93 protein-coding genes and 1 tRNA gene (2 of these 94 cut by a window edge) are annotated in these 115,343 nt (G+C 43.5%); 59 read left to right on the top strand and 35 right to left on the bottom strand.

Annotation, left to right across the window (positions count from 1 at the left end; all coding sequences use genetic code 11):
* From SIO70_RS32545 to SIO70_RS32500, 10 genes are all read left to right on the top strand, one after another.
* A protein-coding gene (locus SIO70_RS32545; RefSeq protein WP_320578004.1) for a two-component regulator propeller domain-containing protein crosses the window boundary here: on the top strand, positions 1-2,610 show its 3' portion. The gene continues 1,368 nt to the left of window position 1, outside the view; the window shows 2,610 of its 3,978 coding nt (coding positions 1,369-3,978); its start codon lies off the left edge, out of view; its stop codon occupies positions 2,608-2,610.
* Positions 2,611-2,743: 133 nt separating this feature from the next.
* On the top strand, positions 2,744-5,842 hold the full coding sequence (locus SIO70_RS32540) for a TonB-dependent receptor (protein WP_320578002.1): 3,099 nt from the start codon (positions 2,744-2,746) through the stop codon (positions 5,840-5,842).
* A gap of 18 nt (positions 5,843-5,860) precedes the next feature.
* On the top strand, positions 5,861-7,522 hold the full coding sequence (locus SIO70_RS32535; protein ID WP_320578000.1) for a RagB/SusD family nutrient uptake outer membrane protein: 1,662 nt from the start codon (positions 5,861-5,863) through the stop codon (positions 7,520-7,522).
* A gap of 168 nt (positions 7,523-7,690) precedes the next feature.
* Complete coding sequence (locus tag SIO70_RS32530; RefSeq protein WP_320577998.1) at positions 7,691-9,505, top strand: beta-galactosidase family protein; 1,815 nt, start codon at positions 7,691-7,693, stop codon at positions 9,503-9,505.
* Between the two features lie 206 nt (positions 9,506-9,711).
* Entirely contained in the window at positions 9,712-10,989 is a 1,278-nt protein-coding gene (locus SIO70_RS32525) for a hypothetical protein (protein WP_320577997.1), read from the top strand.
* 5 nt (positions 10,990-10,994) lie between these two features.
* Entirely contained in the window at positions 10,995-11,720 is a 726-nt protein-coding gene (locus SIO70_RS32520) for a hypothetical protein (protein ID WP_320577995.1), read from the top strand.
* A gap of 523 nt (positions 11,721-12,243) precedes the next feature.
* Positions 12,244-15,522 (top strand): SusC/RagA family TonB-linked outer membrane protein, encoded by a 3,279-nt coding sequence (locus tag SIO70_RS32515; RefSeq protein WP_320577993.1) that lies wholly within the window; start codon positions 12,244-12,246, stop codon positions 15,520-15,522.
* A 27-nt stretch (positions 15,523-15,549) separates the two neighbouring features.
* Positions 15,550-17,229, top strand: a complete 1,680-nt coding sequence (locus SIO70_RS32510; RefSeq protein WP_320577991.1) for a RagB/SusD family nutrient uptake outer membrane protein — start codon at positions 15,550-15,552, stop codon at positions 17,227-17,229.
* Between the two features lie 324 nt (positions 17,230-17,553).
* A complete protein-coding gene (locus SIO70_RS32505; protein WP_320577989.1) occupies positions 17,554-18,714 on the top strand; it encodes a carboxypeptidase-like regulatory domain-containing protein in 1,161 nt (386 codons plus the stop codon).
* Positions 18,715-18,859: 145 nt separating this feature from the next.
* Positions 18,860-19,225 (top strand): hypothetical protein, encoded by a 366-nt coding sequence (locus tag SIO70_RS32500; RefSeq protein WP_320577987.1) that lies wholly within the window; start codon positions 18,860-18,862, stop codon positions 19,223-19,225.
* Positions 19,226-19,471: 246 nt separating this feature from the next.
* On the opposite strand, the gene SIO70_RS32495 is transcribed toward SIO70_RS32500, so the two are convergent.
* Together SIO70_RS32495 and SIO70_RS32490 are read right to left on the bottom strand one after the other, a co-directional pair.
* Complete coding sequence (locus SIO70_RS32495; RefSeq protein ID WP_320577985.1) at positions 19,472-21,055, bottom strand: glycoside hydrolase family 71/99-like protein; 1,584 nt, start codon at positions 21,053-21,055, stop codon at positions 19,472-19,474.
* A 241-nt stretch (positions 21,056-21,296) separates the two neighbouring features.
* Entirely contained in the window at positions 21,297-22,472 is a 1,176-nt protein-coding gene (locus SIO70_RS32490) for an acetyl-CoA C-acyltransferase (RefSeq protein WP_320577984.1), read from the bottom strand.
* A 138-nt stretch (positions 22,473-22,610) separates the two neighbouring features.
* Here SIO70_RS32490 and SIO70_RS32485 point away from each other — a divergent pair.
* A tRNA-Lys gene (locus SIO70_RS32485) sits at positions 22,611-22,683 on the top strand.
* 286 nt (positions 22,684-22,969) lie between these two features.
* Here SIO70_RS32485 and SIO70_RS32480 read toward each other — a convergent pair.
* The 4 genes from SIO70_RS32480 to SIO70_RS32465 form a co-directional block, all read right to left on the bottom strand.
* Positions 22,970-23,890 (bottom strand): helix-turn-helix transcriptional regulator, encoded by a 921-nt coding sequence (locus tag SIO70_RS32480; RefSeq protein WP_320577982.1) that lies wholly within the window; start codon positions 23,888-23,890, stop codon positions 22,970-22,972.
* Positions 23,891-23,907: 17 nt separating this feature from the next.
* Positions 23,908-24,744 carry an SDR family NAD(P)-dependent oxidoreductase gene (locus SIO70_RS32475; protein ID WP_320577980.1) on the bottom strand — a complete coding sequence of 279 codons (837 nt, stop codon included), beginning with the start codon at positions 24,742-24,744 and terminating at the stop codon, positions 23,908-23,910.
* Positions 24,745-24,788: 44 nt separating this feature from the next.
* Positions 24,789-25,469: an NAD-dependent dehydratase gene (locus tag SIO70_RS32470; RefSeq protein ID WP_320577978.1), complete on the bottom strand. Its 681-nt coding sequence runs from the start codon at positions 25,467-25,469 to the stop codon at positions 24,789-24,791.
* Positions 25,470-26,654: 1,185 nt separating this feature from the next.
* Positions 26,655-28,208: a sulfatase-like hydrolase/transferase gene (locus tag SIO70_RS32465; RefSeq protein WP_320577977.1), complete on the bottom strand. Its 1,554-nt coding sequence runs from the start codon at positions 28,206-28,208 to the stop codon at positions 26,655-26,657.
* Positions 28,209-28,497: 289 nt separating this feature from the next.
* On the opposite strand from SIO70_RS32465, the gene SIO70_RS32460 reads away from it, so the two are divergent.
* The 8 genes from SIO70_RS32460 (at position 28,498) to SIO70_RS32425 (ending at position 33,705) form a co-directional block, all read left to right on the top strand.
* Complete coding sequence (locus SIO70_RS32460) at positions 28,498-28,689, top strand: hypothetical protein (protein WP_320577975.1); 192 nt, start codon at positions 28,498-28,500, stop codon at positions 28,687-28,689.
* A gap of 35 nt (positions 28,690-28,724) precedes the next feature.
* Entirely contained in the window at positions 28,725-29,519 is a 795-nt protein-coding gene (locus tag SIO70_RS32455) for a sulfite exporter TauE/SafE family protein (RefSeq protein WP_320577973.1), read from the top strand.
* A 153-nt stretch (positions 29,520-29,672) separates the two neighbouring features.
* Positions 29,673-31,091: an MBL fold metallo-hydrolase gene (locus tag SIO70_RS32450; protein ID WP_320577971.1), complete on the top strand. Its 1,419-nt coding sequence runs from the start codon at positions 29,673-29,675 to the stop codon at positions 31,089-31,091.
* Between the two features lie 165 nt (positions 31,092-31,256).
* Positions 31,257-31,466 (top strand): DUF2892 domain-containing protein, encoded by a 210-nt coding sequence (locus tag SIO70_RS32445; protein WP_320577969.1) that lies wholly within the window; start codon positions 31,257-31,259, stop codon positions 31,464-31,466.
* Positions 31,463-31,702, top strand: a complete 240-nt coding sequence (locus SIO70_RS32440; RefSeq protein WP_320577967.1) for a hypothetical protein — start codon at positions 31,463-31,465, stop codon at positions 31,700-31,702. Before SIO70_RS32445 ends, SIO70_RS32440 begins: the two co-directional genes overlap by 4 nt.
* A gap of 153 nt (positions 31,703-31,855) precedes the next feature.
* Complete coding sequence (locus SIO70_RS32435) at positions 31,856-32,248, top strand: hypothetical protein (RefSeq protein WP_320577965.1); 393 nt, start codon at positions 31,856-31,858, stop codon at positions 32,246-32,248.
* Between the two features lie 228 nt (positions 32,249-32,476).
* Complete coding sequence (locus SIO70_RS32430) at positions 32,477-33,070, top strand: TlpA disulfide reductase family protein (RefSeq protein WP_320577964.1); 594 nt, start codon at positions 32,477-32,479, stop codon at positions 33,068-33,070.
* A gap of 8 nt (positions 33,071-33,078) precedes the next feature.
* Positions 33,079-33,705: a TlpA disulfide reductase family protein gene (locus SIO70_RS32425; RefSeq protein WP_320577962.1), complete on the top strand. Its 627-nt coding sequence runs from the start codon at positions 33,079-33,081 to the stop codon at positions 33,703-33,705.
* A 220-nt stretch (positions 33,706-33,925) separates the two neighbouring features.
* Here the strand turns inward: SIO70_RS32425 and SIO70_RS32420 are convergent, their stop codons facing one another.
* The gene (locus SIO70_RS32420) at positions 33,926-34,360 is read right to left on the bottom strand and encodes an SRPBCC family protein (protein WP_320577960.1); all 435 of its coding nucleotides are present in this window, start codon (positions 34,358-34,360) and stop codon (positions 33,926-33,928) included.
* A gap of 817 nt (positions 34,361-35,177) precedes the next feature.
* On the opposite strand from SIO70_RS32420, the gene SIO70_RS32415 reads away from it, so the two are divergent.
* From SIO70_RS32415 to SIO70_RS32405, 3 genes are all read left to right on the top strand, one after another.
* A complete protein-coding gene (locus SIO70_RS32415) occupies positions 35,178-35,849 on the top strand; it encodes a hypothetical protein (RefSeq protein ID WP_320577958.1) in 672 nt (223 codons plus the stop codon).
* A 447-nt stretch (positions 35,850-36,296) separates the two neighbouring features.
* Complete coding sequence (locus SIO70_RS32410) at positions 36,297-36,863, top strand: DUF6934 family protein (protein WP_320577956.1); 567 nt, start codon at positions 36,297-36,299, stop codon at positions 36,861-36,863.
* A complete protein-coding gene (locus SIO70_RS32405; RefSeq protein ID WP_320577954.1) occupies positions 36,860-37,219 on the top strand; it encodes a hypothetical protein in 360 nt (119 codons plus the stop codon). Before SIO70_RS32410 ends, SIO70_RS32405 begins: the two co-directional genes overlap by 4 nt.
* Positions 37,220-37,338: 119 nt before the next feature.
* Here the strand turns inward: SIO70_RS32405 and SIO70_RS32400 are convergent, their stop codons facing one another.
* On the bottom strand, positions 37,339-37,845 hold the full coding sequence (locus tag SIO70_RS32400) for a hypothetical protein (protein ID WP_320577953.1): 507 nt from the start codon (positions 37,843-37,845) through the stop codon (positions 37,339-37,341).
* A gap of 302 nt (positions 37,846-38,147) precedes the next feature.
* On the opposite strand from SIO70_RS32400, the gene SIO70_RS32395 reads away from it, so the two are divergent.
* Together SIO70_RS32395 and SIO70_RS32390 are read left to right on the top strand one after the other, a co-directional pair.
* On the top strand, positions 38,148-39,791 hold the full coding sequence (locus tag SIO70_RS32395; protein WP_320577951.1) for a DUF1800 domain-containing protein: 1,644 nt from the start codon (positions 38,148-38,150) through the stop codon (positions 39,789-39,791).
* Between the two features lie 28 nt (positions 39,792-39,819).
* Positions 39,820-41,403 carry a DUF1501 domain-containing protein gene (locus SIO70_RS32390; RefSeq protein WP_320577950.1) on the top strand — a complete coding sequence of 528 codons (1,584 nt, stop codon included), beginning with the start codon at positions 39,820-39,822 and terminating at the stop codon, positions 41,401-41,403.
* Here SIO70_RS32390 and SIO70_RS32385 read toward each other — a convergent pair.
* A complete protein-coding gene (locus tag SIO70_RS32385) occupies positions 41,340-41,648 on the bottom strand; it encodes a hypothetical protein (protein WP_320577948.1) in 309 nt (102 codons plus the stop codon). The two genes, SIO70_RS32390 and SIO70_RS32385, sit on opposite strands and share 64 nt — an antisense overlap.
* Before the next feature lie 85 nt (positions 41,649-41,733).
* Between SIO70_RS32385 and SIO70_RS32380 the strand changes: the two genes are divergently transcribed.
* Entirely contained in the window at positions 41,734-42,072 is a 339-nt protein-coding gene (locus SIO70_RS32380; protein ID WP_320577946.1) for a hypothetical protein, read from the top strand.
* 85 nt (positions 42,073-42,157) lie between these two features.
* A complete protein-coding gene (locus tag SIO70_RS32375; RefSeq protein WP_320577944.1) occupies positions 42,158-44,602 on the top strand; it encodes a TonB-dependent receptor in 2,445 nt (814 codons plus the stop codon).
* Positions 44,603-44,797: 195 nt separating this feature from the next.
* On the opposite strand, the gene SIO70_RS32370 is transcribed toward SIO70_RS32375, so the two are convergent.
* On the bottom strand, positions 44,798-45,265 hold the full coding sequence (locus SIO70_RS32370; RefSeq protein WP_320577942.1) for a hypothetical protein: 468 nt from the start codon (positions 45,263-45,265) through the stop codon (positions 44,798-44,800).
* Positions 45,266-45,501: 236 nt separating this feature from the next.
* Between SIO70_RS32370 and SIO70_RS32365 the strand changes: the two genes are divergently transcribed.
* Both SIO70_RS32365 and SIO70_RS32360 read left to right on the top strand, forming a co-directional pair.
* On the top strand, positions 45,502-45,786 hold the full coding sequence (locus SIO70_RS32365; protein ID WP_320577941.1) for a hypothetical protein: 285 nt from the start codon (positions 45,502-45,504) through the stop codon (positions 45,784-45,786).
* A 64-nt stretch (positions 45,787-45,850) separates the two neighbouring features.
* Positions 45,851-46,195 carry a hypothetical protein gene (locus SIO70_RS32360; RefSeq protein ID WP_320577939.1) on the top strand — a complete coding sequence of 115 codons (345 nt, stop codon included), beginning with the start codon at positions 45,851-45,853 and terminating at the stop codon, positions 46,193-46,195.
* A gap of 78 nt (positions 46,196-46,273) precedes the next feature.
* On the opposite strand, the gene SIO70_RS32355 is transcribed toward SIO70_RS32360, so the two are convergent.
* Entirely contained in the window at positions 46,274-46,579 is a 306-nt protein-coding gene (locus SIO70_RS32355; protein ID WP_320577937.1) for a hypothetical protein, read from the bottom strand.
* 16 nt (positions 46,580-46,595) lie between these two features.
* Entirely contained in the window at positions 46,596-48,353 is a 1,758-nt protein-coding gene (locus tag SIO70_RS32350; RefSeq protein WP_320577936.1) for an ABC transporter ATP-binding protein, read from the bottom strand.
* A gap of 231 nt (positions 48,354-48,584) precedes the next feature.
* On the opposite strand from SIO70_RS32350, the gene SIO70_RS32345 reads away from it, so the two are divergent.
* Positions 48,585-50,711, top strand: a complete 2,127-nt coding sequence (locus SIO70_RS32345) for an elongation factor G (protein ID WP_320577934.1) — start codon at positions 48,585-48,587, stop codon at positions 50,709-50,711.
* Between the two features lie 196 nt (positions 50,712-50,907).
* Here the strand turns inward: SIO70_RS32345 and SIO70_RS32340 are convergent, their stop codons facing one another.
* On the bottom strand, positions 50,908-52,545 hold the full coding sequence (locus SIO70_RS32340; protein WP_320577932.1) for a RagB/SusD family nutrient uptake outer membrane protein: 1,638 nt from the start codon (positions 52,543-52,545) through the stop codon (positions 50,908-50,910).
* A gap of 27 nt (positions 52,546-52,572) precedes the next feature.
* Entirely contained in the window at positions 52,573-55,605 is a 3,033-nt protein-coding gene (locus tag SIO70_RS32335) for a TonB-dependent receptor (RefSeq protein WP_320577930.1), read from the bottom strand.
* 838 nt (positions 55,606-56,443) lie between these two features.
* Here SIO70_RS32335 and SIO70_RS32330 point away from each other — a divergent pair.
* Positions 56,444-56,743: a helix-turn-helix transcriptional regulator gene (locus SIO70_RS32330; RefSeq protein WP_320577928.1), complete on the top strand. Its 300-nt coding sequence runs from the start codon at positions 56,444-56,446 to the stop codon at positions 56,741-56,743.
* A 208-nt stretch (positions 56,744-56,951) separates the two neighbouring features.
* A complete protein-coding gene (locus SIO70_RS32325; protein WP_320577926.1) occupies positions 56,952-57,521 on the top strand; it encodes a hypothetical protein in 570 nt (189 codons plus the stop codon).
* A 4-nt stretch (positions 57,522-57,525) separates the two neighbouring features.
* Here the strand turns inward: SIO70_RS32325 and SIO70_RS32320 are convergent, their stop codons facing one another.
* The gene (locus SIO70_RS32320) at positions 57,526-58,242 is read right to left on the bottom strand and encodes a hypothetical protein (RefSeq protein ID WP_320577924.1); all 717 of its coding nucleotides are present in this window, start codon (positions 58,240-58,242) and stop codon (positions 57,526-57,528) included.
* Positions 58,243-58,643: 401 nt separating this feature from the next.
* Between SIO70_RS32320 and SIO70_RS32315 the strand changes: the two genes are divergently transcribed.
* Both SIO70_RS32315 and SIO70_RS32310 read left to right on the top strand, forming a co-directional pair.
* Positions 58,644-59,063, top strand: a complete 420-nt coding sequence (locus SIO70_RS32315; protein WP_320577922.1) for a hypothetical protein — start codon at positions 58,644-58,646, stop codon at positions 59,061-59,063.
* Positions 59,064-59,075: 12 nt separating this feature from the next.
* The gene (locus tag SIO70_RS32310; RefSeq protein ID WP_320577920.1) at positions 59,076-59,498 is read left to right on the top strand and encodes a hypothetical protein; all 423 of its coding nucleotides are present in this window, start codon (positions 59,076-59,078) and stop codon (positions 59,496-59,498) included.
* A gap of 46 nt (positions 59,499-59,544) precedes the next feature.
* Here SIO70_RS32310 and SIO70_RS32305 read toward each other — a convergent pair whose 3' ends face one another.
* From SIO70_RS32305 to ubiE, 5 genes are all read right to left on the bottom strand, one after another.
* Positions 59,545-61,077 carry a YifB family Mg chelatase-like AAA ATPase gene (locus tag SIO70_RS32305; protein WP_320577918.1) on the bottom strand — a complete coding sequence of 511 codons (1,533 nt, stop codon included), beginning with the start codon at positions 61,075-61,077 and terminating at the stop codon, positions 59,545-59,547.
* 142 nt (positions 61,078-61,219) lie between these two features.
* Positions 61,220-62,548, bottom strand: a complete 1,329-nt coding sequence (locus tag SIO70_RS32300; RefSeq protein ID WP_320577916.1) for a MutS-related protein — start codon at positions 62,546-62,548, stop codon at positions 61,220-61,222.
* Between the two features lie 306 nt (positions 62,549-62,854).
* Positions 62,855-64,201, bottom strand: coding sequence for a dihydroorotase (locus SIO70_RS32295; protein WP_320577914.1), 1,347 nt, complete (start codon positions 64,199-64,201; stop codon positions 62,855-62,857).
* A gap of 131 nt (positions 64,202-64,332) precedes the next feature.
* Complete coding sequence (locus SIO70_RS32290) at positions 64,333-64,950, bottom strand: outer membrane beta-barrel protein (RefSeq protein WP_320577912.1); 618 nt, start codon at positions 64,948-64,950, stop codon at positions 64,333-64,335.
* A 59-nt stretch (positions 64,951-65,009) separates the two neighbouring features.
* Positions 65,010-65,744 carry a bifunctional demethylmenaquinone methyltransferase/2-methoxy-6-polyprenyl-1,4-benzoquinol methylase UbiE gene (gene ubiE, locus SIO70_RS32285; RefSeq protein ID WP_320577911.1) on the bottom strand — a complete coding sequence of 245 codons (735 nt, stop codon included), beginning with the start codon at positions 65,742-65,744 and terminating at the stop codon, positions 65,010-65,012.
* Between the two features lie 90 nt (positions 65,745-65,834).
* On the opposite strand from ubiE, the gene yihA reads away from it, so the two are divergent.
* Positions 65,835-66,443: a ribosome biogenesis GTP-binding protein YihA/YsxC gene (gene yihA, locus SIO70_RS32280; protein ID WP_179090955.1), complete on the top strand. Its 609-nt coding sequence runs from the start codon at positions 65,835-65,837 to the stop codon at positions 66,441-66,443.
* Between the two features lie 556 nt (positions 66,444-66,999).
* On the opposite strand, the gene SIO70_RS32275 is transcribed toward yihA, so the two are convergent.
* The 9 genes from SIO70_RS32275 to SIO70_RS32235 all read right to left on the bottom strand — a co-directional run bounded on the left by SIO70_RS32275 (position 67,000) and on the right by SIO70_RS32235 (position 76,846).
* Positions 67,000-67,416 carry a hypothetical protein gene (locus tag SIO70_RS32275; RefSeq protein ID WP_320577908.1) on the bottom strand — a complete coding sequence of 139 codons (417 nt, stop codon included), beginning with the start codon at positions 67,414-67,416 and terminating at the stop codon, positions 67,000-67,002.
* A gap of 238 nt (positions 67,417-67,654) precedes the next feature.
* Positions 67,655-68,128: a ribonuclease H-like YkuK family protein gene (locus SIO70_RS32270; RefSeq protein ID WP_083720258.1), complete on the bottom strand. Its 474-nt coding sequence runs from the start codon at positions 68,126-68,128 to the stop codon at positions 67,655-67,657.
* A 184-nt stretch (positions 68,129-68,312) separates the two neighbouring features.
* A complete protein-coding gene (locus SIO70_RS32265) occupies positions 68,313-68,681 on the bottom strand; it encodes a CoA-binding protein (RefSeq protein WP_320577904.1) in 369 nt (122 codons plus the stop codon).
* Between the two features lie 35 nt (positions 68,682-68,716).
* Positions 68,717-69,664 carry a TIGR01777 family oxidoreductase gene (locus SIO70_RS32260; protein ID WP_320577901.1) on the bottom strand — a complete coding sequence of 316 codons (948 nt, stop codon included), beginning with the start codon at positions 69,662-69,664 and terminating at the stop codon, positions 68,717-68,719.
* Between the two features lie 150 nt (positions 69,665-69,814).
* The gene (locus SIO70_RS32255) at positions 69,815-70,321 is read right to left on the bottom strand and encodes a GbsR/MarR family transcriptional regulator (RefSeq protein ID WP_320577899.1); all 507 of its coding nucleotides are present in this window, start codon (positions 70,319-70,321) and stop codon (positions 69,815-69,817) included.
* A 73-nt stretch (positions 70,322-70,394) separates the two neighbouring features.
* A complete protein-coding gene (locus SIO70_RS32250; RefSeq protein WP_320577897.1) occupies positions 70,395-70,781 on the bottom strand; it encodes a VOC family protein in 387 nt (128 codons plus the stop codon).
* An 81-nt stretch (positions 70,782-70,862) separates the two neighbouring features.
* Positions 70,863-72,521 carry a pyruvate dehydrogenase complex dihydrolipoamide acetyltransferase gene (locus tag SIO70_RS32245; RefSeq protein ID WP_320577895.1) on the bottom strand — a complete coding sequence of 553 codons (1,659 nt, stop codon included), beginning with the start codon at positions 72,519-72,521 and terminating at the stop codon, positions 70,863-70,865.
* A gap of 88 nt (positions 72,522-72,609) precedes the next feature.
* The gene (locus SIO70_RS32240) at positions 72,610-74,655 is read right to left on the bottom strand and encodes a DNA polymerase III subunit gamma/tau (RefSeq protein WP_320577893.1); all 2,046 of its coding nucleotides are present in this window, start codon (positions 74,653-74,655) and stop codon (positions 72,610-72,612) included.
* 76 nt (positions 74,656-74,731) lie between these two features.
* Positions 74,732-76,846, bottom strand: a complete 2,115-nt coding sequence (locus SIO70_RS32235) for a M48 family metallopeptidase (RefSeq protein ID WP_320577890.1) — start codon at positions 76,844-76,846, stop codon at positions 74,732-74,734.
* 257 nt (positions 76,847-77,103) lie between these two features.
* Between SIO70_RS32235 and SIO70_RS32230 the strand changes: the two genes are divergently transcribed.
* A complete protein-coding gene (locus SIO70_RS32230; protein ID WP_320577888.1) occupies positions 77,104-78,438 on the top strand; it encodes an ATP-binding protein in 1,335 nt (444 codons plus the stop codon).
* Positions 78,439-78,480: 42 nt separating this feature from the next.
* Here the strand turns inward: SIO70_RS32230 and SIO70_RS32225 are convergent, their stop codons facing one another.
* A complete protein-coding gene (locus SIO70_RS32225) occupies positions 78,481-79,641 on the bottom strand; it encodes a hypothetical protein (protein WP_320577886.1) in 1,161 nt (386 codons plus the stop codon).
* Positions 79,642-79,844: 203 nt separating this feature from the next.
* Here SIO70_RS32225 and SIO70_RS32220 point away from each other — a divergent pair, with 203 nt between their 5' ends.
* Together SIO70_RS32220 and SIO70_RS32215 are read left to right on the top strand one after the other, a co-directional pair.
* A complete protein-coding gene (locus SIO70_RS32220; protein WP_320577884.1) occupies positions 79,845-80,456 on the top strand; it encodes a hypothetical protein in 612 nt (203 codons plus the stop codon).
* Positions 80,457-80,469: 13 nt separating this feature from the next.
* A complete protein-coding gene (locus SIO70_RS32215) occupies positions 80,470-80,982 on the top strand; it encodes a GNAT family N-acetyltransferase (RefSeq protein ID WP_320577882.1) in 513 nt (170 codons plus the stop codon).
* Between the two features lie 19 nt (positions 80,983-81,001).
* On the opposite strand, the gene SIO70_RS32210 is transcribed toward SIO70_RS32215, so the two are convergent.
* On the bottom strand, positions 81,002-82,459 hold the full coding sequence (locus tag SIO70_RS32210; protein ID WP_320577880.1) for a DUF6600 domain-containing protein: 1,458 nt from the start codon (positions 82,457-82,459) through the stop codon (positions 81,002-81,004).
* A gap of 526 nt (positions 82,460-82,985) precedes the next feature.
* Here SIO70_RS32210 and atpD point away from each other — a divergent pair.
* Together atpD and atpC are read left to right on the top strand one after the other, a co-directional pair.
* Positions 82,986-84,488: a F0F1 ATP synthase subunit beta gene (gene atpD, locus SIO70_RS32205; protein WP_320577878.1), complete on the top strand. Its 1,503-nt coding sequence runs from the start codon at positions 82,986-82,988 to the stop codon at positions 84,486-84,488.
* Between the two features lie 26 nt (positions 84,489-84,514).
* Positions 84,515-84,766 carry an ATP synthase F1 subunit epsilon gene (atpC, locus tag SIO70_RS32200; protein ID WP_072359281.1) on the top strand — a complete coding sequence of 84 codons (252 nt, stop codon included), beginning with the start codon at positions 84,515-84,517 and terminating at the stop codon, positions 84,764-84,766.
* 642 nt (positions 84,767-85,408) lie between these two features.
* On the opposite strand, the gene SIO70_RS32195 is transcribed toward atpC, so the two are convergent.
* A complete protein-coding gene (locus tag SIO70_RS32195) occupies positions 85,409-85,963 on the bottom strand; it encodes a YqgE/AlgH family protein (protein ID WP_320577875.1) in 555 nt (184 codons plus the stop codon).
* A gap of 464 nt (positions 85,964-86,427) precedes the next feature.
* Here SIO70_RS32195 and SIO70_RS32190 point away from each other — a divergent pair, with 464 nt between their 5' ends.
* Genes SIO70_RS32190 through SIO70_RS32180 form a run of 3 tightly spaced genes read left to right on the top strand, consistent with a single transcriptional unit; the run spans position 86,428 to position 89,423 of the window.
* Entirely contained in the window at positions 86,428-87,783 is a 1,356-nt protein-coding gene (locus tag SIO70_RS32190) for a HAMP domain-containing sensor histidine kinase (protein WP_320577873.1), read from the top strand.
* A 27-nt stretch (positions 87,784-87,810) separates the two neighbouring features.
* Positions 87,811-88,623 carry a HesA/MoeB/ThiF family protein gene (locus SIO70_RS32185; RefSeq protein ID WP_320577871.1) on the top strand — a complete coding sequence of 271 codons (813 nt, stop codon included), beginning with the start codon at positions 87,811-87,813 and terminating at the stop codon, positions 88,621-88,623.
* 11 nt (positions 88,624-88,634) lie between these two features.
* Positions 88,635-89,423: an alpha/beta hydrolase gene (locus SIO70_RS32180; protein ID WP_320577869.1), complete on the top strand. Its 789-nt coding sequence runs from the start codon at positions 88,635-88,637 to the stop codon at positions 89,421-89,423.
* Positions 89,424-89,555: 132 nt separating this feature from the next.
* Here SIO70_RS32180 and SIO70_RS32175 read toward each other — a convergent pair whose 3' ends face one another.
* Positions 89,556-90,464: an LD-carboxypeptidase gene (locus SIO70_RS32175; RefSeq protein ID WP_320577867.1), complete on the bottom strand. Its 909-nt coding sequence runs from the start codon at positions 90,462-90,464 to the stop codon at positions 89,556-89,558.
* A gap of 155 nt (positions 90,465-90,619) precedes the next feature.
* On the opposite strand from SIO70_RS32175, the gene metG reads away from it, so the two are divergent.
* The 7 genes from metG to lpxB all read left to right on the top strand — a co-directional run bounded on the left by metG (position 90,620) and on the right by lpxB (position 99,306).
* On the top strand, positions 90,620-92,680 hold the full coding sequence (metG, locus tag SIO70_RS32170) for a methionine--tRNA ligase (RefSeq protein ID WP_320577865.1): 2,061 nt from the start codon (positions 90,620-90,622) through the stop codon (positions 92,678-92,680).
* A gap of 112 nt (positions 92,681-92,792) precedes the next feature.
* Positions 92,793-95,192: a 3-hydroxyacyl-CoA dehydrogenase/enoyl-CoA hydratase family protein gene (locus tag SIO70_RS32165; protein ID WP_320577863.1), complete on the top strand. Its 2,400-nt coding sequence runs from the start codon at positions 92,793-92,795 to the stop codon at positions 95,190-95,192.
* Positions 95,193-95,207: 15 nt separating this feature from the next.
* Complete coding sequence (locus tag SIO70_RS32160) at positions 95,208-96,095, top strand: ABC transporter ATP-binding protein (protein WP_320577862.1); 888 nt, start codon at positions 95,208-95,210, stop codon at positions 96,093-96,095.
* Positions 96,096-96,099: 4 nt separating this feature from the next.
* The gene (locus SIO70_RS32155; RefSeq protein ID WP_320577861.1) at positions 96,100-96,879 is read left to right on the top strand and encodes an ABC transporter permease; all 780 of its coding nucleotides are present in this window, start codon (positions 96,100-96,102) and stop codon (positions 96,877-96,879) included.
* A 93-nt stretch (positions 96,880-96,972) separates the two neighbouring features.
* Positions 96,973-97,743, top strand: a complete 771-nt coding sequence (surE, locus tag SIO70_RS32150; protein WP_320577860.1) for a 5'/3'-nucleotidase SurE — start codon at positions 96,973-96,975, stop codon at positions 97,741-97,743.
* Between the two features lie 51 nt (positions 97,744-97,794).
* On the top strand, positions 97,795-98,100 hold the full coding sequence (locus SIO70_RS32145; protein ID WP_320577858.1) for a hypothetical protein: 306 nt from the start codon (positions 97,795-97,797) through the stop codon (positions 98,098-98,100).
* Between the two features lie 96 nt (positions 98,101-98,196).
* A complete protein-coding gene (gene lpxB / locus SIO70_RS32140; RefSeq protein ID WP_320577856.1) occupies positions 98,197-99,306 on the top strand; it encodes a lipid-A-disaccharide synthase in 1,110 nt (369 codons plus the stop codon).
* Positions 99,307-99,403: 97 nt separating this feature from the next.
* On the opposite strand, the gene SIO70_RS32135 is transcribed toward lpxB, so the two are convergent.
* A complete protein-coding gene (locus tag SIO70_RS32135; protein ID WP_320577854.1) occupies positions 99,404-99,583 on the bottom strand; it encodes a DUF6728 family protein in 180 nt (59 codons plus the stop codon).
* A gap of 40 nt (positions 99,584-99,623) precedes the next feature.
* On the opposite strand from SIO70_RS32135, the gene SIO70_RS32130 reads away from it, so the two are divergent.
* The 8 genes from SIO70_RS32130 to SIO70_RS32095 all read left to right on the top strand — a co-directional run bounded on the left by SIO70_RS32130 (position 99,624) and on the right by SIO70_RS32095 (position 111,155).
* Positions 99,624-102,158: a beta-mannosidase gene (locus SIO70_RS32130; protein WP_320577852.1), complete on the top strand. Its 2,535-nt coding sequence runs from the start codon at positions 99,624-99,626 to the stop codon at positions 102,156-102,158.
* 2 nt (positions 102,159-102,160) lie between these two features.
* A complete protein-coding gene (locus tag SIO70_RS32125) occupies positions 102,161-103,618 on the top strand; it encodes an alpha-L-fucosidase (RefSeq protein WP_320577850.1) in 1,458 nt (485 codons plus the stop codon).
* 287 nt (positions 103,619-103,905) lie between these two features.
* On the top strand, positions 103,906-104,607 hold the full coding sequence (locus SIO70_RS32120; RefSeq protein ID WP_320577848.1) for a response regulator transcription factor: 702 nt from the start codon (positions 103,906-103,908) through the stop codon (positions 104,605-104,607).
* 146 nt (positions 104,608-104,753) lie between these two features.
* Positions 104,754-105,470, top strand: coding sequence for a 2'-5' RNA ligase family protein (locus SIO70_RS32115; RefSeq protein ID WP_320577846.1), 717 nt, complete (start codon positions 104,754-104,756; stop codon positions 105,468-105,470).
* A 136-nt stretch (positions 105,471-105,606) separates the two neighbouring features.
* A complete protein-coding gene (locus SIO70_RS32110; protein ID WP_083720291.1) occupies positions 105,607-107,859 on the top strand; it encodes a RelA/SpoT family protein in 2,253 nt (750 codons plus the stop codon).
* A gap of 122 nt (positions 107,860-107,981) precedes the next feature.
* Positions 107,982-109,271, top strand: coding sequence for an adenylosuccinate synthase (locus SIO70_RS32105; RefSeq protein WP_320577842.1), 1,290 nt, complete (start codon positions 107,982-107,984; stop codon positions 109,269-109,271).
* Positions 109,272-109,379: 108 nt separating this feature from the next.
* Positions 109,380-109,841, top strand: coding sequence for a hypothetical protein (locus SIO70_RS32100; RefSeq protein ID WP_320577840.1), 462 nt, complete (start codon positions 109,380-109,382; stop codon positions 109,839-109,841).
* Positions 109,842-109,913: 72 nt separating this feature from the next.
* The gene (locus SIO70_RS32095) at positions 109,914-111,155 is read left to right on the top strand and encodes an anthranilate synthase component I family protein (protein ID WP_320577838.1); all 1,242 of its coding nucleotides are present in this window, start codon (positions 109,914-109,916) and stop codon (positions 111,153-111,155) included.
* Here SIO70_RS32095 and SIO70_RS32090 read toward each other — a convergent pair.
* Positions 111,145-112,065 (bottom strand): TIGR01777 family oxidoreductase, encoded by a 921-nt coding sequence (locus SIO70_RS32090; RefSeq protein WP_320577836.1) that lies wholly within the window; start codon positions 112,063-112,065, stop codon positions 111,145-111,147. The genes SIO70_RS32095 and SIO70_RS32090 overlap by 11 nt on opposite strands.
* Before the next feature lie 184 nt (positions 112,066-112,249).
* On the opposite strand from SIO70_RS32090, the gene SIO70_RS32085 reads away from it, so the two are divergent.
* On the top strand, positions 112,250-113,764 hold the full coding sequence (locus SIO70_RS32085; protein ID WP_320577834.1) for a hypothetical protein: 1,515 nt from the start codon (positions 112,250-112,252) through the stop codon (positions 113,762-113,764).
* A gap of 246 nt (positions 113,765-114,010) precedes the next feature.
* A protein-coding gene (locus SIO70_RS32080) for a vitamin K epoxide reductase family protein (protein ID WP_320577832.1) crosses the window boundary here: on the top strand, positions 114,011-115,343 show its 5' portion. The gene runs 140 nt beyond the window's last position; 1,333 of the gene's 1,473 nt are visible here — the first part of the coding sequence; its start codon is at positions 114,011-114,013; its stop codon lies beyond the right edge, outside the window.

The raw sequence follows: 115,343 nt of genomic DNA, 5'->3' as shown, positions 1-115,343 counted from the left end.
AATAATGGTACCCTCTATACTTTCAACAGAACTACCAACCAGTTCGAACTTTTTGACAATACCCTTATCAATATCCAATGCCTGGCCGAAGATGCCCAGGGACATCTGTGGGGTGGTAACTACCAGGACCTGATCTCTATAGACAGGGCACGCAAACAACACAAGGTTTTCCACATTGGTTACACCGTACGCAGTATTCACGAGGATAAGCATGGCAACTTCTGGGTAGGCACAGATGGCGGTGGCTTATTACAATTCAATAAACAAACGGGCCGTTTTATTCGCTATACAGAAACAGACGGTTTACCCAGCAACGCTATTCTGCGAATTATCGAAGATAACAGCGGCGATCTTTGGCTCAGCACTTTCAATGGTCTGGCCAGGTTCAACCCGCAGACAAAAATCTGTCGTAGTTTCTCACAATCTGATGGCCTGCAAAGTAACCAGTTCAGCTACAATGCGGCACTGAAACTCAGCACCGGTGAATGTATGTTCGGGGGTATCAAAGGCTTCAATGTCTTTTTCCCGGATAGCATTTATGATCAGACTACTTTGCCGCCGGTATTCCTCACTGGTATCAGAATTAGCAATACCCCTGTTGAACAGGAAGGCAAATATATTTCCAAAAGCGCGCTTGAAAATGTAGAGGAATTAAAGATCCCTTACGACAAAGCTGCTATTTCCCTGGACTTCGTCGCCCTGGAATATACCTCTCCGGACAAGATCAATTATGCCTACCGCCTGGAAGGCTGGGATAAACAATGGAACTATGTCGGTGAAGCACGCACCGCAAATTATACCCGTCTGCAGGAAGGCACATATATTTTTAAAATCAAAGCCACCAGTGCCGAAGGGCGTTGGGGCCCAGAGATCAGCACGGTCCGCATTATTGTATTGCCACCCTGGTACAGAAGCTGGTGGGCATACTTATTATATACCGTGGCAATAGGAGGTCTGTTATATGTTTTTATGCGTTATCGCTCCAGGCAGGAACGCCTTAATTACGAAATCCGGCTTGCGCACCTGGAAAATGAGAAAGAAAAAGAACTGAATGAGAAGAAGTTATCTTTCTTTACTCATATTTCACATGAGTTTAGAACACCTTTGAGCTTGATTATCAATCCTCTTAAAGCATACACCCAGGACCCGGAACTCAGTATTGTCTATAGAAATGCACGCAGACTACTCAGTTTAGTGGATCAGTTACTCCTGTTCAGGAAAGCTGATTCAGGTGGAGATACATTGAAAATCAATAGACTGGATATTGTGGAGCTATGTAAAGAAGCTTTTTTGTGTTTCTCTCAGCAGGCAAGACTCAAAAATATCGACTACCAGTTCGAAGGTGGCCAATGCCCGATCGAAATGTATGTAGATGATGAGAAGATGGAGGTGGCTTTATTCAATTTGTTGTCCAATGCTTTCAAATTTACCCCTGATGGTGGAAAGGTGGTCTTTAAAATCCGTGAGTTATTCACAGAAGTGGAAATCTCCATACAGGATTCCGGTTGTGGTATTCCTATTACTACCGGTAACCGCATCTTTGATAAATTCAGCAGGGTGGGTGGGCGTCAGACAGGTTTCGGCATTGGCCTTTATCTCGTGAAGCATTTTATTGAAAGTCATCATGGTAGTATCACTTACCATAGCCGTCAGCAGGAAGGCACCACTTTCGTCATTCGTTTGCGCAAAGGGCTTGGTCATCTCACCGGGTATGACTTTGCCACCAATGAGCGTTCTGCCATTTTGCAGGAACTGATGGAAGAAACGACTGTACCTGTAAAAAAAGAAGAAAAACTCCTGCCTGAAGAAATGGTCACGGAGAAAAAATCCCTGCTTTGCATCGATGACAATGCTGACATCCGGGCGTACCTCCGGCAGTTATTTTCTGACCATTATATAATATATGAAGCAGAAAACGGGGATGACGGATTTGCCATGGTACAGAAGCAACTCCCGGATCTTGTAATCAGTGATGTGCAAATGCCGGGTATGGACGGATTGGAACTCTGTACCAAAATCAAAAATACAGAAGCCCTGAGCCACATTCCCGTGATCCTCCTGACCTCTGCCCATGACCTGAAAATCAAAGGGATAGAAGAAGGTGCGGACGATTACATCACCAAACCATTTGATAAAGACCTGTTACTGGCCAAGGTACAGACCCTTCTGAAAAACAGGAACCTGCTTCGCCAATACTTCCTGGACAGCATCACCTTACAAAAGAGTACAGTCAAAGTTCCCGCTGCCTACCGGGACTTCCTCAATAATTGTATCAGTATTATAGAATCCAACCTGGGGAATGAGGATTTCTCAATTAAAACCTTCACGCAGGCTATTGGCATGAGTCATTCCAGCTTATACAAAAAGGTAAAATCCATTTCCGGTCAGACGATCAATGCCTTTATCCGTTCTATTCGACTTCGAAAAGCGGCGATGCTGATGATAAGGGAAGATTATACCATCAACCAGGCAGCTTTTGAGGTAGGCATAGGCGATGTGAAGTACTTCAGAGAGCAATTTGTAAAGCTTTTTGGTATGAACCCATCCGAATATGTAAAGAGGTATCGCCACTCTTTTAACCAGGACCTTACGATCGTAAAAGAGGGCTAATTGAACGAATTTCCCCCCTTTTTTAAATGATTTACCCCCCTTCCCAAGGGGGGTAAAGTCCCTAATTTGCCCTTATCGTTGATCAATGAAAAACTGATAATCAACCGTTTACTCATCCAAACAGAATTCCGTTATGAAAAAAGTCTTGCACAGGCACGTGCGGCAGTTGCCCTTGTTTCTGCGACTGTCATTGCTTTTAGTATTCATGTTCCCTGTATTTATTGCGCAGGCCCAGGAGGGCAAAATTTCCGGTAAAGTGGTGTCCGGGGGACAACCAGTTCCGGGTGTAACAGTGAAAGTTAAAGGGACTAACCAGGGGGCTGTGACCGACATCAATGGTCACTATACCGTCACTGCTAAACAGGGAGATACCCTTATTTTCAATCACATGTCTTACGCTGCACAGTCTATCGCCGTTGCAGGCCCTTCTGTGAATGCAACCCTGAGTGAAAACGCGCAGACAGTGGGCGAAGTGGTGGTAGTAGGTTATGGTACCCAGAAAAAGGAGACCCTGACCGGATCAATCTCCGTCGTAAAAGGAGCGGACATTGTAAGAAGTCCGCAACCCAATGTATCCAACTCACTCGCAGGCCGTTTCTCTGGTGTGATCGCAAACAACCGCGCTGGTGAACCGGGTTATGACAATTCCAACATTTACATCAGAGGTCTGGGTACTACCGGTAACAACGATGTACTTGTAGTGGTAGATGGTGTACCAGGTCAGATCGGTGGTTTATCAAGGCTGGACCCTAACGATATTGAAAGCATCAGCGTACTGAAAGACGCTTCTGCTGCAGTATATGGTAGTCGTGCAGCGAATGGTGTGATCCTCGTTACCACCAAGAGAGGTAAAACCGGTAAGCCGGTGATCAATTACACCTTTAACCAGGGTTTTTCTTCACCTACCCGTTTGCCAAAAATGGCGGATGCACCCACTTTTGCTGCCATCCAGAATGAGATCGCTTATTACACCGATCCGGCAGGTGGCATGAACCAGTATTATACAGACGAAGAGATTCAGAAATTCAGAGATGGTTCTGATCCGCTGAACTACCCTAATACTGACTGGCAGAAAGTGGTGCTGAAAAAATCAGCGACACAGCAGCAGCATAACCTGGCAGTAAGTGGTGGTACGACTGATGTAAGATATTATGCTTCTCTGGGTACGATCAGCCAGGATGGTTTATATAAACATGGTGCGACAAAGTACAATCAGTATAACTTCCGTTCCAACATCGATGCGGATGTGACTAAAAGACTGAAAGTAAGTCTGTACCTCAGCGGCAGAGAGGAAGATCGTAACTACCCTGTAACCGGTGCCGGCGACATATTCCGCGCTATTTACAGAGCTTATCCTACCATTGCACCTTACTACCCTAATGGATTACCTACTTATGGTATAGAAGGTAGTAACCCTGCACTGATAGGCACCAGCATAGGTGGAACCAGCCGCAACCCTACACAGGTATTTAATGGTATACTGAAAGGTGCATACCAGATTCCTGGGGTAGAAGGGTTATCACTGGATGGATTTTATTCTATCGACAAATCCTGGAGTTTCATCAAGACATTCAGCAAACCTTATTCCGTATACAACTACAATTCAACAACCGGAGCTTACGATAAGACAATCGTAGGCGGTTCAAACGGGTTGGCTACTTTGTCAGAAGGACAATTAAACAGAACCATGATGGTGTCCAACATCAAGCTGAACTATGCACATCAGTTTGGTAAGCACAACATCGCTGCGTTTGTCGCTTATGAGCAAAGTAAAACTTCTCAGGATTCACTGGGTGCATACCGCATGAACTTCCCATCATCTACTACACCGGAACTGTCACAGGGTGGTCCTGCCAGTGAAGATAAAAATAACTCTGGTAACAGCTATAACTTTACCCGTAAGAGTTATTTCGGTAAACTGGCGTACAACTACCAGGAGAAATACCTGGTAGAAGCGCAGGCACGTGTAGATGGATCTTCTGCATTCCCAAGCGGGCATCAGTATGGTTTCTTCCCATCTATCTCTGCTGGTTACCGCATTTCACAGGAGCCATGGTTTAAGGGCGTGAAGTTCATCAATGACCTGAAACTCCGTGGATCTTATGGATCATTGGGTAATGATAATATCTCCCTGTTCCAGTACTTTGACAACTACTCTTTCAACAGTCAGTATGTAATCGGGGATGCGGTACATGCGGGTATTGACCTCACTAAACTGGCTAATCAGAATATAACCTGGGAAGTAGCGAAGAAACTGGACGTAGGTCTGAATGCGATATTCCTGGATCATTTCAACGTAGAGTTTATTTACTTCCAGCAGAAACGTTCTGATATCCTCACCCAGCGCAATGCTTCTATTCCGGGTACTTCAGGTATCGTAAACCCTTATGGTTCCGATCCGTTGGTGCCTGCAGAGAACATTGGTAAGGTAAACAGTAATGGTATTGAAGCAACACTTGGCTACAACAATGTGACGAAAGGTGGCTTCCGTTATGGTATCAATACCAACATCACTTATGCAAAGAGCAAGATCATCTACATCGACGAAGCGTCTGGTACACTCGATTACCAGCGTCAAACCGGTCGTCCGATGAACACTTCTTTGTTATATAATGCAATTGGTATATTCAGAACACAGGAAGATCTGGATAAATATCCACACCTGGCCAATGCACAACTGGGTGATCTGATCTACGAGGATTACAACAAAGATGGAGCGATCACAGCTGATGACCAGACAAGAACAAAGTATGGCAACATTCCTGAAATCACTTATGGTATACTGTTGAATGGAGCATACAAAGGTTTCGATGCATCAGTCGTATTTGCAGGGCAGACACATGTAAGTCAGTATGTACTGCCTGAATCAGGTACTATCGGCAACTTCTACAGCAGCTGGGCAGATAACCGTTGGAGCCCAACCCATACAGATGGAACTTATCCAAGAGTAGATACCCGTGCATCATCTTCCGTAAATGGTGGTTTGTATGCGAACAATTTCTGGCTGAACAATGCTTCCTTTCTCCGTTTGAAGAACGTAGAGTTGGGTTATACCATCAATGCAACTTTGCTGAACAGGGCAAAGATCAGTGCACTCCGTGTGTATGCCAGCGCTTACAACCTGTTCACTATTACAAAGGTGAAAGATTACGATCCGGAAGGAAACAGCAGCAGCGGACAGTTCTATCCGCAACAGCGTATTGTGAACCTGGGGCTGAATGTTAAGTTTTAATTCTGAAAAATTACGGTCATGAGAAAGATTCAATATTTTTTATACCTTCTGGCAATAGGATTTGTGTCCTGCAAGAAGAACTACCTGGATATCGTGCCTACGGACCGTGTGTCTGACGTGGCAGTGTTGTCCGACTCCCTTTTGTTTGAGGACTATGTGATTAACCGATACATGGGTGTAAAGCTCCAGGATAAAGAAGCGGAAGGTACGCCTCCGGGTTTTGGAAGAGGATTTGAATATGCGATGTGGAGCTCACTCTCAGATGAATCTATTTATAATAATGATGATAATACCTGGTTGGTGCAACAGGGTTTGCTGGCGCCGGAAAATACAGGCATTACCGGTACACTGTGGGCCAGAAGCTATCGTAGCATCAGGGAGGTAAACTATGCGTTGAACAACATTGCGGTGGTGCCAATGAGTGAAGGACTGCGGAATAAGCTGAGAGGTGAATTGCACTTTATCCGTGGGTTCCGTTATCAGGATCTGATCCGCAACTATGGAGGGGTAGTGATGGTGGGTGATAGTGTGTATAACCTGGAGGATAATCTGTCAGATGCATCTTTGTACACCCGTGCATCTTTGCAGACAAGTATGGATTATGCGATAAAGGAGATGGATTCAGCGGCTTATTATTTACCATCAGCAAATGATGATTCATGGGCATTGGGTCGTGCTACCAAAGGTGCGGCGCTGGCACTGAAATCAAGACTGACACTGTATGCAGCAAGTCCACTTTACAATGTAGGTACCTGGGCAGATGCTGCTGCCGCTGCAAAAGCGGTGATGGATCTGGGACAGTATTCTATTGATGCAGACTATGGTGGATTGTTTAAGAACTCAGCGAGTAAAGAGATCATTTTCGAAAGACTATATGTAATAGGTGCAAGACATACCTGTTTAGAAATTGCCAACGGACCAAATGGTTATGGCGGTTGGGCGGGTAATACACCATTGCAGAATTTAGTAGATGCGTATGAGATGAATACTGGTCTTCCTATCACCGATGCGGCTTCCGGTTATGATGCAGCAAACCCTTATGCTAACAGGGATGCGCGTTTCTATGCTTCTATTCTGTACAATGGTGCGACCTATAGAAACAGTACGATCGAAACATTTACACCAGGTGGTAAAGATAGCCAGGATGGTAATTCCAACTGGAATACATCCAAGACAGGTTATTACCTGAAGAAGTTCATGGACGATACCAATCCGATAGATAACCCATGGAATGTGGCAGGATTACAACCCTGGATTTATTTCCGCTATGCAGAGATCCTGCTGAACTATGCAGAAGCACAGAATGAAGCAGTGGGACCAGATGCATCAGTATATGCAGCTGTGAACCAGGTTCGTCAGCGTAGCAGTGTCAATCAACCAGCATTGACGACAGGTTTGACACAGGCAGAAATGAGAACGGCTATCCAGCGGGAAAGACAGGTAGAGCTGGCATTTGAAGAGCATCGTTTTTATGATGTAAGAAGATGGAAAATTGCATCAACGACTGAGAATGTGCCGGCTTATGGTATGACGATCACGAAGTCAAACGGGGTATATACATATACCAGGAAGACAGCACTGGCCGGACGTTTATTTGCTGACAAGAACTATTGGCTGCCAATTCCAAGATCTGAGATATTGTCCTCTAATGGTCAATTGACGCAGAATACGGGGTACTAATAGCGTGATGCCGGTGCCAATAGGTCTCCAAAAGTTCACCAAAAGAGCACCAAAAGGTCACCTCAATATCCCAGGGATAATGAAGTGATCTTTTGGTAGCCTTATAATGGCCTTTTAGCGGCCTTATAGTAGCATTATCATGATAGCGTTTTATTAAACTTAGACAGGATGAAAAAAATAAGCGTAGCGATCATCGCCCTAATGGCTTTATGGATGCAGGGGATGGGGCAATCACAACACACTTTTGCGTTGGGAGACAGTACCTTTTTGCTGGACGGGCATCCTTTTCAGATGATTTCGGGTGAGATTCATTATCCCCGGGTACCACGTGAGGCATGGCGCGCCAGAATTCAGATGGCAAAGTCGATGGGTTTGAATACCATTGGTACCTATGTATTCTGGAATGTGCATGAGCCGGAGAAGGGGCATTATGAGTTTTCGGGCAATAATGATATTGCGGAGTTTGTGAAGATTGCGAAGGAGGAGGGGATGTATGTGGTACTGCGGCCAAGTCCTTATGTGTGTGCGGAGTGGGAGTTTGGTGGCTACCCTTATTGGTTGCAGAATGAGAAAGGATTGGTAGTGAGGAGTAAAGATCCGCGTTACCTGGAGGCTTACCGCAATTATATCCATGCGGTGGGTAAGCAGTTGGCGCCCTTGCAGGTGAATCATGGCGGGAATATACTGATGGTGCAGATTGAAAATGAGTATGGTTCTTATTCAGATGATAAGGAGTACCTGGATATAAACAGGAAGATGTTTGTCGACGCAGGTTTTGATGGATTGCTGTTTACCTGCGATCCGGAAGCAGCGATTAAAAACGGGCATTTACCGGGCTTATTACCGGCTATTAATGGGCAGGATAACCCGGTGAAGGTAAAGAAACTGATACGCGAAAATCATGGCGGGAAAGGGCCTTTTTATATTGCTGAATGGTATCCTGCATGGTTTGACTGGTGGGGTACAAAACATCACACCGTACCTTATCAGCAATACCTGGGTAGGTTGGATAGTGTGTTGAGTGCGGGTATTTCTATTAACATGTATATGTTCCATGGCGGTACAACGCGTGGGTTTATGAATGGGGCGAATGCGAATGATAAGGATCCTTATGAGCCGCAGATAAGTAGTTACGATTACGATGCGCCATTGGATGAGGCGGGGAATGCTACGGAAAAATACATGCAGTTCCGCGCGGTGATAGCAAAGCATTTGCAACCGGGGCAGACATTGCCAGCCGTGCCAGCGAAGAGGGGTGTGATTACGATTCCTGCTGTTACATTAACACAGGCGACTGGGGTATTTAGTGTATTGCCGGCGGCAGTGAAGCATGCGACCCCATTGACTTTTGAAGATTTGAAACAGGCGTATGGATTTGTTTTATATAGAACGACGGTAGATGGTGGTAAAGCGGGTGTGCTGAAGATAAATGCATTGAGGGATTATGGGATTGTGTTTGTGAATGGAAAGAGAGTGGGTACGCTGGATAGAAGGTTGAAGCAGGATAGTTTGCAGGTGACATTACCGAAAGGAAAGGTTCGTTTGGAGATCCTGGTAGAGAACTTAGGGAGGATCAATTTTGGACCTTATTTGTTGCAGAATAAGAAAGGGATTACAGAAAGTGTGGTATTTGGTGGGAAGGAGCTGAAAGGATGGGAGATGTATTCATTGCCCTTTAGTGATGTGCCGGTAGTGAAGGCGGGTAAAGTAGGGGTGAATGAGCCGGTGCTGAGAGCCGGTGGTTTTAAACTGGATGCGGTGGGTGATACATACCTGGATATGAGCCAGTGGGGGAAAGGTGTGGTTTGGGTGAATGGGCATAATTTAGGAAGGTATTGGGAAGTGGGCCCACAGCAGACGGTGTTTGTGCCGGCGGAGTGGTTAAAGAAAGGGGAGAATAGTATTGCGGTGTTGGAGTTAATAAAGCCGGAGGTACAGGTCGTGAGTGGGTTGGATCATGCTATTTTGGATGAGGTAAGATAAAAACGAAGAACGATGAGTAGGCCCTCCCATTTGGGAGGGCTTTTTGGTTTTAGGTTTTTTTTAGATGCGAATTATATCGACCGGCTTTTCGCCGGTCGATATAATTCGCCCGAGCGAGAAAACTGAGGTGGCTGGAAGCCGCCTCAGTTTTCTCGCTTTTGTAACTTTTTGATTTATTACCCCGTTCTAATGAAAACCTATTCCCCATGAATGTAGCATCAACCAGACTGTTTCCGACAGCGCTGCTGGCTGTTTATTTGTTTATGCTAAGCAGTTGTTTGAAGGACAAATGTACCAACAACATTCCTTCAAAAATATACACACCTGTTTACGCCAGCCTCGACTCCCTTAGATCTTCGATCCGTAGCGAATCTCCCCACGAAATTGTATCACCAGGCAAAATCTATCTCTACGGCAACTACATCTTCCTGAACGAACTGAACAAAGGCATCCACGTCATCGACAACGCCAACCCTTCTTCCCCTCAAAAAATCGCATTTATCAACATCCCCGGCAATGTAGACCTGGCTGTAAAAGGGAATGTGATGTATGTAGACAGTTACATCGACCTTGTGGCGCTGGACATCAGCGACCCGCACAACATCCGGCAGACAAAAAGACTGAACAACGTATTTCCACAGCGGCAATATGAATATGGTATCATCGCCGATACGCTGAGAGGGGTGATCACGAGTTTCGAAATAAGAGACACTGTGCTGTCAAATACCTGTAATTTAGCCAGCTGGAATGGTGTGTATGTATATAATAGTGAGGCTAACAGTGTCACCGTTTCGAACAGCTCAAATGTATCTGTACCTTCTGCCACCGGCAAAGCTGGTTCTACTGCACGTTTTGGCCTGGTGAATAACACCCTGTATACAGTGGATTATTACGGTATCCAGGTCTTTAATGTACAACAGGCCAATGAGCCAGTGAAGAAGAATAACTTTACTGTTTCTGCTAATATCGAAACTATTTTCCCATACGATCATTACATATTTATTGGCAGTACCACCGGCATGCTCATTTATGATGTAAGCAATCCTGAAATGCCGGTAGCTGCAGGTACTTTCTCACACATTCAATCCTGTGATCCGGTAGTGGTAGAAGGAAAAACAGCGTATGTGACATTAAGATCCGGTACTACCTGCGCGGGTAATCAGAATCAGCTGGACGTAATTAATATAGCAGATGTGAAAAACCCGCAATTGTTGAAAAGCTATGTCATGACAGGCCCTTATGGATTAGGTATTGATGGCAGCAACCTGTTTGTATGTGAAGGTACTAATGGCTTACACTTTATGGATGCCACCGATCCGTTGAATGTAGAGACGAAGCAAACCGTGAAAGACATAGAGGCCTATGATGTGATCCCAAACAATCATGTACTGTTGGTAACAGCCAAAGATGGTTTATACCAGTACGATTATTCTAATTTGAGTAAACCTGTCTTGTTAAGCAGGATTGGCATCGTCATTAAATAATTACTATGAAATATATACTGTTGTTATGTGCAGGGCTATTGGCTATGCAGGGATTGACTGCGCAGCGAAAGCTGGATGTACTATATTTTAAGAATGGCAGTGTGATCAGGGGGCATATCTTTTCGGCAGAGAATGGGGTATTGAAAATAGAGAACAGGATAAAAGATACGTTGGTATTTAATCGTGCAGAGATGGATAGTGTGAAGCAGGAGAAGGTATATCCAAAAATAGCTCCTGGTGGTTTTTATAATATAGATGAAGCAGGATTACAATTTTCTGATAAGAAAGGATCTGTGTGGAGATGCATTGTAGGGTATCGGTTTGCCTATCAATACCAGGTAGGTGTGGGTATTGGGTTAGATGATTACCAGGCAAGGTCAGTGCCGGTATTCGGAGATCTTCGTTATGATTTCAGTAAGGAGGAGCGAACTTTCTTTTCTTATGCTGGTGCGGGCAAAGCCATACCATGGTTAACACGTAAACAGTGGTCGCTGCAAAATTCTAAAGAACCGGATCAGAACATTGCCGGCACTTATATACATGCGGGATTGGGATATAAATTCAGGTGGAGATATAATAGTTCATTTCATTTATCAGCAGGTTATGCGCATGCAGCATTCAAAACAAAGAATGCAGTGTTGGATTGGCAAACGCAAAGGCCATTAGGCACCTTTACCACCACAGATTATAGTTTTAGCAGAGTTACCGTGATGGTTGGATTCACACTGTAAGGGGGGCGCGTGCTCCCTTTACAATTTTCTGAACCTCAATACTTGCGATACTTTTCATTATATTAGAAATAATTCTATATTACATTATTTACATTTTTTGTTATAAAAATTATGAAATTATCATCCAAGTCTCTATATTTAACATAACAACCAAAATCAAAATCTAAATAACCAAAATCTAATCAATATTTATAAGCTGACATTGTGATGGACATCTATTGATTACCTCTGTAAGAGATTTGCTTTTACAGTTCAACTATTTAACTTATTTCTAACCAGATGAACAAGTCATTTCAACCAAATGGCAGGATTTAAAAGACGAACCGTTTACCGTAAGATTAATTAATGTAATAACCCGTTTCCTGTGTTGTAGCGCATACCGCCGCCATTTCCGGTATGCAGGTTTTACTATTACTTAAAATAACGAAACAATGAAAAGACTGCTATGGTGGGCGATGCCAGCAACCCGTGCGTAGCTAATATTTGATCACAAGGTTATCTACTGTCATTTTAAATCACAATTATGAGAATCAAGGGTTTTCTATGCCTTATGGTGCTGATGTGCCATGTCTATACGTTTTCATTATTTGCACAATCAACCAAGGTCACCGGTATTATTAAAGATGAATCGGGGCAAGCTATTCCTGGTGCCAGTATCAAAATTAAAGGGGGTGGAGGTACTGTAGCCGATATCAGTGGCTCATTCTCCATTACAGCTTCCAAAGGTCAGAAGCTGATCATCACAGCAGTTGGATATGAAACAAAAGAAGTCACTGTAGATGGTTTACCTATTAATGTTCAATTGGGGAATGACAAAAAGATTTTGACTGAATTTGTTGTCACCGGGACAGGAACGCCTACCAGCAAGAGAAGGCTGGGTATATCCGTAGAATCTGTTTCGGGTGATAAGCTGACGGGTGCTTCCACCAGTATCGACCAGGCACTGGTTGGTAAAATACCTGGTGCGCAGATTTCTACTGTAAGTGGTAACCCCAGTGACCCGGTGAACATCCTCCTCAGAGGTGTGAATACCATTCAGGGTGGTACTAAGCCCCTCATCATGTTAGATGGTGTGCAGGTAGCTGCAACTGATTTTAATAGTCTTGATCTGGCCAACGTAGAAAGAGTCGAAGTGGTACAGGGTGCTGCTTCTGCTGCGCTGTATGGTGCACAGGGTGCGAATGGTGCTATTCAGCTCTTTACTAAAAAGGGTAAATCCGGTCACCTGGAAGTGAACTATAGCACCAGTTACTCCATTAATAATTACATCAACAGTGGTGGTGTAACCAAAGCCAGCAAACATCCCTATCTCACTGATGGGAATAATAATGTGGTAGATGCCAGTGGCAATATCCTGGCCCTTGATCAGTATGGCGACTATTCAGGTATCAGTTATACTTATGGAGGTGCTACCCGTTATGGAATATTGAATCCCAACAACATTGCAGACAAGCCGTACAACATGAACCTGAAATACTATGATCACTTCAAAGAGATGTTCTTAACAGGTAGTACCTGGAACAATGCGATCAACTTGTCAGGGGGTACGGATAAGACGGATTTCAATATGGCATTCGCCAATAATCATACTTTGAGTCCTGTTATGCACAATGGGTATGTAGACCGCACGAACCTCACCGCCAACATAGGCACTGAGGTATTCAAAGGTTTTCATATCCGCTCCACTACACAGGTTATCTACACCAAAAATACACTGACACCGGGTCTCGGGGCCCCAGGTGGTTATCTCTACGGTAGAGGTAACATGGCAGGGAATGTCGGTAACATCTACAGCTTCCTGAATACTTCTCCTTTCTTCAGTTTAAAATGGAAGATGGCAGATGGACATTCTCCTGCCTATCAGACTGCCGATTTCTTAAGTATCAATGCCTTTAACCCATACTATGTACAGGAGTATGCAGATGGACTGGATAATAAAATTGATATCGTACAAAGCCTGAATGCCAATTACCGGATCAATCACTTCCTGGAGCTGGATGCGAAGTATGGTATCAACTACAGAACAGAACGCGCAACATGGACCTACCTTAACCAGACGGGCAATGCAAATGCAGAATATTGGGATACCAAGGCTTATTACTTTGCTACAGATCGTACTGGTGAAATTGATCAGTGGAATTATACGACTACGTTCCAGAACTTCATCGGAAGTGCTTACTTCAGGACTGATTTCAAAAAGGACTTTGGCTGGAACCTTCCTATTCAAACAACTACGCTCGCATCGTATGACTACCGCCAGAGAAAGTACAGGGAATATGATATATATGGTTTAGGCTTGCCTACCACTTCTCCTATTAATCTCGCCTCTGCTTCTGCCATTTATGTAGCACCTACTTCTACATCTACCACTGAGCCTACCAATGGAGATTACCAGGAAACTTTCGTGACCTTTGGTTACCTCATTGATCAGAAATTTGATATTGGCGATTGGGGTGGTGTATCCGGTGGATTTAGAAGTGACTGGTCTTCCACATTTGGTAGCGGGTCTAAACCATTTACTTTCCCGCATGGAAATGGTTATATATTGCCTTCTTCCTTTAACTTCTGGAAAGGACTGGAACAAGTGGTGCCTTACTTCAAGATCCGCGCTGCGTATGGCGAAGCGGGTACACAACCGGGTGTTTTCGACAGGTATCCTACATTGAACCAGGGTACATTGGGATCTTCTTTGTATTATTCCAATCCTGCCACATCACAGAATCCTAACCTGAAAGTAGAGGTCTCCAAAGAGTTTGAAATTGGAACCGATTTCTCTGTGACGTTGTTGAATGGTGACTGGTTAGGTTCGGTGAATGGATCATTTTCCTACTGGACACGTAAAGCAGAAAATGTGATATACAAAGTAAGTTCTGCGCTATCTACAGGTAGTACTTCTGTGCTGACAAATGCTATCGATATGTCATCAAAAGGTATACAGTTCCAGGTGAATATTCCTGTGTATAAATCAAGGAATTTCGGATGGGATTTCACTACCAACTTTGGTAAGCAAACATCCAGGATTGACAAGATACGTGGTGGGGCAGATATCATCTTAACGTCTTCTGCAGGTAGTACGGCACTGACACTGACAGCAGGTCAGAAGATCGGGCAGATCTATGGTTACAAGGCTTTGAGGAGTAAGGATGCTGTGAAGGGAGATGGTTCCAAGTATTTTTCAGATGCTGATAAAGGCAAGTATGAAATCGTAGAAGGTCGTGTGGTAGATACGGCTACCAAATCCATACAGTTCGAAGAAAGTGCCACGGCATTTGGTGATCCGAATCCTAAATTCAATGCATCATTTATCAACCAGTTCACCTATAAGAATTTCATCACCCTCTCCTTCCAGTTTGACTGGGTATATGGTAGTCATCTGTACAACCAGACCAAAGAGTGGATGTACCGTGATGGTATAGATGGTGACTTCGCAAAACCGGTTACAATTAATGGCAGAACAGCTGCTTACACTGCTTACTATGGTAGTGCGTATTCCAGTTCATGGGGTAGTCTGTATGGACCGGGTAACAATGCGACCAAGGATTATTTTTATGAAGATGCTTCTTTCCTGCGTCTGAGAAATGTCTCCTTAGGATTTGATCTGGCAAGAGTGCTTCATACACAGAAGTTCAACAAACTGCAGGTGGTATTCACAGGCAGGAACCTGCTGACGGTGACGAAGTATAACGGTTTTGATCCTGAAATCAGTTCAGGTGCGGCCAACTCATCATTCGACAGAGGGATTGACCACAGTACCATTCCTAACATGAGATCATATCAGGTAGGTTTAAATGTAGGATTCTAAATTTTTATTTTAAAAGGGAACATCATCATGAGTAATAATAAATATATCTTATCTCTTGTTTGCAGTTTGCTATTATTAGGAACACTGTCCTGCAAGAAAGAACTGAATGTAGGAAATCCGAACCTGCCTACCGTGGATGGGAATGTGAATACTGAGTCCGGCCTGATCTCACTGGCTACAGGTGGTGTGTACATCAACGGTTTTAAGACGGGTGACGACTGGTTGGGCGATAGTTATTTTTCATTGCCTTTCGGATATGCGGAGTTGTTAGGTGATGTGGTGGGTGCACAGGCATCGAACCAGTTGATAAGTACCATAAGCATTCCTGAATACTTTATACTCGACGACGGTACCAAGACAGAAACAGGCATTGCGAATGTAAGTCTGATGCGTGCGAATAATACCCGTGCTCAAACAGGGTCTGGTTATAACCCTACTTACTATCAGTGGTTGAATATGTATGCTATGAACAATACATTGAACCAGGTATTGAGTCTGGTAGATGGAATTACATTCAGTGGCGATGCTACTACGCGTTCGAATACGATCAAAGCATGGTGTTACTGGTGGAAAGGATATGCGTATTCACAGATCGGTTCTTTGTATTATTCAGGATTAAGGATCGATACATTTGGTGGTACGTCTAACAAGTACCTGATTAAGGATAGTATCATTGCATTGTCCAATGATTACCTTAAAGAAGCATCGAGTCTGTTGCAGACAGGCATCACGAGTACTACAGATTATAGTACGGTATTGGGACAGCTGATTCCTTCTTTTTGCCAGGTAGGTAATGGAGGTGTATTGACAACTGATATGTGGGTGAGGAATATCAATACCTTGCTGGCGAGAAACCTGCTGGTGAATAAACTGGCGCCTTTTGTGAATAAGAACCTGAGTGCATCGATCACTACGACATCTACGACACCGATGACGACGGCAGACTGGAATGAAGTACTGACCCTGGCGACAAGTGGTATCAAGGATGGAGACTATGTATTCACGGGCAGAAGTGCTGCCGCGAATGGTTTCTTCTCCGCATCAGGTGGTACAGTGTCTGTGTTAACCACGGGGGTGAATACATCGACTACATTCAGATTGGGAGAGCGCTTTATGCAGAACTTCCATACTGGTGATAAGCGTGTGGCAAACAATTTTGATACGGCTACCAAATACCTGGATGATTTATCATTTGGTACGAGGTGGAGTATTATAGATGGTGGTAATGGCACATCAGGTGTGTATGTGTATGGAAGTACAGCGATAGGTGGTTATGAACAATTTATAGCAGGTAGTTACGAAGAGAATGCGTTGATGCTGGCAGAGGCCAATATCCGTTTGGGTAATACGGATGCCGGATTAGCATATGTAGATGCGGTGAGAAGTTACCAGGGCGCGGGTGTGGCAGCTGTGACCGGCACTGGGTTGACAGCCGTAAATGCGATGCAGGAGCTGGTGATGGAAAGGAGAGTGTCATTGGTATTCAGAGGGTTGTCATTTTATGATATGCGTCGATGGGGATGGTCTTATGATATTGGATCAGGCGGGGGTAGTTATGGAAATAACTTCCTGACGGCAGCAGGGAAACTGAATAGTAATGTGACGATCAATTTTAACTTCATGGATTACTGGGATGTGCCGGCGGATGAGGCGGATCTGAACCCGGGAGGAGAGGGAAGTGCGGAGACGAAAAATCCTAACTACTGATAATATTGAAAAGAGGGTGGATCATAAAAAAATGAACCTCCTGAGAATCGCATAAAATGGAATCTGGCTCTACCAGGTATCCGAATTAAAAGGGGGGTATCAAACTTTTGATACACCCCTTTTTTTTGAGAAAATGGAAGGTTATCCAGGTTGGTGAGCTTCGCCTGTTTATGGATATTTTTTGTGAAAGCGGCTTTTATTCCCGTTGTTAAATTTCCTCTTCCATGAATATTTTTATTTAAAAATGTGTGTTTTGTCTGCACATCCTGCCAGTACATCGATATTAACAGAATGGCAATCGTGCTTCGATGTTATTTCGCGCCCATGAAACGATTTTTAATCCTCGGTTATTTGATCACACTGACGGAGGTAATTTTTGCACAGGTCAAAATTACAGGTACAGTGGTGTCAGCTACGGATGGCAAGCCACTGGGTTTTGCAACGGTATTTATCAATAATACAAGTAAGGGTGGTACGACGACGGAGAAGGGGAGTTTCAGTATTGGAGGGATTGTAGCGGGTCGGTATGAGTTGATCGCTTCTTATGTGGGATATGAGACGGCATCGAATTACCTGGATATTAATACAGAGGATGTGAATATAAAGATCACCCTGCAACCAAAGGCGACGGTGCTGAAGGCATTTGAGGTGAAGCGTGATCCTAAGCGGGAGGCGTATATTAAAACGTTCAAAGAGACATTTATTGGGAAGACGGATTTTGCAAAGAATTGTGTGCTTACCAATGATGAAATCCTGGATATTGGGTATGATAATGCGGAGCAGGCATTGAAGGCGAGTACCGAAGATTACCTGATTATCAATAATGCGGCATTGGGGTATAAGATCCGTTTTATGCTGAAGCAATATGTGAATTCAGACAGGGATCATACGATTTCTTATTATGGATATGCATTTTATGAGAGTATGACGACGAAGAAGAAGGCGCAGATGCGGCAGTGGCTGGCGAATAGGGAGACGGTGTTTCATGGATCATCATTGCATTTCTTCAGGTCATTGATTGAAGGAAATACGGAGGAAGAAGGTTTTGTGGTGAATGAGATTGTGAGGCGACCACGGCAGCGGGGGTATGTGCATGATACGATTGTGAAGAATGGGAAGATCATGTTGAACAGGGATGCGTATTCTGATGATAGTAATTATGTGAATTACAGGATACCTATAGCGTTAAGACCGGTTGATTTAATGAAGCCTTCGGATTCCCTGGTGGATAAGTATGTATTGCATTGTGAGAATATGCTGATGGTAAGTTATATGAAGGAGTTGGAGGCGAATAAATATGCAATAATGATGGGTAGATTGCCGCGGCAGCAGGAGTCGATGATACGGTTTTTTCAACCGGATTGTACGTTTAGTAAGGAGGGGGTTTGTGTGGATCCGTTGGCGATGTTGTTTAGTGGGTATTGGGGATTTGAGAAGCTGGCGGATCAGGTGCCGTATGATTATGTATCGACATCCAGGAAATAATTAAGGGTTTTCCGCAGGCCATTAACATATAAATGCTGCCTTTGGCTACATTTTTTGTAACATTATCTTAATGTATAATTTTTATCAAATTATTATACCTTACGGCTGATATCTCAATTCCCTCAATTTAAATTTGTTTTAGCCCATGAGGTTCTCACTCATTTGCAGTCTTCTGTCAATTTTATTTTTTGCGAACACTTTTGCAGCAACACCAAAGCCAGCGGTAGCCACTACTTACAATGTACGTATTGAACTGGTAGACATTTACGGTAATCCATACACAGGCAGTACTGGTTTGTATGGATTTTGGGCCATCAATCAGTCCACCGGCGTTACTTACAATGCTGCGCGTGAAGGTTACGAGATCTATGACCTGCCGGCAGGTACTTATCAGTTCGGCGCTAATCCGGGTAACTGGGATGGCGTAGTATCTAAGACGGTAACGCTGAGTGATAGTCAGGTAGGTAGTGACGGGTATATTGTGGTGACTTTAACTTACTGGGTAGAATAGTTTTTTCTGCTAACAAAAAGGAGGCCGTATCTCATTGATGATACGGCCTCCTTTTATTTGGGTACTTAATGGAGATAGGTCGTCCCTTAAGCACTTGTCTTTGTTTTCTGCACCACTATCATGCCGGCAAAAGCCGCAGCGATACCACATGTTTGTTGTATAGAAAAATTGACGTTCATAATGGCCCTTTTCAAATTTCTGCTTTGGGGCAGCGTTTTGAAAAGGGCCGGTAAAGTATTTATTGTTTTATTGTTGGAGCGTCCATTGGCTACTTTCAAAATAGTTCGGCACTGTTGTGCACTGGGCTAATCCGCTTTGATTTTCAAGATTTAAATAAGTGCTTTGCCATTCATTTTTCAACCTGGTATATCCATTATAACTTTCCAGCACCCAGTAGCTGCTGTAGTAAGTATTGGGTACATCAGTACTTTCCACATAAGCATAGAGGTGTTCAATATTCAGGTAGTGACCTGTAGAAAGGTTTTTGAAACGGATGTGTCCATTCACCGTTTCCTGTACCCATTTATATTGGTTACCGGAGTTGGAAGAGCTGTATTTCACCTGACCATTATCTTCATAGAGGTAGGTGCTCAGCCATTTGTTTCTGATATACACACCGGTGGTGTTATTGTTACCACCAAGGTTATTGAGCAAAGTTTCGGCTTGTGCCACCTGTTGATTGGCGAGATAGGTGAATACCTGATCCAGTTGCGCCTGAATGGTGGTGTTGCCAGCATAAGATTTGCGTGCCTGGTACAATTGATAAATAACTTCCAGTTCATGCTGGCCATATGGTACGCCCAGTTTTGTTTGCATGGTAGTGAGGAAAGAGTAGCCGAATTCTTCAGTAGGTTCGATCATAGTACCTTCACCATAGTCATTCCAGGTAGCAAATTGAATAATGCTCACAGAAGAGGCAAGGGCTTTATCCAACATGGTAGAGAAGGTGCTGGTACCATTATAGGCGATCTGCCAGGTAGGGCCATCGGCACCACCGGCGGCATAGAACGTATTGAAGCCAGGATAGACTACTCCTACAGAGAGTGCAAAATTCGCAGCCTGGGCATAGTAGTTATTCACAACAGTGGGATGATCCTGGTAGATCCAGGGAAATTCACCACCAGCATTGTTGGAGCCGACTTCGGACGTAAAGCCAAAGAGTGGGATTACTTTGGGTTTCGGGTTGATGCCATTTAGGATGGCATCCCATTGGGAGGATTGATGAAAGGTGATGGGACCGAAGTTGAGCACGACCGGGCTACCATTGGTAGTGAGGTAATTGGATTGGTTGAAGTAGTTGTTCTGCATGTAGACAAAATCGCCGTGGGCACCGGAGGTATTGCCGGCATCCCAGTTTCTGTCTTCTTCGACGATACCGAATTGCAGACCGACAGCATTCAGTTTGTTGATGAGGGCATTGGAATTGGCGAGGTTGTCAGGGTAGTCGTAGAGCGTTCTGGTACCTGGCCAGTCGATGAAAACGCCATCGGCACCGGCGTATTTCATGAGGAGGAGTTGGTACTCAATGATGGCCGGATCGCTGGAATAATAAGGACCGGTTTTAGGGTAATAGTAAGTAGCAATTTGTCTTTTGCCATTGGTGATGATGTCCGGGTTTTGGGTGTTCATTTTCCAGTGGTATCCCCAGGAGCCTTTGGATTCGGGTGTTTCGAACCAGGGCATGTAGTGGATAAAGATCTTTTTGCTAGTGGTTTTGCTGACGGTGGTGGCAGCTATAGTTGCATTGTTTAAAGACAATTTGGCTTCCTGTTGTTTATTACATGCGAATAGTAATAGGGCACAGCAACAGAGCCAGGTAAGTGGTTTCATGGAGATTTGTTAAATGGTTATTGATTGAGTATTCTTAAAACGTAAAAGTAGGGAGGAAGGTATTGCGGGGGGAAGAGTATGGGGGAAATATAGAAGAAATATAGTTAATGGGATTGAGAATCAATTTTTTATTGGTTTTGGGGTATAGATGTAAAAAGAGAAATACCTCCTTGATTCAGGAGGCATTTCCCTTTTTTATAATTTTTCGATGCGGGTTTTGAGATTGATTTTTATAAGCTTTTTATAATCTTTCGATGACCCCGGCTATGCCCTGGCCACCACCTACGCAGGCGGTGACGATGCCATATTTTTGATTGAGTCGTTTCAGGTCACTGAGGATTTGAACAGTAAGTTTGGCGCCGGTACAGCCAAGGGGATGTCCCAGGGCGATGGCGCCGCCATTGATATTAACGATATCGGGGTCGATGCCGAGTTCACGTATCACGGCTACAGATTGAGAGGCAAAAGCTTCATTCAGTTCAACGAGGTTGATATCGTTCAGTGTCTTTCTTGTTTGTTGCAAAACTTTTGGAATGGCAGCAACGGGGCCGATGCCCATAATGCGTGGGTGTACACCTGCGGAAGCGCAACCCACGAGGCGACCGATGGGAGTCAATCCCAGTTCTTTGACCATGGTTTCGCTCATGACGATTACGAAGGCGGCGCCGTCGGAGGTCTGAGAGGAGTTACCGGCAGTGACACTGCCACCAGCGGCAAAAACGGGTTTGAGTTTGGCGAGGGCTTCGGCAGATGTATCGGCACGAGGACCTTCGTCGGTATCGACGGTGTAGGAGCGTTGTTGTTTGCGACCTTTTTCATCAACGTATACTTCATCGATGTTAATGGGGAGGATCCCTTCTTTGAAGTAGCCGTTCTGTATAGCTTTGATGGCTTTTTGATGAGAGTTGAGGGCAAAGAGGTCCTGATCTTCGCGGGAGACGTTGTATTCTTTGGCCACGGCTTCGGCGGTGAGGCCCATGCCGAGGTAGTATTCGGGTGTGGTGCTGGCGACTTTGAAATTCGGCACTGTTTTCCAGCCGGCTACGGGTACCAGGCTCATACTTTCGGTGCCACCGGCGATGATGCAGTGGGCCATACCAGATTGAATTTTGGCGGTAGCGATGGCGATAGTTTCAAGGCCGGAGGCGCAGTATCTGTTTACGGTTACACCGGGTACTTCGATGCCGAGAGCTCTGACGGAGATCATTCTGCCTATCTGGAGACCTTGTTCAGCTTCGGGGACTGCATTCCCTACAATAAGGTCATCGACGCGCTTTGGGTCAAGCTGGGGAACGCTTTTTAACAAACCTGTTATGACATCTACGGCGAGATCGTCGGGGCGATAGAAGCGGAATCCGCCACGTTTAGCCTTTCCCACAGCGGTTCTATATCCGGCTACAATGTATGCTGTTTCCATAACTGAGTATATTTTAACCGGGGGTATATCCGGAGTTTTTCAAAAATTAAAGAAATTTAAGTTAAATTATTTTTGTGAAATATTAATAAAGGTTGTAGTTTTGCAACCCCAACCACACGATATGTGGGGATAAGAGATGACTCCGTAGCTCAGTTGGTAGAGCAAAAGACTCTTAATCTTTGGGTCCTCGGTTCGAGCCCGAGCGGGGTCACAACAAGATAAAAGCCTTCAAAGTCATTGATTTTGAAGGCTTTTTTGGTTCGATAGTTGTTCCTCCCTGACTGAAAAGCCTACAAAGTGTTTAAATTGATGCATTGAGGGGGCGAATACCAACATGTTTTTTAACTGGAGTATATCATTTAAATGTCATGGTAAATTCTCAAATGGACAGATACATCCGACTTTATCCAAATAGACCGCAACGCTATTCTTTTCCTGATTCGACGCTATCCTATCATCAAGCAAGAAGTGGAGTTATTTCGTGATAATCAATACAATCAATTAAACGAGGCACGAAATTCTAAGGGTGTTTTATTCGTCTTGCTTTTAAACAATTTGCTGAATGATTGGGGATGTTCAAATCCCAGTGCATAAGCAATTTCACTTACTGTTAGCGTTGAAGTGGATAATTTTTCCTTCGCTTTTTCAATCAGCTTATCGTGAATATGTTGTTGAGTACTTTTCCCGGTTAAGACTTTGAGTAAACCGCTTAGATAGCTTTGTGAAATATTCAGTGCATTTGAAACGTATTGCACGGTGGGAACTGTTGTATTGGTTAAATCTTCCCCTGAAAAATACTGATTGAGTAACGTTTCTAACTGATCAAGAATTTTGTGATTGACAATTTTCCGCGTTATAAATTGGCGTTGATAAAAACGTTCAGTATAATTCAACAATGTTTCAATCTGTGAAATAATGATGTCCTGGCTAAACTTATCAATATTGGTATGGTATTCCTGTTGAATATTTTGTATGATGTTGTTTAAAATAGACTCTTCTCTACCGGAAAGAAACAATGCTTCGTTAGCGGTATAATCAAAGAATTCATATTTATGGATGTTTTTTGCTAAGGATGTATTCCGGAAAAAATCCGGGTGAATAAGTAATAACCAACCCGAATGCTCTATGTTATGATCGACCGTTATTTCAATTCCTAGTAACTGATGTGGCGACATCATAAACATTACACCTTCATCGAAATCATATTCCTGTTGCCCGTATTTCATTTTTCCGTTAAGTCCTCTTTTAACGGCGATGGAGTAAAAATCAAAAGTCCAGCTGGTCCCGTTATATTCGGTTGAGAGGTTAATAGCTGCATAATCAACGACACTAATCAACGGGTGTGAGGGTTTAGGCAAGCCTCTAAGCCTGTGAAACTCGCTGATCGTTTTTATCCTGATCAATTCCTTACCTGCCATTTTGCGTATATTTAAAATCAGTCAAAATTTGTAGAAACGGAAAGGGTTTTATAATGCTCAAACGTTTCAAGATTAGCCTTCATTTTTGCTGTTGCTATCTGAAATGCATCGCTGCCCAATAGAAGGTGTAATGGGGGCTCATCCATTTCTGTGATATCTTTCAAAACCATAGCCAGCTTTGAAGGGTCTCCTGGTTGATGGCCGCTATATTGCTGCCACATTTTAATTTGCGCTTCTGATTTATAGTCTTCTATCAAGTTCGCAGTTATTTGAAGGGAGCTATCATTCATAAAATTAGTCCTGAATAAGCCAGGAATTGCAACAGTCACATTAATTCCAAAGTCCTTCACTTCGCTATGAAGGGATTCGCTTAAACCAATAACAGCAAACTTTGCCGCATCATAACTTCCAGAAAGTGCAGCACCATTATATCCGGCAATAGAGGATACATTTATAACATGGCCGTATTTTTGTTTGCGCAGGTAGGGCATAGATGCTCTGATAACGTTTATAGTTCCAAATAAATTGACATCAATAGTTTGTCTAATTTCTAAGTCTGTCAGTTCTTCCAACGCTCCAACTAATCCGTAACCAGCGTTGTTGACGATAACATCAATAGAACCAAAAGTATTAAAAGTCTTTTCAATTGCTTTTTTGACTTCTTTTTCAGCCGTTATGTCAACATTTAATGGTAAGAATTTTTCATTTTTACCAAATAGATCCACGATATCTTTAGTATTACGCGATGTTGCGGCAACATTATATCCATTCTGAAGTAGATATTTTGTAAGGGCCAACCCCATTCCTTTTGACGCTCCCGTTATAAACCAGGTTTTATTATGCTTAATTTTCATGTTGATATTTGTAGTGATAAATGAATTGATGTTCTGAAGCTTTATTACTGATTATAAACCGTGGCAAAATCCTTAGCAAAATCTTTCATTTTTACTTTCCCTAACGAAGGTTTATTCCTGTTATAATCATCATACAAATTGTTTAATCTGCCTGCATTCATGGCTGCCAAACCCCTGGCTGTATTAGGATTCACTCCTGCTTCCAATAGTCCATTCAGGTATTGTTCATCTGAAATTGAAATCCATTTTAAATTCGGCAATCCGATAGCTTCACCCAAGACCTTTGCTACATCATTAGGGGAAATTTCATCACTTGCAATGTATCGTACGGTTCTTTCATTAAAGGGTTTCTCAAACTCTTCGGCAATTACGGCTGCAATATCCAAAGGAGAAACCCAAGGTTCTTTTTGATCACCACCATAGTTTTGAATAATAGAGCCATGTGATTTTATAGCAGGTATAAAACCGAACATATTGTAGTAAAAACCGACCGGGCGCATAAATTTGATTGCAATACTTTCTGGTAAACCTTTCAAAATATGCTCAACTTTGCAATGTGCTTCCAGCATTCCGACCCCTTCCGTAGTATGCGCACCTACGCTGCTCAGGTGTATAACTTTGGTTATTTGAGATTTTAATATGGAATCTACATAACAGTTTGCTATGTGTAGCCATGATGACTTCGGATTTGGATTTTGTTCGAAATAATTACCCGGTGGTTCCATTAAATATACTGCGTCCGCCCCTGTAAAAGTTTTAATAAGAAAGTTGACATCCTGAATCGCGCCGATGGCGCAGGTAGCTCCTAAAGATTAAATGCATTTTTGTTTCCCGATGTTACTGCTAATTACGGTAACGTAATGTCCTTGTTGTACTAATGCTTGTGTTAAAGGTTTGCTGATGTGCCCTAATGAGCCGGTTACTACTATCTTCATGCCTTCCATTTTATACATGCAAAGGTCCCCGATAAAAGGTAAAGGAATGTAGCCATATCTACTTTTTTTGTAGTCAATAATCAGGTTTTATCATTTATATTATGTTTAACAATTAGATCGCCTGGATGATATATTGGAACTCAGTATGAGCGATTATGTCTCTGGCTTTATTTCAACGATGATTTATTATCCCAAATCCATAGTTAATATGATCATAGTGAAAACATTTTACATAGAGCAGATGATGGCGGACATGGCCTGAGGCCTGTAATCTATTTTCGCAATCCGGATCAGGATCGCTGGCAGGGATTTTGGTGCCTTGGAACAAGCCCAAATTATAAATTTATCTCTAAAATTAATTATATCTATTTGGTTATCAGTATTTTTAAATCACAAAGAGCTTTTAGATGTTCATAAAACCGGTTCGAGAATTGTCCAACCGAGGTCACATTTTAGGAAAAGTCCTATCAGATGCAAGTCTGGTAGGACTTTTTGTTTGTAGTAACTTCAAATTTTATCCTCTTTAGGGATCAAGTTGAAAAGGTGTAATTTCAGGTGTAATTTATATCTAAAACTGGGTGTAACTTTATATCCCCCAAACTTCTGCACTTCAATTATTTACATAGTCTCAGCGCCTCATTTATCAGGTTGAGTATTTATACGCCCAAAACCAATATCGTTGTTAATAATTATTGTTGTCCGGATAATATCAAGTCTTATTATACATAAATCCTTTGCTGTATTGAGTTTGACGTGCAAATAATGTTGTTTCAGAATCAGGGATAGTACCCCTTCCTGTAAATTCGATATAATTCTTTACTGTAAAGGGTTTGAAGCATTATTCTCAATTTTACCCGGACAAATCAGCTAGTGTGCGACACTTGATTTTAGTCGACAATTTAGTACTTAAACTTATTTCTGAATTATTCATTTTTAACGACTTAGTATCTGTTGTACAGAAACAATGGTTAATAATTATTTTGATTGCGCTATAATGTAATCCAACTCAGGTGCCTCAACGCTTTGAGATTGTTGAGGTGTATGTACTCTTAATTTATTTGTTTCAAGTTTATGCAACTGTGTTTCCAGATCCATTCTGACTTCTTTATATGCAGGATCATAGGCAAGGTTGGTATATTCAGATGGATCGTTTACCAAATCGTATAGTTCATATTCGTTGTAATAAGCTCCCGAAGCATCAAAATAATAGCTATACTTCCATTTCTCTGTACGTATACATCGGATACGATTTGCAGCATTTACCGCAGACCATTGGCTATTTGAACCTGCTTTTGTATCATCGTATGTAAACAATATACTATCCTGTACAGGTGTACCATCCTGCATAATTGGTAACAAGCTTGTGCCTGCAAGTCCGGCAGGAGGGTTGGATACATTAGCAATCTCCATAAACGTAGGCATAATATCAATCAGCGTGGCCAGGGCCATAGATTGTTGAATGGAGTGGTCTGAAAATAAAACAGGATTAGATATAACCAGTGGAACCCGTAATGCTTCTTCGTAAGCTACAAAGGTTTTCTGTCGCAGTCCTCCATGTGCAAGTCCCATTTCTCCATGGTCTGAGGTGTAGGTCACGATAGCTGTATCAGCCAGGCTTATTCCATCCCCATCTTTAGCATACAGTTCTTTGATCAGGTTACCAATCTCTTTATCGACCAGGGTTAACAGATGTCCGTAAAAATTTATATAATCTAACTTTTGTTCTACTGTTGCTAAAGGCCCTAAAGAAGCATCCATGCCCAATAGGATTTGTTCCTGCGCCATCGGTTTTTTATTAGCCAGTAGATGTTCGTTTACAGTATCGGGCAATCCAATTTCCCTTGTTGACCAGGCGTCAGGATAATATCCGGAGGTTCCTGCTGTTTTCGGATAAGCCAGCACGTCGTGCGGATTCACCAGCGACACGATCAGGCAATAGGGTTTGTACTGACCTGCAGCTCTTTTCACTTTCACCTCCTGCAGATATTTGATGGATTCGGCCACATACCTGGCATCATGGTTGGCAAATCCTCCTCCGAAATTTAAAGGATTTACATCTTCTCCTGCATCAGGGGCTATCCATCCCATTGCACCAAATAGAGAAATATCTGCAGATGTAAGGTTATCATAATTCGTGGATGCTCCATTACCGGCAATGCCTTTACTCATGTGCCATTTACCACGGTACTGTACATCATAACCGTCATTCCAGAGTACATTCATGATGTTTGGTAAGGAAGTACTGATGGTTGGTTCCGAAGGAGATAAAGGGCCGCCAATAGTGAGTGTTTGAGAAACCTTATGTTTAGCCGGATAAATTCCTGTAAATAATGTGGTACGGCTGGGAGAACACATGCAGGTATTACAGAAAGCTCTGTCGAAGCTGAAACCGTTCCTTTTTAGAAAGGTCAGCGTTGGAAGATTTTTCTCTTCCCATCCCGGAGGGAAATGCTGTGTAGCACGCTGTTCGTCTGTAATAATGAGAATCATGTCTGGCTGCTTGCCAAGTTGTGCTAACTTTTTTTTCAAGTTCATGGTTTAACGTGTTTATTTGAAAGGGATTGGGTCAAAATTCGGGGTAGATTAAAAAGTTAAATGAAGATTGTGTCAATGCCTGGACCAGCAGATATCTCAATGTATGATAGTATTCAGTAAGGGTGTAGTGCTTAATTTCTCCAAAATTCTAATGTAAGAAGAAATTGTTCAATTCCGATATGAATCAGTTAAACATCTTGTTGCTGGCATCATCCATCTTTAATTAACTAATTAAAGTCACTTTTGTTCAAAAAATACTGAAACAGCAAAATTTAGTGGATGAATGGTTATTGACCTGGCTCAAAAAGAAATCAAAATAATATCCATCCCAAACGAACAATTAGCTAATGAACCCGGAACGGTTCACGTGGTGGTTTCGCAACTATTAAGCAATTGGAATAAAACAGAGTTATCCGACCTGGCCGGAACAAAAAATCACCCTTATGTAACCAAAGTAGCTGTACAGGTTCTTTAATTGATGCACTTTTGCAGTATCAATTTTGCAAATCTATGGCTATAGCGGGTTATTTGGCTTCAATTTTTATAGGTATATCATTAGGACTAATCGGCGGTGGTGGTAGTATTCTCACCGTACCCGTTTTGGTGTATCTTTTCCATATGGATGCAATCCTGGCAACGGTCTATTCACTCTTCATCGTTGGAACGACAAGTGTTGCAGGTTCTTTTTCTTACTTCAAAAGGGGGCTGGTCCATATCAAAGCAGTGGTTGTTTTCGGCATACCCTCAACTATATCCGTTTTTCTAACGAGAGCATATATCGTTCCGGCCATCCCACAGCATGTTTTCAGTATCGGAAGTTTTACCCTTACCAAAGGGATTTTGCTATTATTGCTTTTTGCCGTACTGATGATTTTCGCTGCTTACGGCATGATCAAAAAGGACAAAAAAGCATCGGAAGAAACATCGCAAATACAGTCATTCAATTATCCTTTAATGCTTGTAGTGGGAACTGTTGTCGGTATCCTTACTGGTTTAGTCGGTGCAGGTGGCGGATTTCTGATTATTCCGGCATTGGTTAATTTCATGGGGCTGCCAATGAAAAAGGCGATTGGCACTTCTTTGGTCATTATAGCCATCAATTCGCTGGCCGGGTTTTTATTTTCCCTATCCCACATCATCATTCTTTGGGCTTTCATATTGAATATTACAGGACTTGCCATTATCGGCATACTAGCAGGCAGCTACATTTCAACAAAAATTGACGGCAGAAAGTTAAAACCTGCATTCGGCTGGTTTGTATTGGTAATGGGTATTTATATCATTCTCAAAGAAACCCTTCTGTAATCAATTGAATAGTCATCGTTTGCCGGTTTAAACTAAAAATAGGAAAAGAGCTACTTTTATTCGTATGTAACCAAAGTAGCTGTACGTGAAAAATAATGTGCGGAAATTTATAATATAAAAGAATAATTAACGATGTAAATAAAAATAAGAGATATGTTTTTTCAACACGTTTATGATAAGAGTTTAGCGCAGGGCAGTTACATTATCGGTTGTCAGGCAACCGGAGAGGCCATTGTGATTGATGCGCAACGGGATATCGATGTCTATTTGGATATTGCCAAACAAAACAACCTCCATATCTCGCATATTGCCGAAACCCATATTCATGCAGACTTCCTTTGTGGTTCGAGAGAACTGGCGGCTGTAACAGGAGCAACAATGTACCTGTCTGACGAGGGAGGAGAGGAATGGCAGTACCAGTTTCTGCATACAGGACTAAAAGATGGGGATGTTATCAAAGTCGGCAATTTGTCTTTGGAAGTATTGCACACGCCGGGGCATACACCTGAAAGCATTAGCTTTTTGCTGACCGATCATCCGGCAACAGACAAGCCCGTCATGGTATTTACCGGAGATTTCGTGTTTGTTGGAGACATTGGTCGTCCTGATTTATTGGAAAAAGCCGCAGGGCTTATCGGTACAAAAGAAACGGGAGCAAAGCAAATGTTCCAGTCATTAAAAAAGTTTGCGGCATTGCCCGATTATATTCAGCTGTGGCCGGCTCATGGAGCAGGTTCGGCCTGCGGAAAGGCATTGGGAACAGTACCTGGTTCTACGGTAGGGTACGAAAAAATCCGCAATTGGGCTTTTGGGTACGGTGAGGATGAAAAAGGATTTATCGATTATCTTTTGGCAGACCAACCGGAACCGCCTAAGTATTTTGCCAAAATGAAACACCTGAACAAAGTGAACCGTCCGTTGCTGGTAGAAGTGCCTAAGCATCCGAAATTATCCAAAGAGGCATTTATAAAAGCTTATGAATATGGATTGAAAATTATAGATGCAAGGGATAAAGCCGATTTTGCCAAAGGATTTATACCCGGCAGCCTGAACATACAGGGCAATAATTCTTTTTCAACATGGGCAGGTTGGCTGCTCAATTATCAGGAACAGTTTATGTTGGTTTGCGATGATAATCAAATAGAAGACCTGACCCGAAAACTGATGCGCATCGGTTTGGATAATATCTATGGGTATATTTCCGATGTGCACAATCTGGGCATGGAGTTACAAACAGCGGATATAATTTCCATTGATGAGTTTAAAACGTACCTTAAAAAAGATGATGTCCGGATTGTGGATGTGCGGGGCGAAACCGAATATGAGGCAGGACACATAGAACGGGCAGAAAATGTTTTTGTAGGAACCATTCCCGATAACCTCGATAAAATCAGTAAAGACAAACAGGTAATCATCCATTGCCAGGCGGGTGACCGTGCCGCAATTGCTTATTCGGTACTGGCAAAGAATGGTTTCAGAAACGTAAAAAACTTTTCAGGCGGTATGAAAGAATGGCTGGCATCCGGCGGAGAAACAATTACCTGCAAAGAACCATCTTGCATTGAAGCTTAAAACAGATAATTATAGGATTCTTTTCACCATTATTTGATAAAATAGATAAAGCCAGTTGACAGAGGTGATAAAGGACGGCGCTTTTCCAGTGGATGTGCTTACAAATACATTGTCGTGTTTTGCAGAAGTGGTAGTATTTATTAATCTGACAAAAAATCAGGAACAATGAAAAAGAATATGGGAACGACAGACAAGGTAATCCGCATCGGGATAGCCGTTGTTATTGCAGTATTATATTTTACCAACGTTATTTCGGTAACATGGGCAATCCTATTAGGCATTTTAGCATTGGTATTCTTGCTTACTTCGTTCTTCAGCTTTTGCCCGTTGTATTTCCCCTTTGGTATCAACACTTTTAAAAATAAGAAACAATGAAGCAAAACTTATTACGCGGTTGGAATTTTATGCGTGTGCTACGGTTGGCATTGGGCATTTTCATTATTGTGCAGGGCTTTCAGTCAAAAGAATGGTTGTTTATGGCATTGGGTGGATTATTCACATTGATGCCGTTGCTAAACATTGGTTGTTGCGGTGCTTCAGAATGTAATACAGTCGTTCCAGGGCGAAGCAATAATACAATAGAAGATACAACGTATAAAGAAGTGCACTAAAAAGGACCTGTCTGTTATCATTGGTGTAATTCATAAAATAATTAATCAGGACAAACTAACGCATGAGGCTTTGACCGTATATAGTGTTAAAAAAGGGTAAATCGGACGTTTTTTCTTGTGCTCTTAAATAAATAAGCCGAAATTCGTTAGCTGATGAACAGGACTGTGCTATATAATTTAAGAACCTATCAGCGATACTTCTTTGTATTCGCTACAATGGTTTTGGTACTGCTCTCATCCTGTCCAATCAAAAGCGTTATCAAAAACCTGGCTGGTATTCCAACTAATAAGGAACAGGGATTAACTAAGAAAAGCAACCCTTTCTTTGGAAACGGAGCGGAGAAATGTATCAGTGAAACTTTGGACACGACAATCTCCCAAACGGGTTCTTTCAATACGAATGATTGGTTACCCGCTCTTCTTACGACAGCTTTTGTTTTCCTGCCTGGTTATACACTCTGCAATGAGCTGCCACAGTTTTATGGGAGTTTAAAGATTCCTGGTACGTTACCTATCTTCCTACAGTACCGAAAGCTCATCATTTAATACCATTTCACACATTTGTTTTCTGCTGATAGGCAGAAATGCTATTGTTTTTATTTAGAATAATCTTTGGTCGGCTTTACAACCTGTCAAAAGCGTATGTAGGTTTCATTACATGCGCAGCAGCGGGAACAGGACGACTCAAAAAAAACGTAATTTGTCGCCACAGGATAACATCATTTTAAAGTTTTCCGAACAAATCAAAGAGGGGAAAAATAAACAATAAAATACATGAAAAGACAATTGAATAAGAGAGCCATGCTCATGCCTCTATTATTGATGACGGTCAGTTTTTGTTTTGCAGCCCGCCATCAAAACGAGAAATGGAAACAACCCAATCAAACAGTAACGTCAGCAGATACAACTTCCGTAACCCCGGAATATTCCGGTCCGGATGTCACATTCATGGATGAAAATGGGAACGCAGTATCATTAAAGTCCTTAAAAGGCAAAGTCGTGTTCATTAACTTTTGGGCTACATGGTGTCCACCCTGCAGGCACGAAATGCCTTCCATCAATAAGCTGAAACAATCTTTCACAGGCAATGATAACATCGTGTTTTTGATGGTGATTATAGATGGGAATATCAAAAAGTCAAAAGCATTCATGAAGAAGAATAAGTACGACCTATCGGTGTACATTCCCAATAGTGAAATTCCAGGTAATTTTTTGGGGAGTGCTATACCTACTACGGTTATCCTTGCCAGGAATGGAGATATGATTGCCCGCATAGAGGGCGGCAGGGATTATACTTCTCCCGAAATAACAAAAGCCCTGAACGAATTAGTTCAAATTTATCAGCCCGCATTGCTGACGAATAAATAAACGGAATTATGCTGAATAATAAAGAGATTTTAAAGGGAAAGGTGTCTGCGAATAAGTTCGGACAATTCATCAGAAGAAATGTTTTTTCTATCCTGATGGGAATATTTATTGTTGTCATACTGGTTAGCCCTGATGCAAAATCCTGGGTGCTGCGGCAATTGATGGCTACGGGGGTATTTAATGCCCGGATAGAAGAAAAAGGTTACGATGCTACAACTCAGGCTGTCACTGACTTTGATTTTGAAGACGGGAAAGGCACGGTTCAGAATACAGCATCTTTGCGGGGAAAAGTTGTGTTCATCAATTTTTGGGCATCGTGGTGTCCGCCATGCAGGGCTGAATTTCCTTCCATTGAAACGCTTTATTCCACGTTCAGGAACAATCCCAATATTTTTTTTCTAACGGTTAACGAAGACGATGAGCTTTCAGCGGCTGATGCGTATCTGAAAAAAGAAAATTTTACGGTTCCCTTTTACAAAACCAAAGGCATTGTGCCAGGTAGTATTTATACGGGAACATTACCTACCACCATCGTACTGGATAAGAACGGTACAATCAGGTTCCGGCACGAGGGCTTTGCCAACTATGGGGCTGAAAAATTCATAAAACAGATAGAAGATTTGATAAAGGAATAGTTTAACAACAAAAATTTTTCATGAAAAAGTTAAGTTCATTGCTGGTAGTATTGATGTGTCTGATGTCAATCAGGGCTTTTAGTCAACAAAAAACAGTTGAGGTCTTTAAACCTGCCGAAGCTCACAGGAGCCATTATGATGCGCTTTACGTGCTGAGGGTTGGGCAGTAGTTCATCCCTGATTGAACAACATTTCAATCTCAAAAACCTTTTATGGAATGTCAATAGATATATACATAATTCTTTGCGAGATAGTTTTTCAGGTTACTTCCAGGTATTTGTTTCCATCCGTCTTCAAATCTGGGCCTTGCAAAATGCAGGTCATGAGGAAAACTTGCCAGCCCGGTATGAGTAAGTTTAAGCCTTGTTTTATCTCCTTCTTTAAATAATTCAAAAGTAACTTCCGAGCTGCCGGAATAGCCATTATAAATCCAACTGTGTGCTAATATCCGACCGTCTTCAACTTTCGTAACGCGCCATTCTTTTTGATATGGTGATCCATCATTAGAAAAGACAAACTCAAAATCAACAACTGGCTTGAATTTTCTCAATTGAGGAAAATACCACTCTCTCATTTTATTTTCGTCAGACAGTGCCTGCCAGACTTTTTCTATTGAAGCATAGTAAATCTGTTCAAATTCGAATGGAGTTTCCATAGTTTATCATCGTTGAATAAATAATAAAGTATTATCGAAAAATCAGTAAAGGTCGCTTTTTGGGCAAAATGATACTCTAGTTAGACTACGAATCTTATTTTCACCTTCGCAAGTGAACAACCAAATTTCATCTCCCTTTTGAACATTTTGATCTTTGAATCTGTAGGCATGAAACCACTTATTTGAAATATTGTTATCATCGGTATAACTGGTCTCGAACTACATCGTATTTAGATTTGCATTCTCCAAAACCTTAATTTCTACTTTTTCCGATTCGTGTGATCCCTCATTAATTACATTAGTTATTGTAAGTTTCATTGTCAATACCCGATTTATGTTGTTCAGGTTGGAATCAATATAAAAATTCTAAACGTAAGTCTTATATCTATGTGATTATCATTATTTTTAGTTCGTAAAGGGTCTTTAAATCTTGATAGAACCGGTTCGGGAATTGTCTTACCGGGGTCACAACAAAAGCATCAAGCAGTATTTAAGCCGCATAAATCACATGATTTACGCGGCTTTTCTGTTTTATGGCTGCCTTCAATCAACACTATACCATATCTTTGAAACCTTAAAACGCAGTTCTTTTTTGTGCTCTTCTTAGAGGGGATAACATCATGAGGGGGTATCATCACCGGAATTTATACCCCAAAAGTAAGTCCATTAAGAGGAGGTATGTTTTTTAAGAAATTATCAGCAAAAAGACTGTCTGAAAGCCAATGAAGAAAGATTGGTTTTTGCTTTGAACAGCTTGCTGAATTTTACTGTTCAAATGAAAATAATAGCATTGAAATAGCTACTAAAATCAGTTCTAATGAGAAAAGTTTTATTGATTACTTTGGGAATGAGTGCGTTTTTTGGGACATCGTCTCAAGCGCAGAATATTTCTCTGGCTCCTGATAAAGTCATTCCTTACCAGGTAACTGTTGCGCAGTCAGATTATAAGGGTAAAAACGCGCTGGCTTTACAAATGCCGAACAGCGCCATTAACGAAAAGACATTTGCATTGCTCAAAAATATCGATTTTCATAATGGTATTATAGAAGCAACCATTTCAGGACAACCACAGACGAATGCTGGGGAAAGCGCCCGTGGGTTTGTTGGCATTGCCTTTCGGGTGAGTAAGGATACCTCCAGGATGGAGTTGTTTTACATTCGACCAACCAACGGCCGGGCAAATGATCAGGTACGGAGGAATCATTCGACTCAGTATGTTTCTTTGCCGGGCTATCCCTGGGAGAGATCGCGGGAAGAAACACCAGAAAAATACGAGGCTTATGCTGATATGATGCCGGCTGAATGGATCAGGGTGAAAATTGAAGTAAAAGATGACACGGCCAAATTCTATATCAATGGTGCGGAACAACCTACTTTGATAGTCAATGACCTGAAGCAGGGAAAAGATCAGCGTGGAAGCGTAGGCCTTTGGATTGGTCCGGGAACGCTTGGTCATTTTACAGATGTGAGCATAAAGAAACTCGATTAAACAAATTCGAATCAGGCAGTGCGATGTAAGCTTTGTTATTTAGAATACGTGGTTTTATTGCAATTTTGAATCAATTGGATGTAGCTTAAAATGCTTGTTCTTTTATAAAATTTCTTATTAGCGTTAATGTGATGGCGGTGCAGGAGATGATTTTGTTCATTTTTAAAATGAATAGAAAATAGGAGGGAGGTAATAGTTTATCTCTGTACATTTATGGTATAGCTGCGAGGGTCGGTAGATCCTTTGCAGCTATTGTGTTTTAGAGGGGAGAGGTGTTTTTATTATCAATTGAAAAACCTGAAAATCAATTAGCCATTTAGGGTAGTATTATTTGCCACAGATAGTACAATCCGATATTAGATAAGATATACTTTATGAGGAAGAAATTGAGCGCACGAAAGTGCGGGAGGGGAGAGTATTGTTAATCCAATTTTAAAATAGCATTCAATGTTTGTTAAGCTTGATTTTGATAGGGTATATCAGGTTGATGTTGAGAAAGGGAATGAGGGGGAGGGATTTTTTTATACGGTTTTGAGGAGTGGAAGGAAAAAGAGGATCAAGGTTCAAATAAATGATAGGCCACATGAGTTATTGGATAATGTCTATAATCTGGCATTCGGTCCGGTAGATCGGAAGGAGCGAATAAAGGATATGGAGAGTCTAAAACATGCTGATTATTCTATGGTATTTTCAACTATTTTGAATTTTGCCGGATGGTATTTAATGCAACACCCGGATCGCAGTGTTGGCTTAGATGGATCAACAAATTCCAGGGCTTACTATTACTTCCGGATGATTAAGCAGAATTGTGATTATTTGAGTAAGCGATTCGATATGTATGGTATTAAATATTACGTGAGGATAAAAAGAAAAGGCACAGGATTATATGAAGCCCCATTTGATTTCAGGGATATACAATCCAGTGCTTACAAGCTCTTAATAGACGAGATAGAAAAAAATAGAGAACTGGAAACGATGTTTAATTATTTCACTTTTGAAAAAATACATAAATGATTAGAATACGGGTAAAAAAACCTAAACATCCAGATTATGATAAGGAATGGTATCCAAAGCCTAGTGTACTGAGTCAAGTATTTAGGCCGACAGGAGCAGTAGATAGAATGATTGAGAAATTGAATTATTTGAGTGAAAAGTTCGATAAAGAAATTCCGGTTGATCAGTCAAATAAATATAGTCTTCTGTATGGAAGTCGGGTAGTAGAGGTGTGTCCTTACCTCAGGGTGAAGTATATGCCTGATTATACTAATCCGGAGGATGTAAAACATTTGGAAATACCACTTGCGGATATCTGGAATTCAAAGAGACCACCAACTGAAGAAGAAATCATAGAGAGTATTGCAGGAATGTGAAGAATACTGGAAAGAGTTAGGAGTAGAATTTGAATAATTGCTCATTGACTTTTCTAATTGCTCATTGACTTCAAATATGGTTTTCCAGCACCCCATCCCTGAATCTTCAGGGGTGGCTTTTATCCCTTTTTCTCCCGCTCCCTGAGTGCATCTTCCTTTTTTAACCCACCCATTATTTTATACATCTTCAAAACAGCACCGGGTTTCAACCGCTCCTCATCATACTCCTCACTAGCTGGTGTGATAATAAAATGAGTCTCATCATGTGTTAAAACACCCGCTAATTCCCTTTTATCTTCCAGCACGAAATAATATTTATCCCCAGCTACCAGCATCTCCTGATCAACACATTTCAATAAAACCAGGTCAAGCGTATCCCATACAGGAAGCAAACTATTATCTTTCAGGTAGATATACAATTCCCCTCTTCTAAAAATATTGCCAGTCAATGTGTAAACAGGTAGCACTGCCTCAGGGTTAGATATCAGATCCGCTAACTGAACATGTTCATCATAAACCGGAATCTCTTTCTCATACCGGTCAAATAATGTTGCGATACTATTAATGCCTAGCCTGGCAGATTTAAAGTATTTAGAAACTGAATTGTCGTCGTTGTATTCAATCATCAACCCGAGATTAATGTCTATTAATTGTTTTGATCGAAATGAATATAGGCGTTTTTTCCTTTGTAAACGGTGGCTGACAAAAGTTTTATCATTTTAAAATTAAATGAGTTTCAAAATGATAAGCATAATATCATATTGAAATTGAAGGTTGTAATAATCCCTAAACAAATCTCCAAACAAATCCACATTTTTCCTCCCACTCATTAAAATTTTTACTAACTTGTACCCTTAATCAGGTACCGTGTAAAAGCCTATATTTTTAAAACTCATCCCTAATACCATATAACCATATCAATTACTTTATGGATCGCAGACAATTCCTTTCGCTATCAGCAAAACGACAGCCAGCAGTGAAAGCGACTACCACCGGTTCGCGTACGGATTCAGGTATTTCCGCATACACCGGCACTTTCGATACCGCTCAGGCAGTGCACCTGCTCAAACGTACCATGTTTGGCGCCACTCCTGAAGATATTGCATGGGTGAAAAGTCTCGGCATGGACCAGGCCGTGGAAGCCCTGCTCACCACCGTCACCGCCGTTACTACCCAACCTGTAAACATCTATGGTGAGGATGAACATGGCATACTTCCCGGTGAAACCTGGGTGAATTCACCCCCACCTTCCTCCGATGATGAAGATGGCAAACGCTGGAACTCCTACAAAGCCTGGTGGCTCGGCGTCATGATCAATCAAGGTCGTAGCATACAGGAGAAAATGACGCTTTTCTGGCATAACCACTTCGTGACCGAAATGGATATGACCCACGACTCCCGCTACATCTACAAGTACAACACCACCCTGCGTGCAAACGCTGTGGGCAATTTCAAAACACTCACGAAAGCAATCACCCTCGACCCAGCCATGCTGAGATACCTGAACGGATACCTCAACTCCAAAGCAGGCGCGGATGAAAACTATGCCCGTGAACTCCATGAATTGTTCACCGTTGGTAAAGGCCCCGATAGCCACTACACCGAAGAAGACGTGCGTGCTACCGCCCGCGTACTCACTGGTTTCCGCATCAATGCCAATACCATCACTACGTACTTTGAGAGTACCGAGCATGATATTGAAAACAAAGAATTCTCCGACTTTTACAGCAATAAAAAGATCACCGGCAAAACCGGTCAGGATGGCGCGACTGAACTCGACGACCTGCTGACTATCATCTTTGCCCAGCCGGAATGCGCGAAATTTATCGTTCGCAAACTGTATCGCTGGTTTGTATACTACCTCATCGACGATGCGGTAGAGACAAATGTGATCACCCCACTGGCAGACATTTTCAGAAATAACAACTACGATCTGCTGCCAGTACTCAGGGCCCTCTTCAAGAGTGAGCACTTTTACGATCCGCTGAATATGTCAGCACTTATCAAAAGTCCGATTGATCACAACGTAGGTTTGGTGCGCGAATTCGGCGTTACCTTCCCGACTGCTTATATGGATGCCTACGACTCCTGGGACAGACTGCGCTCTCACGCAGCCAGCATGCTGCAGGATATTGGGGAACCACCACAGGTAGCCGGCTGGCAGCCTTACTACCAGGAACCTCAATACCATGAAATGTGGATCAACACCGATACCCTGCCTAAGCGTAACCAGCTCACCGATGCCATGATCAGCGAAGGTGGCTATGCAGGTGTGGCGATCGATGTGATGGCCTTTGCACAAAGACTTTCCAATCCTTCCGATCCAAAGCAACTGATCTCTGACTCACTGGATATTTTGTACCGTATAGGTGTATCTGACACCACCAAGGCATGGTTTAAAAATACCATCCTACTGAGTGGGCAGAACCCTGACAGCGACTACTACTGGACAGATGCCTGGAATGCCTGGGTGGCCTATCCTACAGATACTGCATTGCGCACAGTCGTTGAAAGCCGTCTGCGTACGCTGTACAAATACCTGATGAACCTATCCGAATATCAACTATCCTGATCTTTAGAAAGACCTATACTCTATCAATATGAAACGTAGAGATTTTCTTAAATATACCGCGCCGGCCGCTATTCTGCCAACCTTCATCAACGGGTTTGCAGTAAAGGCTTTTGGCTCTTCCTCATTATTGTCGGCACTTGAAAGTGCTTCGGCGGACAACGATCACGTTCTGGTTATGATCCAGCTGGTCGGTGGGAACGATGGCCTGAACATGGTCGTGCCTATCGATCTCTATGATAAATACCAGGCTATTCGTCCAAATATCGCCATCCCCCAGGGTAAGCTGTTACCACTGGTGAATAATGTAAAAACAGGGTTACATCCTGCTATGACCGGGGTGCAGCAGTTATATGAAGAAGGGAAGGTCTGCATCATTCAGAGCGTAGGCTATCCTTCACCGAACTACTCACACTTCCGCGCTACCGATATATGGGTATCTGGTTCTGATGCGAATGAGATTGTCGAAACAGGATGGGGTGGTCGCTATCTTGATACACAATACCCGGGTTATCCTGATGGGTATCCGAACGATGAAAATCCTGATCCGCTGGCGATCCAGATTGGTTCTATCGTATCTCCTGCTTTCCAGGGGGCGAATACCAATACGGGGATTGCGATTTCCAGCGCGACGGATTTTTATAACCTGTTAGATGACGTAGCGGACCCGGTTCCGGATACGCATGCAGGGGTAGAACTAGCTTATATACGCCTGATCGCCAAGCAGACAAATAAGTTTTCAGATGCTATCAAGAAAGCGGCACAGAATGTCACTTCTCAAAGTGAATACCCGGATACGCAACTGGGCAGACAGCTGAAAATCGTAGCCAGACTGGTAGCAGGCGGATTGAAAACAAGGATGTACATGGTAAGCATGGGCTTCTTTGATACCCACGCCAGCCAGACAGAGGGTGGAGATAACACCACTGGTTATCATGCTGAATTGTTGACAGAACTGTCAGAAGGGATCAAGGCATTTATGGATGACCTGACCAAACTGAAAGCGTCCCGCAGAGTAGTGGGTATGACTTTTTCTGAATTTGGCCGTCGTATTAAATCCAACAGCAGTATGGGTACGGATCACGGTGCTGCTGCGCCGATGATTGTATTTGGCGATTATGTACAACAGGGGATCCTGGGGACTTCGCCGGATATTCCGGATAGCGGGTCTGTGGCGGATAATACCCCGATGCAGTACGATTTTCGGTCAGTATATGCGAGTTTGCTGGAACAGTGGTTCTGTGTGGACAATACGACGTTGCAATCTATTTTGTTCAAGGATTACCAGCGCTTACCAATTGTAAGCGGTATAGCTTGTGGTACCATTACAGGTATTGATGATGTGAATAATGGTAGTAAGGGGTTGATAACCAACTATCCTAACCCGTTTGTAGATACGACTACCCTGAAGTACAAAACTCGTGGCGGGCATACTATGATCCAGATCTTTGATACCATGGGTCGTTTGGTGGCGGTGCCTGTGAATAATGTGCTGGCAGGAGGGGAGTATACAACGGTGTTTGATAGCAAAAAGCTGGCGGCTGGTATCTTCTATGCCCGATTGCAGAACGGGGTGTACCAGGAGGTGAGATCTATGCTGAAAGTGAAGGTATAACCAATAATGCTGTACCAGGAGGTGAGATCTATGCTGAAAGTGAAGGTATAACCAATAATGCTGTACCAGGAGGTGAGATCTATGCTGAAAGTGAGGGTATAGCCAATAATGCTGTACCAGGAGGTGAGATCTATGTTGAAAGTGAAGGTATAACCAATAATGCTGTACCAGGAGGTGAGATCTATGCTGTAAGTGAGGGTATAGCCAATAATATTTAATATATAAATGGGGTCGTATGGTAACATGCGTCCCCATTTCTTTTTCACCACTCATCATTATATTTAACAACATTGTTGCATTTATTAGGAATTCCCCTACCTTTGTTTCACTTTGAAAAACAGGTTCCTACATAAGATACTGGCGATCCTGCTCCTGGGCGTATTTACTTTTAATACGACCCCCAGGGAATTCATACACCAGGTATTTATGGATCACCATGATACCAGGGACACGCCTATCCCGCACGATGGACTTGCTTTTTCTATCAAACACCAGCACTGTAAGTTCCTGCAGATAGAGCCGGAACCTTATCAGCACACCAGTACTTTTTTTGCTGTGCTGGCGCAATCCGTATTATGGAATTATGCTAACCCGGTTATCCCTGCTATTACGCAGGAGGATTACCGCATGTTATCTCCCCGGGCACCTCCTGCCGCTTTCTTCCTTTAATATTCTCTTTTATATCTGATTGAATTGACGCAATGTCAATCGCTATGCATGCATTCATGCATTTATTCTAAACCATTTTATTTTTATGCATTACCTGCGTGTTGTTATATTAAGTATACTGACAGGATTTTCTATTTATTCTCCTGCCTTTGCCGATGATGATGCCGGCAATTCACTGAGTGGATTGGTTACAGACAAATCGAATAATACCCCATTACCGGGTGTGACCGTTTATTTTCCAGACCTGCATGTAGGTGCTTCTACAGATGCGCAGGGCCATTACGAGATCAAAAATTTACCAAAAGGAAAGTTCCTGGTAGAGGTGCATTTCATTGGTTATGCGACCCTCACGCAAACAGTTCAGGTGAATGGTGCTACCAACATCAACTTTGGTCTGAGTACTAAAGTGATTGAAGAAAATGAAGTAGTGATTACGGGGGTGAGTCAGGCGACGTCGCTGAAGCAAAACCCGACTCCGGTGAACATTATCAGAAAAGATTATCTGGAATCAAATATATCTACCAATATCATTGATGCAGTGGCCAAGCTGCCAGGGGTAAGTCAGCTAACGACGGGTCCGGCTATATCCAAGCCGTTCATCCGTGGTCTGGGTTACAACCGTGTGGTGGTAATAGGCGATGGTATCAGACAGGAAGGTCAGCAGTGGGGTGATGAGCATGGTATAGAAATCGACGATTATAATGTAAGTAAAATAGAAGTGCTGAAAGGCCCTGCATCACTGGTATATGGTTCCGATGCGCTGGCAGGGGTGGTCAATATCGTACCACCAAGTCCTGAGCCGGCAGGTCATGTGAAAGGCAATATAGCCGCCAATTATCTGTCTAACAATGGCATGATTGCCTATCACGCAGATCTGGCAGGCACAACTCAAAATGGATTTAGCTGGAGTGTGTATGGTACGCAGAAGTTTGCACACGATTATAAGAATAAGTACGATGGATATGTGTATAACTCTAAGTTCCATAATACGAACTATGGTGGTAGCATTGGTATCAATAAAAACTGGGGATCTTCTGTACTGCGTTTTACTTCCTTTAACCAGGAGTTAGGTTTGGTAGAAGGTGATCGTAATGAACTGGGTCAGTTCATCAAGCCTATCAATGATAATGGAGTGGCAGGAGAAGGAGTTGCTACCGATAAGGATTTCAAATCTTATACAATCGGTTTGCCGCGTCAGCAGATCAACCATCAGAAGTTGGTATGGGATAACGATTTCTATATGCAAAATGGTAGCAGATTGAATGTGATCCTGGGGTATCAGTGGAACAGACGCCAGGAGTTTGGAGATGTATTAAATCCGAATGAACCTGAGTTGTACCTGAAGTTGAATACGTTCAACTATGGTGTGAAATATTCATTTGCTGATATGAATGGATGGCAGACTGCTATAGGTGTAAACGGTATGCAGCAGCATAATAATATTCTTTCAGGAAGTGAGTTCCTGGTACCGGGTTACAACCTGTTTGATGCGGGTATCTATGCGGTGACAAGTAAGACCTGGGATAAGCTGACATTCAGCGGTGGTCTGCGTTTTGACAACAGGCATATCAGTGTGCAGGGTTTGATGCTGGATGAAGATGGTAAACCAGTAAGCAGTGGTGGTGAAGAGAAGTTCAATGCACTGAGCAAGAATTTTTCCAACATCTCTGGTAGTGCGGGTCTGAGTTATGCAGCGAGCGATAAGGTGACGCTGAAGGTGAATGTAGCCAGAGGTTTCAGGGCGCCGAATATTTCAGAGATTGGCGCGAATGGTGTGCATGAAGGTACGATCAAGTATGAATATGGGAATGAATCGCTGAAGCCAGAGGTGAGCACACAGGGAGATATTGGAGCGGAGTTTAATTCAGAGCACGTGTCAATGACGGGTAGCTTGTTTTATAATCACATTACAAACTTTATTTATAGCCGTAAGCTGAGTAGTGTGAATGGTGGGGATTCAATTCCTACAACTGATAATGATGAGGGGTATGCGGCATTCCAGTATCAGCAGTCAACAGCTAATTTGTATGGCGGAGAGGTGATGATTGATATACATCCGCATCCGATAGACTGGTTGCACTTTGAGAATACTTTCTCTTATGTGAAGGCGGTGATAGCGAATGGTTCAGATTCAACAAAGTATCTGCCTAATATTCCGGCGGCAAGATGGTTGTCAGAGTTGAAAGGAAAGTTCAAACATGTAGGTGGTATATTCCAGAATGCGTATGCGGGTATACAGATGGATTGGACGTTTGACCAGAACAATGTGTACTATGCATATCAGACAGAGACAGCAACACCGGGATATACATTGTGGAATGCAGGGATAGGTGCAGATGTGGTGAATAGGAATAAGAAGGTGTTGTTCTCATTGCATCTGGCAGCGAATAACCTGACGGATGTAGCTTACCAGAATCATTTGAGCAGATTGAAATATGCGGCGGAGAATGAGGTGACAGGAAGAACAGGGGTGTTTAATATGGGGAGGAATTATAGTGTGAGAGTGGCGATACCGTTGAATTTTAAATAGTCGTTGCGTATACAGATAGAGAAAGAAGGGTCGTCCGGGCGTGGACGACCTTTCTGATTTTTATAGGAGGGGGATGTGTTTGCTGAAAGATGCTATTGCCATTGTAGCTTTGGCTTTGTACACATTGTTTGTTTGATGCATTGTTTGCTTGAGGGGTATTGGTGGTATTTCCATTTGTCCGGATCATCCTGTTATTTATGGACAACTCTGTCTCAAAGCACTAATTAAATTAGTATCATACCTCAATGCTACCGGGTTTGCCGGATCTACAGTAATATCTTCCAGTTTTTCATTTGCCTTATCCAGTCTGAGCCATGCTAAAGTAGATTCGTGGTCTTTTTCGCTGGCGAAGAGTTGGAGAAAGATTTTGCTGCCTTCTTCCCGGTCTATTCTTACTTTTGTATTTTCTTTCTTTGCTGCTTCGGTTTTGAAGCTGGAGCTCATGACGATGTCGGTGATGGCTTTATAGCATTCAGGAGAATAGGAGCCTGACTTTGGTTTGAGCGTAGTACTTGTCGAATCTTTGATGTCTGCATTAGTAGGGGTAGATTCGGCAACGACCTTGTTTACAGCGGTGGTATCGGCACTTGCTTCCTGCGAGGCGGCTGCGCAGGCAGAGAGCAGGGCCATTGAAAGGATGATGAGCAGATTTGATGGACGCATAATGGGTGATTTTGTTTTGAGGAAAGTAACACAAAATACAGGCCAGCAGGAAATCGGCTTGTGGCTGGTTGGAAGAAGAAAGGATATATAAATTATAATTGTAATTTTGCGGTATGAGCCATCAAAGACCAAACTACTTTCTGAGTATGTTATCCATGAAGTGCCCTCATTGCAGGAGGGGGGATATGTTTAAGGATAAGAATCCATATCATTTGAGTTTTAAGAAAATATTCAACATGTATGAACGTTGTCCGGTATGTGGGCAGGTGTATGAGTTGGAGACGGGGTTCTGGTTTGGGACCGGGTATGTGAGTTATGCGCTGGGGGTAGCGTTTTCGGTGTTTACGCTGATTTGTTACTGGGTGTTGATTGGGATTTCGTGGCAGGATGATAGTGTGTTTTGGTGGCTGGGGGTGAATGGGGTATTGCTGGTGTTGTTGCAGCCGTGGATGATGCGGATAAGCAGGGTGATTTATTTGTATTTCTTTGTGTATTATGATGAGGATACGGCGGAGTTGTGATTTGTCATGATTGTCATGAAAGTGCGCAGTATGTACGGCGAAGCGGCGGCAGAGTGGCGGCAAAGTGATAGTGAAGCGACGGCAGCGTGGCGGTAGGGTGATGGTGAAGCGATGGCAGAGTGGTGGTAAAGTGATGGTGAAGCGACGGCAGAGCGGCGGCAAAGTGATAGTGAAGCGACGGCTGCGTGGCGGTAGGATGATGGTGAAGCGATGGCAGAGCGGCGGCAAAGTGATGGTGAAGCGATGGCAGAGTGGTGGTAAAGTGATGGTGAAGCGACGGCAGAGCGGCGGTAAAGTGATGGTAAAGCGACGGCAGAGTAGCAGCAGAGTGATCGCGAAGCGACGACAGCGTGGCGGCGAAACTGCGGGAAATGATTTGTTCAGTTCGCTGAAAATGCCTAACTTATAGTATGGCTAAATTGTTTGATCCCAATCCTTTACAGGGCACTTTTGGAGAAATTACACTTTATTCAGCAAATGGGAATTATTACATGAGAATGAAAAGTTCCCTGACGGCTGAAGAGGTGATGACACTGCCGGCATTTGAGGGTACGCGGCAGAGTGCTGCGCGGTTGGGAAGGGCGTCGAAGATAGCGAGCAGGGTGTATAGGCAGTTGGAGGTGAAGGTGCATGGGGTGTATAGGGAGATGACGGGGAAGGCGACGAAATTATTGAAAGCCGGCGTAAGTGAGGAGCTGGTTTTTTTAAAATTAGAAGAAGAATATTTAAAACTAAAAGAAGAATATTTACCAAAACCAAAGAGGGAAAGTGATACCTCACTTCCCCTCTTCAATATAAAAAAGACAAAACTATCTTTCCCCGATCTGCTGCCTCCACATGGCATAATACAGGCCTTTCTCAGCCAACAGATCAATATGATTCCCTGTCTCAATAATCCTCCCCTTTTCCAGCACAAAAATCTTGTCCGCATGCATAATCGTGGACAACCTATGTGCAATCATCACCGTAATATGCTCACGGGTAGCGGTGATTGCTCTTACAGTATTAGAGATCGCCTCTTCAGTAATAGAATCCAGCGCAGAAGTCGCCTCATCAAATACCAGCAAACGCGGATGGCGAAGGAGTGCACGGGCAATAGAGAGACGTTGTTTCTCGCCGCCTGATACTTTCATGCCACCTTCACCAATCATGGTATCCAGCCCATTATCACCACGGGCCAGCAGGGTGTCGCAACTTGCCTGTTTCAATACGCGCATCATATCTTCATCTGTAGCGCGGGGATTGACGAATAAGAGGTTTTCGCGGATGGTACCTGAGAATAACTGGGTATCCTGTGTCACGAAACCTATCTGTGCGCGTAATTCTTCAATATCAATCTCGGAGCTTTTAATACCGTTGTAGTACAGATTTCCTTCAGCAGGATTGTACAAACCGACAAGTAATTTCACCAGCGTGGTCTTACCAGAGCCGGAAGGGCCGACGAATGCCACCGTTTCACCGGTTTTCACCGTGAAATTGATCTGTTCGAGGGCTTTGGTACTCGCTGTCAGGTGCTGGAATCCTACATTTTCAAATGTGAGGGACTCAATATTGCTGATCCTGACAGGGTTGGAAGGCGTTTCTTCTACCGGGGTATCCAAAATACGCTGGAAATTCAGGAGAGATACCTGTGCCTCCCGGTAAGCGAGGATGATATTGCCCAATTCCTGCAAAGGACCGAAAATGAAGAATGAATACAGCTGTAAGGTGAACAACTGGCCCACCGTTACGGAACCTCCATAAATCAGGTACAGGAGCAGGAAGAGGATCACCTGGCGCAGGAAGTTTACAAAAGTACCCTGTACAAAACTGATACTTCTGATGCTACGCACCTTTTTCAGTTCCAGCATGAGGATACGGATGGTCGTTGAATTGAGACGACGGATCTCCTGGTTAGTAAGCCCAAGGCTTTTTACCAATTCAATGTTACGCAGGGACTCTGTGGTCGCGCCTGCAAGCATGGTCGTTTCCTTGACGATCGTTTTCTGAATAGTCTTGATCTTGCGGCTGAGTACGTTCATGAGCCAGGACAGGAGCAAACAACCACCGGTATATACGAATACCAGGCTTTTGTTTACAGTGTAAGCATACACCATCACGAAAATAACACCTACCAGGGCTACGAAGAGTACATTCACAAAGGCAGTGATGAACTTTTCGCTATCCGTACGTACTTTCTGTAATACAGCGAGGGTTTCGCCACTACGCTGGTCTTCAAATTGCTGGTATGGCAGGCGGAGGGAATGCTTCAGTCCGTCGGTGTAAACACTGGCGCCAAATTTCTGGATAATCACATTTGTGAAGTAATCCTGGAAGGCCTTGGCAATGCGCGAGACCATAGCGACACCCATAGATGCAAGTAGTAGCAGAATAACACCCCTGATATAATCACCCTGCCCACGTGGCATTCCTTTAGCAGTCGTGTTTGGGTGATTCGCGAACCGATCAATCAGCTTTCCAAAAATGTATGGATCAAGCAGGGAAAAAACCTGGTTAATGGTCGCCAATAGTAAAGCCAATCCGATTAACCATTTATATCTTTTCAGATAATGTAAAAACAATTTCATGATGCAAAGAACAGTCTAGATCGCAAATATACGATATTATAAATGTTGCAACATCTTTGACTATGCTACAGGTCATAAAAATTGAGTACCTTAATACTCAGAGAGGGATTTATATAGCTTATAAAAGGTTATAAATCAACAGCAACGCTTCGGCAGCAGCGCCGCTACGGCCACTATTCACCAAAACGGCTTTCCACGTTTACTTCACAATTTTCTCTTAATCAAATTGTTATGAAGACCTATGATGAGAAACACATCAGGAACATTGTTCTATTAGGAGCAGCGAAAAGCGGCAAGACCACACTTTGCGAAACCATGTTATTCGAGGCCGGCATCATTCCCCGACGAGGCAGGGTCGAAGAGGGGAACACGGTCTCCGATTACCATGAAATAGAGCATGACAGGGGTAGCTCGGTATACGCCACCTGTATGCACACAGAGTGGCGTGATTACAAGATCAATATTATTGATACCCCGGGATTGGAAGACTTTATCGGGGAAGTAATTGCATCCATCCGCATCTGTGATACCGCACTCCTCCTGCTGAATGCACAGTACGGCGTAGAAGTGGGTACCGAACTGATTTGGGACTATGTGGATAAGTACCGCAAACCGACTATCGTGGCTGTGAATCAGCTCGATGCAGAACTGGCAAATTTTTCCCGCACTGTCGAAGCTGCAAAGCGGGTATTAGGAAACGCAGTTACGGTGATGCAATACCCTGTGAACCAGGGACCTGGATTTAACAGTGTGATCGACCTGTTGAAAATGACGATGTATAAATTCCCGGAAAAAGGCGGTAAGCCTGAAAAACTACCGATTCCTGAGAGTGAAAAGGAGCAGGCGGAAAAGCTACACAATGAACTCGTAGAAAAAGCCGCCGAAAATGACGATACCCTCATGGAGCATTATTTTGAAAAAGGAAATCTCGATGAAGATGAACTGCGGCAGGGATTGAAAATCGGGATGTTGAAACACGATGTGTTTCCATTGTTTTGTTTATCTGCTTTGAATGATATGGGGAGTGGAAGGCTGATGGGATTTATTGACAATGTTGCGCCATCAGCGGTGGATATGCCTCCAGAAAAAGGCGAAAAAGGTGAAACGATTGCCTGTGATCCGGCAGGCCCTCCGGTGTTGTTTGTATTCAAAACTTTGCTGGAACCGCATATTGGAAAGTTATCGTTTTTTAAAGTGTTGTCGGGGGAAGTGAAGGCGGGAGCTGAGTTGTACAATGAGAAGGGGAATACTGCAGAGCGGTTGAATCAGTTATTTATAGCTGACGGCAGGAACCGCAATAATGTGGAGGTACTGCGTACAGGAGATATCGGCTGTACTTTGAAACTGAAAAATACTTTGACTAATCATACATTGGGAGAGAAGGGGAGTGTGCAGGTGGAAGCGATTCATTTTCCTACACCCAATGTGCGGGTAGCAATCGAGCCTGTGAATAAGGGGGATGATGAAAAACTGAGCGAAGTGCTGGCAGAAATTCATATGGAAGATCCTACTTTGGAAATTGAATATAACCGTGAATTGAAACAGGTGATTTTGCATGGGCAGGGTGAATTACATTTAGCATTGACCAAATGGCGACTGGAACATATTTATAAAATGCCGATCGATTTTATTCCTGCGAAAATACCATACAGGGAAACGATCAGACAGGCTGCACAGTCCACTTACAGGCATAAAAAACAATCGGGTGGTTCGGGGCAGTTTGCAGAAGTGTATATAAAAATAGAACCTTACTATGATGGTATGCCTCCGTTTAAAGAACATCCGGTACGTGATACGGAGACGGTAGAATTAAACTGGGGTGGTAAGCTGGTATTCAATAATTGTATTGTAGGTGGCGCCATCGATACACGGTTTTTACCTTCTATTATGAAGGGGATTATGGAGAAGATGAATGAGGGACCTTTGACAGGCTCTTATGTGCGGGACATCAGGGTGAGTGTATATGATGGTAAAATGCATCCTGTGGATAGTAATGATATTTCATTTAAGATTGCGGGGATGATGGCGTTTAAAGATGCTTTTCATCAGGCGGCACCGTTACTATTAGAACCGGTGTATGATGTGGAGACGACTGCGCCGGATGATATGGCGGGCGATGTGATGGGAGAGTTGCAGAGCAGGCGAAGTTTGATTACAGGGATGGATTCTGAGAATGGATACCAGATTATTAAAGCGCGCACGCCGCAGGCTGAATTGGATAAGTTATTTGCAGCATTGCGAAATGTGACGCAGGGGAAAGCGAGGGTGAAAGCGGTGTTTGCAGAGTATGCGGCTGTGCCGGGGGAATTGCAGAAGAAGCTGATGGAGGAGTATAAGAATGTAGAATTAGTGGGGTGATAAAAACAAAATGTTGGATTTGTTTCAGGAAAAAATGAAGATGTATCATAAGTGGCCAGAAGGAGCTGAGAATTTCATGTATGAAAAAACGCTCCATCAGGTACCCGAATAAAAAGGGGCTGTCTCGAAGTTTTGAGACAGCCCCTTTTTTCATTCAGTTAGCTAAAGGTGTCAGCTATCCTTTATTAAACTTTTATTAATAACCCGGATTCTGTGTCAGGTTCGGATTCAACTTAATGGCATTAGTAGGGATCGGGAAGATACGGTGATTCACATCAGCATCTGTTTTGAAACCCCAGCTGTTTTCAAATTTACCAAAGCGGATCATGTCATTTCTATGCCATGCTTCCATTGCGAACTCTCTGGTTCTTTCATTATAGATAGAATCCAGTGTGATATTCGTCCAGGCTGCGCTGGTAGTACGTTGTGCTCTTACCTGGTTGACCAGGCTCAGTGCAGAAGCACCGTTGGTAGCGCTACCACCACGTTGAATTGCTTCAGCTTTCATCATCAGGATGTCGGCATATCTGAATACAGGAATGTCGTTGTTCTGGTTACGGTTTGCAGATGTTGCATCAGGATAGAACTTGATGTTACGATAACCCATGTTCCAGGCTACTTCGTCATTACCACAATCGAACAGGTCAGTACTTTGTCTCAGCACCACATCAGGAGTCAGGTCCAGCTGATAGGTGTAAGAAGCGGTGTTACCTGCATAGGTGATTGCATCATAACCTGCATAAGTAGTGGTGATGGTGATAGGTGTACCATCCTGTTTGTATTGTTTACCATGCAGCCATTGACCGTTACGTACATCATTGTCATCATAAAAGTAGGCATAGTAGGAAGGTATGGTACTTCTGGGAGCACCTGGTACGAATGGAATGCTGAAGTAGTTGTAACCGGCGCCTGCAGCTACGTTACCCATAGAGCGGGGCACATCGTAACGGCTGTGAATATTTACGCCTCTGAACGGCCATGAGCCATTGCTGAAGTTAGGATCGTATGGAATAGCGAAGATGAATTCAGGGGTAGCAGGACCGTTATTGTATTTGAACATATCCAGGTAGCTACCGCTGCTGGCCAGGGAGTACAGGTTAGCGTTAATAACACTGTCGCAGGCAATGATTGCATCGTTGTAACGTTGAGTGCCGGTGTAGTATTCAGCATTCAGGTACAATTTTGCCAGCAGGGAAAACGCCATGAATTTGTTTGCTCTGCCGTAGGTAGAGGTACCGGTTGCCCTGCTCAGGTAAGGCAGTGCACTGGTGATTTCTTTTTCAATCCAGTTGAAAGTAACGGAGCGATCTACATTTTCATGCGGCGTATAGTCACCAGCTACAGTATCCAGTGGTACACGTCCGTAGTTGTCCATCATCCAGAAATAAGCCAGGGCACGGATCATTTTTATTTCGGCAAGATGCCTGCTTTTAGTAGCGCCATCTGTTTCGGTGGTGCCGAGGATGTCGAGTGTCTGGTTAGATACACCGATGATAGTAGAGAGCCAGGTCCAGTTACCATTTACATAACCATTATCCCTGGTCCAGGTGTGGTAGTGCATTTGCACGTTTTGTCCACCATCGTACCAGTTACCGCCACGGGCGGGCATGATGGTTTCGTCTGTACTTAAAGAGTTCTGCATTTGCCATTCAACGCCGTAGTTACCTCTCAGTACTACATACACGGGACCGGATGCGGTGATGAAGGAAGCAGAATCCTGTGGGTAGGTATCAGTAGTGAGTTCAGTAGTCACTGGTACTTCTAGCTTATGACAAGCAAAGCTTGCTGTCACCAGCGCTGAAGAAAGTAAATATTTTATGATTGAGCGTTTCATACTTCTCGTTTGTTAAAATGATAAATATTAGAGGGACAGGTTTGCGCCGATGAGGAAGGTGCGTGTTTTTGGGTAGAAGTTGTTATAATCTACGCCAGGTGCGATGCCTCCCTGATTCACTTCAGGATCTACCCCTTTATATTTAGTAATGACGAAGAGGTTGTTGCAGGAAACGTACAATCTCAGTTTTTTGATAGCAGGATTGACATTTCCGAAAGTATAAGCCAGTGTTGCGTTATCGAATCGCAGGTAGCTACCTGATTCGATGTAGCGGGAAGAGTATCTGTAAGAGTTGATATCGCTTGCAGATTCATCTTTTGCATCTGCCAGGATGTTCGCATATTGAGCAGTGGCAGGGCGGAACAGGTCAGCCCTGGTAGCATTGAAAATTTTGTTGCCATACACACCTCTCACGAATACGTTCAGGTCCCAGTGTTTGTACCTGAAGGTATTGGACCATCCGTAGATCAGTTTAGGCTGTGCGCTGCCCAGGTAGTGGTAGTCAGTACCGTTAGCAGGTGAGATAGTAGTGGTTCCATCTCTTTTGAGGTATTGAGAGATTCCGCTGGTGTTTTTGCCTGCATATTGGAAGGTAAAAAACTGCCCCAGTGGTTTACCTGTTTTCAGCAATTGCAAACTTGCACCTGATTGAGAAGCACCTTCAGGATAAGCTACAGCAATTGAGTCACCTCCGGAGAACAGTGGGTTGTTCAGGCTGGTCACCTCATTTTTGTTGGAAGCGAGGTTCAGGGTAGAGGTCCAGCCGAAGTCTTTCTGATCAATGATCACACCGTTCAGGCTCAATTCAATACCCTTGTTATTCATGCTACCACCGTTTGCAACGATCGAACCGGTTGGTACCAGGGCAGGATTTACGCTATAAGAATAGATCATGCCGGTGGTGTTTTTGTTATACACTTCGAGTGAACCTGTCAATCTGCTTTTCAGGATAGCGAAGTCCAGGCCGATGTTGGTAGTGGCAGTTTTTTCCCATTTCAGGTCAGCGTTTTGAGCCTGTGTAGGGCCGTATGCCGCCAATGACTGGCCATCATAATAGAAGGAACCGTTACTACCGATGATATATTGAGCAGTGAATGCGCTGAAACCACTTGAGTTACCGGTTACACCATAGCTGGCTCTTAATTTCAGGTCATCAAACAGGTGTTGATCTTTCATGAAAGATTCCTGTGCGATGCGCCAGCCGATACCTACAGAAGGGAAGTAACCCCACCTGTTGTTGGCACCGAATACGGAGCTACCATCGTGACGGATAGAGGCTTGTAATAAATATTTTTCTTTGTAATCGTAGTTCACACGAGCGAAGTCAGAGATCAGTTTAGTTTCCTGGTATACCCCATCGGAGCCGAGGTTGATCTGGGTGGAGTAGGCGTAAGGGTTGCTCAGTGCAAGGTTTCTGAAACCTGTGTTATCAACGGCGAAGTTGTAAGTGGTAGTAGAGAAGCCATCGCCGATGATGTTGCTCTGCCAGGAGTAACCAGCAACGGCGTTGATGTTATGGCCGCCGAAGTGCCTGTTCCAGGAGAGGAAGCTTTCCAGGATTTTATATGTGTTGGTATAAGAAGATCTGGTAGCCTGACCGTTGGTACCGAAGGTTTGTTGCGTGTGACCGGAGGTGCCTGGATCGGGGTTGTTGTACATACCATTATATTCATTGGTGTAGTACTTGGAGAGGTATTGACCGGAGAGAGCGGATACGTTCATGTAAGACACGCTGAGGTCATATGTGAATCCCCATGGCAGCTTTACGTTGGTGGTAAAGTTGGCAGAGAAGTTATTGTTCTTTGTTTCCAGGTTGCTGTTGTTCAGCATAGCAACGGGATTGAAGTAGTTGCTATACTGGAAGTTTTCGAAGTAGGTGCCGTCAGTGTTTTTCACGGGAGAAACGGGCAGATAGATAGCAGATTGCAGGAGGATGGTGTTTCTGTAAGGAACGTCCTTCGCATTGCTGATAGAGTTGGATATATTGAGTCCGAATTTCACATTATCGTTTAGCGCATATTGTTCAACGGCCAATCTGGCGATCATACGTTCCAGAGAGGTTTTCTTGATAATACCTTCTTTGTTGGCATAATTGAGAGTAGCGATATAATTGCTATGTTCAGTACCGCCGCTGAAAGCGATGTTATGATTTTGAGACACGGCGGTTTCTCTTTCGATTTCTTTCTGCCAGTTGGTATGGGCGCCCAGGTCATCGTTAGGGGAGAAGCCGGAATTATTTTTAGTGAGGAAAGCGCGGAGTTCATCGGCGCTCATCACGTCCAGGTTTTTAGATATTTTTTCAGCACCTACATAGGTATTGTAGCTTACCTGGAGGTTACCGGATTTACCTTTGCGGGTGGTTACGATGATCACGCCTGCGGAAGCTCTGTTACCGTAGATAGCGGTAGCGGCGGCATCTTTCAGTACTTCGATGTTGGCGATATCATCGGGAGCGATGAGGGAGATATCCATACCGGGAACACCATCAATTACATAGAAAGGAGTCTGAGATGAGTTGAGGGTGGAGGCACCACGGAGGATAACGGCAGCGGGCTTATTAGGGTCACCGCTGGCGGTAATGTTGAGGCCTGGGACTTTACCCTGCAGGAGTTGTCCGAGGTCCGTAATAGCGCCTCTATTGAGGTCTCCTGGTTTAACGGAGGTGATGGCACTGGTGAGAGCCTGTCTTTTTTGTTTACCATAACCAACGATGGCGACATCGTTTAGTTGGGTAGCGCCAGAAGAGAGAACAATATTGAGAGTAGTATTGTTTCCTACTTTGACTTCCTGGGTTTCGTATCCGATATAGGTAATAACGAGGATATCGTCCGGTGAAGCGTTGATAGTGAATTCCCCTTTTTCGTTTGTGGAAGTTCCTTTTTTGGTAGCTTTTACCATAACGTTTACGCCGATCATAGCTTCACCGGTAGCTGAGGTCACCTTACCTTTAACTGGGGGGCCAAACCTTGCATTGGTATTGGTGCTTCCGGGAGTGATCCGGAGGGGAGATGCGCTGGCTTGGATCTGAATCCCGGCAGTCAGCAATAAGAATGACATCATTCTTATCGTGGTTCCTGGTCTAAACTGCAATCGATTGCAATTTCTGCGAATAGCAGGCAGCTTCATAGTTTTTCCGTATTTAGGTTTATAAATAGTTGTTTTGTGCGCGCGTTTTAGTTTTGGTTTGGCCACATACGTGAGTATAGGAAGCCATGCTGGATGGTATCGCGAGATACGGGCCAGTTTCAGTTCACATTTTTTGTTGATAAATGATTATAGGAATTCGTCTCTCCTAACCTGGAATTCTACAGAGTTATTTATTACACCACTTCCTTAATTTGCGGCTTGCTCAGGCATTTACCCCCGCATCGTCCACTGTTTGATTGGTTGTTTTACTGTTCGGTATATCTCCTTATAACTATGGAATTCAGTTTGAAGATAATGAGAATATTTAAATTCTGCATTTTTTTTGAAAAAAAATGATTTTAGGGGGTGGGGAGTGAATGGGAGGGGCATAAATGTCGGTAGAACACTTAATAATGAGGATGGATGGAGGAGATGGTTGGGCAGGAGTTTGTTTGGTTGATTTGTTGGAGGAGGGTTAATTTGTGGATGGTATAGGGATCATGTTTTGGGATAATAGGGGGGGATTTCTGGTGTGTGGGAAGGTGACTGAAGGTAATGATGTGGAGAAAAGCAAGGGATAGGTGTTTTGGATGATTTCATGGTAGGCTGAGTTGAAGTCTTTGTTCGGTTAATCTACTGGCAGGAGTGGCGTTGATTTTCCATGGGGTTTAAGTTATAATATAAATTGTTTATTTTGTAATGAATTGGTTTTTAATATTATGTGATTCAAGTGTTGTTTGTGGAAGTAAACAAATTTGTTTATTTTTTCAGTATGCAAGAACAGCTATCCATATTGAAGGGAATACACCCGGGCATTGTTTTGGAAAGGGAACTTCGAAAAAGAAACCTTACAAAAAGGGAATTTGCTCAATTTATTAACGAGTATCCTCAAACCCTTGGTGCGATTACCAAAGGGAAAAGAAATATGAATATATGGCTTGCATTAAAAATTGAGCATGCACTAAATATAGAGGAAGGATATTTTATGATCTTGCAGGTTTATTATGATATTCAAGAAGAAAAGCGAAAACGATCTGCTAATCAATTACCTGATCTTTCCAAGTTTGATTGATTTCTCACAAGCTGATGAAGATTTTGAGCCTATTTGCCTAAAAGGTAGGCATTGGGAAATAGTTAAACTTGAGATGATTGAATTTATGGAGGTACGTAAATTGTAGATTTTACATCCCACTATGAGAAAAGAACCCATAAACCTAATGGCAGACTGCGCCAGATTTTATCTTTGTTATTTTTTGAACTAGATCGCATATAAAAAATTAATGTCAGCATGTGCCGGTAGAAATGCTATTAAATGCGAAGTTTATATCTCAAATCCCAAGATCCAACTGAAAGTATATCTTATATTGGTTGCTATATCTCATTTTGAAATCAGGGGGCACGATTTGCTATTCATTTGCAAAAAATTACACAATAAAATGCTGGAAATGAATGATAATTCAGGAATATTGATATCAATATTTAAAAGGAAAGGAGGAGAGGGACTATTCACAAAAGTTATAGATGAAAGTAATAGCTCCCCATATAAACATATACTATCTTCTTTAGCCGAGGACGAAAAAGGATTATTAATCTATTATAAAAATGATGATGAGTGGGTATTGTTGACAAATAAGAAGATTGTCACTTCATCAAATGAAATCATTTTTCATAATGATATTGCTAACGTGTCATTTGCTTTGCATGAGGAATATAAGAATCGGATAATGGATAAAAATGATTTTACTCGATTGGAGGTGAGAGACAAAAATAACCGAACTTATATCCTGTGTATTGAAAAGGGTAAACCTTATCATGGATTTTACCAAGTAATACACTTTATGGCAGGTTAGCTATTCAGGATGATACAGGATGCATTTTCAGATTGGCCATGCTATTTACAGCTTGCGTATGGCGGTAGATACGATAGGCATGACGGTATCCTAAGCTGTCTCTAAAGTTCAGGCGAACGCTGATCAAATCCTCGGGCACAGGTGCGGTAAGTTTAATTAGGTCATACTGTTCCAGATCGTCACTATGCGGTTTCAGTTTCTGTTCCAATGGAAGGTAAGCGGCAAAGAAGCGGCATTCCTCGCCTTGGCGAATAGGTTCATGTAAATTGGGCTGGCCTCGCCATTCAAAGTTACCAAAGTTCACCAGCTGATCGAAGCCTTCAAAATAAGCCTGCTGTCCGGAATTACGCACGAAAATCCTAACTCCTTCTTTGTTGAGATAACTCTCCTCTTCAACCAGGAATAACTCAGGCTTTACGCTGGCTTTGGCGATGTTCTCCCGGAGTTGCAGATCCTGCCGCAACAGCTTATTTTGTTCCAACAATTCGGCAGCCTGTTTATCAAGCGATATTACCATGGAAGTAAAAGACGCGATTTGCTGCTCATGCTCCTTATTCTTTTGGAACAGCTTAAAGATACTAACAATAGCTACAGGCACCCCGATTATCACGCCCATGGCGCTGATCCAGTCAGTGATCTTTATCCCCTCCCACAGTTTTGGGTCGTTGAGGTTAAATTGCAGCAAACCGGGAAAGAAATTCAGGTAATTCATGATAAACATTCAGGATTGATTACCTAAATATAAAAAATACCGGCTGTTTCCACAAGCCGGTGAGACCTTTGCGGTGCCAAAGGTCTTATAAGAAAGCAATATTAAGAGCTGCACATTAGAGACTGGATAACTTAAATCACTTTATACATCTAAAATCATTCAAAGAAACGAGAAATTTTTTGAGTGTTATTATGAGTCGTTTTTTTACGAACGTAATTATTAATGTTTAATAATTGAACATTGCAATAGAAAATAGAAAAATATAAGTTGATAAATGATACAGGGGAAATTTCTTATTTAGGAATCAATTATTTGAAGTGATTAAGGGAATTTTGAACCTTTCACATCTATTGGTATATTTGAAATAGGTGAAGTAATTTTATTTTGTTGTTACCTCTTAAATTTATTATATGTCATATCCTACATGTGAAGATGATATTAAAATGATTGAGATTACGGTCTCCTCTATTGAAAATACAGAGAGGTCCATTACCAAAGGTTCTGATGAACATTTAGATTTAATTTTAGATACCAGAGAAGGATTATCTAAAGGTACAATGCTTATCAGAAATGTTGTTGATGATATCGAAAGAAACTTCAATAATTATACGCCTGAAAAAGCTAAGAATCTTTTAGCTAAGATTTTCCCGGTTTTCGGTTTGGCAAAGAGTATTAACTCATTAATTGAAAATTTGGGATTAAGTCATGAGCTGACTACTCAATTGATTTCATTTAATGATGAAGTGAGAGAGCTATTGGAAATGGCTAACGATTTATCACGTTATAAAGCAAATATCTCTACTGACTACAATTCATTGTTCCACGATTAATCCCAACTGGCATTGCCTACTTTTTATACAATTTCCACTGTTAGAAATGATATAGATCGTTATCAGAAAAACGATAGTTACAGCAATTGCTGTAGTGATTTGTGTTCTTTTTTTAAGGATAAATCAATCGAAGAAATATTTGATCAACCTCAAATTCTATATCAGGGTATTGGCTTTAGATATATAAAGTCCAGACTAGATAATTCAAATAATGCAAAAGGAAAAAGTAATGGATACCGTTTGTATTATTATGTTGATAAAACAAAAGGAACAATTACTATCCTTGGATTCTATCCTAAAACGGGTAGGTTTGGAAAGCCAGGTTTAACAAAACAGGAAGAAAAAAATATGATCGAAGAATATAAGGCATCGTATAGATCGGGCACGCTGATGGAACATGAAATAGGTGAAGCTTTTTCATTGGTTGAACAGTAGCTATACGGTTTGTTCCCGATTCAGGGACTAATTTTTTTTGTTTTGTTTACATCCAATAATTCTCTCTGTCAAGAGACCTGAATTGTATCGCCTCTGCAATGTGATCGGATTGAATATGTTCACTGTGAGCCAGGTCGGCGATAGTGCGCGATACTTTGAGTATGCGGTCGTAAGCGCGGGCCGAAAGGTTCAGCGTTTGCATCGCTTTTTTGAGCAGATCAGCACATTGGGTATCCAGTTGAGATACCTTTTTTAATAAGGATGGATGCATTTGTGCATTGTTGTAAATTCCTTTATGTCTATAGAATCGCTGTTTTTGAATGTTCCTGGCGGCGATCACTCTTTCTCTTATTTTATTACTGGATTCGGATGTGGATAAGGCTGTTAATTCCTGGTGAGATACAGGTGTCACTTCTATATGTAAATCTATTCTGTCCATGAGTGGACCGGAGATTTTCCGCATATAGCGTTGGACGGCGCCTGCCGGGCAGGAGCAGGATCTGTCAGGATGATTAAAATAACCACAGGGACATGGATTCATACTCGCAATGAGCATGAAACCGGCAGGGAAGTCGACAGTATAGGTGGCTCTTGATATGGTGACTCTTCTTTCTTCTATGGGTTGACGCATTACTTCTAAAACCGCGCGTTTGAATTCAGGTAATTCATCGAGGAATAATACACCATTGTGGGCTAAGGATATTTCACCTGGTTGCGGTGTGACACCCCCACCTACTAAGGCGGTGTCACTGATCGTGTGATGTGGTGAGCGGAAGGGACGTTTGGTGATTAAAGAGCAATCGAGTTTGCCAGCTACTGAATAGATCTTAGTGGTTTCTAAAGCTTCGGGAAGGGTCATGGGAGGGAGAATGCCAGGAAATCGTTTTGCCAGCATTGTTTTGCCAGCACCGGGAGGGCCGATGAGTAAAACGTTGTGTCCACCGGCGGCGGCTATTTCGAGGCCGCGTTTCACCATGTATTGACCTTTGACTTCATTGAAGTCAAGGTCGTTGGAATTTTGTTGGGAGAAGATGTTGAAGACATCGGAATTCGTGGGGCGTAAGGTTTTAGGATTGTTGTAGAAGTCAATGACTTCTTTCAGGTCGACAGCGCCGTAAACTTTGATGCCGTCTACCATTGAGGCTTCTTTGGCGTTTTGAAGGGGGAGTATGATTCCTTTGAAACCGTCTTTTTTTGCTTGTACGGCTATGGGAAGGGCCCCTTTTATTGGAAGTAAGGTTCCGTCTAAAGAGAGCTCTCCCATGAGTGTATAGTGATTTAAGTTATCAGTTTTGATTTGTTCTGATGCGGCTAATAAACCAATGGCTATTGGTAGATCATATGCAGCACCTTCTTTGCGAATATTCGCAGGCGCCATGTTTACAATGGTTCTGAAGCGGGGAAATATGTACCCGATATTTTGAATGGCAGATTCTATACGGTCTTCACTTTCTTTGACTGAGCTGCCTGGTAAACCTACGATGGAAAAACGGGTGCCTTTGGGTGAGACATTCACTTCTATAACAATGGAGATGGCACTGACGCTTTGCAGCGCACTGCCATAGGTTTTAACAATCATGGATGAAAGAGTTTGTTATTGAATATAACGAAAAAATCTCATCTACTTTTGGCAGGTGAGATTTTTCTTTGGGAAAGATTTTGTAAATTTTATAGATTATTTGCTGTGAATTTTCGGATTATTTTCCTGTGATGGATATCTATTATTTTATTTCATTTAATAAATCCAATACCTTCTCACGTTTTAATATTAAGTAACCAATTTTTTCTTTCGCTATACCATCTTTCAATTGGTATGTAAAGTATAAATTATCATCTATCACATCTGCTTCAAAATACTTGAATCGTATATTAGCAGCATCTTTCAACTCCTCTGCAATCTCATACAGGTGCGTGGATAAGATGAACAGGCAGTTCGTACTTTTCAACAACCCATTGATCACTGCAAGAGAACAATTCTTTGCATCTTCCACATTCGTACCTTTGAACATTTCATCAATCAGTACTAACCATTTTTTTCCATCATTTATTTTGATGATTGTATTTTTGATACGTTGTACTTCATTAAAAAAGAATGATTCTCCTTTAAAGATATTATCCTGCACCTGGATATTACTAAAGATACCATTGAAGAAACTACACTTCATTTCTTTCGCAGGTACGCCCATGCCTATATGAGCAAGGAATACCGCTACACCTACTGCTTTGATGAATGTCGTCTTTCCCGCCATGTTCGCGCCGGTGAGGAACATGAAGTGTGATTGTGGTGTGATCGATACATTGTAAGATACCGGCTTAGGCAGGATCGGATGATAGAGATCTTTGATCTCTACGAACGGATGGGGCGTATCTTCAAATGTAGGGAACTGTAAATTGAAATGACGAATTGCTTTTGCCATTGCATATAATGCATCCAGTCTGCTGTATAAATCTAATAACTCCTGGATCGTCTTACGATGTTTTTTGCGAATGTAATGATCATGTCGCAGGATCTGCATGAATGATGCTGGTCCGGATGCATCTGCAGCGATGATGTCGTTGAATTCCTTTTGGTATAGTAGATGATGCGCCCTGTCTAAAATTTGTTTTAGATCGCGGGGTGTATGTTCTGTATTGTATATGCTGACTAATGAGCGGAATCCTTTGAGCAGGTTGAGCAACTGTGTGAAGGAGAATTGGATGAACCCGTAATCTGAATTGTAGATCATCTTAGTCATCACTGCACTTACTACGAGGGAGAGGCCTTCCGGATTGCTGATAGGTTCTATCTGCGCCTCGAGGTAATTTTCCATCACGACGATCGTACCGTTGGTGATATCTACCGGCCAGCGATCTTCTTCCTGGATTAGGTATTGTAATGCTTTATGTCTTTGCGCTAAGGCAGGTATATCTTTCAGCGGATTTGCATATATCTGCCTGAGGTAATGTCTGCCGCCTGTTGTTGTTGTAAAGTCCAGTTTATGAAACAAAGAAAATTCCTCTTCTCTGTTAAATATTGATAGGTCGTAATAGGTCGTTTTGTCTAATTCCATTGCACAGGCTTTTAGGTGAATATACGGAAATATGTCGCTTTATTTACAGATGAGCAATGTGAAGAATTCCATAAAGAGGGGATAAAAAAACACCCATCCTTTTTGGAGGATGGGTGAATATATTGGTAAAGGCCGTTGTTATTTGTAGAACGGAAGCCATTATGAGTTGTGGAATGGCTTCCTTGGTTATTTGTAGAACAGCGGCCAATTTGATCTTTAGACTAGCGCCTTTTGTTACCTGAAGAATGGTGTTCTTTGTTATCTATTGAACAGTGTTCTAAGTTATCAGTTGAAAAGTAACCCTTATTATCTGTTGAACAACAAACGTTGCCCTTTCTCACTCTCATTAAATTTACCATTCTCATATGCCAAATGACCACTTACAAATGTATGTGTCACGGCTGCAGGGAATGTATGTTCTTCGAGCGGAGACCATCCACATTTGTAATGGAGGTTGTTCTTTTCCACCATGGTGGCCTGTTGCAGGTCTACGATCACACAGTCCGCAAAGTATCCTTCACGCAGGAAACCTCTTTCTTTTATCTGGAAACAGATAGCGGGCGCATGCGCCATTTTCTCTACCACTTTCTCAAGGGTGATATTGCCTTTGGATACATGTTCCAGCATCATCAGCAGACTGTGCTGAACCAGAGGAACGCCGGATGGCGCCTGTAAGTAAGGTTGTTGTTTCTCTTCCCAGGTGTGAGGAGCGTGGTCGGTGGCAATGATGTCCAGACGGTCGTCGAGCAAACCTTGCCAGAGGCCATGTTTATTGTGTGCTGCTTTGATAGCAGGGTTACATTTAATAAGATTGCCGTAGCGGGCGTAATCATCTGCAGTGAAGTACAGGTGATGTACACATACCTCAGCGGTAATACGTTTTTCTGCCAGTGGCAGCATATTGCTGAACAACTGTAATTCCTTCTCTGTAGAGATGTGCAGGATGTGCAGACGGGAATTGTGTTTTTTAGCAAACTGGATAGCTACCAATGAGGACTCGAAACAACCTTCTTCGTTACGGATCAGGGGGTGGTAAGCGGCGGTGAGGTTTTCCGGACCTACTTCCTGTTTGTATTTTTCGAGATTGGTTTTGATAATCTTTTCATCTTCGCAGTGGGTGGCTATGAGTACTTCGCTACCACCAAAGATGCGTTCGAGGGTGATGAAGTTATCCACCAGCATATTGCCGGTAGAGGACCCCATGAATATTTTCACGCCGCAGATACGGTCTTTCTTTTCGTTTGTTTTCAGTACTTCATCAGCGTTGTCGTTGGATACGCCCATGAAGAAGGAGTAGTTGGCCAGGGAATGGTTGGCACCGATGGTGTATTTGTCTTCCAGCAGTTCCTGGGTGAGGGCGGCGGGAATGGTGTTAGGCATTTCCATAAAGCTGGTGGTACCGCCGGCTACAGCTGCACGGGATTCCGTGTAGATAGTAGCTTTGTGGGTAAGGCCGGGTTCGCGGAAGTGCACCTGGTCATCGATAACACCGGGGAGGAGGTGTTTGCCTTCGCCGTTGATTTCAATGTATTGTCCGCTGACGGTGATCTGCGGAGCGATTTTTTCTATACGGCCATTGCTGATGAGGACGTCCTGGACAGTGGTACTGCCTTCGTTTACTACGGATATATTGCGGATGATATATGTCTGCATGCCGCAAATATAGTGCAAAGAAAGGTTTGTTAACCTGTCAGGAAAGGAGGTTTGTTATCATTCCATGTTTGGGAAGAAAAGCCACCAGAGGTAGTGATAGGTGGTTGCCTTTCACTTACGGGTGTCATTTATTAACCTTCCAGATGGATAGAGAACACGATCATTCTGGACTTCAGGGATTGAATCACGTTGGAGTAACGGAGGTTTTTATCTTTCACCTGCATATTTGACAAACCATTACTGATTTTAAACTCTGGTGAGAAGATAAAGCTGGGGAAATAAAATTCAAAACCAGCGCCGGCTTCATAGCCATAGTCACCCGCTTTGATTTTTACAAGATCCTCTGCGCGACGTGCACGGGCATTGGAAGCCAGGTCATAATCGTATTTCAGACCAGCGATCACGTATACGCGCATATTATCGATACGGTCGGATTTGAACTTAACCTGTAAAGGGAATTGCAGGAGGATGGATTCGATATTTTTAGTGGTCTCCCTGGTAGGGAAATTTTCTCTGTAGTATAAGTTTTTCGAGGCGAATGACAATTGCGGATTAAGGCGAAGGTCAAAATATTCGCTCAGGCGTACGTTGCCCAGCAGCCCGAGGTTGAATCCAAAGGACTTGAGGGGCTCTACTACCATGATAGAGTCCTGATGCAGAAAAACAGCATCGTGGAGGAGTTTGAAATTAGAGTTGTTGGCCGCGAGTGTGATACCAAAGTAATAGGGTTTGGCATCATGTTCTTCCATATTCAGTACGGTTTGCGCGTGTGCGCCCCTTGTATTCCATAGGATAGCCAGTATCAGTACTAGCGGGAAGCGCAATAAATAGAGCTGATGCCGAATGTGAGTTTTTTGCATGTCACTGCTTGAAAGCCGGTATTAGTTAAAATATTACACATTTCCTGACCTTGTGGGAACGCTTTCACAGATTCGGGAAGGTAGCTATATGCTGCCTCACTCTTTGCAATCCATTTTCCGATCAGGGGTGTAATATAGCGAAAATACAAATTATATAATTGTTTAATAGGAAAAACTGTTGGATTAGAGAATTCTAATATTACCAATTTTCCGCCCGGCTTTAATACACGCAACATTTCCGCCAGTCCTTTTTCCAGATTTTCGAAGTTGCGAACACCGTATGCAACCGTTATTGCATCAAACGTATTATCAGGAAAACTTATTGTTTCGCTATCTCCCAGCTGCAGGGTAATTTTGTCAGAGAGGCCCAGATTATTGATTTTTTCCCGACCGAAAGAGAGCATACCTTCGGAGATATCTATACCGGTAATGGTGTCAGGATTCAGCATTTTGTTGGCCATGATGGCGAAGTCGCCGGTACCGGTAGCCACGTCCAGCATCTTTTTGGGTTGGAGTGATTTCAGCAGTCTGAGGGCTTTTTTACGCCACATGATATCGATCCCGAGGGACATAAAGTGGTTTAAAAAGTCATAGCGATGGGCAATATCATTGAACATTGTCGCTATTTGTTCCTTCTTGCTTAATTTTGACGCGGCAAACGGTACTACTTTCTTGTCTGACATAGCCCGCAAAGTTAGGGTGTTCTTGTTGATAAGTAAAATGCTAAAAGTCATGTACGGGGCCATTTTTTATTTTTTTTGAAAAAAGAGATTATGATTATAAAGTCTGCAGAATACCTGATTAGTAATGTTGAGTGGGATAAGTGCCCTACTCCGAATCTGCCGGAGTATGCTTTTATTGGCAGGTCAAATGTGGGTAAGTCCTCATTGATCAATATGTTAGCGAACAATGAGAAGTTAGCAAAGACTTCCGGAACGCCAGGGAAGACGCAGTTGATTAATCATTTTGTGATTAATAAGGATTGGTATCTGGTGGATTTGCCGGGATATGGTTTTGCAAAGGTGAGTCAGTCTCAGCGGAGAAGTTGGGAGAAGATGATTGAGAATTATTTAAGGAAGCGGCAGAATCTGGTGAATGTATTTGTGTTGATTGATAGCAGGCATACGCCGCAGCAGCTGGATCTGGATTTTGTGAATCAGTTGGGGGAGTGGCAGATTCCTTTTAACCTGGTATTTACGAAGGCGGATAAGAGTACGCAGGCGGAGACGAGTAAGAATGTGAAGGCATTTTTGAATAAGTTGAGGGAGAGTTGGGAGTTTTTGCCGGCGAATTTTGTGACGAGTACGGTGAAGAAGATGGGGAGGGATAAGATATTGGAGTTTATTGATGAGATGAATATGCAGTTTAGGGCGATTGCGTAAACCGGGTGCAGGTCGGGGAGAGATGGTGGGCTATGTGGATGAATATATAGTTTAGGGCGATTGCGTAAACCGGGTGTAGGTCGGAAGAGATGGTGGACTATGTGGATGAATATATAGTTTAGGGCGATTGCGTAAACCGGGTGCAGGTCGGGGAGAGATGGGGGACTATGTGGATGAATATATAGTTTAGGGCGATTGCGTAAACCGGGTGCAGGTCGGGGAGAGATGGTGGGCTATGTGGATGAATATATAGTTTAGGGCGATTGCGTAAATCGGGTGCAGGTCGGAAGAGATGGTGGACTATGTGGATGAATATATAGTTTAGAATGATTGTGTAAACCGGGTGTAGGTCGGGGGAGATGGTGGGCTATGCGGATGAACAGGCGGTTTAGGGCGATTGCATAAACTAGGGGCAGTTTAGGATGATTGCGTAAACCGGGTGCAGTTTAGGATGATTGAAGGAGGAGCGCGGGCCTGCCCTGAATAGATAAAATAAACATACAGTTCAGGTAATTACCTAAACTGTATACCATATTATTTAAATAAAGGGGCGCTGTTACAGTGCTCCTTTATTTTTTACACGAACATAAGTGGCTTTAACCCCATCAACCATATGTACAGCCGATAGATATAGTGTATCAGCAGAGGTGCAAAAGGTGCAGCTGTAAATTCTTGGATTCCAGGGGTCTTTGTCAGAGACCAGGTAAGGAAGACGGTCAGCTTTGAAAGCCATAAGGAAAGACTCCCGGTTCACGAGGGTATCGTGACGGTAAGTGAGCATAGTATTGCCATTGAAGGTAATGGTATTGAGCGCGCTACTATCTACCAGGCTAAGATGCTTGCCGGAGACGGTTTGTATCAGTCGCCAGCTACCCTGAAGTTTGCTGGATGGGTTGTCTGCAAGGTTCTCTTTTTTGCAGGCAAAGGTTGCTAATATCGCTACTAGTGTGACAGTGACAGAAATGGGTCTCATTTTGATCCCTTTATTTTATTGTAGGTTAGGTAACGATATAAGTTACGAAGAATTTTTGAAAAATGAGAAGGTGAGGTGCCAATTGTAGCGAAGGAGGGGGGATACAGTGGGGGGGCCACTTTAACATAACATTCGGGAGGTAGTAGAGGGGGCGGTTTTTAAAATTTTATGGGGGATAAAATCCCTGGATGTGTGAGCACACATCCTAAAACCATGAAAGCGATGTGAACTACGTTTGTCAGTTGACTACCTTATCGGCACAGCAACTGCTGGCAAACGCGTCTGGCTTGGCTTTGAAGGCGAAGCCCATACCCAGTATATAACCCATGGCTTCGCGTAAAGCCAGGTTACTTTTAAACTGGGGGTTGGTGTTGATGTCTGCATGTACTTCCATGTCTACGTCATATTTAGTAAACATGTCACAGAGTTCGTAGGCGATTTCGATGCTTTTGGCTACTTCTATGAGCATGCGCTCTTTGATAGAGTAGACGTCGCGGGTTTTTTCATTGTGAATGAACATAAAACCTCCATGTCCTTCGCGCAGAAATACAATAACGGTAGCGAATTCTGTGTCAGCGCCTTTGACCTGGGAGTCGGTGCCGATACATACTTTCAGGTGAAAGCCTTTTGCGGTTTCGCGGATGATAGCCTCGCGGACTTCTTCCTTAATTGGCAATTGGATTTGTTCGCCGTTGAATCTTCTCCATTTCATGATTATATATGATTAGAGTGAAAAGGCGGTGTTGATGTAGTTAAAGCCAGTCGATGATTTAGTGCCGGGCTGATGGGGATATTAGGATAACCGAATATACAACTTATTTGGGTAGGTTGAGTATGGTATAAATGTAAAGAGGGGGACTGCAAAAGCAATCCCCCTCTTTTTATGAAAAAAGCAATCAATATTGTCCGGTACTGAGGAGTACCAATGTACAAGCTTCTAATGTATCAATCCCTTTATCTTCCGCCATTTTCGCTAATTCGTCATTTTCAGTACCAGGATTGAAGATGATGCGTTTGGGATGCAAATTCATGATATAATCATAATATTCCTTTTGGTTCCCAGGGTTCATATACAGGGTTACTGTATCCACATCTTCCTGCGAAGTGTGGTCGGTAACAATGGGAATACTTCCAATCTGAGCAGCCCTTTTACCAATAGCTACCACCGGATGCCCATTGGCCGCCAATCTATTCACAGCCAGGAAACTATATCTGTCAGGATTAGGTGATGCACCCAATACCACGGTTTTTTTCTTGTCGCTCATATTTATATAATATCAAACTTTACACCAGATCATTGTTAGAAGAGGTGATACCGTCTTCTTGGCAGGCTTTGTATAATGTTTTCCATAGCGGGTTTCAGGTGGGGATACTGAAATGTAAAGCCAGCCTGTGTGGCGCGGGTAGGTAGTACCCACCTGCTTTTCAGGAGTAATTCTGCTTCTGTGCCAATGAGACAGGCGCCGATTTTCAGCATCCAGGTGGGGGCTGGCAGACCGAACAGGTGGCCGGCAGCTTTGCGTAACGTGCGCATGAATTCACGGTTAGTGGTAGGGTGTGGAGCACTGCAATTGAAGGTGCCTTCGAGGGATGGGTTTTCGAAAATCCATTCCATCATACGGGCTACATCTGTGATATGTACCCAGCTGAAACGCTGTTGGCCACTGCCCTGGTAACCACCCAGGCCAAATTTTACCAGGTTCAGGTAAGGGGATAATACACCTCCTTCGGCACCGATTGTGATGGCGATGCGTAATACAGCTTTGCGCACACCTGCGGGTACGGTGGCTTCGTTGAAACCTGCTTCCCATTTTTTGCAGACCTGCACAGAGAAGTCGTTTTCTATTTCACCATTGAATTCATCCATGGGATGATCTTCTGCATGGCGGTAGATGGTGGCAGAAGCGGCGTTGATCCAGACTTTTGGGGGATTGGGAATGGAACGAAAGGCGGCGGCTATGACGTCGGTAGCGTTGGTACGACTGTCGAAGATGGCTTGTTTATTTTCGGGGGTGTAGCGGCAGTTGACAGATTTACCGGTGAGATTAATGAGTAGGTCGGCATTTTCGAGGTGGTGTACCCAGTTGCCGAGGGATTTTCCATCCCAGGAGGCGTAGGAGACACGGTCATGGGCAGGGAGAGGGTGGCGGGTGAGGATGATGATGTCGTTGTCATGGCCGAAGTAGTGAGTCAGGCCTGTGCCGATGAAGCCTGTGCCGCCAGCGATGATGATCTTTTTGTTTTTCATATTCTGAACTTTCAGTAATTATTGAAACATGTTTTGAAAAAAGAAGGCGGAGGGCCGCCTTTGATTAGTTGAAATGCCTGTAGGATGAGCTTTCAGGCAAATGGTTTGAAAGAGCTTCAGACTGTTTGTCCTGAAGACCTTTCCAGTTAATTATTTAAACAGCTTAATCAGGGTAGAATAAAACCAGTTTTCATCTGCTTTTACAAATAAACTCAGGGTTTTATCTGTCTGATGCGCGAATTTGTTTATTTCAGTAATAGAATCTTTGAAAGATTGCACGTGCTTGTCTTTTGGATCTCCTTCTACTTCCTGGAGTTGATCCAGGGTTTTGAGAATCGGTTCCAGTTCACGTCGTTTTCTTTCCCTGGCTATTTCCTTGGCGACTTTGTAGATGTCTTTTTCGGCAGTGAAATATTCTTTTCTTTCGCCGGGAACGAGGACACGATCTACGATACCCCAGTTGATGAGCTCACGCACATTCATATTGGTATTGCCACGTGAAATATTCAGTTCTGCCATGATTTCGTCTGCACTCAGTGGATCAGGCATGATCATTAGCAAAGCGTGAATTTGGGCCATAGTCCGGTTGATTCCCCATTGCGCTCCGAGTGAACCCCATGTCTGGATGAATTGTGCTTTTGCTTCCGATAATTTCATTGCTTCCTTATTGATAACATAAAGGTATATTATGTTTTTGAACTTTCAAAAGTTTGTGAAAACTAATTGAAGATTAGGTACGGGAATGGAGCGCGATGCGGTTGCCGTCGGTGTCGTAGATGATGGCGAAGAAGCCGGGGAGGGGGATGTCGGAGATGGGGCGTTTGTCAAGTTCAATTTTGCCACCGGCGGCTTCGACGCGGTCGAGGATGGGGGTGAGGTCTTCGCCGGCGTTGAGGTAAATCAGCGCTCCGCGTTGGCTGGGGAGGTATTCCGTGCCATGGACGAGTGCGCCGCCTGCACCAGTGGAGGAGTCGAAGGGGAAGAAGGCCATTTTTTTGAATCCGGAAGTTTGTTCGGGAAGGTCGCAGCCAAGGATCTGGCTGTAGAATTTCTTTGCTCTGTCGAAGTCGTGGACAGGGATTTCGAACCAGTTTAATGCATTCCTGAGAGGTTCCATTGTGACTGGATTTAGTATAAATATAAATAAAAAAAGCGGCTTCCTACAGGAAGCCGCTTTTCAAAATTATATCTTGTTGGACTATACCAGCATTGTAACCGGGTTTTCCAGGTAACCTTTCAGTGTCGCGAGGAACTTCGCACCTACAGATCCATCTACACTACGGTGATCACAGCTCAGGGTCAGTTTCATGATATTAACAGCCTTAAACTGTCCTTTCTCAGATACTACTGTTTCCTTGATACCACCAACAGCCAGGATCGCAGAATCCGGAGGATTGATGATTGCAGTGAATTCATCGATACCCATCATACCCAGGTTAGAGATAGTGAAGGTATTACCAGTGAAGTCCTGTGGTTGGAGTTTCTTGTTTTTAGCTTTGTCGTACAGACCTTTAGCATCAGCTGCGATCTGGCTCAGAGATTTCTGGTCAGCGAAGCGGATAACCGGTACGATCAGACCATCTTCGATTGCTACAGCGGAACCGATGTGTATGTGGTGGTTCTGGCGGATGAAATCACCCATCCAGCTGCTGTTCACATCAGGATGCTGACGCAGGGCCAGGGCAGCTGCTTTGATCACCATATCATTGAAGGAGATCTTAACAGGAGATACCTCGTTAATTGCTTTACGGGCATCCATTGCCTTGTCCATATTCACATCCACTTTCAGGTAGAAGTGAGGAGCAGAGAATTTGCTTTCGCTCAGGCGCTTAGCGATCACTTTACGCATCTGAGTAAGCTGAATATCTGTGTAACCTTCCTGGCCGGCAGGTGCAAAAGCTGGTGCTGTTTTCGCAGCAGCAGGTGCAGCAGCGGTAGCGGTAGCAGCAGGTGCTGCAGATGGAACGAATCCGTCCACATCTTTCTTCACGATTCTACCGTTATCGCCGGAACCAGGTACTTTATTGATATCGATACCTTTTTCCTGCGCCAGTTTCTTAGCCAGCGGAGATGCTTTCACACGACCGTTAGCGTCAGCAGCAGCTTCAGGAGTTGCTGTCGGAGCTGCATTTGCAGCAGGAGCAGCAGTTTGAGCGGCAGGAGCAGCAGCGGCAGCAGCTGGTTTAGCACCACCCTGACCTTCAGCAGCCAAGATAGCCTCCACATTTGTACCTTTCTTACCTACGATAGCGATAATACCATTTACTTTGGCAGCATCACCTTCTTTTACGCCTACATATAATAATTCACCGTCAGCGTAACCAATTACTTCCATGGTCGCCTTGTCGGTTTCCACTTCAGCCAGTACGTCATCGCTTTTCACGGTGTCGCCTACTTTCTTATTCCAGGCAACGATTTTACCTTCTGTCATCGTATCGCTCAGGAGTGGCATACGGATTACAGTAGCATTTTTCAGCGCCTCTGCAGCAGCAGCATTATCGGCAGCTGGTGCCGGAGCAGCATTATCAGCAGCTGGAGCTGGTGCCTGAGCTTCCTGTTGTGCAGGTGCGGCAGCCGGAGCTGGAGCAGCACCACCCAGTAAAGACTGGAAGTCTTCACCCGGTTTACCAACAATAGCTATTACTTCATTTACTTTAGCAGCCTTTCCCTTCTCTACACCTATATATAATAACGTACCCTCTACATATCCCATCACTTCCATGGTGGCCTTATCAGTTTCCACCTCAGCAATTACATCGTCTGCTTTTACGGTATCGCCTACCTTTTTATGCCATTCCGCGATCACCCCTTCTGTCATCGTGTCACTCAAAAGGGGCATTCTGATAACTTCTGCCATAGTATTTTTCCAAATTTTGCTCAAACCTACAAAAGAATTGCGAATTGTGAAAGTCGTATTCGTGATCTTCTGCTGATTATAAACGGTATTAAAAATCGAGTTCCAAATTTAGTTTGTCTTTCAACTCTTTCACAAGTGGATATTTTTCTACCATCTTCGCAAATTTCTCACGGCTGGATAAAGGCGCAGGGCCAATATCCGCTGTTTGCTGTGATTCGTCGAGATGTAATGTCAGTACCAGCCCGTTGTTTCGGAATTTCTCTTTGAAGAAAGCCGAGATGGACAATTTTTCTTCTTCCATGAAGCGGAATTGCACAATATTTCTGCTGGTAATTCCGATCTCTTCAGGTCCGTTCATGGAGATTGCAGCCAGTTGTAAGTTGCTTACGACTGTCATTTTGTTAGCCTGACGGAAGCGGTCGATAAATTCTTCCCAGTATACATGCAGGGCACCCAGGGTCATCGGAATGATTTCCTGTTTGGTTTCAGTGGATTGGGATGCTGCAAAGGCCTGCTTCATGGCTGCCAGACCTGATACCTTTGGTACATTGGCCGCTGGTTGGGCAGGTTTGGAAGTTGCTTGTCCGGAGGAGGTTTGAGCAGGTGTTGCATGCCCGGATGCCGTATGGGAATTGGCTGCTTGTCCGGAAGGTGCCTGAGCATAAGCAGTCTGCCCGGAGGCTGTTTGAGAATTCGTTTGTCCGGAAGCGGTCTGAGTATAAGCAGTCTGCCCGGCGGGCGTCTGCGCATGCGACTGTCCGGAAGATGATTGGGAATACGCAGTCCGCCCGGAGCCAGTTTGAGAATTCGTATGCCCGGAAGCCGTTTGAGAAGAATTATATGAAGTATGCTGTGCTGCTGTATTTTCTATAGTAAGCTTTGGCTCATTAGCAGCAATTGATGCACTTGTAGCTGGCTGGCCTGCTTTGGCAGGGGTGGCTTGTGCGATCGGTGCCCGAAGCTTTTGCGGTGCAGAACCGTCAGCTACCAGTTTTTTTTTTACTACCTCCCCGGTTTGGTCATCGCTGACTAAGTTCACTGCCTGTTGCAGGAAACAAAGTTTGATCAGTGCCATTTCCACATGAAGACGTTTGTTGCGCGCCATGCGGTAGTTGATCTCCGTTTCGTTCAGCAGGTGGAGGGCGGTGATCAGGTAAGATGGACTCAGTTTGCCGGATAACTGGCGGTAGCGGTCTTTCAGGTTACCACTTACTTCTACCAGGTGGAGGACTTTGTCTTCCTTGCACAACAGCAGGTTGCGGAGGAATTCGGCCCAGCCATTGAGGAAGTTGTCTCCTTCGAAACCTTTCTGAAGGATTTCGTCAAAGATGAGGAGGGCAGCAGCTACGTCCTGTTGCAGTACTCCATCCATGAGTTTGAAGAAGTAATCATAGTCAAGGATGTTGAGGTGCTCCAGGGTATTCTGGTAGGTGAGCTTTCCGCCGGTGAAAGAGACGATTTTATCCAGGGTACTGAGAGAGTCACGCATACAGCCATCGGTCTTTTGCGCTACGAGGTGCAGTGCGTCGTTTTCGGCCTGAATGTGTTCTTTCTGACAGATTTCCTGTAAGTGATCCACGGTATCCTGAATGGTGATGCGCTTGAAATCGAAGATCTGGCATCGGCTCAGGATGGTGGGGAGGATTTTATGTTTTTCGGTGGTAGCCAGGATGAATATTGCATAGGAGGGTGGTTCTTCCAGCGTTTTCAGGAATGCGTTGAACGCGGAGGAACTGAGCATGTGTACCTCATCTATGATATAGATTTTATATTTACCCGCTTGAGGAGCAAAGCGTACCTGTTCTACAAGGGTACGGATGTCATCTACTGAGTTGTTGGAGGCGGCATCTAATTCATGGATATTGAAAGAGCTGCCTTCGTTGAAGGAAACGCAGGAGTGACATTGGTTGCAGGCCTCGCCATCGGGTTGGAGATTTTCGCAGTTGATGGTTTTTGCCAGGATACGGGCACAGGTAGTTTTTCCCACACCGCGTGGACCGCAGAACAAAAAGGCATGCGCAAGTTGGTTATTGCGGATGGCGTTTTTGAGTGTGGTGGTAATGTGGGATTGTCCTACTACTGTAGAAAAGTTCTGTGGTCTGTATTTACGGGCAGAAACGATAAAATTCTCCATATTCAAAGGCTATTCACGAAGGCCGAAAGTACAGAAAATTCAGGAGAAATGGTGAAAAGAGGGATGTGGGATATAATTACAACACCGCTTCTAACCATGCCTTTTTCATCAGGATGATACAATTATTATATTGATCCATCACGGTTGTACTAATCTCGTGCAGATTTGTAATCTCTTCCATAATTGGCTCATTCCCATTTATATAATTATAATTATACCGGAGGAAATGACTGATCTTTTCCTGCAAAGTTTTTTCCCAACCCGTTGTTACCTCCGGAATTTGTTTCAGGCGGAGGAGGATCTTCTTTAATAAAGCGCCTTCATCTACCAGGCTATCAAAATATGGTTGGGCACTCACTACCGTCAGGCCCTGTTCACTGAATAGTGAGCTGATGGTATGAAGGATCCTTGCGACAATATCATTTAGTTGCCAGCAGGTAGCCTGGTGTTCAAGTAACGTGTGATATTGTTCCAGTAGTTTTTGTGCATAGGCAGGATCTTTTTTAAAAATGATGGTATAATGGTATTTTATCGCCAGGGTATCATGCGCCAGTAGCCACTCTGTATCCTGCCGGATACTGGATTGCAGCTTAGCACGTACTTTGCCTGCAGCGGTAACCGGATATTGTTTGCCTTCAAATTCAAAATACCTCGTTTTAATATGTCCCTCCTGTATTGCATGCAGGGTATCGGCATCCTGCATATCCCTGAAATATGCACGCAAACGCTGGACTTTGTTTTCTGCGTACAAAGTGGAAACAGAGAGCGTCGCCATCTGTTCATCTGACAAGGGGGTAATATTCCCCTCAGGCAAAATTGGCAATGGGCGATTGTCATAATACTCATTGAAAATCGCCGGCATTGAGTAATCTTTGATTCGGGTGGCAGTTTCTGCGATGAAGTTTTCCACCGGATAGGGTACATATTCAGCAGATGGCTGAATAAAAGATTGACTGAGTAAGGAGGACATTCGCTCCTGCAGCTCTTCTGCATGTTGAAATAGGTGCCATGCACTTTCTCCTTTAATGGCTTTGCGGATATTCGCTGCCATGTAACGTTGTTCCCGTTCTTGGCGGGAAGGATGTGTGGCCCATTGATCGGGTAATTGTATCCTGCTTAGCAGGAATGAACTAAAGTAATTATCTGTCACCAGCGGTAACTGGTGTGCGTCCAGTGCTATTTCGTGTTGGGAGGCATATAGGCGGATCAATGACCTGTGTACTTCATATATATTTCCAAAGCGACGTTGCTGTCGTGCCATTTCAGGAAGTTGCAGCAAACAATGCTCATAAAAGAACCCACTTATTTCCAGCCTGCGCATGGCGGAAATGGCTGCATCTGTACCAGCTACTGTCAGTGCGACTGCATCTGCATGAAATTCCATTTCTCTTCTCAGGCGCATGTACTGTCTGTTGACCATGCCGTACATGAGTCGTAATGCTTTTTGTATATCGCTTACGATCCGGAGATTGATGCGGGCCAGAAGAGCAAATACGATCCACCTGCTGGAAATCCAGCTCATGGTTTTGTGCCAGCTCTGGTTTTCGTAGAGCATGTTGTAGATCATCCTGTTTACGGTGTAAACATAGCTGGCCAGTTTCATACTACGTTGTGAAAAATGGCCGAATTCGTGTGCAATGGCCATGCTGAATTCACTTACGTTCAGACTGTTGACAAGTCCTAAACCTATTTCCAGTTTTTTGCCGACAGGCCAGAACATGTTCAGGAATTTTACCGGATAAATGACTGCGGCATTTACACCGGGGGCGAGGTACACCTTTTTAGGGAAGCGGGTTTTGGTCGATCGCGCAATTTGTTGGAGGCAGTCGAAGAGTGCCGGCTGTTCTTTGCGGGTGATGGGAATGCGGAGTGAAAGGTCCTGGTGCTGGCGGGTAAAGAGGAATTTGATCAGGAACAACACCTGCATAATACCCATGAAAATTATTCCCAGTCCTGCGATGAACAGGAATATAGATAAGATAGTGATGGGGTGGAGCGGGGCGAACATGATAAGACTGACGCCGGCCCAGAGAAAAATGGCGGCGAGTATACCTGCATAGATGAGCAGAAGACCATAGGTGATGAAGAATAGCAGGATGCTTCCCATCATTTTGAGGACCTGCAATCTGAATGATCCCGCAGGTGGGACGGTTGTGGAGTTTTCGGAACTGGCCGAAAAGAAGCTGGACATAGATACAAACAAGTTAGCATAATGATCGCTGAATAAAGCTGAATAAATATAACTTTATTTTGAGAAGTAGAGATGGGGAAATGAGGGAATTTGAGAAAGGATTGCGGCAGCATGGAAGATTTTTCTTTTTTGCCTGGCACTCTCAGCAATGAATTGGCCATAATTAAATAAATCACTAACTTAATATCAGCTAAAGCACCACAGAACGGACCATAATTATCGTGTAGTAAGCAATCATTTTAATATTTCAATTTCTTATGATGTCGCGGATGGTCGCACCCAGGTTGACCTCATGTATTGTACCCCTTCTGGTGCAATCCCCCGATAGTATTATTGCCATTACCATAGCACTATTATTTCTATTAATAGCCGGTGGCGTTATTGTCATGATCTATCGCCTGCGGATGCAATTAAAAAATGCACAATCTGCCTTGTCTGATTCTATGAAAGGCAAGCTGGATATGATTACAAATTTCAACAGGGAAATGCGCACACCACTCAATGCTATCATCGGCATGAGTGAACAGCTTTCTCATACCATACTGGATAAGGAACAACGTGAATTCATGTATTCTATTGAACATGCTGCCAGTACGCTGTTGCGCATTATGAACAATGCACAGGAAGTATATAACCTGGCAAAAGGTGAGGTGCAATTGAATGCACACCCTTTTGAAGTCTACGCTGCCTTTCATGCAGTAACTGAAGAGCAGCGAAAAGCTGCTTTGGAAAAAGGATTGTACTTTGATGCGCTTTATGAAGGCGATCAATATTTGCGTGTACAGGGTGATGAACAACGTCTGAAACAGGTGATACTACACCTGGTGGAAAACGCCATCAGGTATACCACGCAGGGAGGTATACAGGTTATACTGCGTGTGTCAAAAACTGCTGAAGATAAAGTGTGGGTAAGAGTAGAGGTTAAAGATACCGGTATAGGTATTCCTATAAACATGCTTCCTCATTTATTCGGATTTTATAGTGTAGCACGTCCTCCGCAAATGGGGTTGATGAGTGGAACGGGATTAGGGTTAGCTATTATTCAGCATATTCTGCACCTGCATGGTACAAATTTAAATGTTGAGAGTACGCCAGGCAAAGGCAGCACTTTTGCATTTGAAATTTTATACCAGGTATCGGATGCTCGTATGACCTTGATTACGCGCAGGGAGCTGGAGGATATGACCGGTAGTTTTATGGAAGGCAGGCATGTTCTGGTGGCGGATGACCAGGAGATGAATTTGTTATTACTTACACATATTCTGAGCCGTTGGAAATGTAATTTTGATAAGGCTGCAGATGGTATTGAAGCGTATAAATTATTCTCTTTGCACGATTATGACCTGGTGCTGCTGGATGTACAGATGCCGGGGATGACAGGGGTGGAGGTCGTGAAGAAAATCAGGGAGGATAGGGATGTGGCGAAAGCCAGCGTACCAGTGCTGGCTATTACTGCAGATATTACGATTACGGAGAATAGCCGGTATAGAGATTTAGGATTTAATGATTGTATGTTGAAGCCTTTCAGGGAAAGAGATATTTACAACACTATTATCAGACATTTACCTCCTGCGGGTGTAAAGGTATTATAATTAAAACGGCCTCCTTTTCAGGGAGGCCGTTTGTATGTTAACTCAGAGTAGTGGGTGACGTTTGAATTCTTTGGTTCTGTCAAAAAGATAACGGTAAGTCGTTAACCTACGGGTGATAGTTGTTCCCAGCCCTTCTGCCATATTGATCATTTTAGGATTGAAGTCGCCAATCCATTGCATCTCGTATTTTTCATATTTCAGCTTGTTCTGGATAATAGCGCCACCTTCCAGTACCAGGTAAGCATCTGCACCTGTTCCCTGAAATTCAGGTACTATACCAAATAAGATCCCTGTAAAAGTTTTGGTACCCCGGGTCATCTTTAACCAGAGGAGTTTGAGTATCTGTAAGGGACCAAATTTACCATTCAAGTGTTTGAAATACTCATTCAGGGAAGGCAGGTTCAACCAGGCGCCGATAGGTTCATTGTTGTGATAAATGAACCATATGATTTTTTCATCCATCACAGGTTTCATCTGTTTAAACAACTTCATGGCCTGCTGGAAGCCCATCTCCTTATTACCACCGTGGCCTGCCCAGGCTTTATTATACACATGCACAAAGTCTTTTACATACTTTTCCATCCGGTTCTTTTTGAGGTGGCTGGAAGAGAATGCAGGATCTGCTGCCATAGCGGCGTGGCGGTTATAAAACTTTTCCTGCACGCGCTCTTTCACATCCCGACCATAGCAATGCTGGTGGAAGAATGGCAGGAAACCATAATTTTCCATTAGTTGCTTATAGTATGGCGGATTGAAGTTCATAGCATATAACGGCTCGTGAAAGCCTTCTACCAGCAATCCCCACCAGTTGTTTCTTTCACCGAAGTTGATAGGGCCATCCATGGCTTCCATTCCTCTTTCTTTCAGCCAGTCACGGGCATGGTCAAAGAGGAAGTTGGCAGCTTTCTGATCATTGATCGCATCGAAGAAGCCTATACCACCTGTTGGTTGGGTATCTCCCTTGCTCTTATATTTCTTATTTACAAAAGCGGCGATACGGCCTATCAGTTTGCCATTATCATCCTTCAGCACCCAGCGGATCAACTCTCCGTGACGGAATGCCTTGTTCTTTTTCGTATCAAACACCGCGTTGATATCTTTATCCAGGGGACGAACCCATCCGGGAATATCTTTATTCAGCAGCACATGAACGTCTAAAAACTGCTTTGCTGTGTGTTTATCATTTACAATCACAAGTTCCATAGGGGAGATTTAGAGGTGCAAAAATAACGATTGGTAAATATATATTAGCTTCTAAGAATTGATGGGGGGAACATTTATTCTTCAAAAGGCCAAATTTAGCGTGAGGAAAGAGATACTGGTATATAGAGAGGAGGGAAGATTTAGTTTGCGTTTAAGGAGTGGGTGATATTATCACTGGCATCATTTTTTCAGATAAGTCCGTTATGAAACGGAATGTAGGATATATTATCATCATCATTTTTCTAGGTATTTTTCTCGTGATGAGTTATTCCCGGCAGCAGCAGCGGGTAAAGAAGATATTGGCAGAGAATGAACGGTTGAATAATGAGAATCGTCATTTGAGGCAGTCATTAGACATGAGTAGTAATACTGCGCAACAGATTGCGGACAGGGCAGAGGTGAGGGAGCGGCAGAATAGCCAGGGGCAGTTTGTAGATCCCAGGATCTATTATAGAAAGAACTGGAAGCAGTTTATTGCGGTGACGAATAGTGATTACAGAACTGGTTTCCTGGGAGGGATAAAGGATCTGGATGTTATTGTGAAGAACCAGACGGAGTTTGTGGTTGATAATGTGGTGGTGTCGGTAGAGTATCAGAGAGGAAATGGAGAAGTATTTAAGACAGAGCAGTATACTATCAGTGATATAGGGGCGAAGGGGACGAAGTCGGTGAGAGCGGCGGATAGCAGGAAGGGGCAGAAGGTAGTTATTAAGTTAGTGAGTATTACGAGTCAGTCTATGAATTTTTGCTGGGCTGTAAATAAAGTAGTAGATCCAGTTAACCCGGATCCTTTTAAATGTACGCCGGATAAGTAATTATCTTTGGGACATGTTATCGTTCCAGCACACAAAAATTATTTCACCTGAAGTTAATGCATTGTATGAGGCAGCCTTTCCTGAGGAGGAGCGGCGGCCTTTGCCTGCGCAACAGCGGTTGCTGGTGGAGGGGGCATTGCAGTTGCTGAAGGTGATGGAGGGGGCAAGGTTTGTGGGGTTTGTGTTTTGTTGGGGACTGACTGATTTCACGTTTATAGAGCATTTTGCGATCGATCCTGCTATGAGAGGGCAGGGGATGGGTACGAAGGTGATTACCTTATTATTTGAGCGATTTGGTCGGTTAGTATTAGAAACCGAGTTACCGCATACTCTTAATGCGCAGCGGCGGATCCGGTTTTATGAAGCGCTGGGTTTTGCTGCATTTTCCACACCTTATTTACAGCCTCCTTACAGGGAAGGTTGGGAGCCATTACAATTGATCTTAATGCAGAAAGGTATGTTCCAGGAGGAACATACCTTTTCAAAAGTCAGCAATGAAATATATCGGGAGGTTTATGGTCTCTGATAATTAAAGTCTGGCAATATTACCTTTCAGTTCTGCGTGGAGCAGTACGGGAAGGTTGGGATTGCTGTTGTGCCTGTTGTTGCTGTACCCTTTGCTGCTGTGGCTGTGGCTGCACTCTTTGCTGCTGTTGCTGCTGCTGGGTACGTTGTTGTTGTTGCTGTTGTTGAACTCTCTGCTGTTGTTCCTGTTGCGCTCTTTGCTGCTGTTGTTGTTGCTGGATACGCTGTTGTTGTTCCTGTTGAGTCCTTTGCTGTTGCTGTTGTTGCTGTATCCTTTGTTGATTTTGCTGCTGCTGAACACGTTGTTGCTGCTGCTGTTGACGAACACGTTCCTGCTGTTGCTGCTGCTGGATACGTTGCTGGTCATTTACCTGCGTGCGCGTACTGGTATTGGGCGTAGGCGTTGAAGGCGAGGTACGATCAGGCCTGTTAGAATTGTTATTCCTGTCAAGGCCCCTGTCAGAATTGCGATTGTCGTTCCGGTCATTGTTAATGTTGTTTGTGTTATTATTATTGTTTCTATTATCGACCCTGTTAGGGACGTTGTTATTGTTATTATCATTCCTGTTAGGGAGGTTGTTATTATTGTTATTATTGCCCCTGTTAGGAACGTTATTATTCCTGTTATCAACCCTGTTAGGAACGTTGTTATTATTATTCGGACTATTAGGTCTATCGAAGTTATTCCTGTTATTACCGTTACCGCTGGAGAAGTTCCGGTTCTGCTGACCCTGACGTAAGTCATTTGGGTTAGGACGGTATACACGTACCTGGTCATTACCTATTGAACCACGACCTGGGCGATCACTGTTTTCCACACGCATTGGACGGATGTTTGTCCTGGTATAGCGTTCTACATCCCTGGTGGCAGGGCCACGGTAGTAGGTGCGGTTATTAATAATAGTTGTATTATTAATGATGGTAGTACGGTTATAAACTTCTACTCTATTATTATGAGGTACATAATATCGGCTTACATAAGCGTTGGTAATGTACTGGCAGGGTACGAATGACCAGTAGGATACGGGAATATTCACACTCACGCCGATGCTCATACCAGGACCTAAAGGTGCCCAGCCATAATAATCGGTACTGTTTCTCCAGCTCACCCATGCAGGTCCCCATTCGTAACCTGGGATCCAGATCCAGCCATAATAGTCGTCATATGTCCAGCGACCGTAGTGGAAAGGAGCCCATCCCCAATCGTAATCAGACATCCAGGTCCAGCCATAGTCAGTGTATACCCAGTGACCATTGGTAGAATAGGGTTGGAAATCAGGTCCGGCATTTGGAATCCAGCAGTCACCGTAACCTCCATAATTGACCCAGCGGCCATAAGGGCTAAGGGCATCGTAGAAGCCGCCATTAGAAACCTGAAAGTCTTGTGGAGGGCGGGCAGCTACACAGGACATACCGGGGAGTGCAGCAAAGGAGGCTGCTATTGCTATTGTGAAAATATATCGTTTAATGTTTTTCATATATGTAATCTTTTTGGCGGCTGATTACTTTAATGTATAGGATTTAGTTCTACAGCAGTAAAGGAATCAATTGAAATTTAATAGTTTACGAATGAGTAGTGTATAACAGTTGATCAAGTGTTATTGGTGGCTTAGGCTGGCCTGCTGCATTCATTTTCGGATGTTCGCGGTGTCAGAATTTAGCTTGATATAATAAAAACAAATCCTGTGCCGGATTACTTAAATGCTGAGCTGTAGCGGGTTTTAATGGTTTTGTGGGGCTGGTTTTAGCATAATGCTAACATTTGTATGATTCTATATGTGGATAAGAATGATGACAATCATGCATGACAAATGGCTTGGACCTGTTATTTTTACACCTGAGAATGCATAATAATTATGTCTAACATAATTAGCGCAAAGCCACGTTTAAAAGGGGAATTTCGGCGGAATATCCACGGTATTTTGAATTTCCCCTATTAACTGTTACCTTTGCGGCAAAATTAACAAACCGCTCATTTTAAGCATTTATAAACCTCTTAAAAATATGCCTAACACAGGTAAGATCAAGCAAATTATCGGTCCAGTGGTGGACGTCCACTTCGACGGGAAGCTACCCGAAATCTACAATGCACTGGAAATTACCCGCGAAAATGGTCAGAAGGTAGTGCTGGAAGTTCAGCAGCACCTTGGCGAAGATAGTGTTCGTTGCGTTGCAATGGACTCTACAGACGGTTTCGTGAGAGGAATGGTGGTAACAGACAAGGGTGCTCCTATTAAAATGCCGGTGGGCGATGGTATTAAGGGTCGCTTGTTCAACGTGGTAGGTGAGGCTATTGACGGTCTGGGGGATATTGATACTACAAATGGTTATCCTATTCACCGTAAGCCTCCTCGTTTCGAGGATCTGGCTACAGATACAGAAGTATTATTTACCGGTATCAAAGTAATTGACCTGATCGAACCATATGCAAAAGGTGGTAAGATTGGATTGTTCGGTGGTGCTGGTGTAGGTAAAACAGTATTGATCCAGGAGCTGATCAACAACATTGCGAAAGGTTACGAAGGTTTGTCTGTGTTTGCAGGTGTGGGTGAGCGTACCCGTGAAGGTAATGACCTGATGCGTGAAATGATCGAAGCTGGTATCGTTAAATATGGTGAGAAATTCGTTGAATCCATGGAACATGGTGGATGGGATCTGGCAGCTGTTGATAAAGAACAACTGAAACAATCTCAGGCTACATTTATCTTTGGTCAGATGAACGAACCTCCTGGTGCCCGTGCACGTGTTGCATTGTCTGGTCTGACTATTGCAGAATATTTCCGTGATGGAGATGGTACTGCAGGTGGTGGTAAAGATATCCTGTTCTTCGTTGACAACATCTTCCGTTTCACACAGGCAGGTTCTGAAGTATCCGCACTGTTAGGTCGTATGCCTTCTGCGGTGGGTTATCAGCCTACACTGGCTACAGAGATGGGTCTGATGCAGGAGCGTATCACTTCAACCAAGAATGGTTCCATCACTTCTGTACAGGCGGTGTATGTACCTGCGGATGACTTGACTGACCCTGCTCCGGCTACAACCTTTGCGCACCTGGATGCTACTACGGTATTGGATCGTAAGATCTCTGACCTTGGTATTTATCCTGCGGTGAGTCCACTGGATTCTACATCACGTATTCTTTCTCCTTCTATCGTAGGTGAAGCACACTACAACTGTGCACAGCGTGTGAAGATGATTCTGCAACGTTATAAAGAACTGCAGGATATCATTGCGATCCTTGGTATGGATGAATTGAGCGACGAAGATAAACTCACAGTTAGCCGTGCACGTCGTGTACAGCGTTTCCTGTCACAGCCTTTCCACGTAGCAGAGCAGTTTACTGGTCTGAAAGGTGTACTGGTTCCGATCGAAGAAACTATCAAAGGTTTCAACATGATCATGGATGGTGAAGTTGATGAGTATCCTGAAGCAGCATTCAACCTGGTAGGTAACATCGAAGCAGCTATCGAAAAAGGTAAGAAACTGCTGGAAGCAGCTAAGAACTAATTCATTTATCACCCTTAACTTTTAATATGTTATTAGAAGTATTAACACCTGAAAAGAAACTGTACTCTGGCGAAGTGTATGGCGTACAGTTGCCAGGGATAGACGGCTCTTTTGAAGTGCTGAATAATCACGCGCCGTTGATTGCCGCATTGGGCAAGGGCAGAATGAAAGTGCTGAAAGATAAGTCACAGAATGAATTCTATAACATAGAAGGTGGTTTTGTGGAAGTACTAAGGAATAAAGCGACTGTGCTTGTAGAAGGTGCATCAGCAATATAACTGAAATAGCGAATAGCTATAAATGAAATAGGCCGGGTAGGATTACCCGGCCTTCGTTTTGTCCTAACTATTCCAATCTAATTAATAATTACCCTGTTGAAGGAGCGCAGTAAGATTACTGGCCAGGGCGTCTTACAATCAGGACCCACGCCGCGCAGGATACAAGTATCCTACAGCCGCAATTGGGCCTGTTCCTATGAAAATGAATATCTTATATTATGTAATGATTTTTTAATTGTATAACTGTCACATTTATCACAAACCCCTGACCGGAAATAGAGGGTAAGTGATTATATTTTAGTTGTTTCAATTATAGTCCAGGAAGGCATACGTAACATGTGTATCGGTTTGTCCTTCATAGGTGTTTATACTTCGGTTTAGTTCACTTTTTCCAATCATAATACTGATAAACAGGGTCACCAACAATAGATAGCTCTGACTACATTACTATTTTGCTCAAGCAAGATATTTGATTTTTTTTAAATATCCTCGTGCTGAGTGGTCGTTGGGGGATACTAAAATCCAGCCAACAACGTTAGTCGTTGGAACTGAGTCTTTAGGCTTGTAAATATTTTTTTTCTTTTTTTTCCACAACCAGCTATTTACAGCTCATCAGTGGCAAACGGTGCAGTATACACGTTGCTAATTTAATAATGGATCTATGGGGAAGTTGGCCATGATGGCAAAGTTACTGCCCAGGTTCTTTAAAGCTTGTTTCCATATGTTCTCATCTTTTTCATCGAAGATGAGGGCTTTATTGCTGGGTGAAAGTATCCAGCTTTTTTCATTTAATTCATTGTCAAGCTGTCCACTACTCCAACCGGAATAGCCGATGAAGAAACGGATCTTATTGATATCGAGTTTGCCTGCATTGATCAGGTTCACAACTTTATCAAATTCCCCACCCCAGTATACACCGTTGATGATTTCGAAACCACCTTTGATGAGTTCTGGTTGTTGATGAACGAAGTGGATGGTGTCTATCTGCACCGGGCCTCCGTAATAGACAGGGATGTTGGGAATCAATATGTCTGGAACGAGGTCGTGCAGATTTTGATCAAAACGTTTGTTGAGGACGAAGCCAAAACTTCCTTTATTGGATTGGTGCTCACAGAGTAGTACTACGGTGCGGGCGAAGTTTGGATCTTTAAGGAACGGGTCAGAAATAAGCAATATTCCAGGCGACAAGGTTACCATACACATTCAGTTTTATCACTTACTCAAATTTAACTAATTGAATGCAAGTATAGTAGGGAGGGCGTGCATTTTTTTATTATTGATGGCGTAGCCATCAGCAAAATAAATAAAGGAGGCTAGAAAGCCTCCTTACCATTTTATCAACCAAAATCTAAATCGCTTTATGGAACGAATCCATGTCGATGTATGTAGAAAAATTAAAATTGCTTGTTTGTTAAACTGTTACATCAAATTTAGTACCAGTTTGATATAGCAAATGTACGTAAAGAAAGAGAATTACAAACGACTTTGGCCAGTTAAAATTACGTTAAAGTGGTATTTATTTGCGTAATCCAAGCTGGTAAAAGGTTTTAGCGTATTAATTTTATATTAACGTTGCTATAGCAAATATCCAGTTTTAACAAAATAAGCGCTGGAACGCTCACTGAATGTGAGTATATTGTGCGCTTTACGAGCATCCTGAAATGGTACCACTGAAGAAAGTCTTTCCCATCATTGTGGTGTTAATTACACTATCCTTGCTGGGCCTCATTTACATCCAGTTTAGCTGGATCCATAACGCCTCTATCGTACGCAGAGAGCAGATTGAAGAACGCGCTATCAATGTACTTGATAGGGTGCGGGAAGAAATGCTTGCACGCTCCGGTCCCGCAATTCGCCTGAAAATGAATGGTCCCGGCGTCAGGCCTACCGAAAGAGGTTTAACGATCGATAAGTTCAATACACTTGACCTGAATATCGCTGTCAGTGACCGCTTCACGACCGCAGAGGTGAGAAACCTGCTCATCAGCGGACTGAAACGCGAAGGGCTTGATACCACCTTTGAATTCGCGATCGTAGGCAAAGGGAACTTTGGCGAAAGCAGCATTAAAATGCAGTCTGCCGGCTTCCCTAATATGGCCACAGCTGTAGCCCGGGATAGTGTAAACTACCTCGTGAAATACATGCCACTGTTAGGTAGCTATGAATACATGACGGATAATACGGAAACCATGGTGGTACTGCAACCTCGCAATAACATGTCTTTCCTGCTGTCTCTCGGAAAAATGGTTGCCGGTGGTATTCTCTTTACCGGTGTAATCATCACTGCATTTGCACTCACCATCCGCACCATGCTGAACCAGAAGAAGATCTCCGAGATCAAATCTGACTTCATCAACAACATGACGCATGAGCTGAAAACCCCGCTGGCCACCATCTCGCTGGCCATCGATGCGATCGGCAATGAGAAGGTCATGGACAATAAAGAAAAGATCCGCTACTTCTCCGGTATCATCAAAGAAGAGAATAAACGTATGAACAAACAGGTGGAAAGCATTCTGCAATCAGCCTTGTTGGAAAAGAACGAAATTGGATTAAAATTACAACCCACCGATGTGCATGAAGTAATCACGCATACGGTCGAAAATATACAGCTGCAGCTGGCTTCCAAGAATGGTCACGTTGAACTGAGACTGGATGCCATCAACCCGATCATTCAGGCTGATGACGTACATTTCTCCAACGTTATTTTTAACCTGCTGGACAATGCGATCAAGTATTCCAAAGAGAACCTGGAAGTGATTATCTCTACCTACAGCACCCGCAAGAGCCTTGTCATCACTGTATCAGATAATGGTATCGGGATGAGTCGTGATACGATTTCACGTATCTTTGAAAAATTCTATCGTGCACATACAGGTAACGTACACAATGTAAAAGGCTTCGGCCTGGGTCTCAGCTATGTAAAAGCCATCATCGATGCACACAAAGGAAAAATCAAGGTAGAAAGCGCTGTGGGCAAGGGTAGCAAGTTTACACTTGAATTCCCGCAGGACTAATTTATTATTTTTAAAAGGGGTTGTTCAATGGCATTAATCGAAAAAGAATTAGCACATTTTAGATATCCCATAGCCGTTCCCGGTATGGGCACTGCTATGCAGGAAAAACTGAAGGAAAGCCGTATCCTGGTTGTAGGTGCGGGAGGTTTAGGTAGCCCGGTTATTCAATACCTGAGTGCAAGTGGTGTGGGTGTAATCGGCATTGCTGACTATGGTGTAATTACTGACGAAGATATGCATCGTCAGCCTATTTACCATATGCAGGATCTGCGTAAGCACAAGGCGAAGATGGCTGCCAGCCGTCTGTGGTCCAGCAATCCTTTTACTAAACATTATCCCCTGTTGTTGCAGGTGAAACCTGAAAATATCAACCAGTTGCTGGAAGGTATGGACCTCGTCATTGATTGTTCTCAACATATGCCGACTCACCTGGTGGTGAATGATGCCTGTATCGCAAAAGGTAAACCTTTTGTAATTGGCGAGGTACATAACTGGATCTCCTGGTGGGCTGGGTTTAATATCGCGCCATCCAGTGGTGATGCGGCAGCGTCTTACCGTTGCAATATTAACCTGATTGATGAATATACCAATTTTGATGCTGGTGCTATCGGTGTAACGCATGGCGCTACCGGTATGCTGATCGTAAATGAGGTATTGAAATACCTGGCCGGTGTACCCGATGGCCTGGCGAATAAACTTTATAGTATGGATTACCTCCATAACGTATACCAAACTCATACACTCAACCCCGATGCCGGGATCCTGGCTACTACCAAAGCCAATGGCCTGCTCACCGCAGAAGCTTATGGACTGGAATTAGTACCGGATATTGAAGACTAAATAAAACTTACATGTTTCGAAAGGTATTAACCTGGATCTTAGTGGTATATGTACTGGCTGGTGCACTCCTGTACTTTTTCCAGAAGAAACTGATCTTCCATCCGATTGTAACGGCAGCTGATGCTACCTATCATTTTGATGTGCCGTTTCAGGAGATGAATATCAGGGTGAATGACAAGACCACCATCAATGCGCTCCTTTTTAAAGCTGAACAGCCGAGAGGGATTGTGGTGTATTTTCATGGGAATGCACAGAATGTATCTTATTATGCTTACGTGAGTCAGTACTTTGCCAAACATGGGTATGAGGTGTTGATGATGGATTATCCTGGTTTTGGGAAGAGTACGGGTCCATTGACGGAAGATGATCTGTATGCGGATGCATTGCAGATGTACCAGGTGGCGAGGTCTCGATTTTCGCCGGATAGTATTATCATTTACGGCAGGTCTTTGGGAACAGGTATTGCTGCGCAACTGGCTAGTATCAGGGATTGTAAGCGACTTGTATTGGAGGCGCCTTATTATAACCTGACGGATATGGCGATGAAGATGGCGCCGATTTATCCTTATGGGTTTATGTTGAATTATAAGTTTCCGACGAATGAGTATTTGCAGAAAGTGACGGCGCCGGTTACGATTATTCATGGTACGGATGACAGGACGGTGCCTTATGAATCGGGGATGAAGTTGAAGGCGTATTTTAAGAAGGGGGATAGTTTTATTACGATTCCGGGTGCGGGGCATAATAATTTGAAGGAGTATCCGCTGTTTGGAAAGACGGTTGAAGGATTGGTGAAATAAATTATATAAATACACCAATAAAAAATGCTCCTGCCGAAGGCACGAGCATTTTTTATTGGTGTAAGGCCTGCGGCCGGCTTTTAAAGGAGCTAATGCAATAGCGGCCTGCTTTTATAGAAGTGCCCTTAAAATTTATGAACGGTCTATTAGTTTGCAGGTTTTTTCGCCGATTTGCAAATCATGCGTGACACCCAGTTTCAATGTATAATTTTCAGCAGTGTGACCTACCGGAAATCCATATGCCACCGGGTATTCATAATCCTTTACAATATTGCGTATAATCTCATATTCATTCTGACCGAAAGGCGTAGTTGTTTCCAAAGGGTCTGTAAAAGTACCCACTACTAAGCCCGCCAGTTTATCGAGCCAACCTGCTCTTTTCAGGTTGTGCATCATTCCATCTACTCTGTAGCGATATTCACCTACATCTTCCAGCACCAGGATTTTACCTTTGGTATCAGGTTGAGAAACGGTGCCAGACAGGTTGGACAGCAATGTGAGATTGCCACCAATGAGCTGGCCGGATGCTTTGCCAGTGCGGTTCAGGGCATGTGACTCAAAGCTGTACCTGTAGCTTTTTCCTCTCAGGGCCAGGCGCAGACTTTCTACATATACATTATCCACGGTTTCAGGGCGGATGCCGCTACACATCACAGAATGGAGGGTAGGGATACCATATTGCCGGTGAATATGTCCATGGAGGGCAGTCACATCGCTATAACCACATATCCATTTGGGATGCTTACGGAACTTCTTGAAATCCAACTGATCCAGCAGACAAATCATGCCATAACCACCACGGCCAAAGACGATCGCCTTGATTTCCGGATCATCCAGCATAGCCTGTAGCTCTTCCAGCCTCAGCTCATCAGGTGCGGAAAAGTTGTGAAAACTGGTGCCCACGGTTATACCCAGGTGTACACGGTATCCCCAGGAGGTGAGTACGCCAGCTGCATATTCTGCTGCCTGTAAATCCATTTTACTACTACTACAGGTGACGCCTATAAGGTCACCTTTTTTCAGATATGGAGGAATTTTCATTGTTCTACGCTTTAAGTTACCTTTGCAACCTGCGAATGACGAATTCGCGAGACAAGCCCCACTTTTTTTGCTGGGAGTTTTAACAGGGCTAAGTTGATAAATACTTTTCGCTCTTCCAAAAGGATAAAATAGATTTCAAGATTATTTCAGTTAACATGGCAAAATTTAACAGATATCTAATCACGGCTGCCCTGCCTTATGCCAACGGACCAGTTCATATTGGTCACCTGGCGGGTTGTTACCTCCCTGCTGATATCTATGTGCGCTACCTGCGTGCAAAGAAAGCAGACGTCAAATTCATTGGGGGCACCGATGAGCATGGAGTTCCCATTCTCATCAAAGCCCTGAAAGAAGGTGTAACGCCACAGGATATTGTGGACAAGTATCATAAGATCATTTCCGAAAGCTTTGCTGATATGGGCATCTCTTTTGATATCTTTTCCCGTACCACCAAACAGATCCATCATGAAACTGCTGCTGCCTTCTTTAAGAAGATGTACGACGATGGCCTGTTTGAAGAAAAGGAGACTGAACAATTCTATGACGATGTTGCCAAGGTATTCCTGGCTGACAGATATATAGTAGGTACCTGCCCTAAATGTGGTAATCCTAATGCATATGGTGACCAATGCGAACGCTGTGGTACTTCACTCAGTCCTGACGACCTGATTTCACCACGCTCTACCCTGAGTGATGCGGTGCCTGTGAAGAAAAAAACCAAACATTGGTACATGCCACTCCAAAACTATGAACCATTCCTGAAAAAGTGGTTGCTGGAAGGACATAAGGAGTGGAAAAACAATGTGTATGGTCAGTGTAAAAGCTGGCTGGACAGTGGTTTGCAGAGCCGCGCCATGACCCGTGACAGTGAGTGGGGCATCAAAGTTCCGCTGCCTGATGCAGAAGGAAAGGTATTGTACGTATGGTTCGATGCACCGATTGGGTACATCTCTGCCACCAAGGAACTGACGCCTAACTGGGAGGATTACTGGTGTAAAGAAGATTCAAAGCTGGTACACTTTATTGGAAAAGATAATATCGTATTCCACTGTATCATATTCCCATCCATGCTGAAAGCGCATGGCGGATTTGTATTGCCTGAGAATGTACCTGCGAATGAGTTCCTGAACATTGAAGGAGATAAGATCTCTACTTCACGTAACTGGGCGGTGTGGGTGCATGATTATGTGAAGGATTTTCCGGGCCAGGAAGATATTCTGCGTTATGTACTATGTGCGACTGCACCGGAGACGAAGGATAACGACTTTTCATGGAAAGATTTCCAGCAGCGTAATAATAGTGAGCTGACTGATATCTTTAGCAACTTTGTGAATCGTACTATGGTGCTGGTACACAAGTATAGCAAAGGTAAAGTGCCTCCTTTCCACCTGGATGTGAAGGATGAAACAGACGATAAATTGCTGAGCGATTTGCTGGAGTCCAAGAAGAAAATAGAAGAGTCACTGGAAAATTATCGTTTCAGGGAAGCGCTGGCAGAGGTGATCAATGTAGCCCGTAGTGGTAACGTTTACCTGCAAGGTAAGGCACCATGGAAGCTGGCAAAAGAACAGGAAGCTAATCAAAAACTGATTGACAATTGTCTGCATTTATGCTTACAGCTGACAGCTAACCTGGCTATCTTGTCCAATCCATTCATGCCTGGTACTGCCAAAAAGATCTGCCATATGCTGAAAGTGGTAGACCGCATGCTGGAATGGGAAAATGCAGGTAGCCTGAAACTGGTAAATACCGGTTATGCCATGCGTGAACCGCAATACCTGTTCACCAGAATTGAAGATGCTAAAATCCAGGAACAAGTGGAAAAATTACATGCTGGCTTAGTAAAGCCTGTTGAAGCAGCTCCTGCTGCAGAACCAGCTCCTGTAAAGGAAGATATTCAATACGACGATTTCGCTAAACTGGACCTCCGCGTAGGTACCATCGTTGAGGCAGAAAAAGTAAAGAAAGCAGATAAATTGCTGAAATTACTGGTAGATATCGGTACAGAAAAACGTACCGTGGTTTCCGGTATTGCCCTGCACTTTTCACCTGAAGAAATCATTGGCAAACAGGTAACACTGGTGGCCAACCTGGCTCCCCGCAAAATGAAGGGGATCGATAGCCAGGGTATGATCCTGATGGCAGAAGATGCAGGTGGGAAGCTCGTATTTGTAAATCCTGATGTGGAAACTGCACCAGGAAGTGAAGTGAGATAACATTTAATATGTAATAAGATAGATACCCTCCGGCTCATTACCGGAGGGTTTTTTGTTCGGGATATCGGCATAATATCCTATATTCATTTACCGATAAAAAATTACGCGTTCTATGAAAAGACACATCCATAAGGTGGCCGTTTTAGGTTCTGGCGTGATGGGTTCCCGTATTGCAGCTCATTTTGCCGGGATAGGCGTACAGGTATTGTTGCTGGATATAGCCCCCAAGGAACTCAATGATGCAGAAAAGGCCAAAGGTTTGTCCCTCGAAAGCAAAGCGGTAAGAAACCGTATTGTCAACGATGCCCTGCAGTCCACGTTAAAATCGAATCCTTCTCCTGTGTACACGAAGGAGGCGGTAAAACTGATTCGTACCGGAAACTTTACTGACGACATGTCCCAGATTGCCAACGTAGACTGGATCATTGAAGTTGTGGTAGAGAACCTGGACGTGAAGAAATCCGTTTTTGAGCAGGTGGAGAAATTCAGGAAACCGGGTACGTTGATTACGTCTAATACTTCCGGTATTCCTATTCACCTGATGGCGGAAGGCAGGAGTGAAGACTTCCAGAAACATTTCTGTGGTACTCACTTTTTTAACCCTCCCCGTTACCTGCGTTTACTTGAAATTATTCCTACCCCACATACAGATCCGGCCATCATCAGTTTCCTGATGGAGTACGGAGACCTGTACCTGGGCAAAACCACCGTACTCTGTAAGGATACGCCTGCCTTTATTGCAAATAGGGTAGGGGTATTTTCTATCATGGCCATTTTCCACATTATGCAGGAGATGGACCTGAATATTGATGAAGTAGATACACTCACTGGTCCTATCATCGGCAGACCAAAATCTGCTACTTTCCGTACTGCTGATGTGGTGGGGATTGATACCCTTGTGAAGGTGGCGAAAGGTGTAAAAGAAAATTGCCCGGATGATGAAGCCATCGACATTTTTGTGATTCCGCCATTCCTTGAAAAAGTTGTGGAAAATAAGTGGCTGGGTGATAAAACAGGGCAGGGTTTTTACAAAAAGACCAAAGGCGAAGGGGGCAAGGAGATCTTAACCCTGAACCTGAAAACCATGGAATATGGGCCAAAACAGCGACCCAAATTTGCCAGCCTGGAAGCGGCTAAACCCGTGGAAGATCTGAAGCAACGTCTGCGTATGCTGGCAGCGGCTACGGATAAGGCAGGACAGTTTTACCAGCAGTTTCACGCATTATTGTTTGCTTATATTTCCAATCGTCTCCCTGAAATAGCAGACGATCTGTATAAGGTAGATGATGCCATGAAAGCCGGCTTTGGCTGGGAGATTGGTGCTTTTGAAACCTGGGATCTGCTGGGTGTGGAAAAGACCCTGCAGGCGATGTCTGAAAAAGGTATCAAGGTAGCGAAGTGGGTGCAGGATATGCTGGCGAAAGGCATCAAACATTTCTACAAAGTAGAAAACGGTAAGAAATACTATTACGATATTACTACCCAGGATTATAAATTACTGCCTGGTGCAGAGACGTTCGTCATCCTCGAAAATCTCTCTGGCAATGTGGTGTGGAAAAACAGTGCATGTACCCTTTATGATATTGGTGATGGTATTGTGACCCTCGATTGGAAAACCAAGATGAACACGATCGGTGGGGAAGTGCTGGAAGGTGTGAATAAAGCAATTGATCGTGCGGAAAAAGATTTCCGTGGATTGATCTTAGCCAATGAAGGGGCGAATTTTTCTGCTGGTGCAAATGTGGGCATGATCTTCATGCTGGCGGCTGAGCAGGAATATGATGAGCTGGATATGGCAGTGAGATTGTTCCAGAAAACAACCATGCGGTTGCGCTATTCTTCCATTCCGACAATCGTGGCGCCACATGCGTTGACGTTAGGTGGTGGTTGTGAAATGTGTTTGCATGCAGATAAAGTACAGGCAGCTGCTGAATCCTATATCGGACTGGTAGAACTGGGTGTGGGCCTGATACCAGGTGGTGGCGGTACCAAAGAAATGACGGTGAGGGCCAGTGATGAATTTAAAGAAGGAAGAATTGAAGAAGAGCCACTTAAAGATCGTTTTATGGCGATCGCTATGGCGAAAGTAAGCACCTCCGGCAAAGAAGCTTTTGACCTGGGTATATTGAGAGCTGGGCATGACGAGATCACTATGAACCAGTCAAGGTTGATTGCAGATGCAAAGCGTAGTGTACTGCAAATAGCAGAAGAAGGATATACCCGTCCTATAGAACGAAAAGATATTAAAGTGCTGGGGCGTGGCGCCTTAGGCATGTTGCTGACAGGCATACATAGTATGCGGTTTGGTAATTATATCTCTGATCATGATTCAAAAATTGCCGGTAAACTGGCTTACGTGATGTGTGGTGGTGATCTGACAGAAGCCAGTGTAGTAAGCGAACAGTACCTGCTGGACCTGGAAAGAGAGGCATTTTTGAGCCTGGCGGGTGAACGAAAGACCCTGGAAAGATTGCAAAGTGTGATCAAAACCGGCAAACCCATACGGAATTAGCGCACCATTTAACTTATGTCTATACTTACACTTCGGAACATTTCAAAAAGATATGGTTCCCTACAAGCGCTGCGCGAGGTCTCCTTTGAGGTGCCTCGCGGCAGTGTTTTTGGTATTCTTGGTCCTAACGGAAGTGGCAAGACCACACTGTTAGGTATTGTGACGGATGTATTGAAGGCGGATACCGGGGACTTTACCTTGTTTGACCAGTTACCCACTGCAACGCAAAGGCGACAGATCGGCACTTTGCTGGAGACCCCCAACTTCTATCACTACCTGTCGGGGTTTAGGAATTTACAGATTACAGCTGCTGTGAAACAGCGGGATGAAAAGGACATTGCCCGGGTGCTGGAGATAGCGGGGTTAACTGCCCGGCAACATGCTGCATTCAAAACTTATTCCCTGGGCATGAAGCAACGGTTGGCCATTGCCAATACCCTGTTGGGAGACCCGGATGTACTGATCCTGGATGAACCTTCCAATGGTCTGGATCCTGCAGGGATTGCAGAAGTCAGGGGATTGATCAAACAATTGGCGCAATCGGGGAAGACCATTATTATGGCCAGTCACCTGCTGGATGAAGTGGAAAAGGTGTGTACCCATGTGGCTGTTTTGCAAAAAGGGAAGTTGCTGACATCAGGACCTGTGAATACGGTGATGGTGAGGGAGGATTTTGTGGAGATCGGGAGCAGTGATATGAATGGATTGGAGGTTTTAATCAGGCAGCATCCCATGTTTGGGAATTTGTCGATAGGGGATGGCGTGTTGCAGGTGTTTTTCAGCGGTGTTGTAGATCCCGGAGAGCTGAATAGCTGGCTGGCAGGTCAGGGCATCTGGCTCAATCATTTACAGGTAAGGAGGAAGAGTCTGGAATCAGCTTTCCTTGAAATGACACAAAACTGAAGTTATGCTGAACATAATTAGAATAGAGTGGCTGAAGGTAAAGAACTACCGGACATTCTGGATTTTACTGATACTGGCCATCATCGTGATCCCTGCTTCCAATATGATTGTGGCGGATGTGGCAAGCAGGATACCCAAGCAGGCAACAGATCTGCTGGGGAAGAACTTTTATGATTTCCCCGTGGTATGGCAGACGGTGGCGAATGTGAATAGCTTTACCTCTGTCATCTTTGGATTGCTGCTGGTGACGCTGGTAACAAATGAATTTTCTTACAAAACCCACCGGCAACTGGTGATTGACGGCTGGGAACGAATGGACCTGGTGTTGTCAAAGGTTTTCTGGGTGGTAGCCCTGTCCCTGATAGCGTTTGTGGTAAGTTTTATAACAGCGCTTGCTTTTGGCACTGCTTATAGCGCTTTTAATTTTAGCTTTGAGGGGGTACAGTTCCTGTTTTTCTATTTTTTGCAGGTGTTGGTGTCGTTGTCACTGGCTTTGTTGTTGGGTATGTTTATCAAGCGGTCCGGACTGGCCACGGTGATTTACCTGGGGTATGCCATGGTGCTGGAACAGTTGCTGACAGTGGGGGTGAAGCACTTTTTCGGTCCGATTGGGGGATTGTTGCCTTTGCAGGCGGGAGATGAGTTATTGCCTTTCCCTGTGGTGGATAAAGTGCTGCCAACCAGTACTGATTATAGTCATGGCGTGTACGAAATCACAATAATCCTGTACATCGCCCTGTTTATAGGAATAACATGCAGAAGGATGCTAAAGGTAGATTATTAAGAAATTAACATTCTTTGTCAAGGTAATATATTTAAGAATATTAAATTTGTTGTCAGAAGAGAATGAATATTAAGGATTAAAATAATTAATACAGTGGCGAAGAAGGAAAAGATCATCTTAGTGACAAATGACGATGGGGTTACGGCTCCGGGTATCAAAGCGTTGATAGAAGCGGTAAGACCGCTGGGTAAAGTAGTGGTGGTAGCGCCAGATAGCCCGCAATCGGGTAAAGGGCATGCGATCACGATCGGGGTACCTTTGAGACTGGATCCTGTGGATATTTTTGAAGGGATAGAGGCCTGGCAGTGTTCCGGTACGCCGGCGGATTGTGTAAAGCTGGCGAGGGATAAGATATTGCATGGATTACCGGATCTATGTGTGAGCGGTATTAATCATGGGGCGAACCATTCTATCAATGTCATCTATTCAGGTACTATGTCTGCCGCCATGGAAGCAGCGATAGAGGGTGTTCCATCAGTAGGGTTCTCTTACCTGGATTATAGTTTTGAAGCAGATTTCTCTTTGTGTAAGGAGGTGGCTTATTCCGTGGCAAAGCAGATGCTGGAATCAGCGTTACCAGGGGGAACACTGTTAAATGTGAATGTACCTATTGTGCAAAAGGCAGAGTTCAAAGGAGTGAAGGTGGTCAGGCAGGCAGATGCGAAATATGTGGAGACTTTTGATGAGAGAAGGGATCCGAGAGGGAAGAAGTATTACTGGCTGACGGGAGAATTTACAAACAGGGATAATGGAGATGATACGGATGTGTGGGCGTTGGCGAATAACTATGCGTCGCTGGTGCCTGTACAGTTTGATCTGACGGATTATAAAATGAAAAAAGAATTAGAGAAAATCTGGAAATAATAAGCATTAGCGCTAGAAAACCCAAATCACCGCACATTATAACAGTTATTTATGTTTAGAAAAGATAATCTTCCTTTGGGCATTATACTGGGGGTTTTTACCCCGGTTATTGCTTTTTTCCTGTACTATGTATTTTTTGTGATGATGCCTAGGCATATAAGCCTGGGAGAGTTCTTCACGATGATCAGTGATAACAAGCAGATGCAACCGAAGTTGATCAGTATTTGTTTGTTGTTGAATGGGCTGGTGTTTTATTTTTATACGAGGATCAGGAGGGATGTGACGGCGAAGGGGATTTTTCTGGTGACGATGTTGTATGCGATCCTGATTATATTATTGAAGATATTGCATGGGTAAGAAAAATTTAATTAAAATAAAAAGAACGGTTTCGCCATCAGGTGAAACCGTTCTTTTTTATGGCATATATTTGCCTCTGGCTGATTTAATGATAAAATGAAATATTACATAATAGCAGGTGAGGCCTCCGGCGACCTCCATGGCAGTAATCTGATCAAACAGTTAAAACAACTCGATACCCATGCGGATATCCGCTGTTGGGGCGGAGATCTGATGGCGCAAGCCGGGGGAACGGTTGTAAAGCATTATAAGGATCTCGCTTTCATGGGATTTATAGAGGTGGTGATGAACCTGCGTACTGTATTGCGTAATATGGAATGGTGCAAGGAGGATATTGCTGCTTATCAGCCAGATGTATTAGTATTGATTGACTATGCTGGTTTCAACCTGCGTATTGCAGAGTGGGCGAAGCCTTTAGGGTATAAGATTGTTTTCTATATTTCTCCGCAGGTATGGGCCTGGAAGGAGAACAGGGTGAAGAAGATCAAGAAATCCGTTGATAAAATGCTTTGTATCCTGCCTTTTGAGCAGGACTTTTACAACAAATGGGCGTACCCTGTTGAATATGTAGGTCACCCATTGGTAGAGGTGGTCAAAGCGGCCAAAGATGCACCGGCAGAGCCGGCAATTGCTGGTAAACCTATCATTGCGATATTGCCGGGGAGCAGAAGACAGGAGGTGAGTGTGAAGTTGCCGATTATGTTGACGATGGCAAAGCATTTTCCCCAGTATCAGTTTGTGGTGGCGCAGGCGCCTAGTCTGGATGATGCATTTATGCAGGGGTTGACAGGTGCACATCCAAATGTATCAACAGTAAAAAATCAAACCTATGCCTTGTTAAGACAGGCGAAGGCAGCATTGGTCACTTCGGGGACAGCTACACTGGAAACAGCCTTGTTCGGTGTGCCGGAGGTGGTATGTTATAAAGGAAGTGCTGTTTCGTATTTCTTTGCCAAGCGGCTGATTAAAGTAAAATATATTTCACTGGTGAATCTTGTGATGGATAAACCGGTTGTAACAGAGTTAATTCAACATGACCTGACAGAGGCGAACCTGCTCAGGGAGTTGACGTTATTGCTGGAGGATGCTACTACCCGCCAGCGGATTGAAGAAGATTATAGCCAGCTCTGGACTAAGTTAGGGGAGAAGAAGGCGAGCAGGAGGACTGCTGAGGTCATAGTGGAAGAGGCGAAGAAAGGGAAATAGCGGTTAAGGCCGTACAGTCAATGTACTTCGGGCAGGTAGTCGTTTTACTACATGCAAGCAATGTATCTGCAATATGCGGGAAGGGAAGGGGATTTGCTTAGTGATGATGCCTGAAAAAAATCATCTTAATCGCGAATACAATTAATGCTAAAAGGAAGACCAGGATAGAAATCCGGTTCATGCCGTGCATGAGTTTTACACTTGTCGTATTCGGCGAGGTTGTATCTTTTTTACCTATGTAGAGATAACGGAGTATTTGTTGCCATATGCTTTTCATGCAACAAAGATAAGTTCAAAAACAATAATCAATTTCAATAATGAGACGTTATGTGAATATTGCCTGCCTGTGCCTGCTTACGGCTACAGCAGGCGCACAGTCTTTCCGGCAAATTGAACTAAACAAAGACTGGAAATTCTCAAGCACTGACGACACTGCATGGCGCTCTGCCACCGTGCCAGGTACCGTCCACACAGACCTGATGGCCCACCATCTCATTCCTGATCCCTACGTTGGCATGAATGAGAAGTCGGTACAATGGGTGGATAAGAAAAACTGGCAATACCAGACCTCTTTTACTGTAACAAAAGATATGTTACAGCACGACTGGCTCGCGCTGGATTTCAAAGGTCTGGATACTTATGCAGCTATCTTCATCAATGGCGATTCTATTGCTACCAGTTCCAATATGTTTGTACCACTTAAGGTACAAATCAAACAAAAGGTAAAAGAAGGGAACAATACCTTGCGTCTTGTTTTCTACAGTCCAATCAGGCATGATATGAACAACTTCCTGAATGATGATGTGATCTATCCTGCCGGTAATGATGCGAGTGATATTCCTTTGAGTGTATATGCGAGAAAAGCACCTTATCATTATGGATGGGACTGGGGTCCAAGATTAGTGACATCAGGTATCTGGCGGCCTGTGTACCTGGAATATGGAGATAAAGTAAGTATTGAAGATGTATATCTTCAGCAAAAACAACTGACTGATAAATCAGCGGTGATACTGGCGAAACTGAAGTTCCAGACAGCTGCAAAAAAGAAGTACGCTATTAAAATAGAAAGCCCTGACAAGCTTTTTTCCACCATTAATAAACCATTCGAAGGAGATACGCTATCTGCCTTTTTCACCATCTCAAACCCACGTCGCTGGTGGCCTAACGGATTAGGCGATCCTTACTTATATAAAGTGAAGGTATCTCTCTACGATGGAAAAGAATTGTTACAAACACGTGCATTGAACATTGGTCTACGCACGATAGAAGTGGTGAATAAACCAGACAGCATGGGTGTGAGCTTTTATGTAAAAGTGAATGGGCGGCCAGTATTTATGAAAGGAGCTGATTACATTCCGTTGGATAACTTCCTGCCACGGGTTACTACAGAAAGATATGCAAAGCTGTTCAATGATATGAAGGTGTCCAATTTCAACATGGTTCGTGTGTGGGGTGGTGGAATTTATGAAGATGACCGCTTCTATGACTTCGCAGACAGATATGGTATACTGGTATGGCAGGATTTACTCTTTGCCTGTTCAACATATCCTACATCAAAAATTCTGAAAAGTGTGGAAGCAGAACTGGGTGCTAACATTACCCGTCTACGCAATCATCCTTCCCTTGCACTTTGGTGTGGTAATAATGAGATAGGAGTTGCGATTGATCATTGGGGTTGGAAAGAAGGGTATGGATATACAGAGAAACAATGGGCAGATATGAGAGCCGGGTATGATGAACTCTTCAAAGTGCAGCTACCAAAAATCATTCAGCAATATGATGCAGACAGATTTTATTTTCCATCATCACCTATTAGCAACTGGGGTACCAAAGAAGATTTCACGATTGGAGATAATCACTATTGGGGTGTGTGGCATGGTATGGAATGGTTCGAAGCTTTTGAAGAACATATTCCAAGGTTTATGAGTGAATATGGTTTTCAGTCTTTCCCTGATATCCAGACAGTAAAGAGGTTTACATCAGCGCAGGATAGAGACATTTATTCTCCTGTGATGTTATCACACCAAAAGAGTTTCAGCAGGGGGAATGCTGCCATCAGGACTTATCTTTTACATTACTATAAAGAACCTGCAAATTTTGAATCCTTCCTGTATGTGAATCATGTGTTGCAGGCAGAAGGCATGAAAATGGGTATCGAAGCGCATCGCAGGGCCATGCCATTTTGTATGGGTACGCTGTACTGGCAGTTAGATGATTGTTGGCCTGGCCCATCCTGGTCAGGTATTGATTATTACGGTCGCTGGAAAGCCATGCAGTTCTTTGTAAAGAAAGCATATGCACCTTTGTTAGTGAGCAATACCGTAAAAAATGGTAAATTAAAGACGTATCTTATTTCTGATGAAATAAAAGACTGTAAGGCAAAACTGGAAATGAAACTGATGGACTTTGGCGGCAGGATTTTGTGGGAAAAATCAATGGATGTTAATATAGAAAGTAACAAAAGTACCGTTGCTCACGAGATACCATTAAACACTATTTTGCAGCCGGCAGATACCGGAAAGGTAATTTTCTATACGAAAGTGGTAAATAGTGATAAGTTATTAAGTGATAATGTATATTATTTTGCTAAAACCAAAGATCTGATATTACCGGACCCGGGATTGAAAATAGAAGTGGCGAAGGATGATACCCTGGATTTCCATATTTTGGTAACGGCGACTCAACTCGCAAAAAACGTATACCTGCAATGTGAAGATCCGGAATTGACTTTTAGCGATAACTATTTTGATCTGCTGCCTGGCCAGACGAAGGATATATGGCTCAACAAATTAGCGCCTCCGCTGATGGATAAGATAAAGGTTATAAGTCTCAGAGATACATTTAAAAATTAAACATGCGAAAACTTTGTATGCTTTTAAGCAGCGCACTACTGGTAATAGGTTCAGCCAGTGCGCAGCGCCAGGAAATTCCACCCTACATCCCACCTACAGACAAAGCCGTTCAACAGAACCTGGAAGAGTGGTCTGACTGGAAATTCGGTATGCTGATCCATTGGGGGGCATATTCTCAAATGGGTATTGTAGAATCATGGAGCATCTGTCCTGAAGATGAAGGATGGACACAACGCCAGCCATATGGCATCCCATACTATGACTATGTAAAGAAGTATGAAGAACTGGGTAAAACTTTCAATCCAACAAAGTTTGACCCTTCCAAATGGGCTAAAGCAGCAAAGGATGCGGGTATGAAATACGTAGTATTCACTACCAAGCACCACGACGGGTACTGTATGTTTGATACCAAACAAACCGATTACAAAGTATCCAATCCAAACTTTGCATTCGGAAAAGATCCCCGTTCAAACATTGCCAAAGAAGTATTTGAAGCTTTCCGCAAAGAAGGTTTGCACGCAGGTGCTTACTTCTCCAAACCTGACTGGCATAGCCAGGACTATTGGTGGTCTTACTTCCCGCCGAAAGACAGGCATGTAAACTATGATGTAAGCAAATATCCTGATCGCTGGAAAGCTTTCCGTCAATATACCTACAACCAGATCGAAGAACTGATGACAGGGTATGGCAAAATTGACATCCTGTGGTTAGATGGTGGTTGGGTACGTCCTCGTAAACAGGATAAAAAATCTGCTGCAGACATTACCGCCGCAGAAACCGGTGAAAAAGTGATCAAGCAGGATGAAGATATTGACATGGATGGTATTGCGGCAATGGCGCGTACTCACCAGCCAGGTCTGATCGTGGTAGACCGCGAGGTACATGGTCCGAACGAAAACTATCGTACACCAGAGCAGCAGATTCCTGATAAACCACTGGATTACCCATGGGAAACCTGTATGACGATGGCGAATAGCTGGTCTTATGTACCGAACGATCATTACAAATCTGTGAATGAACTGATCCATCACCTGATCGACATTGTGGCAAAAGGGGGGAACTACCTGCTGAACGTAGGTCCGGGTCCTGATGGTCAGTTGCACGACGAGGCGTATACGACCATGACGGCTATTGGGGCATGGATGCATGTAAATGGGGATGCGATCTATGCCACAAAATCTGTTGCTCCGTATAAAGATGGAAAAGTATGTTTTACACGGAAGAAAGACGGCAGTGTATATGCGATATATATGCTGGATAAAGATGAGGAATTGCCTGCTACCATTGCATTCAGGGGGTTGACACCTGCTAAAGGTGCTAAGCTGGAAATGCTGGGTGCGAAAGAAAAACTGAGCTGGAAAGCAACTGGTGATATTACCACTATCAAGATCCCGGCTGCTTTACAGAAAAAAGGTTTTCAGCATGCTGTAGCGATCAGAATTTCTGCAGTTGCATCCTGAGCTGGATAAAAAATACATTAAAAAAATGGCTGCCGGTGAACTGGCAGCCATTTTTTTTGTTAATATGAGTAATAACATATAATAAATTCGATAATTAAAATACCATTTTGAGTAACCCTAATTCAAAACCGTTACATCTATTGTCTTGAACGAGTATTTCTGATCAATAACTTCTTATTAACTAAATTCAAAAGTTAATTCAGCAATATTGTAAAAATTTGGAAGTAGAAAAAGGGTACAAGCAGTTTTGTTAACGACCTAAATTGTAACGGGGAAAACTTTTACGTATGGAGAGTAATGTATCGATCCTTCTTGCAGAAGACGATTATCACTACGGAAACGTAGTTAAAAAACATCTGGAACAGGCAGGTTATCATGTGGTGCATTGCTTTGATGGGGAGGTCGCCTGGAAAAAATTTCAGAGAGATGATTTTGATCTGGTCATATTAGATGTCCTCATGCCTAAGAGGGATGGTTTTTCGCTCGCGCAGGACATTCGTAAGCGGAATGGGATGATTCCTATTATATTTATTTCTTCGCGTTCACTGGACGAAGATCGATTGCACGGTTTCCGGATCGGGGGAGACGATTATATCGTAAAGCCGTTTAGCATGCGGGAACTGGTGATGCGCATCCGGGTATTTTTGCGCAGGACATTGCCCAAGGACATTCCGGGGGATGGCATTTACCGCATTGGGCATGTGCGTTTTAATTACGACGAAAAAGAACTCACCAAAGAAGATGGAGAAACCATCGCAGCACTGACCAAAAAAGAGGCGAAAGTGTTGAAGTACCTGGTGGAAAATAGCAATAAGCTGGTCAAGCGCGATGAAATATTATTGAAAGTTTGGGGCAACAGTAGTTTCTTCTCCAGTCGAAGTATGGATGTATTCATCACCCGACTACGCAAGCATTTTAAGATGGAACCGGGCATCGATTTAGAGACGTTGCACAATGTGGGCATCCGGCTAAACATACCAAAAGACTGATCACAATATCAAGGGAGTACGTCTGTCAGAATCAGGCAGGAAAATAATATCCGGGCGAATAAATTTTAGAAAAAAGAGAGCACAATCATATTACAAAGCAAGGATTCAGGCAATAGAACCCCATCACCATCCACTAACTGTACACAATGCACTATGAAAGAAAAGGGCCCGGGCTGGTAAACGGCGGTAAGTCCGGGCATGGACAACCACGATATGAGCAACAGAACAATGATCGCCGCCGGAACGGCAACTCACAGGGAAAGCAGGTTAATCCCCGCAAACCACCACGCCCTAAAAAGCCAAAGAAGGAAAGTAAGATCTATTTTATTGCTTTATTACCTAATGCCGCAGTGGGCAAGGAAATTATCAGAATGAAGCAGGAATTTGCAGACTTCTATGATGCCCGCAAAGCATTGAAGGTATTACCTTACATTACCATACAAGTACCGTTCACAGCCGATCCAGTGCTGGAAAAGGACTTTTGCGAGGGATTGACGGATTTTGCATCGGCCATGACCCCTTTCGACATCCAGTTGGATGGGTTTGGGGCTGTTGCTCTTGAGAACAGAAGACTCATCTTTATCAATGTAGTCAAGAATGCCCCTATTATGCACCTGCATAAGCAATTAATTTTGCTGCTGAGAAAAGACTTTGGGTTCAGTAATATGTTGGCTAAATATGGTTTTAATCCACACATCTCATTGGCACTGAATGATATAGCGGAAGGGGCTTTCGAAATGGCACGGCTGGAATACGAGGAAAAAGAATTCCATGCCTCCTTCAGGGTCAATAACCTGTATCTTTTGAGACATACCGGCACTTCCTGGGAAGTATTGCACAAATGTAAATTGGGGGGAGAATAATTTCTTTTTAAATAAAAATCAACCAAATGACCCTTTCAGGTAGGGGGGCAGACACTGTAACTCATTATAAAAGATAGCACTACCGTGGGATTTGGGACTATGGTTCTTATGCAAGAAAATTGTAACTTTAGTCCAGATGGATACAGTGGCAGTCAAAACATATAACCTCGACGAGGAACAGGAAAAAAAAGAAATTGTTCGTCATTACCGTGCTTTATTACGCGCCTTAAAACCGCGCCTTAAGAAAGGTGATCGCGAGCTGGTGCGTACTGCCTTCGAAATGGCAGCAGATGCTCACAAGGAAATGCGACGTAAATCAGGTGAGCCCTATATATTCCATCCCCTGGCTGTAGCACAGATCTGTGTGGATGAAATAGGATTAGGTGTTCGCTCTGCTATCTGTGCGCTCCTGCACGACACTGTAGAAGATACAGAAGTGACACTGGAAGATATAGAACGGGCTTTTGGTCCGGAGATCGCTCACATCGTAGACGGTCTTACCAAAATATCGATCGTAGTCGATTCCAGTACCAGTACCGCACAGGCGGAAAACTTTAAGAAGATCCTGCTCACCCTGGCAGATGACCCCCGTGTTATTCTGATCAAGCTGGCAGACCGCCTTCACAACATGCGTACCCTGGATAGCATGAGTCGTGAAAAACAGCTGAAAATCGCATCTGAAACAGTCTTTATTTACTCTCCGCTGGCTCACCGTCTCGGTATGTACGATATCAAGTCCGAGATGGAAGACCTGTCCATGAAGTATACGGAACAGCAGACCTATCGTGAAATAGCCCGTAAACTGAAGGAGACCAAGCGTGAGCGTACCCGTTATATCAACGAGTTCATCAAACCAATCAAAGAAGTACTCCAGGAAGAGGGATTAACTTTCGAAATATTCGGAAGACCTAAATCCATTCACTCTATATGGAATAAGATCAAGAAGAAAGGCATCACTTTCGAGGAAGTGTACGACCTCTTCGCGATCCGTATTATCATGGACTCCCCTGTGGATAAGGAAAAGTCAGATTGCTGGAAAGTGTATTCCATCATCACCGACTTTTATCACCCCAGCCCTGAGCGTACCCGCGACTGGCTGAGTAATCCTAAATCCAATGGATACGAAGCCCTGCACGTGACTGTAATGGGCCCAGCCGGTAAATGGGTGGAAGTCCAGATCAGGACCAAGCGTATGAACGACTACGCCGAAAAAGGTCTGGCTGCCCACTGGCGCTACAAAGAAGGTAGTAACCAGAAGCAGGATACCGAAAACAAATTCGATCAGTGGTTCAACCAGATCCGTGAGATCCTGAACAACCCTGATTCCAATACCCTGGATTTTCTGGCTGACTTCAAGAGCAACCTGTTCACAGAAGAGATCTATGTATATACTCCTAAAGGGGATCTCAAGATCATGCCGGTCAACTCCACAGCGCTTGACTTTGCCTACGCTATTCACAGTGCGGTAGGTAATAAATGTATAGGCGCCAAGGTGAATTACAAACTGGTACCACTCAGCCATAAACTGCGCAGCGGGGACCAGGTGGAAATCATTACTTCCAATAAGCAAAAGCCTTCTGAAGACTGGCTGAACTACGTACTGACCGCCAAGGCTAAGTCCAAGATCAAGGACGCCCTGAAGGAAGAGAAGCGTAAGATAGCCATGGATGGTAAGGATGTGCTGGAGCGGAAACTGGATCACCTGAAAGTATCTGCCAGTCAACATAATATTAATGAACTGGTACAATTCTATAAGCAACCTTCTCCATTAGATCTGTATTACCAGATTGCTGTGAAGAATATTGACCTGAAAGAATTGAAACAGTTCAATATATTGGGCGATAAGCTGGATGCACCTAAGCCGGTACCGGTTAAGTCACCGGAGCACATAGCCGAAGACCACATCAAGCACCAGTTACCTTCCAAGAAGGATGCGGAGCTGATTATCTTTGGTGAAAGTTCTGACAAGATTGCCTACAAACTGGCCAATTGTTGTCGTCCGATTCCGGGAGACGATGTATTTGGGTTCATTACAGCTAGTGAAGGATTGAAAATACACCGTACAAACTGTCCGAATGCCGCCCAGTTACTGGCTAATTACGGTCACAGGGTCGTGAAAACCAAGTGGGTGAAGAACAGGGAGATCTCCTTCCTGACCGGTCTGCGCCTGGTAGGTATGGATGATGTAGGGGTGATTCACAAGATTACTAATATTATTTCCGGTGAATTAAAAATAAATATAGCCGGGTTAACGATCGAGTCCAAGGAAGGCCTGTTTGAAGGGTTGATAAAGGTGTTTGTGCACGACAAGGAGGAGCTGGATGAGTTGTTCCTGCGTTTGGGTAAGCTGGATGGTATTCAGTCCGTAAACCGGCTGGAAGACGAGTAAACTAATGATAGGGTTGCCGCCAGGCAGCCCTTTTTTTTGTCAATTGACAACGAGGTATAATTGTAATTATTCCTTTTTCCCCGTAATTTTGCCACTTCTTTTTAAAATCAATATCAATTCTTATGGTAGATGTTTTGCTGGGCCTGCAGTGGGGCGACGAAGGCAAGGGAAAGATTGTGGATTATTTCGCAGGCAATTATGATATCATTGCCCGCTTTCAGGGTGGTCCAAACGCTGGTCATACCTTATATATCGACGGTCAGAAAGTAGTATTGCACACGATCCCCTCCGGCGTGTTTCACAAAAACATCATCAACCTGATTGGAAACGGGGTCGTATTAGACCCTGTCACTTTCAAGAAGGAATGTGATAAGATCACTGCACTGGGCGTAGATCTGAAGGCAAACCTGTTTATAGCTGAGAGAACGCACGTGATTGTGCCTACTCACAGAGCACTGGATAAGGCATCAGAAATATCGAAAGGTGCGGATAAAATCGGTTCTACCCTGAAAGGAATCGGTCCTGCCTATATGGATAAAACGGGCCGTAACGGTTTGAGAGTGGGCGATGTAATGCGTGCTGACTTCCAGGAGCGCTATGCGAAACTGAAGGCAAAGCATGAACACCTGCTGGCAGGGTATGATTTCGCTGCTGAAGTAAAGGCCGAAATTGCAAACGATATTGCAGAGTGGGAAGCTGAATTCTTCCAGGCTGTTGAATTCCTGAGAGGAATGAACATAGTAAATGGTGAGTATTTCCTGAATGACTACCTGAAAGCTGGTAAAAAAGTATTGGCAGAAGGTGCACAAGGAAGTATGCTGGATGTGGATTTTGGAACGTATCCTTTCGTAACTTCATCAAACACAATCAGCGCCGGTGTATGTAGCGGTTTAGGTATCGCACCGTCATGGGTGAAAGAAGTGATCGGTGTAACAAAAGCATATTGTACCCGTGTAGGTAGTGGTCCATTCCCAACAGAACTGCACGATGCCGTTGGCGAAAAACTGCGTAAAGAAGGTAATGAATTTGGCGCAACTACCGGCCGTCCACGTCGTTGTGGCTGGATTGACCTGGTGGCACTGAACTATACCTGCATGCTGAGTGGCGTAACCCAACTGGTAATGACCAAGAGTGACGTACTCGATGTATTTGAAGAAGTGTACGCTTGTACCGCATATGAAATAGATGGAAAGCAGACGAAAGCGATGCCTTTCCAGATCAATGATCTGGATGTAACGCCAATCTGGGAAAAATATAAAGGTTGGAGCGATGAGACTGCCGCGAAAAGCAATACCTTCAGTGAATTACCAGGCGAGATGAAAACCTTTGTAAAAGCTGTTGAAACTTACCTGGGTGTTCCTGTGAAATATGTGTCCAACGGGCCTGGAAGAGACCAAATACTGCCACAGTAAAATACCAATAAATTACAAAAAAAAAACGGCAAAAAAAATTTGGCTAATCAAAAAAACTGTTAAAACTTTACGCTAAAGTAATACGCTAAAGACTTAAGTGAACCTATTATGAAATCAAAATCTGATAACGAAAAAGAGACCAAAAAGACGAGTTCTCCAAAGACTACTAAAGCAACGCCTAAAGCTGCTAGTAAGCCCAAGAAGGAAGAGGAGGACGAAGATGATGAGGATGAGGAGGAAACTCCCCGTAAGTCTGCTGCTTCTAAAAAATCAGATAAGCCGGCCTCAAAATCAAAACGTAAATCTGACGATGACGATGATGATGACCTGGAAGAGGATGATGATGATTTGGGCGACGACGATGATGATGATAATTGGGGAAAATCCGAAGATGAGGATTACGATCCTGACTTCGAAGAGTTTGACATGCCTAAAGCTAAAAGCAAACGTGGCCGTCCTGGAAAGAAAAGTGTAGATGACGATGACGATCTCGGCATCGACGATGAATTCAAAGACTTGGGTCTGTTTAACGACAGAGGTGGCTTTGACGATGACGACGACGATTTTTAAGCACTAAAAATCAGCATTATCAGGATATTTCACCATTTCCCGGTTAATGATCAAACGTTATTTAAACAACAGATGTTGAATTGGGGTAACCAGTGCAACATCTGTTGTTTTTTAGACAACAATCATTATTCTTCTGCTTACAACCGGTACGAAGCTATATTGGCTGCTGGCGCTATCTCTACTCTCACCTGCACTGCCGGCACTGCCTTTGCACAACTGCAGCAATTTTACGACACGCATTCCGACTGGCTCTTTGGCCACCTGGGATATGACCTCAAGAACGAAGTATTTCATGGAATGACTTCCGGAAATGCCGACGGCTTACAATTGCCCGACCTGTTCTTTTTCAGGCCGGAAACTGTCTTATTGCTGAAAGGAAAAGAAGTCAGTATTGGAGGATGGAACATGGATCAGAAGGTAGCAGCAACGATACTTGACGCCGTGCAGCACACTGAGGTGCACACTGTAACCAGGGCTGTGTCTAATACTGAGATTACAGCACACATGGATCGTGCACAGTATATAAATTCAGTACGTGCCCTGCAGGAACATATCCATAGAGGAGATTGTTATGAAGTGAATTTTTGCAGAGAGAATTTTATCCGCGATACAGATGCTGCCCCCATTGAACTATTCAGACGACTGAACCAGCTTTCTCCTGCCCCATTTTCTGCTTATTATCACTTTGAAGATCAATACCTGGTTTGTTCAAGTCCGGAGCGTTTTCTCCAGAAAAAAGGCCCATTACTCATCTCTCAGCCTATCAAAGGCACCATTAAAAGGGATGGCGATGTGCTAAAAGATAAAGAGCGCAGGCTGGAATTACTGCACAACAGCAAAGAACGGGCAGAAAATGTAATGGTGGTAGACCTGGTGCGGAATGACCTCTCGCATACTGCGCTGCAAGGCACAGTACAGGTAGCAGAACTATTTGGTATTTACTCATTTGCGCAGGTACACCACATGATATCTACGGTTACGGCTATGCCTGACCCGAAACTGCCACTCACGGAACCCATCAGACAGGCTTTCCCCATGGGCTCTATGACTGGAGCACCTAAAAAACGTGTACTGGAACTGATTGAGGAATATGAACAATCAAAGAGAGGATTGTACTCCGGTGCAGTGGGATATATTACCCCTGATGGGGATTTTGATTTCAATGTAGTGATCAGGAGTATCCTGTACAATGCAGGGAACAGGTACCTGTCCTTTCAGACAGGATCTGCTATTACTTATTATGCCAGTGCAGAACAGGAATGGGAAGAATGCCTGCTCAAAGCTGCTGCCATGAAAAAGATTATTACCGCTTAAAGAAATTTTCCAGTGCACTCCTGATATCAGGATAAGAGAAGACGAACCCTGTACTCATGATCTTTGCTGCCGATACGCTCACACTTTTCAATACTTCCACACTCATTTCACCTAAAGCCAGTTTCAGGGCGAATGCAGGTACGTATATAGGGATAAAGCTTTTGCCTCTGGACACCTGTGCCAGCGTCATTACGAGGTCTTTGTGTCTCACAGGGTTTGGTGCCACAGCGTTGTAGATACCTTGCAGATCGGGGTTTACAATGCCGCTCAGGTATAACCTGACCAGGTCATGGATGTGGATCCAGGGTACCATTTGTTCTCCATTGCCGAGAATGGTGGCAAAACCTGCTTTGAGTGGTTTATAGAATTCCTTGAGTGCGCCGCCTTCTGGGCTGAGTGCGATACCCGTGCGGAAGATGAGTACTTTCTTTTGCAGGGACTGCATTTTCAGTACGGCATTTTCCCAGGCTACGCAGGTAGTACTCAGGTAATCGTCGATAGGAGGATCATTTTCGGTAAAAGGTTCACCACCTGTATACGGGCCATAGTAACCGGTAGCAGAGGCACTGATCACTTTCTTTACCTTGTTTGGGGTACGGGAGAGGGCATTGAAAAGCAGCTCTGCACTCTGGGTACGGCTGTCAATGATCTCTTTTTTGCGGGCGGCAGTCCACCGTTTATCAGCTACGTTAGCACCTGCCAGGTGAACGATGTAATCTGCCTGGGAAAGGGCAGTTTCATCAATAGTCTGACGTTGTACGTCCCAATGTGCATAGGTAACCAACCCGTTTTCTGCGGGGAGTGCTGTTTTTCTGCTCAGGATAATTACCTTATATCCAACTTCAGTAAGCAACCTGGTGAGTGCCCGGCCTACGAGGCCCGTTCCACCTGTAATTAAGACCGTATCCATAGTTAATTTCAAAAATACAGTTTATTTATATCAATTACGGTGCCGGGTGCCGTTAATCACGGTTTTGGCGTTGGTAATCCGTAATTCCTTATTTTAGTGTAACCGGTATGAATGGATACAATGAATTCCAGTCGTTTACCGTTTAATCTATATCCTAAAACTGCAATTTTTTAAATAAATCAGCATGCGCATATTATATCTCTATGCTTTACTGTTTTTGTGGAGTGGGGCGGTAATGGCTCAAAAGATCACTTATACGGAACCAGAAAAGGATGATTACAAAAGTACCGAATTCGAAATTATCGGGCGTGTTTCAGGCAATATTCTGGTCTATAAGAGTGACAGGGGCGATTACGTAGTGTCTGTATACGACAATGCAATGCAACTCAAAGACAGAGTAAAGCTGGACTTTCTTCCTAAAAAACTGATCAGTGTCGACTTTATCAATTATGCCGACAAAGTTTATATGTTATACCAGTTCCAGCGTAAAGACGCTGTGTACAGCTTTTGTGCTACTATGAACGGGGATGGGAAGTTTAACGACGCCCCGGTAATGGTCGATTCTACCCGCATTGGCTACTATGCCAAGGACAATAACAAGGTATATTCTGTAGAATATTCTGAAGACAAAAGCAAAATCCTGGTCTACAAGATCAACCAGGACAAAGAAAACGACAACGTATTTTATACCTTCCTGTACGATAGTGCTTTCCATTTTATGAACAATAGCAGGTTGTCACTGCCGATGGAGTCAAAGAGAAGTTTCCTTAGCAACTTCACCCTGACCAATGAAGGCGACCTCCTTTTCAATAAACTGGAACGGACGAACAACAGAGATTATATTGTAAGTGGTAATCTCGTTATTAAACGTGCAGCAGTGGATAGTTTTGAAACCGTGCCCATGGAACTGAAAACGACCCTGCTGGATGAAGTGAAGATGAAGATTGATAACAACACGCACAAAGCACTGATCACTTCTTTTTATTACAGGCAGAAACGGGGCAATGTGGAAGGTCTGTATGTAAGTAAGTACGATTACGCTGCCAAGACCCTGTTGTATGAAAAAGAAGTGGTGTTTACACCGGAAATGAAAAGCAGGGCCAGGGGAGAATCGTCAACCAACGCAGCTTTCAATGATTACTTCATCAGAAAGATCATCAACACTAAAAATGGTGGATTCATTCTGACCGCAGAATCTTTCTATACAACCTCCCGGAACAACCAGCCATGGAACAGATGGAATTACATGTATGGTCCTTATGGAATGTATACGCCGTACTATTATTCTCCTTATTCTCCATGGTATTACAACCCATGGTATAATAACTATAATATGGGCAACAGGTACCACTATGACAACATTGCTGTGATGTCTGTGGATGATGAGGGCAACCTGCTATGGAGCAATATTATCGACAAGAGTCAGTTCGACGACGGGTCTGATTTGAACCTGTCTTACCTGATGGTGAATATAGGTAGTGAATTGCGCTTCCTGTACAATGAACTGAACAGAAGAGATTTTATGGTGACTGACAAAGGCATTGAGCCGGATGGCACTACCTCAACCAAACCAACCCTGAGAAACCTGGATAAAGGATTTACCTGGATGCCAAGGTATGGTAAGCAGATTAGTGGAAGGACGGTGTTGGTACCTTGTATATATAGGAGTTATATCTGTTTTGCTAAAGTAGATTTTTAAGTTATATAAAAGGATCTTAAAAAGGGACCAGCTTCATGTTGGTCCCTTTTTTTATCAATCCAGTTAAATTATTTGTAGCACTCGTTAATATCAAGGAATAGATTGCTATTTCTTTGATTAAGTAAATAAAAATACTTTCCCTCTTTTAAAATTATCTGCCTAGATTAGTATCATCGTCGTTAGATTGTTTGTTTGTGCCTATAGGGAGGGGAAATGTTTATTAACCTGTAATTTCATTTATACATAATGGCCCAGCTTGATATGGAGCAGACCATTGCCGGATTTTTGAAGGCAATTGGTGTGGAGGTTCCTCATGGATACATTCGTCGACATGTAAAAGCCCACAATGATGAAAGTTCGATGGCTTGTATTACTGACCTTTTAGACACGCTCAATATAACCCATGCCGCAATAGCTATAGACCAGGAACAGTTGACCATGCTACCTGAGCCTTATCTGGCTTATACTACAGCAGATGGTGGTGATTTTATAATAATCAATGATACAAAAGAATACCTGGCATCGCATCCGGATTTTTATAATCACTGGAATGGGCTTGTTATAGCTGCTGAAAAGCCGGAAACGATCAATAGGACCGGATTTAATGAATTTGAAGAAGGTGCAAAATGGCGAACAGTATTCATGGTAACAAGCATCTTATTACTGGCAGCAGCAGCTGTTAATCTCTGTATACATGTGCATCTCCTGTGGGCAATGCTGGTGTTGGCAGGTGTAGGTATTGGCTTCCTGATCAAAGGAAAAAGCTGGGGAGTGAATAATACAGTAGCAGATAAGTTGTGTAGTGCACTGGGAAATCATGACTGTGATACAGTTATCAAAAGTAGTGGCAGCAGGCTGTGGGGTTGGCTGGAATTGTCTGATTGTGTATGCATATATTTTGGAGCGCAGTTATTATTTGGCAGGGTTGATTATAGTCTATTGATCGCAGCTATGCTGGCTGTACCAGTTACGATCTATTCATTGTATTACCAGGCAGTGAATAAGCAATGGTGTACTTTGTGTCTGCTGGTAGATGTGGTGATCTGGGCACAGGCTGTATTTTTAATGTGGTTGCAGCCCATGGGTATAGGCATGTTTGCTGGTATGGTAACTGTTGCCGCACTGATTGTATTTTTAATGAACAGGCTAGTGGTGAACCACAACAGATATCAGTATTCAGCAGCGCAGTTACAACGTTTTAAAACCAATCCTGAATTTTTATTATCCCGTTTTCTCTTAGATGCTGTTTATAGTGTGCCACCAGCAGCTATTCGTTTAGGGAATGCAGAGGCCCCTTTACAATTGACTATAGTCTGTGCGCCTTATTGTGCGCCGTGTGCATCGTTGCATCATTTGCTGGACGATTTGCTGGCATTTAAAGGACATCAGTTTGGTCTGCATATTTGCTTCAATTATACTGGTCAGGAAATTATATTACAGCTGTTACAAGCCATTAAAGAGAGGGATGCACATACTGTGCTAAAACAATGGTTCAGTGATATGAATCCTGCTGATTTTGATATGCCTTATTCAGCAGATTGTCTTGAAGCTGCCCGGTTGCAACGACAGTGGTGTGCAG

The organism is Chitinophaga sancti, from assembly GCF_034087045.1.
Taxonomy (GTDB): Bacteria; Bacteroidota; Bacteroidia; order Chitinophagales; family Chitinophagaceae; genus Chitinophaga; species Chitinophaga sancti_B.
The sequence above is the reverse complement of the archived record's forward strand: the minus strand, read 5'-3'. Positions and strand labels throughout refer to the sequence as shown.

Excerpts from the sequence above, each read along its gene's own strand:
- SIO70_RS32235 (WP_320577890.1), bottom strand. The coding sequence starts at position 76,846 with ATGTCCAGCTTCTTTTCGGCCAGTTCCGAAAACTCCACAACCGTCCCA.
- SIO70_RS32520 (WP_320577995.1), top strand. The coding sequence starts at position 10,995 with ATGAAATATATACTGTTGTTATGTGCAGGGCTATTGGCTATGCAGGGA.
- lpxB (WP_320577856.1), top strand. The coding sequence starts at position 98,197 with ATGAAATATTACATAATAGCAGGTGAGGCCTCCGGCGACCTCCATGGC.
- SIO70_RS32230 (WP_320577888.1), top strand. The coding sequence starts at position 77,104 with ATGATGTCGCGGATGGTCGCACCCAGGTTGACCTCATGTATTGTACCC.
- SIO70_RS32460 (WP_320577975.1), top strand. The coding sequence starts at position 28,498 with ATGGTTATTGACCTGGCTCAAAAAGAAATCAAAATAATATCCATCCCA.
- SIO70_RS32335 (WP_320577930.1), bottom strand. The coding sequence starts at position 55,605 with ATGATGTCATTCTTATTGCTGACTGCCGGGATTCAGATCCAAGCCAGC.
- SIO70_RS32415 (WP_320577958.1), top strand. The coding sequence starts at position 35,178 with ATGAGAAAAGTTTTATTGATTACTTTGGGAATGAGTGCGTTTTTTGGG.
- SIO70_RS32490 (WP_320577984.1), bottom strand. The coding sequence starts at position 22,472 with ATGGAAACAGCATACATTGTAGCCGGATATAGAACCGCTGTGGGAAAG.
- SIO70_RS32270 (WP_083720258.1), bottom strand. The coding sequence starts at position 68,128 with ATGAAATGGAGAAGATTCAACGGCGAACAAATCCAATTGCCAATTAAG.
- SIO70_RS32390 (WP_320577950.1), top strand. The coding sequence starts at position 39,820 with ATGAAACGTAGAGATTTTCTTAAATATACCGCGCCGGCCGCTATTCTG.
- atpC (WP_072359281.1), top strand. The coding sequence starts at position 84,515 with ATGTTATTAGAAGTATTAACACCTGAAAAGAAACTGTACTCTGGCGAA.
- SIO70_RS32450 (WP_320577971.1), top strand. The coding sequence starts at position 29,673 with ATGTTTTTTCAACACGTTTATGATAAGAGTTTAGCGCAGGGCAGTTAC.
- SIO70_RS32480 (WP_320577982.1), bottom strand. The coding sequence starts at position 23,890 with ATGGCAGGTAAGGAATTGATCAGGATAAAAACGATCAGCGAGTTTCAC.
- yihA (WP_179090955.1), top strand. The coding sequence starts at position 65,835 with ATGATTATAAAGTCTGCAGAATACCTGATTAGTAATGTTGAGTGGGAT.
- SIO70_RS32240 (WP_320577893.1), bottom strand. The coding sequence starts at position 74,655 with ATGGAGAATTTTATCGTTTCTGCCCGTAAATACAGACCACAGAACTTT.
- SIO70_RS32515 (WP_320577993.1), top strand. The coding sequence starts at position 12,244 with ATGAGAATCAAGGGTTTTCTATGCCTTATGGTGCTGATGTGCCATGTC.
- SIO70_RS32125 (WP_320577850.1), top strand. The coding sequence starts at position 102,161 with ATGCGAAAACTTTGTATGCTTTTAAGCAGCGCACTACTGGTAATAGGT.
- SIO70_RS32210 (WP_320577880.1), bottom strand. The coding sequence starts at position 82,459 with ATGAAAAACATTAAACGATATATTTTCACAATAGCAATAGCAGCCTCC.
- SIO70_RS32365 (WP_320577941.1), top strand. The coding sequence starts at position 45,502 with ATGTATGAACGTTGTCCGGTATGTGGGCAGGTGTATGAGTTGGAGACG.
- SIO70_RS32255 (WP_320577899.1), bottom strand. The coding sequence starts at position 70,321 with ATGAAATTATCGGAAGCAAAAGCACAATTCATCCAGACATGGGGTTCA.
- SIO70_RS32540 (WP_320578002.1), top strand. The coding sequence starts at position 2,744 with ATGAAAAAAGTCTTGCACAGGCACGTGCGGCAGTTGCCCTTGTTTCTG.
- SIO70_RS32440 (WP_320577967.1), top strand. The coding sequence starts at position 31,463 with ATGAAGCAAAACTTATTACGCGGTTGGAATTTTATGCGTGTGCTACGG.
- SIO70_RS32300 (WP_320577916.1), bottom strand. The coding sequence starts at position 62,548 with ATGGAATTAGACAAAACGACCTATTACGACCTATCAATATTTAACAGA.
- SIO70_RS32320 (WP_320577924.1), bottom strand. The coding sequence starts at position 58,242 with ATGTTTATCATGAATTACCTGAATTTCTTTCCCGGTTTGCTGCAATTT.
- SIO70_RS32495 (WP_320577985.1), bottom strand. The coding sequence starts at position 21,055 with ATGAAACCACTTACCTGGCTCTGTTGCTGTGCCCTATTACTATTCGCA.
- SIO70_RS32105 (WP_320577842.1), top strand. The coding sequence starts at position 107,982 with ATGGTAGATGTTTTGCTGGGCCTGCAGTGGGGCGACGAAGGCAAGGGA.
- SIO70_RS32155 (WP_320577861.1), top strand. The coding sequence starts at position 96,100 with ATGCTGAACATAATTAGAATAGAGTGGCTGAAGGTAAAGAACTACCGG.
- SIO70_RS32250 (WP_320577897.1), bottom strand. The coding sequence starts at position 70,781 with ATGGAACCTCTCAGGAATGCATTAAACTGGTTCGAAATCCCTGTCCAC.
- SIO70_RS32275 (WP_320577908.1), bottom strand. The coding sequence starts at position 67,416 with ATGAGACCCATTTCTGTCACTGTCACACTAGTAGCGATATTAGCAACC.
- SIO70_RS32135 (WP_320577854.1), bottom strand. The coding sequence starts at position 99,583 with ATGAAAAGCATATGGCAACAAATACTCCGTTATCTCTACATAGGTAAA.
- SIO70_RS32130 (WP_320577852.1), top strand. The coding sequence starts at position 99,624 with ATGAGACGTTATGTGAATATTGCCTGCCTGTGCCTGCTTACGGCTACA.
- SIO70_RS32265 (WP_320577904.1), bottom strand. The coding sequence starts at position 68,681 with ATGAGCGACAAGAAAAAAACCGTGGTATTGGGTGCATCACCTAATCCT.
- SIO70_RS32305 (WP_320577918.1), bottom strand. The coding sequence starts at position 61,077 with ATGATTGTTAAAACCTATGGCAGTGCGCTGCAAAGCGTCAGTGCCATC.
- SIO70_RS32375 (WP_320577944.1), top strand. The coding sequence starts at position 42,158 with ATGCATTACCTGCGTGTTGTTATATTAAGTATACTGACAGGATTTTCT.
- SIO70_RS32115 (WP_320577846.1), top strand. The coding sequence starts at position 104,754 with ATGCACTATGAAAGAAAAGGGCCCGGGCTGGTAAACGGCGGTAAGTCC.
- SIO70_RS32185 (WP_320577871.1), top strand. The coding sequence starts at position 87,811 with ATGGCATTAATCGAAAAAGAATTAGCACATTTTAGATATCCCATAGCC.
- SIO70_RS32350 (WP_320577936.1), bottom strand. The coding sequence starts at position 48,353 with ATGAAATTGTTTTTACATTATCTGAAAAGATATAAATGGTTAATCGGA.
- SIO70_RS32120 (WP_320577848.1), top strand. The coding sequence starts at position 103,906 with ATGGAGAGTAATGTATCGATCCTTCTTGCAGAAGACGATTATCACTAC.
- SIO70_RS32405 (WP_320577954.1), top strand. The coding sequence starts at position 36,860 with ATGATTAGAATACGGGTAAAAAAACCTAAACATCCAGATTATGATAAG.
- SIO70_RS32500 (WP_320577987.1), top strand. The coding sequence starts at position 18,860 with ATGAGGTTCTCACTCATTTGCAGTCTTCTGTCAATTTTATTTTTTGCG.
- SIO70_RS32215 (WP_320577882.1), top strand. The coding sequence starts at position 80,470 with ATGTTATCGTTCCAGCACACAAAAATTATTTCACCTGAAGTTAATGCA.
- SIO70_RS32160 (WP_320577862.1), top strand. The coding sequence starts at position 95,208 with ATGTCTATACTTACACTTCGGAACATTTCAAAAAGATATGGTTCCCTA.
- SIO70_RS32260 (WP_320577901.1), bottom strand. The coding sequence starts at position 69,664 with ATGAAAAACAAAAAGATCATCATCGCTGGCGGCACAGGCTTCATCGGC.
- SIO70_RS32340 (WP_320577932.1), bottom strand. The coding sequence starts at position 52,545 with ATGAAACGCTCAATCATAAAATATTTACTTTCTTCAGCGCTGGTGACA.
- SIO70_RS32220 (WP_320577884.1), top strand. The coding sequence starts at position 79,845 with ATGAAACGGAATGTAGGATATATTATCATCATCATTTTTCTAGGTATT.
- SIO70_RS32180 (WP_320577869.1), top strand. The coding sequence starts at position 88,635 with ATGTTTCGAAAGGTATTAACCTGGATCTTAGTGGTATATGTACTGGCT.
- SIO70_RS32510 (WP_320577991.1), top strand. The coding sequence starts at position 15,550 with ATGAGTAATAATAAATATATCTTATCTCTTGTTTGCAGTTTGCTATTA.
- metG (WP_320577865.1), top strand. The coding sequence starts at position 90,620 with ATGGCAAAATTTAACAGATATCTAATCACGGCTGCCCTGCCTTATGCC.
- SIO70_RS32190 (WP_320577873.1), top strand. The coding sequence starts at position 86,428 with ATGGTACCACTGAAGAAAGTCTTTCCCATCATTGTGGTGTTAATTACA.
- SIO70_RS32165 (WP_320577863.1), top strand. The coding sequence starts at position 92,793 with ATGAAAAGACACATCCATAAGGTGGCCGTTTTAGGTTCTGGCGTGATG.
- SIO70_RS32225 (WP_320577886.1), bottom strand. The coding sequence starts at position 79,641 with ATGGAACTTGTGATTGTAAATGATAAACACACAGCAAAGCAGTTTTTA.
- SIO70_RS32385 (WP_320577948.1), bottom strand. The coding sequence starts at position 41,648 with ATGTTACCATACGACCCCATTTATATATTAAATATTATTGGCTATACC.
- SIO70_RS32525 (WP_320577997.1), top strand. The coding sequence starts at position 9,712 with ATGAATGTAGCATCAACCAGACTGTTTCCGACAGCGCTGCTGGCTGTT.
- SIO70_RS32395 (WP_320577951.1), top strand. The coding sequence starts at position 38,148 with ATGGATCGCAGACAATTCCTTTCGCTATCAGCAAAACGACAGCCAGCA.
- SIO70_RS32110 (WP_083720291.1), top strand. The coding sequence starts at position 105,607 with ATGGATACAGTGGCAGTCAAAACATATAACCTCGACGAGGAACAGGAA.
- SIO70_RS32090 (WP_320577836.1), bottom strand. The coding sequence starts at position 112,065 with ATGGATACGGTCTTAATTACAGGTGGAACGGGCCTCGTAGGCCGGGCA.
- SIO70_RS32400 (WP_320577953.1), bottom strand. The coding sequence starts at position 37,845 with ATGATTGAATACAACGACGACAATTCAGTTTCTAAATACTTTAAATCT.
- SIO70_RS32370 (WP_320577942.1), bottom strand. The coding sequence starts at position 45,265 with ATGCGTCCATCAAATCTGCTCATCATCCTTTCAATGGCCCTGCTCTCT.
- SIO70_RS32475 (WP_320577980.1), bottom strand. The coding sequence starts at position 24,744 with ATGAAAATTAAGCATAATAAAACCTGGTTTATAACGGGAGCGTCAAAA.
- SIO70_RS32100 (WP_320577840.1), top strand. The coding sequence starts at position 109,380 with ATGAAATCAAAATCTGATAACGAAAAAGAGACCAAAAAGACGAGTTCT.
- SIO70_RS32410 (WP_320577956.1), top strand. The coding sequence starts at position 36,297 with ATGTTTGTTAAGCTTGATTTTGATAGGGTATATCAGGTTGATGTTGAG.
- SIO70_RS32505 (WP_320577989.1), top strand. The coding sequence starts at position 17,554 with ATGAAACGATTTTTAATCCTCGGTTATTTGATCACACTGACGGAGGTA.
- SIO70_RS32435 (WP_320577965.1), top strand. The coding sequence starts at position 31,856 with ATGAACAGGACTGTGCTATATAATTTAAGAACCTATCAGCGATACTTC.
- SIO70_RS32245 (WP_320577895.1), bottom strand. The coding sequence starts at position 72,521 with ATGGCAGAAGTTATCAGAATGCCCCTTTTGAGTGACACGATGACAGAA.
- SIO70_RS32530 (WP_320577998.1), top strand. The coding sequence starts at position 7,691 with ATGAAAAAAATAAGCGTAGCGATCATCGCCCTAATGGCTTTATGGATG.
- SIO70_RS32175 (WP_320577867.1), bottom strand. The coding sequence starts at position 90,464 with ATGAAAATTCCTCCATATCTGAAAAAAGGTGACCTTATAGGCGTCACC.
- SIO70_RS32290 (WP_320577912.1), bottom strand. The coding sequence starts at position 64,950 with ATGGAAGAACATGATGCCAAACCCTATTACTTTGGTATCACACTCGCG.
- SIO70_RS32425 (WP_320577962.1), top strand. The coding sequence starts at position 33,079 with ATGCTGAATAATAAAGAGATTTTAAAGGGAAAGGTGTCTGCGAATAAG.
- SIO70_RS32295 (WP_320577914.1), bottom strand. The coding sequence starts at position 64,201 with ATGCAGACATATATCATCCGCAATATATCCGTAGTAAACGAAGGCAGT.
- SIO70_RS32470 (WP_320577978.1), bottom strand. The coding sequence starts at position 25,469 with ATGGAACCACCGGGTAATTATTTCGAACAAAATCCAAATCCGAAGTCA.
- SIO70_RS32315 (WP_320577922.1), top strand. The coding sequence starts at position 58,644 with ATGTCATATCCTACATGTGAAGATGATATTAAAATGATTGAGATTACG.
- SIO70_RS32085 (WP_320577834.1), top strand. The coding sequence starts at position 112,250 with ATGCGCATATTATATCTCTATGCTTTACTGTTTTTGTGGAGTGGGGCG.
- SIO70_RS32330 (WP_320577928.1), top strand. The coding sequence starts at position 56,444 with ATGCAAGAACAGCTATCCATATTGAAGGGAATACACCCGGGCATTGTT.
- ubiE (WP_320577911.1), bottom strand. The coding sequence starts at position 65,744 with ATGTCAGACAAGAAAGTAGTACCGTTTGCCGCGTCAAAATTAAGCAAG.
- SIO70_RS32445 (WP_320577969.1), top strand. The coding sequence starts at position 31,257 with ATGAAAAAGAATATGGGAACGACAGACAAGGTAATCCGCATCGGGATA.
- SIO70_RS32535 (WP_320578000.1), top strand. The coding sequence starts at position 5,861 with ATGAGAAAGATTCAATATTTTTTATACCTTCTGGCAATAGGATTTGTG.
- SIO70_RS32325 (WP_320577926.1), top strand. The coding sequence starts at position 56,952 with ATGTCAGCATGTGCCGGTAGAAATGCTATTAAATGCGAAGTTTATATC.
- SIO70_RS32430 (WP_320577964.1), top strand. The coding sequence starts at position 32,477 with ATGAAAAGACAATTGAATAAGAGAGCCATGCTCATGCCTCTATTATTG.
- SIO70_RS32345 (WP_320577934.1), top strand. The coding sequence starts at position 48,585 with ATGAAGACCTATGATGAGAAACACATCAGGAACATTGTTCTATTAGGA.
- SIO70_RS32095 (WP_320577838.1), top strand. The coding sequence starts at position 109,914 with ATGTTGAATTGGGGTAACCAGTGCAACATCTGTTGTTTTTTAGACAAC.
- SIO70_RS32455 (WP_320577973.1), top strand. The coding sequence starts at position 28,725 with ATGGCTATAGCGGGTTATTTGGCTTCAATTTTTATAGGTATATCATTA.
- atpD (WP_320577878.1), top strand. The coding sequence starts at position 82,986 with ATGCCTAACACAGGTAAGATCAAGCAAATTATCGGTCCAGTGGTGGAC.
- SIO70_RS32145 (WP_320577858.1), top strand. The coding sequence starts at position 97,795 with ATGTTTAGAAAAGATAATCTTCCTTTGGGCATTATACTGGGGGTTTTT.
- SIO70_RS32195 (WP_320577875.1), bottom strand. The coding sequence starts at position 85,963 with ATGGTAACCTTGTCGCCTGGAATATTGCTTATTTCTGACCCGTTCCTT.
- SIO70_RS32420 (WP_320577960.1), bottom strand. The coding sequence starts at position 34,360 with ATGGAAACTCCATTCGAATTTGAACAGATTTACTATGCTTCAATAGAA.